The 111,060-nt window shown below is 73.3% G+C and carries 103 protein-coding genes, 1 tRNA gene, 1 pseudogene and 1 riboswitch (2 of these 106 running past the window's edge); of the genes and pseudogenes, 48 read left to right on the top strand and 57 right to left on the bottom strand.

Annotated features, from left to right (window positions below):
- Nucleotides 1-1,812, top strand: the 3' portion of a protein-coding gene (locus ACZ56L_RS07840) for a cation-translocating P-type ATPase (RefSeq protein WP_471062487.1). The gene continues 612 nt to the left of window position 1, outside the view; the window shows 1,812 of its 2,424 coding nt (coding positions 613-2,424); its start codon lies beyond the left edge, outside the window; the stop codon is at nt 1,810-1,812.
- A gap of 227 nt (nt 1,813-2,039) precedes the next feature.
- On the opposite strand, the gene ACZ56L_RS07835 is transcribed toward ACZ56L_RS07840, so the two are convergent.
- Together ACZ56L_RS07835 and ACZ56L_RS07830 are read right to left on the bottom strand one after the other, a co-directional pair.
- Nucleotides 2,040-5,177 carry a sacsin N-terminal ATP-binding-like domain-containing protein gene (locus ACZ56L_RS07835; RefSeq protein WP_471062485.1) on the bottom strand — a complete coding sequence of 1,046 codons (3,138 nt, stop codon included), beginning with the start codon at nt 5,175-5,177 and terminating at the stop codon, nt 2,040-2,042.
- 775 nt (nt 5,178-5,952) lie between these two features.
- A complete protein-coding gene (locus ACZ56L_RS07830; protein WP_345221672.1) occupies nt 5,953-6,864 on the bottom strand; it encodes a DUF3027 domain-containing protein in 912 nt (303 codons plus the stop codon).
- Nucleotides 6,865-7,164: 300 nt separating this feature from the next.
- Between ACZ56L_RS07830 and ACZ56L_RS07825 the strand changes: the two genes are divergently transcribed.
- The 4 genes from ACZ56L_RS07825 (at nt 7,165) to ACZ56L_RS07810 (ending at nt 10,630) form a co-directional block, all read left to right on the top strand.
- Entirely contained in the window at nt 7,165-8,550 is a 1,386-nt protein-coding gene (locus ACZ56L_RS07825) for an MFS transporter (protein ID WP_468686740.1), read from the top strand.
- A 106-nt stretch (nt 8,551-8,656) separates the two neighbouring features.
- Nucleotides 8,657-9,142, top strand: a complete 486-nt coding sequence (locus ACZ56L_RS07820; RefSeq protein ID WP_345221667.1) for a DUF2771 domain-containing protein — start codon at nt 8,657-8,659, stop codon at nt 9,140-9,142.
- Between the two features lie 5 nt (nt 9,143-9,147).
- The gene (locus tag ACZ56L_RS07815; RefSeq protein ID WP_345221665.1) at nt 9,148-9,786 is read left to right on the top strand and encodes a futalosine hydrolase; all 639 of its coding nucleotides are present in this window, start codon (nt 9,148-9,150) and stop codon (nt 9,784-9,786) included.
- Nucleotides 9,779-10,630, top strand: coding sequence for a 1,4-dihydroxy-6-naphthoate synthase (locus tag ACZ56L_RS07810; protein WP_345221663.1), 852 nt, complete (start codon nt 9,779-9,781; stop codon nt 10,628-10,630). Before ACZ56L_RS07815 ends, ACZ56L_RS07810 begins: the two co-directional genes overlap by 8 nt.
- A gap of 4 nt (nt 10,631-10,634) precedes the next feature.
- Here the strand turns inward: ACZ56L_RS07810 and ACZ56L_RS07805 are convergent, their stop codons facing one another.
- Entirely contained in the window at nt 10,635-11,018 is a 384-nt protein-coding gene (locus ACZ56L_RS07805; RefSeq protein WP_189825350.1) for a cold-shock protein, read from the bottom strand.
- A 196-nt stretch (nt 11,019-11,214) separates the two neighbouring features.
- On the opposite strand from ACZ56L_RS07805, the gene ACZ56L_RS07800 reads away from it, so the two are divergent.
- The 4 genes from ACZ56L_RS07800 to ACZ56L_RS07785 all read left to right on the top strand — a co-directional run bounded on the left by ACZ56L_RS07800 (nt 11,215) and on the right by ACZ56L_RS07785 (nt 13,816).
- The gene (locus ACZ56L_RS07800; RefSeq protein ID WP_471062481.1) at nt 11,215-11,478 is read left to right on the top strand and encodes a hypothetical protein; all 264 of its coding nucleotides are present in this window, start codon (nt 11,215-11,217) and stop codon (nt 11,476-11,478) included.
- A 346-nt stretch (nt 11,479-11,824) separates the two neighbouring features.
- Nucleotides 11,825-12,592, top strand: a complete 768-nt coding sequence (locus ACZ56L_RS07795; protein ID WP_471062479.1) for a sensor histidine kinase — start codon at nt 11,825-11,827, stop codon at nt 12,590-12,592.
- Between the two features lie 78 nt (nt 12,593-12,670).
- Entirely contained in the window at nt 12,671-13,330 is a 660-nt protein-coding gene (locus tag ACZ56L_RS07790) for a response regulator (protein WP_471062477.1), read from the top strand.
- A 132-nt stretch (nt 13,331-13,462) separates the two neighbouring features.
- Nucleotides 13,463-13,816, top strand: a complete 354-nt coding sequence (locus ACZ56L_RS07785) for a TcmI family type II polyketide cyclase (RefSeq protein ID WP_471062475.1) — start codon at nt 13,463-13,465, stop codon at nt 13,814-13,816.
- On the opposite strand, the gene ACZ56L_RS07780 is transcribed toward ACZ56L_RS07785, so the two are convergent.
- Nucleotides 13,780-16,104 carry an MMPL family transporter gene (locus ACZ56L_RS07780; RefSeq protein WP_471062473.1) on the bottom strand — a complete coding sequence of 775 codons (2,325 nt, stop codon included), beginning with the start codon at nt 16,102-16,104 and terminating at the stop codon, nt 13,780-13,782. The two genes, ACZ56L_RS07785 and ACZ56L_RS07780, sit on opposite strands and share 37 nt — an antisense overlap.
- A gap of 111 nt (nt 16,105-16,215) precedes the next feature.
- Here ACZ56L_RS07780 and ACZ56L_RS07775 point away from each other — a divergent pair, with 111 nt between their 5' ends.
- The 4 genes from ACZ56L_RS07775 to ACZ56L_RS07760 are packed head-to-tail and all read left to right on the top strand — an operon-like array spanning nt 16,216 to nt 22,167.
- Nucleotides 16,216-16,932: a response regulator transcription factor gene (locus tag ACZ56L_RS07775; protein WP_471062471.1), complete on the top strand. Its 717-nt coding sequence runs from the start codon at nt 16,216-16,218 to the stop codon at nt 16,930-16,932.
- Nucleotides 16,929-18,455, top strand: a complete 1,527-nt coding sequence (locus tag ACZ56L_RS07770; RefSeq protein ID WP_471062469.1) for a HAMP domain-containing sensor histidine kinase — start codon at nt 16,929-16,931, stop codon at nt 18,453-18,455. Before ACZ56L_RS07775 ends, ACZ56L_RS07770 begins: the two co-directional genes overlap by 4 nt.
- A 56-nt stretch (nt 18,456-18,511) precedes the next feature.
- Nucleotides 18,512-21,283: an alpha/beta fold hydrolase gene (locus ACZ56L_RS07765; RefSeq protein ID WP_471062467.1), complete on the top strand. Its 2,772-nt coding sequence runs from the start codon at nt 18,512-18,514 to the stop codon at nt 21,281-21,283.
- Nucleotides 21,280-22,167, top strand: coding sequence for an ABC transporter permease (locus ACZ56L_RS07760; protein ID WP_471062465.1), 888 nt, complete (start codon nt 21,280-21,282; stop codon nt 22,165-22,167). Before ACZ56L_RS07765 ends, ACZ56L_RS07760 begins: the two co-directional genes overlap by 4 nt.
- A 160-nt stretch (nt 22,168-22,327) precedes the next feature.
- Here ACZ56L_RS07760 and ACZ56L_RS07755 read toward each other — a convergent pair whose 3' ends face one another.
- The 7 genes from ACZ56L_RS07755 to ACZ56L_RS07725 form a co-directional block, all read right to left on the bottom strand.
- Nucleotides 22,328-23,575: a beta-ketoacyl synthase N-terminal-like domain-containing protein gene (locus tag ACZ56L_RS07755; protein WP_471062463.1), complete on the bottom strand. Its 1,248-nt coding sequence runs from the start codon at nt 23,573-23,575 to the stop codon at nt 22,328-22,330.
- On the bottom strand, nt 23,572-24,873 hold the full coding sequence (locus tag ACZ56L_RS07750) for a beta-ketoacyl-[acyl-carrier-protein] synthase family protein (RefSeq protein ID WP_471062461.1): 1,302 nt from the start codon (nt 24,871-24,873) through the stop codon (nt 23,572-23,574). Before ACZ56L_RS07750 ends, ACZ56L_RS07755 begins: the two co-directional genes overlap by 4 nt.
- Complete coding sequence (locus ACZ56L_RS07745) at nt 24,870-25,748, bottom strand: cupin domain-containing protein (protein ID WP_471062459.1); 879 nt, start codon at nt 25,746-25,748, stop codon at nt 24,870-24,872. Before ACZ56L_RS07745 ends, ACZ56L_RS07750 begins: the two co-directional genes overlap by 4 nt.
- A gap of 111 nt (nt 25,749-25,859) precedes the next feature.
- Nucleotides 25,860-26,114, bottom strand: coding sequence for an acyl carrier protein (locus ACZ56L_RS07740; protein WP_471062457.1), 255 nt, complete (start codon nt 26,112-26,114; stop codon nt 25,860-25,862).
- Nucleotides 26,111-26,491, bottom strand: coding sequence for an antibiotic biosynthesis monooxygenase family protein (locus ACZ56L_RS07735; RefSeq protein ID WP_471062455.1), 381 nt, complete (start codon nt 26,489-26,491; stop codon nt 26,111-26,113). The genes ACZ56L_RS07740 and ACZ56L_RS07735 overlap by 4 nt, the downstream gene beginning before the upstream one ends.
- Complete coding sequence (locus ACZ56L_RS07730; RefSeq protein WP_471062453.1) at nt 26,488-27,255, bottom strand: SDR family oxidoreductase; 768 nt, start codon at nt 27,253-27,255, stop codon at nt 26,488-26,490. Before ACZ56L_RS07730 ends, ACZ56L_RS07735 begins: the two co-directional genes overlap by 4 nt.
- Nucleotides 27,252-27,614, bottom strand: coding sequence for a SchA/CurD-like domain-containing protein (locus ACZ56L_RS07725; protein ID WP_471062451.1), 363 nt, complete (start codon nt 27,612-27,614; stop codon nt 27,252-27,254). Before ACZ56L_RS07725 ends, ACZ56L_RS07730 begins: the two co-directional genes overlap by 4 nt.
- A 412-nt stretch (nt 27,615-28,026) precedes the next feature.
- On the opposite strand from ACZ56L_RS07725, the gene ACZ56L_RS07720 reads away from it, so the two are divergent.
- Entirely contained in the window at nt 28,027-29,349 is a 1,323-nt protein-coding gene (locus tag ACZ56L_RS07720; protein WP_471062449.1) for an FAD-dependent oxidoreductase, read from the top strand.
- Nucleotides 29,346-30,182: an SAM-dependent methyltransferase gene (locus tag ACZ56L_RS07715; protein WP_471062447.1), complete on the top strand. Its 837-nt coding sequence runs from the start codon at nt 29,346-29,348 to the stop codon at nt 30,180-30,182. The genes ACZ56L_RS07720 and ACZ56L_RS07715 overlap by 4 nt, the downstream gene beginning before the upstream one ends.
- Nucleotides 30,183-30,292: 110 nt before the next feature.
- On the opposite strand, the gene ACZ56L_RS07710 is transcribed toward ACZ56L_RS07715, so the two are convergent.
- On the bottom strand, nt 30,293-30,937 hold the full coding sequence (locus ACZ56L_RS07710; RefSeq protein WP_471062445.1) for an HAD family hydrolase: 645 nt from the start codon (nt 30,935-30,937) through the stop codon (nt 30,293-30,295).
- A gap of 162 nt (nt 30,938-31,099) precedes the next feature.
- Here ACZ56L_RS07710 and ACZ56L_RS07705 point away from each other — a divergent pair, with 162 nt between their 5' ends.
- Complete coding sequence (locus tag ACZ56L_RS07705) at nt 31,100-32,065, top strand: ABC transporter substrate-binding protein (protein ID WP_471062443.1); 966 nt, start codon at nt 31,100-31,102, stop codon at nt 32,063-32,065.
- 26 nt (nt 32,066-32,091) lie between these two features.
- Here the strand turns inward: ACZ56L_RS07705 and ACZ56L_RS07700 are convergent, their stop codons facing one another.
- Nucleotides 32,092-33,195 (bottom strand): hypothetical protein, encoded by a 1,104-nt coding sequence (locus ACZ56L_RS07700; protein WP_345221649.1) that lies wholly within the window; start codon nt 33,193-33,195, stop codon nt 32,092-32,094.
- 130 nt (nt 33,196-33,325) lie between these two features.
- Between ACZ56L_RS07700 and ACZ56L_RS07695 the strand changes: the two genes are divergently transcribed.
- A complete protein-coding gene (locus ACZ56L_RS07695; protein ID WP_471062441.1) occupies nt 33,326-36,001 on the top strand; it encodes a helicase-associated domain-containing protein in 2,676 nt (891 codons plus the stop codon).
- 24 nt (nt 36,002-36,025) lie between these two features.
- Here ACZ56L_RS07695 and ACZ56L_RS07690 read toward each other — a convergent pair whose 3' ends face one another.
- Nucleotides 36,026-36,664, bottom strand: a complete 639-nt coding sequence (locus tag ACZ56L_RS07690) for a VanZ family protein (RefSeq protein ID WP_468686717.1) — start codon at nt 36,662-36,664, stop codon at nt 36,026-36,028.
- Between the two features lie 99 nt (nt 36,665-36,763).
- Here ACZ56L_RS07690 and ACZ56L_RS07685 point away from each other — a divergent pair, with 99 nt between their 5' ends.
- Nucleotides 36,764-38,407, top strand: coding sequence for a DNA repair helicase XPB (locus ACZ56L_RS07685; RefSeq protein WP_468686713.1), 1,644 nt, complete (start codon nt 36,764-36,766; stop codon nt 38,405-38,407).
- 97 nt (nt 38,408-38,504) lie between these two features.
- Here the strand turns inward: ACZ56L_RS07685 and ACZ56L_RS07680 are convergent, their stop codons facing one another.
- Nucleotides 38,505-39,848: a glycosyltransferase 87 family protein gene (locus ACZ56L_RS07680; RefSeq protein WP_471062438.1), complete on the bottom strand. Its 1,344-nt coding sequence runs from the start codon at nt 39,846-39,848 to the stop codon at nt 38,505-38,507.
- 337 nt (nt 39,849-40,185) lie between these two features.
- A complete protein-coding gene (locus ACZ56L_RS07675; protein ID WP_468686708.1) occupies nt 40,186-40,479 on the bottom strand; it encodes a hypothetical protein in 294 nt (97 codons plus the stop codon).
- A 406-nt stretch (nt 40,480-40,885) separates the two neighbouring features.
- Between ACZ56L_RS07675 and ACZ56L_RS07670 the strand changes: the two genes are divergently transcribed.
- Entirely contained in the window at nt 40,886-42,997 is a 2,112-nt protein-coding gene (locus ACZ56L_RS07670) for a HelD family protein (protein WP_471062436.1), read from the top strand.
- 505 nt (nt 42,998-43,502) lie between these two features.
- Here ACZ56L_RS07670 and ACZ56L_RS07665 read toward each other — a convergent pair.
- Nucleotides 43,503-44,201 carry a copper homeostasis protein CutC gene (locus tag ACZ56L_RS07665; protein ID WP_401754536.1) on the bottom strand — a complete coding sequence of 233 codons (699 nt, stop codon included), beginning with the start codon at nt 44,199-44,201 and terminating at the stop codon, nt 43,503-43,505.
- Nucleotides 44,202-44,473: 272 nt separating this feature from the next.
- Between ACZ56L_RS07665 and ACZ56L_RS07660 the strand changes: the two genes are divergently transcribed.
- From ACZ56L_RS07660 to ACZ56L_RS07640, 5 genes are all read left to right on the top strand, one after another.
- Nucleotides 44,474-46,753, top strand: coding sequence for a heavy metal translocating P-type ATPase (locus ACZ56L_RS07660; RefSeq protein ID WP_471062434.1), 2,280 nt, complete (start codon nt 44,474-44,476; stop codon nt 46,751-46,753).
- Between the two features lie 112 nt (nt 46,754-46,865).
- Nucleotides 46,866-47,786 carry a LysR family transcriptional regulator gene (locus ACZ56L_RS07655; protein ID WP_471062432.1) on the top strand — a complete coding sequence of 307 codons (921 nt, stop codon included), beginning with the start codon at nt 46,866-46,868 and terminating at the stop codon, nt 47,784-47,786.
- A 22-nt stretch (nt 47,787-47,808) separates the two neighbouring features.
- Nucleotides 47,809-48,456 carry an HD domain-containing protein gene (locus ACZ56L_RS07650; protein ID WP_468686697.1) on the top strand — a complete coding sequence of 216 codons (648 nt, stop codon included), beginning with the start codon at nt 47,809-47,811 and terminating at the stop codon, nt 48,454-48,456.
- A 73-nt stretch (nt 48,457-48,529) separates the two neighbouring features.
- Nucleotides 48,530-49,426: a DUF2268 domain-containing putative Zn-dependent protease gene (locus ACZ56L_RS07645; RefSeq protein WP_471062430.1), complete on the top strand. Its 897-nt coding sequence runs from the start codon at nt 48,530-48,532 to the stop codon at nt 49,424-49,426.
- Nucleotides 49,427-49,479: 53 nt separating this feature from the next.
- Nucleotides 49,480-50,292, top strand: a complete 813-nt coding sequence (locus ACZ56L_RS07640; protein WP_345221623.1) for a MerR family transcriptional regulator — start codon at nt 49,480-49,482, stop codon at nt 50,290-50,292.
- 28 nt (nt 50,293-50,320) lie between these two features.
- Here the strand turns inward: ACZ56L_RS07640 and ACZ56L_RS07635 are convergent, their stop codons facing one another.
- Together ACZ56L_RS07635 and ACZ56L_RS07630 are read right to left on the bottom strand one after the other, a co-directional pair.
- Entirely contained in the window at nt 50,321-50,824 is a 504-nt protein-coding gene (locus ACZ56L_RS07635) for an NUDIX hydrolase (RefSeq protein WP_471062428.1), read from the bottom strand.
- Between the two features lie 35 nt (nt 50,825-50,859).
- Nucleotides 50,860-51,093: a hypothetical protein gene (locus tag ACZ56L_RS07630; RefSeq protein WP_401754554.1), complete on the bottom strand. Its 234-nt coding sequence runs from the start codon at nt 51,091-51,093 to the stop codon at nt 50,860-50,862.
- 210 nt (nt 51,094-51,303) lie between these two features.
- On the opposite strand from ACZ56L_RS07630, the gene ACZ56L_RS07625 reads away from it, so the two are divergent.
- Nucleotides 51,304-52,545, top strand: a complete 1,242-nt coding sequence (locus tag ACZ56L_RS07625) for a Cmx/CmrA family chloramphenicol efflux MFS transporter (protein ID WP_345226367.1) — start codon at nt 51,304-51,306, stop codon at nt 52,543-52,545.
- A gap of 25 nt (nt 52,546-52,570) precedes the next feature.
- Here the strand turns inward: ACZ56L_RS07625 and ACZ56L_RS07620 are convergent, their stop codons facing one another.
- From ACZ56L_RS07620 to ACZ56L_RS07610, 3 genes are all read right to left on the bottom strand, one after another.
- Complete coding sequence (locus ACZ56L_RS07620) at nt 52,571-53,551, bottom strand: methyltransferase domain-containing protein (RefSeq protein WP_471062818.1); 981 nt, start codon at nt 53,549-53,551, stop codon at nt 52,571-52,573.
- A 36-nt stretch (nt 53,552-53,587) separates the two neighbouring features.
- Nucleotides 53,588-53,749, bottom strand: coding sequence for a hypothetical protein (locus ACZ56L_RS07615; RefSeq protein WP_471062426.1), 162 nt, complete (start codon nt 53,747-53,749; stop codon nt 53,588-53,590).
- A gap of 472 nt (nt 53,750-54,221) precedes the next feature.
- A complete protein-coding gene (locus ACZ56L_RS07610) occupies nt 54,222-54,410 on the bottom strand; it encodes a hypothetical protein (RefSeq protein WP_471062424.1) in 189 nt (62 codons plus the stop codon).
- Between the two features lie 154 nt (nt 54,411-54,564).
- On the opposite strand from ACZ56L_RS07610, the gene ACZ56L_RS07605 reads away from it, so the two are divergent.
- From ACZ56L_RS07605 to ACZ56L_RS07590, 4 genes and pseudogenes are all read left to right on the top strand, one after another.
- A complete protein-coding gene (locus tag ACZ56L_RS07605; RefSeq protein WP_345221612.1) occupies nt 54,565-55,113 on the top strand; it encodes a GntR family transcriptional regulator in 549 nt (182 codons plus the stop codon).
- Nucleotides 55,110-55,898 carry a GntR family transcriptional regulator gene (locus ACZ56L_RS07600; RefSeq protein ID WP_471062422.1) on the top strand — a complete coding sequence of 263 codons (789 nt, stop codon included), beginning with the start codon at nt 55,110-55,112 and terminating at the stop codon, nt 55,896-55,898. The genes ACZ56L_RS07605 and ACZ56L_RS07600 overlap by 4 nt, the downstream gene beginning before the upstream one ends.
- Before the next feature lie 26 nt (nt 55,899-55,924).
- Nucleotides 55,925-56,509: pseudogene (locus ACZ56L_RS07595) on the top strand (DUF6879 family protein); the annotation flags it as partial.
- A gap of 238 nt (nt 56,510-56,747) precedes the next feature.
- Nucleotides 56,748-57,638 (top strand): hypothetical protein, encoded by an 891-nt coding sequence (locus ACZ56L_RS07590; protein ID WP_471062420.1) that lies wholly within the window; start codon nt 56,748-56,750, stop codon nt 57,636-57,638.
- 4 nt (nt 57,639-57,642) lie between these two features.
- On the opposite strand, the gene ACZ56L_RS07585 is transcribed toward ACZ56L_RS07590, so the two are convergent.
- A complete protein-coding gene (locus tag ACZ56L_RS07585) occupies nt 57,643-57,915 on the bottom strand; it encodes a DUF4031 domain-containing protein (protein ID WP_471062418.1) in 273 nt (90 codons plus the stop codon).
- Nucleotides 57,912-58,265: a hypothetical protein gene (locus ACZ56L_RS07580; RefSeq protein WP_345221587.1), complete on the bottom strand. Its 354-nt coding sequence runs from the start codon at nt 58,263-58,265 to the stop codon at nt 57,912-57,914. The genes ACZ56L_RS07585 and ACZ56L_RS07580 overlap by 4 nt, the downstream gene beginning before the upstream one ends.
- 135 nt (nt 58,266-58,400) lie before the next feature.
- Here ACZ56L_RS07580 and ACZ56L_RS07575 point away from each other — a divergent pair, with 135 nt between their 5' ends.
- Genes ACZ56L_RS07575 through ACZ56L_RS07565 form a run of 3 tightly spaced genes read left to right on the top strand, consistent with a single transcriptional unit; the run spans nt 58,401 to nt 61,787 of the window.
- Nucleotides 58,401-59,330 carry a MurR/RpiR family transcriptional regulator gene (locus ACZ56L_RS07575; RefSeq protein ID WP_401755624.1) on the top strand — a complete coding sequence of 310 codons (930 nt, stop codon included), beginning with the start codon at nt 58,401-58,403 and terminating at the stop codon, nt 59,328-59,330.
- Nucleotides 59,327-60,268, top strand: coding sequence for an N-acetylmuramic acid 6-phosphate etherase (gene murQ / locus ACZ56L_RS07570; protein ID WP_471062415.1), 942 nt, complete (start codon nt 59,327-59,329; stop codon nt 60,266-60,268). Before ACZ56L_RS07575 ends, murQ begins: the two co-directional genes overlap by 4 nt.
- Nucleotides 60,269-60,305: 37 nt before the next feature.
- Nucleotides 60,306-61,787: a PTS transporter subunit EIIC gene (locus ACZ56L_RS07565; protein ID WP_471062413.1), complete on the top strand. Its 1,482-nt coding sequence runs from the start codon at nt 60,306-60,308 to the stop codon at nt 61,785-61,787.
- Nucleotides 61,788-61,790: 3 nt separating this feature from the next.
- Here the strand turns inward: ACZ56L_RS07565 and ACZ56L_RS07560 are convergent, their stop codons facing one another.
- The 5 genes from ACZ56L_RS07560 to thrC form a co-directional block, all read right to left on the bottom strand.
- Complete coding sequence (locus ACZ56L_RS07560; protein WP_471062411.1) at nt 61,791-62,393, bottom strand: Uma2 family endonuclease; 603 nt, start codon at nt 62,391-62,393, stop codon at nt 61,791-61,793.
- 200 nt (nt 62,394-62,593) lie between these two features.
- Entirely contained in the window at nt 62,594-64,216 is a 1,623-nt protein-coding gene (gene groL, locus ACZ56L_RS07555; protein WP_345221576.1) for a chaperonin GroEL, read from the bottom strand.
- Between the two features lie 431 nt (nt 64,217-64,647).
- Nucleotides 64,648-64,851: a cold-shock protein gene (locus ACZ56L_RS07550; protein WP_005315736.1), complete on the bottom strand. Its 204-nt coding sequence runs from the start codon at nt 64,849-64,851 to the stop codon at nt 64,648-64,650.
- Between the two features lie 442 nt (nt 64,852-65,293).
- On the bottom strand, nt 65,294-65,569 hold the full coding sequence (locus tag ACZ56L_RS07545; RefSeq protein WP_189822116.1) for a MoaD/ThiS family protein: 276 nt from the start codon (nt 65,567-65,569) through the stop codon (nt 65,294-65,296).
- 29 nt (nt 65,570-65,598) lie between these two features.
- Complete coding sequence (thrC, locus tag ACZ56L_RS07540) at nt 65,599-66,885, bottom strand: threonine synthase (protein WP_471062409.1); 1,287 nt, start codon at nt 66,883-66,885, stop codon at nt 65,599-65,601.
- A 15-nt stretch (nt 66,886-66,900) separates the two neighbouring features.
- A riboswitch (SAM riboswitch) is annotated at nt 66,901-67,028 on the bottom strand.
- A gap of 171 nt (nt 67,029-67,199) precedes the next feature.
- Here thrC and ACZ56L_RS07535 point away from each other — a divergent pair.
- Together ACZ56L_RS07535 and ACZ56L_RS07530 are read left to right on the top strand one after the other, a co-directional pair.
- On the top strand, nt 67,200-68,147 hold the full coding sequence (locus tag ACZ56L_RS07535; protein WP_345221568.1) for a glucosyl-3-phosphoglycerate synthase: 948 nt from the start codon (nt 67,200-67,202) through the stop codon (nt 68,145-68,147).
- Between the two features lie 110 nt (nt 68,148-68,257).
- On the top strand, nt 68,258-69,676 hold the full coding sequence (locus ACZ56L_RS07530) for an alpha,alpha-trehalose-phosphate synthase (UDP-forming) (protein WP_468686668.1): 1,419 nt from the start codon (nt 68,258-68,260) through the stop codon (nt 69,674-69,676).
- A gap of 56 nt (nt 69,677-69,732) precedes the next feature.
- On the opposite strand, the gene ACZ56L_RS07525 is transcribed toward ACZ56L_RS07530, so the two are convergent.
- From ACZ56L_RS07525 to ACZ56L_RS07510, 4 genes are all read right to left on the bottom strand, one after another.
- Nucleotides 69,733-69,809, bottom strand: a tRNA-Met gene (locus tag ACZ56L_RS07525).
- Between the two features lie 46 nt (nt 69,810-69,855).
- Nucleotides 69,856-70,689 carry a trehalose-phosphatase gene (gene otsB, locus ACZ56L_RS07520; RefSeq protein WP_345221564.1) on the bottom strand — a complete coding sequence of 278 codons (834 nt, stop codon included), beginning with the start codon at nt 70,687-70,689 and terminating at the stop codon, nt 69,856-69,858.
- Between the two features lie 80 nt (nt 70,690-70,769).
- Nucleotides 70,770-71,051, bottom strand: a complete 282-nt coding sequence (locus ACZ56L_RS07515) for a DUF3263 domain-containing protein (protein ID WP_345221563.1) — start codon at nt 71,049-71,051, stop codon at nt 70,770-70,772.
- A 25-nt stretch (nt 71,052-71,076) separates the two neighbouring features.
- A complete protein-coding gene (locus ACZ56L_RS07510) occupies nt 71,077-72,348 on the bottom strand; it encodes an ABC transporter substrate-binding protein (protein ID WP_471062406.1) in 1,272 nt (423 codons plus the stop codon).
- A gap of 260 nt (nt 72,349-72,608) precedes the next feature.
- On the opposite strand from ACZ56L_RS07510, the gene ACZ56L_RS07505 reads away from it, so the two are divergent.
- The 5 genes from ACZ56L_RS07505 to ACZ56L_RS07485 all read left to right on the top strand — a co-directional run bounded on the left by ACZ56L_RS07505 (nt 72,609) and on the right by ACZ56L_RS07485 (nt 78,341).
- A complete protein-coding gene (locus tag ACZ56L_RS07505) occupies nt 72,609-73,514 on the top strand; it encodes an SIS domain-containing protein (protein ID WP_471062404.1) in 906 nt (301 codons plus the stop codon).
- A gap of 566 nt (nt 73,515-74,080) precedes the next feature.
- The gene (locus tag ACZ56L_RS07500) at nt 74,081-75,103 is read left to right on the top strand and encodes an ROK family protein (protein WP_468686658.1); all 1,023 of its coding nucleotides are present in this window, start codon (nt 74,081-74,083) and stop codon (nt 75,101-75,103) included.
- Nucleotides 75,103-76,269: an N-acetylglucosamine-6-phosphate deacetylase gene (nagA, locus tag ACZ56L_RS07495; protein WP_345221555.1), complete on the top strand. Its 1,167-nt coding sequence runs from the start codon at nt 75,103-75,105 to the stop codon at nt 76,267-76,269. Before ACZ56L_RS07500 ends, nagA begins: the two co-directional genes overlap by 1 nt.
- Nucleotides 76,270-76,409: 140 nt before the next feature.
- Entirely contained in the window at nt 76,410-77,342 is a 933-nt protein-coding gene (locus ACZ56L_RS07490; RefSeq protein WP_468686654.1) for a 1-phosphofructokinase family hexose kinase, read from the top strand.
- A 150-nt stretch (nt 77,343-77,492) separates the two neighbouring features.
- Nucleotides 77,493-78,341: a class II fructose-bisphosphate aldolase gene (locus ACZ56L_RS07485; protein ID WP_471062401.1), complete on the top strand. Its 849-nt coding sequence runs from the start codon at nt 77,493-77,495 to the stop codon at nt 78,339-78,341.
- A 67-nt stretch (nt 78,342-78,408) separates the two neighbouring features.
- On the opposite strand, the gene ACZ56L_RS07480 is transcribed toward ACZ56L_RS07485, so the two are convergent.
- Together ACZ56L_RS07480 and cdgB are read right to left on the bottom strand one after the other, a co-directional pair.
- Nucleotides 78,409-79,392: a carbohydrate-binding protein gene (locus ACZ56L_RS07480; protein ID WP_345221549.1), complete on the bottom strand. Its 984-nt coding sequence runs from the start codon at nt 79,390-79,392 to the stop codon at nt 78,409-78,411.
- Nucleotides 79,393-79,524: 132 nt separating this feature from the next.
- Entirely contained in the window at nt 79,525-81,225 is a 1,701-nt protein-coding gene (gene cdgB, locus ACZ56L_RS07475; protein WP_345221546.1) for a diguanylate cyclase CdgB, read from the bottom strand.
- Between the two features lie 422 nt (nt 81,226-81,647).
- On the opposite strand from cdgB, the gene ACZ56L_RS07470 reads away from it, so the two are divergent.
- The gene (locus ACZ56L_RS07470; protein ID WP_380836747.1) at nt 81,648-82,148 is read left to right on the top strand and encodes a flavin reductase family protein; all 501 of its coding nucleotides are present in this window, start codon (nt 81,648-81,650) and stop codon (nt 82,146-82,148) included.
- 39 nt (nt 82,149-82,187) lie between these two features.
- On the opposite strand, the gene arfB is transcribed toward ACZ56L_RS07470, so the two are convergent.
- On the bottom strand, nt 82,188-82,616 hold the full coding sequence (arfB, locus tag ACZ56L_RS07465) for an alternative ribosome rescue aminoacyl-tRNA hydrolase ArfB (RefSeq protein ID WP_345221544.1): 429 nt from the start codon (nt 82,614-82,616) through the stop codon (nt 82,188-82,190).
- Nucleotides 82,617-82,856: 240 nt separating this feature from the next.
- On the opposite strand from arfB, the gene ACZ56L_RS07460 reads away from it, so the two are divergent.
- Nucleotides 82,857-83,432, top strand: a complete 576-nt coding sequence (locus ACZ56L_RS07460; protein WP_345221541.1) for a TerD family protein — start codon at nt 82,857-82,859, stop codon at nt 83,430-83,432.
- Between the two features lie 134 nt (nt 83,433-83,566).
- On the opposite strand, the gene ACZ56L_RS07455 is transcribed toward ACZ56L_RS07460, so the two are convergent.
- From ACZ56L_RS07455 to ACZ56L_RS07380, 16 genes are all read right to left on the bottom strand, one after another.
- Nucleotides 83,567-83,809 carry a hypothetical protein gene (locus tag ACZ56L_RS07455; protein WP_345221539.1) on the bottom strand — a complete coding sequence of 81 codons (243 nt, stop codon included), beginning with the start codon at nt 83,807-83,809 and terminating at the stop codon, nt 83,567-83,569.
- Between the two features lie 112 nt (nt 83,810-83,921).
- Complete coding sequence (locus tag ACZ56L_RS07450) at nt 83,922-84,104, bottom strand: hypothetical protein (protein WP_468686645.1); 183 nt, start codon at nt 84,102-84,104, stop codon at nt 83,922-83,924.
- Between the two features lie 145 nt (nt 84,105-84,249).
- Nucleotides 84,250-85,527, bottom strand: a complete 1,278-nt coding sequence (locus tag ACZ56L_RS07445) for an ABC transporter permease (protein WP_401754600.1) — start codon at nt 85,525-85,527, stop codon at nt 84,250-84,252.
- Nucleotides 85,524-86,408 (bottom strand): ABC transporter ATP-binding protein, encoded by an 885-nt coding sequence (locus tag ACZ56L_RS07440; protein ID WP_345221532.1) that lies wholly within the window; start codon nt 86,406-86,408, stop codon nt 85,524-85,526. Before ACZ56L_RS07440 ends, ACZ56L_RS07445 begins: the two co-directional genes overlap by 4 nt.
- A gap of 72 nt (nt 86,409-86,480) precedes the next feature.
- Entirely contained in the window at nt 86,481-87,788 is a 1,308-nt protein-coding gene (locus tag ACZ56L_RS07435) for a YcaO-like family protein (protein WP_471062396.1), read from the bottom strand.
- Nucleotides 87,785-90,340 carry a class III lanthionine synthetase LanKC gene (lanKC, locus tag ACZ56L_RS07430; protein ID WP_471062394.1) on the bottom strand — a complete coding sequence of 852 codons (2,556 nt, stop codon included), beginning with the start codon at nt 90,338-90,340 and terminating at the stop codon, nt 87,785-87,787. Before lanKC ends, ACZ56L_RS07435 begins: the two co-directional genes overlap by 4 nt.
- 70 nt (nt 90,341-90,410) lie before the next feature.
- Entirely contained in the window at nt 90,411-92,060 is a 1,650-nt protein-coding gene (gene mpaP, locus ACZ56L_RS07425; RefSeq protein WP_471062392.1) for a daptide biosynthesis intramembrane metalloprotease, read from the bottom strand.
- A 197-nt stretch (nt 92,061-92,257) separates the two neighbouring features.
- On the bottom strand, nt 92,258-92,419 hold the full coding sequence (locus ACZ56L_RS07420) for a daptide-type RiPP (protein ID WP_189822142.1): 162 nt from the start codon (nt 92,417-92,419) through the stop codon (nt 92,258-92,260).
- 82 nt (nt 92,420-92,501) lie between these two features.
- Nucleotides 92,502-92,660, bottom strand: a complete 159-nt coding sequence (locus ACZ56L_RS07415) for a daptide-type RiPP (protein ID WP_345221521.1) — start codon at nt 92,658-92,660, stop codon at nt 92,502-92,504.
- Nucleotides 92,661-92,770: 110 nt separating this feature from the next.
- The gene (locus ACZ56L_RS07410) at nt 92,771-92,929 is read right to left on the bottom strand and encodes a daptide-type RiPP (protein ID WP_189822144.1); all 159 of its coding nucleotides are present in this window, start codon (nt 92,927-92,929) and stop codon (nt 92,771-92,773) included.
- A gap of 63 nt (nt 92,930-92,992) precedes the next feature.
- Nucleotides 92,993-94,204, bottom strand: coding sequence for a daptide-type RiPP biosynthesis dehydogenase (mpaC, locus tag ACZ56L_RS07405; RefSeq protein WP_471062389.1), 1,212 nt, complete (start codon nt 94,202-94,204; stop codon nt 92,993-92,995).
- Nucleotides 94,205-94,222: 18 nt separating this feature from the next.
- Nucleotides 94,223-95,503, bottom strand: a complete 1,281-nt coding sequence (mpaD, locus tag ACZ56L_RS07400; protein WP_471062387.1) for a daptide-type RiPP biosynthesis aminotransferase — start codon at nt 95,501-95,503, stop codon at nt 94,223-94,225.
- Nucleotides 95,500-96,348, bottom strand: a complete 849-nt coding sequence (gene mpaM / locus ACZ56L_RS07395) for a daptide-type RiPP biosynthesis methyltransferase (protein ID WP_471062385.1) — start codon at nt 96,346-96,348, stop codon at nt 95,500-95,502. The genes mpaD and mpaM overlap by 4 nt, the downstream gene beginning before the upstream one ends.
- A complete protein-coding gene (mpaB, locus tag ACZ56L_RS07390; RefSeq protein ID WP_471062383.1) occupies nt 96,345-97,421 on the bottom strand; it encodes a daptide biosynthesis RiPP recognition protein in 1,077 nt (358 codons plus the stop codon). The genes mpaM and mpaB overlap by 4 nt, the downstream gene beginning before the upstream one ends.
- A 108-nt stretch (nt 97,422-97,529) precedes the next feature.
- Nucleotides 97,530-98,510, bottom strand: coding sequence for an LLM class flavin-dependent oxidoreductase (locus tag ACZ56L_RS07385; protein ID WP_468686611.1), 981 nt, complete (start codon nt 98,508-98,510; stop codon nt 97,530-97,532).
- 92 nt (nt 98,511-98,602) lie between these two features.
- Complete coding sequence (locus ACZ56L_RS07380; RefSeq protein ID WP_471062381.1) at nt 98,603-98,980, bottom strand: hypothetical protein; 378 nt, start codon at nt 98,978-98,980, stop codon at nt 98,603-98,605.
- Nucleotides 98,981-99,315: 335 nt separating this feature from the next.
- Between ACZ56L_RS07380 and ACZ56L_RS07375 the strand changes: the two genes are divergently transcribed.
- Nucleotides 99,316-100,332, top strand: a complete 1,017-nt coding sequence (locus ACZ56L_RS07375) for a helix-turn-helix transcriptional regulator (protein WP_401754629.1) — start codon at nt 99,316-99,318, stop codon at nt 100,330-100,332.
- 26 nt (nt 100,333-100,358) lie between these two features.
- Here ACZ56L_RS07375 and ACZ56L_RS07370 read toward each other — a convergent pair whose 3' ends face one another.
- Complete coding sequence (locus ACZ56L_RS07370; RefSeq protein WP_468686602.1) at nt 100,359-101,267, bottom strand: hypothetical protein; 909 nt, start codon at nt 101,265-101,267, stop codon at nt 100,359-100,361.
- Between the two features lie 400 nt (nt 101,268-101,667).
- Between ACZ56L_RS07370 and ACZ56L_RS07365 the strand changes: the two genes are divergently transcribed.
- From ACZ56L_RS07365 to ACZ56L_RS07345, 5 genes are all read left to right on the top strand, one after another.
- Complete coding sequence (locus ACZ56L_RS07365; protein WP_468686949.1) at nt 101,668-101,931, top strand: hypothetical protein; 264 nt, start codon at nt 101,668-101,670, stop codon at nt 101,929-101,931.
- Nucleotides 101,903-102,436, top strand: a complete 534-nt coding sequence (locus ACZ56L_RS07360) for a DUF6879 family protein (protein ID WP_468686597.1) — start codon at nt 101,903-101,905, stop codon at nt 102,434-102,436. The genes ACZ56L_RS07365 and ACZ56L_RS07360 overlap by 29 nt, the downstream gene beginning before the upstream one ends.
- Nucleotides 102,437-102,471: 35 nt before the next feature.
- The gene (locus ACZ56L_RS07355; RefSeq protein ID WP_468686596.1) at nt 102,472-103,323 is read left to right on the top strand and encodes a DUF5753 domain-containing protein; all 852 of its coding nucleotides are present in this window, start codon (nt 102,472-102,474) and stop codon (nt 103,321-103,323) included.
- A gap of 64 nt (nt 103,324-103,387) precedes the next feature.
- Nucleotides 103,388-103,753 (top strand): hypothetical protein, encoded by a 366-nt coding sequence (locus ACZ56L_RS07350; protein ID WP_471062379.1) that lies wholly within the window; start codon nt 103,388-103,390, stop codon nt 103,751-103,753.
- Nucleotides 103,750-104,907 carry a methyltransferase domain-containing protein gene (locus tag ACZ56L_RS07345; protein WP_471062377.1) on the top strand — a complete coding sequence of 386 codons (1,158 nt, stop codon included), beginning with the start codon at nt 103,750-103,752 and terminating at the stop codon, nt 104,905-104,907. The genes ACZ56L_RS07350 and ACZ56L_RS07345 overlap by 4 nt, the downstream gene beginning before the upstream one ends.
- A 28-nt stretch (nt 104,908-104,935) precedes the next feature.
- Here the strand turns inward: ACZ56L_RS07345 and ACZ56L_RS07340 are convergent, their stop codons facing one another.
- Nucleotides 104,936-105,772, bottom strand: coding sequence for a hypothetical protein (locus tag ACZ56L_RS07340; RefSeq protein WP_468686590.1), 837 nt, complete (start codon nt 105,770-105,772; stop codon nt 104,936-104,938).
- Between the two features lie 308 nt (nt 105,773-106,080).
- Here ACZ56L_RS07340 and ACZ56L_RS07335 point away from each other — a divergent pair, with 308 nt between their 5' ends.
- Complete coding sequence (locus tag ACZ56L_RS07335; RefSeq protein WP_468686586.1) at nt 106,081-107,643, top strand: M4 family metallopeptidase; 1,563 nt, start codon at nt 106,081-106,083, stop codon at nt 107,641-107,643.
- A 107-nt stretch (nt 107,644-107,750) separates the two neighbouring features.
- Here the strand turns inward: ACZ56L_RS07335 and ACZ56L_RS07330 are convergent, their stop codons facing one another.
- From ACZ56L_RS07330 to ACZ56L_RS07320, 3 genes are all read right to left on the bottom strand, one after another.
- The gene (locus ACZ56L_RS07330) at nt 107,751-109,214 is read right to left on the bottom strand and encodes a M1 family metallopeptidase (protein WP_471062375.1); all 1,464 of its coding nucleotides are present in this window, start codon (nt 109,212-109,214) and stop codon (nt 107,751-107,753) included.
- Nucleotides 109,215-109,362: 148 nt separating this feature from the next.
- Entirely contained in the window at nt 109,363-110,379 is a 1,017-nt protein-coding gene (locus tag ACZ56L_RS07325; protein ID WP_471062373.1) for a zinc-binding dehydrogenase, read from the bottom strand.
- Nucleotides 110,380-110,446: 67 nt separating this feature from the next.
- On the bottom strand, nt 110,447-111,060 hold the 3' portion of the coding sequence (locus ACZ56L_RS07320; protein ID WP_471062371.1) for an NAD(P)-binding protein. The gene runs 577 nt beyond the window's last position; 614 of the gene's 1,191 nt are visible here — the last part of the coding sequence; its start codon lies off the right edge, out of view — the gene reads right to left on this strand; its stop codon occupies nt 110,447-110,449.

Below are 111,060 nucleotides of genomic sequence, written 5' to 3'. Positions count from 1 at the left end.
AAGGTCGGCCGGGAGGCGTACGCGGCGCAGCTCGCCGAGGAGGCGTCCCGCTTCACCCTCGTCCACTCCGAGCTGCGCTCGGGCATCTCCACGATCCTCAAGTACGTGACGTGGATGATGATCCCGACGGCGATCGGCCTGATCATCAGCCAGATGGTCGTGAAGGACAACGACTTCAAGAACTCGGTCGCCCGGACCGTCGGCGGCATCGTCCCGATGATCCCCGAGGGCCTGGTCCTGCTCACCTCGGTCGCCTTCGCGATCGGCGTCATCCGGCTCGGCCGCAAGCAGTGCCTCGTCCAGGAGCTGCCGGCCATCGAGGGTCTGGCCCGCGTCGACGTGGTCTGCCTCGACAAGACCGGCACCCTCACCGAGGGCGGCATGGACGTCACCGGGCTGCGCCCCCTGAACGGGGCGGACGAGGGTCACGTACGACAGGTGCTCGGCGCGCTCGGCGAGTCCGACCCGCGCCCGAACGCGAGCCTGACGGCCATCAAGGACGCCTACCCGGACGACGCCGGGTGGCGGGTCCTGGAGTCCCTCCCCTTCTCCTCCGCCCGCAAGTACAGCGGGGCGTCCTTCAGCGACGGCACGGGCGAGAACTCGACGTGGCTGCTCGGCGCGCCGGACGTGCTGCTGCCCGCCGACGACCCGGCCCTGGCCGAGATCGACGACCTGAACGCCCAGGGCCTGCGGGTCCTGCTGCTGGCCCGGGCGACCGGCTCGGACCTGACCGACCCGCGGATCGGCGCGGGCGCGCAGGCGACGGCCCTGGTCGTCCTGGAGCAGCGCCTGCGCCCGGACGCGGGCGAGACCCTCGCCTACTTCGCCGACCAGAACGTCGCCGCGAAGGTCATCTCCGGTGACAACGCGGTGTCGGTGGGCGCGGTGGCCGGGAAGCTGGGCCTGTCGGGCGCGGAGAACACGGTCGACGCGCGGAACCTCCCCACGGACCGGGCGGAGATGGCCAAGGTCCTGGACGAGAACGCCGTCTTCGGCCGGGTCACCCCGCAGCAGAAGCGGGACATGGTCGCCGCCCTCCAGTCCCAGGGGCACACGGTCGCCATGACGGGCGACGGCGTGAACGACGTGCTGGCGCTGAAGGACGCCGACATCGGCGTCTCGATGGGCTCCGGCTCGGAGGCGACGCGGGCGGTCGCGCAGATCGTCCTCCTCAACAACAGCTTCGCCACCCTCCCCTCGGTGGTCGCCGAGGGCCGCCGGGTCATCGGCAACATCACCCGGGTCGCGACGCTCTTCCTGACGAAGACCGTCTACTCGGTGCTGCTGGCGATCCTGGTGGTGTGCAGCCAGGTGGACTACCCCTTCCTGCCGCGCCACCTGACGCTGCTCTCGACGCTGACGATCGGCGTCCCGGCCTTCTTCCTGGCGCTCGCGCCGAACAAGGAGCGGGCCAAGCCGGACTTCGTGAAGCGGGTCATGCGGTACGCGATCCCCAGCGGGGTGATCGCCGCCACCGCCACGTTCACGACGTACCTGATCGCCCGCCACCACTACACCGGCCCGGACGCGCTGGCCGCGGAGACGAGCGCGGCGACGCTGGCGCTGTTCCTGGTGTCGATGTGGGTGCTGGCGATCATCGCCCGGCCGTACACATGGTGGCGGATCGGACTGGTCGCGGCGATGGGGCTGGGCTTCCTGATCGTGCTGGTCGTGCCGTGGCTGCAGACCTTCTTCGCGCTGAAGCTGATCGGGACGACGATGCCGTGGACGGCGGTCGGCATCGCGGCGGCGGCGGCGGTGCTGCTGGAGCTGGCGTGGCGGTGGGTGGGGAAGAAGTGGGACGCGTGACGCCGGGCCCCGCCGGGGGCGCGGGGAACCGCGCGGGCGACCCACCGCACGCCGCGCGGCGAGCGCCCTAGACGAAGGGCGGGGCCGCAGGCAACCGGGGCGCCGGGCGCGGCGCGCGCGCCCGGCGCCATCGGCACGCGCGGCGCCTCCGGCAGCCCGCGCCCCCGAATCCCCCTGCTGCCTCGGGGACCGCGTGCCCCCGGTACCCCCACCCCCTCCCGCAGGGCCTAGTCGAACCAGCGGTTGCGCGCCAGTTCCGCCGTGCGCGTCGGGTCCTCCAGGAGCGCCGCGACCTCGAAGCGCCGCGGCCACTGGCCGGCCGCCCAGGCGAGCCCCGCCGCCACCCCCTCCAGCGTGGCGGCGTGGATCACCCCGTCCGGCGTGCGCCGCCAGTCCAGCGAGACGCCCCCCGCGAGCAGCTCCTCGTGCTCGTGGTACGAGGCGGGGACGGCGGCCCCGAGAAGCTCCCGCACCTCCGCCGGCACCTCGTGCACCGCGCCCGACGACGTGACCTCCGCCGGCACCGTCTCGCTCAGCCGGCGGACCTGGAGGAGTTCCGCCAGCTCCGCCGCCCGCGCTGGGGCGACCGGCAGCAGCGGCAGCCCCCCGGTCAGCGGCAGCAGGTCCGGCGCGTCCACGATCAGCGCGTCACGGGCGTCCACGACCTCGACCCGCCCGTCCGTGACCACGCACAGGTCCTCCGGGATGGTGACCTGTTCGGGGTCGAGCCCGGCCAGGGCCGTGTAGAGCGCGTGCAGTTGCCCGGCCGTCACGTCGCTCTCCGGGTCCGTCATGCGGCCCAGCAGCTCCGCCGCGCCCCCGGGCTCCGTGAGCAGCGACGCCAGGGTGGTCCGTACTCCCAGGGCCCGCAGCACCTGTTCGTCGTCGAAGCCGGTCGCGTCGGCCTCGTCGTACAGGCCCTCCAGGAGCGCGTCCCCGCCCGCCGCGAGCAGGCCCGCCGGGCGGCGGCCGTCCAGGACCGGGTGGTCGCGCAGCCACCACGCCGTGTACGGGCGCACCGACCGGGTCGTGCCGTCGGGGAGCAGCACCCGCACCTGCTGGGTGAGCGCGTCCCGCAGCGGGGGCAGGGCGAGCAGCGCCAGCGCCTGCGGCCACTTGTCGTCGTCGACCAGGTCCAGGTCCCGTACCGCCACCAGCTCCGTCGCGACCGGCGGCAGCGGAGTGTCCGGAAGCTGGTCCAGGACGTCCTCGCACCACACGTCGACCGCGTCGAGGAGCCCCGCGTCGTCGGGTTCCGCGAAGTCGCCGGAGCGGGGCTCGAACTCGTCCGGGTCCAGGACCACGTCGGTCGCCCGTACGAGCGCGAAGGTGGCCAGCACCCCGGCCGCGGCGAGCACCTGCTCGCCCCACCTGTCGGTCAGCTCCTGGTCGCAGAGGGCGAGTTCGCCCTCGCGCATGACGGAGGCGAAGGCGCTGCCGGGGACGACCAGTTCGCCCGCCGGGGACAGCTCGCCGTCCTCGTCGGGGAGGGCGAGCGCGCCGAGCCAGGGCTCGTCGCCGGGGGCCAGGTCCGCGTCCCGTACGAGGGAGAGGACCGTGTCGGCCAGTTCGTCGGCGTCGAGCGCGTCCTCGTCCCAGACGTCGGAGCCGTCGAGCGAGGCGGCGACGGCCGCCCTCACCTGGGGGGTGGTGAGGACCGCGCGCGGGGTCGCGGGCAGCGCGCCCAGCTTCTCCAGGAGGGGGTGCGCGGCGTCCGCGTGCGCCACGCGCAGGCCGAGCCGGGCGAGGTTCTGCGGGGCGGTGGTGTCCGGCAGCGGAAGGAGGACCTGCCGGGGGCCGATCGCGGTCCGGCCGCCCGCGAGCGGGACCGGCAGGCCGGCCAGCCGGTCCGGGTCGACGCCCGCCAGGGACTCGTACAGCCGGTGCCACCAGCCGGGCGCGCGCTCGGCGCCCGCGATGCGCTCGATGGCGTCGCCGAGGGGCAGGCGGCCGACGCCCAGGGTCCTGAGCTCGGCACGGCGCTCCAGCCCGGCGGGCAGCAGGGTGGGCAGGACCTCGGAGAGGACCCGTACCGTCTCCTCCCCCGCCCCCTCCACGACCTCCGCCTCGAACGGGCGCAGCGCGGGCTGCTCCTCGGTGGGGTGGGCGGGCAGCAGGAAGGCCACGCGGGGGAGCCGGGCGACGATCGCGGCGCGCAGCGCGCCGTCGAGGACGCCCTTGCCGAGGGGGCCGGGGGTGAGGTCGAGGGTGCCGGTGGACACCGGCCGCCAGTCGCGGAGGAGTCCGGCGTACGTGTCCGCCGCCCGCTCGACCAGGAAGTCGGTGAGCGGACCGGGCGCGGGGTGGCGGCGGGTGGTGTCGAGCGGGAAGGACGCGATGAGCAGGGCGGGCACGCCCAGCGGCTCGTCGGTGGGCGTCGGCGCGTGGACGACGCGGGCGGTCCGGGGCGCAACGGGCGCTCCGTCGGTGTCGACGGGAACGGCCCAGGCCAGGGACCAGTGGGGGCGCAGGCGTTCCTCGGTGGGGCGGTCGGCGAGGAGGTCGCGGGTGAGGGGGCCGGAGGCGGTGGCGGTGCGCCAGCGGGTGAGGCCGTGGGCGCTGTCCTCGATGTGGGTGTACGGGCCGTGCACCGAGCGGGTCAGGGTGCGGACGGCCTCCGGGGTCTCGACCACGACCTCGCTCAGCCCGGGCAGCGTGAGCAGCAGGGCGTCGTCGATCGCGGCGAGGAGGTGCTCGACCAGGGCGACGGCCGCCGGGTCGCGGAGCGGCAGCACGACGACGGTGTCGTAGCCGTCCGGGGCGGAGCCCTCGGCGGGCAGCGGCAGGCGCAGGAGGGGGACGTGGCCGTCGCGGCGGCGCAGCTCGTCGGCGAGGCCGGGGCTGCGCAGGGCCGCGTCCTCGGCCAGGCCGCGCGCCTCGGGCAGCGACCAGCGGACGCCGCCGTGGCGGCCGAGCACGGCGGGTTCGTCGCTCACCGCGAGCACGGCCGCGAAGCCGACGCCGAAGCGGCCCACGGCGGTGTCGGCGTCCTCGCGCTTGGCGGAGGCGCGCAGGGTGCTGAGGGACTCGGCGCCGGCGGCGTCCAGCGGGGCGCCGGTGTTCGCGGCGGCGAGGACGGCGGGGCCGTCGGGGGTGGCGGGGTGCAGGGTGAGGCGGAGCCGGCCGGGGACGCCGGTCCGGCCCGCGGCGTCGGCGGCGTTCTGGGCCAGCTCCACGACGAGGCGGTCGCGGTAGCCGCCGAGGGCGAGGTCCTCCTCGGCGTTCGCGTCCTCGCGGAAGCGGGCGGGGGTGGTGGTCCAGGCGTCGAGCACCGCGCGGCGGAGGCGGGAGGTGCTGAACGGGTCGCCGGGGGTGGTGTCCTCGCCCGTGTCGGCCCCGGGGGTGTCCGTCTCCTGAACGCTCACGGTGGTGCTCCTCTGTTGTGGTGTGCGGCGTGCAAGGTATCGCGCGGCTGAGCTCTGCCCCTGCCCGACGGGAGCGGGACCAGTCCCCCTCCCCCGAACCCCACCCCCCACATCCCCCAATCCTCCCTCTTCCCGGCCCCCCGGGCCCTTGGACACCGCAGCCCGCCTTCCCCCGCTCCCTTGGGCAGTCGGGTCCGCCCTGTCACCCCGCCCCCTGAGGCTTCGCAGCCACCCTGCCGTCCCGCCCCCTTGGGCGACGGGACCGCCCTGCCGTCCCGCCCCCTGAGGCTTCGCAGCCGCCCTGCCGTCCCGCCCCCTTGGGCGACGGGGCCGCCCTTCCCGCTCCCCCCGCCGCCTTGGGCGACGGGGCCGCCCCAAGGGGGCGGAACGGGCGGGCAAGGGGGCGGCCCCTCCCGCTCCCGGCCCACCCGGGTGCCGCCCCCTACGCAAGCGCCTGTACCGGGCAAGAGACTCCGCCAAGGCCGAGAGCTCAGCCCCGGCACCGGGTCAGGCAGCCCCGTCCGGCTCGGGCAGAGAGGCCCCGGACCCGCCCCTTTCCCTAAAGCGCTCGCCGCGCGGCTGCCTCCGGTTCACTGCGGACGCGTCGTGGCTGAGCGCGCAGTTCCCCGCGCCCCTGAAGGGGCGCACCGCCCGGTGGGACATGTGCAAGAGCGTCGTGGCGGGGCGCGCAGTTCCCCGCGCCCCTGGACGGGGCGTACCGCCCGGCGGGAGGCGTGCGGGAGCGTGGGAAGGGGTTCCGCGCCCCGGAAGGGGGTCAGGAGTGGCCGAGGTCCTCCGAGGACGGGTCCTGGGTGGCGGGGACCGAGCCGCCCTCCGGGTCCGGGCGGAGGGGGAAGGCGTCGATCGCCATCGAGTCCAGCACCGGAGTCGGCTGCTTGGCCGGCTTGGGCACGACCGCCGCCTCCGAGTGGCCTCCGCAGCCGTAGGAGAGGGAGACCACGTGCCCGTCGGCCGGGCCGAACTCATTGGCGCAGATGCCGAAGGCCTGGCCGAGCGAGCCCGAGACCGGGATCAGGAAGGCGCAGGACACGCAGGTCGCGGGGGCCGCCATGGCCATCGGGGTCTTCGCCCCGTACTCCTCGTCCCAGCGGTCGGCGGCGAGGTGGAGACCGTAACGGGACAGCACCCGGGCCCGGCGCATGCCGAGTTCCTCGGCGACGGAGGTGATGGACCCCCGGACCGGGGGGACCGTCGCCGTGGCCAGTTCGGCGTCCTCGGCCTCGACGAGGGCTTCCATCTCCTCGGAGAGGAGCGAGTTCGGCGGCGGCGCGTCCTCGCCCGTCCAGCCCGGCTCCAGGCGCAGGTCCTCGGCCTCGGTGGGCAGCAGGTCGCCGGGGCCCATGTCGCCGGGGCGCAGCCGCTCGCTCCACGGCACCCAGGCGGGGGCCTGGAGGGAGTCGGGGCCCGGGAGCAGGACCGTCTCGTCGACGGTCACGACCTTGGCGCGGGAGGCGCGGGCCACCGTGACGGCCCAGCGCCAGCCCCGGTAGCCGGGCTCCTTGGCCTCGAAGAGGTGGGTGACCACCCGGTCGCCCTCGGAGAAGAGAGAAACGTGCTCGCCCACCACCCCGGGGTGGGCGGCCTCCTCGGCGGCCTCGCGTGCGAGGTCGACCGCTTCGGCGCACAGACGGTCGGGGGTACGGCTTCTCGTCGTCGCAGCACTCACAGGTTTCGCTTCTCTCCTACGCCGTATCACGGGTGCGCCAGCCGGGGAGCGATGCAGACGGATGTCGGATGTACGAGCCGCGGGCGGAGCGGACCAAGGGGCCGCGTCGACGTCCGCGCCCGGTCCTGTCCTGTCTACGTGTCTCGGGCACACCTTCCACGAACCATTCTGCGGGATCGCCGAGAGGCGCGCGGCCGAGGACAACCGCCGGTGGCGCGCTACGCACGCTACCCCCTCCGCCGCCCCCATCCCACCTGCGCGTCCGAATCCCGGTTCGGGTCGTGTGGGGTCGGCGCGTCATTGGGGCACTATGACGTGGTGGCCGGTACTCGTACGTCGTCACGCGTCTCCACCCCAACCGGGCCGCTGCGCAAGGCGGGCCGGGCGGTCGGACATGCCCTCCACCTGCCGTTCACCGGTACCGCGAAGGGCATCCGGCGGGCCACGCACGCGAACGGAGCGGGCGAGTCCGGTCTCGGGAAACTCATCGAACTGCACGCCGTGAACGGTGCGGGCGACGTATTGATCACAATTGCGCTCGCCTCGACCGTTTTCTTTTCGGTGCCGACCGATGAAGCGCGGGGCCGTGTGGCCCTGTACCTCGCGATCACGATGGCGCCGTTCACACTGCTCGCCCCGGTGATCGGCCCGCTCCTGGACCGGCTGCCGCACGGGCGCAGGGCCGCGATGGCCGGTGCGATGCTGGCCCGCGCGGTGCTGGCGCTGGCCATGTCGGGGGCGGTCGCGACCGGCGGGATCGAGCTGTACCCCGCCGCGCTGGGCGTGCTGGTGGCGTCCAAGGCGTACGGGGTGGTGCGCAGCGCCGTCGTCCCGAGACTCCTGCCGCCGCGCTTCTCCCTGGTCAAGGCGAACTCGCGGGTCACCCTGGCCGGGCTGCTCGCCACCGGGGCCGCTGCTCCGATCGGGGCGGGACTCCAGCGGATCGGGCCCGCCTGGCCGCTCTACGGGGCGTTCCTGGTCTTCGTCGCCGGGGCCTTCCTCGCCTTCACCATGCCGGGGAAGGTGGACTCCGCGAAGGGTGAACGACGGGCCCATCTGGCGGCGGAGCACGTCGGCGAGGCCCAGACGAAGACCGGACTGCGGGACGTCGGACCGTCCGTGGTGCACGCCCTGCAGGCGAACGCGGCGCTGCGGGCCCTGTCCGGGTTCCTGATCTTCTTCCTCGCCTTCCTGCTGCGGCAGCACCCGCTCGCCGGGCAGAGCGCGGCCGTCTCGCTCGGGATCGTCGGCGTCGCGGCGGGGCTCGGGAACGCGGTGGGGACGGCCGTGGGGGCCTGGCTGAAGTCCCGCGCCCCGGAGCTGATCATCGCGACCGTGCTCGGGGCCGCCCTGGTGGTGTCCGTGCTGACCTCGGTCTTCTTCAGCGGGTTCCTGGTGGCGGCGCTGGGTGCGGTGGCCGGGCTGTGCCAGGCGCTCGGCAAGCTGTCGCTGGACGCGCTGATCCAGCGGGACGTGCCGGAGGCCGTCCGCAACTCGGCCTTCGCCCGCTCCGAGACCCTGCTCCAGGTGGCCTGGGTGGTGGGCGGCGCGATCGGCATCGCCCTGCCGCTGGTGGCCTGGCTGGGCATGGGCGTGGGCGCGGCCCTGGTGGGGCTGGGCGCGCTGGTGGCGGTGCGGGGCCTGCTCAGGGCCGCCCGCGCGAAGGGCCGCGCGCCCCTCGGCTGACCCCCGGCCCGTACCGCGCCCCCCCTCGGCCGGCCCCCCGGCCCGCCGGGACACCCCGGAAGCCCCCCGGCGCAGCCCGGCGGCCCCGGAACGATAGCCTTCGCGCATGACCGCTGCGTTGTTCACGGGCAAGGCCCGCCGTACCACTGCCGCCCTCGGCGTTGCCGCTGCCGGGCTGCTCGTCCTCTCCGCCTGCGACAAGCCGACGCCCCGCGTGACCATGACGGTCGGCACGAGCTCGGTCAACGCCGAGGCGGACTGCTACGACGCCGACAAGGGCATCGCCGAGAAGGACATGAAGGCCTGCCTGAACAAGAAGCCCAAGGAGTCCGTCAAGGTCGCCATGGAGGAGACGCTCCGCATGGGCGTCGACCCCGAGGTCGCCGAGAACGGCTGGTCGCTGTTCATCAACGGCGAGCAGGCCGAGCCCCAGCCGTACAAGAAGACCTACCGCACCCTGCCCGGTTCGGCCTTCTTCGGTCCCCGCCAGGACGGCTCGCCGGCCCCCAAGGAGGTCGTGCTGAGCGTCGTGGAGACCGGCAGCAACAAGCTCATCGGCTCCTGGAACTTCAAGCTGGAAAAGGCCGCCTGAGCCCGGTGGACGTCCTCGTCGTGACCGCGGTCCCCGCTGAGCGGGACGCGGTCACGCGTGCGTGCGGGGACGGTTTCGACGTCCTGGCGGGCGGTGTCGGGCCCGCCGCGGCGGCCGCCGCCACCGCCCGTGCGCTGGCCGCCGGCGCGTACGGCCTGGTGGTCTCGGCCGGCATCGGCGGCGGGTTCCCCGGCCGGGCCCCCCTCGGCGCCGTCGTCGTCGCGGACGCGATCGTCGCCGCCGACCTGGGCGCCGAGACCCCGGACGGGTACCTGCCCGTCACCGCTCTCGGGTTCGGGACGGTGGAACACCTGCCTCCGGCCGATCTCGTACGCCTGACCGGCGAGGCCGCCGGGGCCGTCACCGGGACCGTCCTGACCGTCTCCACCGTCACCGGCACCGCCGCCCGCGCCGCCGAGCTGGCCGCGCGGCACCCGCGGGCCGCCGTGGAGGCGATGGAGGGCTTCGGGGCGGCCGAGGCCGCCGCGCTCTTCGGGCTGCCGGTGCTGGAGATCCGTGCCGTGTCCAACGCGGTGGGGCCCCGTGACCGGGACGCCTGGCGGATCGGGGAGGCGCTCGCCGCGCTGAGCGACGCCTTCGGGAAGATCGCACCCGTACTGGAGGGTTGGACCCCGCATGACTGACGACCGGCTGAAGATCGCCTTCTCGCCCTGCCCCAACGACACCTTCGTCTTCGACGCCTGGGCGCACGGCCGCGTCCCCGGGGCCCCCGCGCTCGACGTCGCCTTCGCGGACATCGACGTCACGAACGGCATGGCCGAGCGCGGCGAGTTCGACGTGCTGAAGGTGTCGTACGCGGTGCTGCCCTGGGTGCTGGAGGAGTACGCGCTGCTGCCGTGCGGCGGGGCGCTCGGGCGGGGCTGCGGCCCGCTGGTCCTCACGCGCGAAGCCGGGGCCGACCTCACCGGGAAGACCGTCGCCGTGCCGAGCGAGCGCTCGACGGCGTACCTGCTGTTCCGGCTGTGGGCGGCCGACGTGCTGCCGGGCGGGGTCGGGGAGGTCCGGGTCATGCCGTTCGACCGGATCATGCCCGCCGTACGGGACGGCGAGGTGGACGCCGGACTCGTCATCCACGAGGCGCGCTTCACGTACCAGAACTACGGGCTGCACAAGCTGGCCGACATGGGCGAGCACTGGGAGGCCACCACCGGGCTGCCCATCCCGCTCGGCGCGATCATCGCCAAGCGCTCGCTGGGCGGGGCGCGGCTGCGGGAACTGGCGGAGGCGGCGCGCACCTCCGTGCGCATGGCGTGGGACGAGCCGGAGGCGTCGCGCCCGTACGTGGCGGCGCACGCCCAGGAGATGGACCCGGCCGTCGCCGACCAGCACATCGCGCTGTACGTGAACGAGTTCAGCGCCGACCTCGGCGAGGACGGCTACGCGGCCGTGCGCGGGCTCCTGGAACGCGCGGCGGCCGAAGGGCTCGTTCCGCCCCTCGGCCGCGACGCGCTGGATTTTCCCGGGTAGCCGGTTACACGTCGAGCTGGTCCGCCACCGCGCGCAGCAGGCCCGCGATCTTCTTGCCCGCCGCCTTGTCGGGGTAGCGGCCCCGCTCCAGGGACGGGGTGATGTTCTCCAGGAGCGTGGTGAGGTCCTGGACGATGGAGGCCAGCTCGTCGGGCTTGCGGCGCTGGGCGGCGGCCACCGAGGGCGTCGGGTCCAGGACCGTCACCGACAGGGCCTGGTCGCCGCGCTGACCGGCCACGACGCCGAACTCGACCCGCTGGCCGGGCTTGAGGCTCTCGACACCGGCCGGAAGCACCGAGGAGTGGACGAAAACGTCGCCGCCGTCGTCGCGGGAGAGGAAGCCGAAGCCCTTCTCGCTGTTGAACCACTTGACCTTGCCGGTAGGCACCGTCTGTCCTCGTCCTCGTACTCGTCGGGTCCGGACAGGCCGCGAAAACGGGTCCGGATAGCACTACAGCGGGTCTCCAGTGACCCGCCACTCATTAGGCTAATGGTCTGTTCGCCGCTGACAAGAGCCGCCGGGACCCCCGGGCCTCCGCCCGGGGCCGGGCCGGCTCCCGGGGGTGGGGAACTACCCTTGCCGGGTGAGCAACGAAACCCGTACGACAGAGTCCGCCGAGTCCACGGCCGGTGATCGGCTGGTTCGCATCGGTGGGATCGTCTTCTTCGTGGGCGCGATCGCGACACTGGTGACGATGGCGCCGCTGTTCCTGGGCACCGAGCCGTTCCCCTCGATCGCGTACGCGGTGTGCATGCTGATGGGCGTCGGCTTCGCGATCGCGGCGGCCGGCGTGCTGACGTCGATCGCGGCGCAGCGCAGGGCCGCGCGGGGAACACAAACGGAATAACAGCTTTCCCATTAAGGCCCCGCTGCTCGGCTTATGATCCGGCGCTCGGCTTACGGCCCGATGCACGGCGCGCGATGCGCCACCCCCCGCGTGCAAGGTGAAATTTGTTCATCACCTGAGTTACTCAGGGTTCGCTCTGGATTCTCTTCGCACTTTCCATGACCTCCTGGTAAGGTCACTCGAAAGGGTGAAGGCTGGCACCTCGGGGGGGCGGGCAGTGACCGATACGGATTTTTCCTTCTTCACGCTGGCGAGAGAACTATTCCTGCTGGAACTGGTGTCCCTCTCCCTCGCGGTGGCGGCATTTGCCTACGGAAAAGTCCGGTGCCGCTCCCTCAGAAACGCCGTGGCGCAGGAACGTCTCCGCGAACGGCGCCGCATCGCCCGCGAGATCCATGACGGCGCGGGCCACCGCATGCTGGCGATCATGCTCCACGCCCGCCGGCTCGCCGACCAGCCCGATACGGCCCGCTCGGGCGTGCAGGCCATAGAACAGCTCGCCGTCCAGGCACAGCGCGACGTCCGCGAGGCGCTCGGCTGCCTGCCGCGGGCGGCTTCCGCCGTCGGTGAGCCTCGCCTGTCCGACCAGGTGCTGGGCCTCGCCGCCGACCTTCCCGGGGTCGATTTCACGGTGGGACTGGACAACCTGGAGGCGGAGGCGCGGCTGCGGCCCGCCGCCCGGCACGCGACCCTGCGGATCGTGCAGGAGGCCGTCAGCAACGCGGTGAAGCACGGCGGCGGCGCGGTGGACGTCCGGGTGCGCTTCGGCGAACGCGTCGAGATGACCGTCACCAACAGCGCCCTCGCCCGGCCCCGCGCCCCCCTGTCCGGCGTTTCCCCGCTCCGCCCGTGGCTGCCCGCCGACAGTGCGCCCAGCAGCGGGCAGGGCCTGCTCAACATGCGGCGCAGAGCGGCCGAGCTGGGCGGCACCTTCGACTTCCGGGAGCTGCCGGACGGCCGGATGCGGCTCGCGGTCACCCTGCCCGGGCGGCCGGGCCGCCGCACCCGGGACACCGGGGCGCACCCCGTGAACGCCGGTGCGACGCACTCCGTAGAGGCCGGAGCGGCGCACTCCGGGGACGTCGGGCGCAGACTCGTGCCGCTCGGCCGGTAAACCCTCTCGACAGCCCTCTCCCGGGCCCTGACCCAGCGGGGCCCTGCCCCACCAGCAGTGGAGTTGCCGAAAGTGCAGATGAGACCCGTTCGCGTACTGCTCGTCGACGATCAGCCGCTGGTCCGCCAGGGCCTGCACGCGGTGTTCGCACCGCTGGACGACATCGCCGTCGTCGGGGAGGCGTCGCACGGCGTGGAAGCCCTGGAGAGACTGCGCCGGACGAGTGTCGACGTCGTCCTGATGGATGTGGACATGCCGAGGATGGGCGGCCTGGAGGCCACCCGGATCATCTGTGCCGACGGGTCCTCGGTCCCGGCTCCCAAGGTCGTCATCCTGACCATGTTCGACCAGGACGAGAACGTCTTCGAGGCGCTGCGGGCCGGGGCCAGCGGCTTCCTCACCAAGGACGTCGCACCCCGGCAGCTCGCCGACGCGGTGCGCGAGGTCGCCGACGGCGGAGCGCTGCTCTCCTCCTCGGCCACCCGGCACCTGATCGAGGAGTTCGTACGGCGTCCCCCGATGCCGTCCGGTGACGCAGCGGACTTGAGCACGCTCACCGGGCGCGAGCTCGACGTGTTCCGGCTGCTGGTCCAGGGCTACGGAAACACGGAGATGGCCGAGAAGCTCACCCTCGGTGAAAGCACCATCAAGTCCCACGTCCAGCACCTCTACCGGAAACTGAACGTACGGGACCGAGTGCAAGTGGTGATCTACGCGTACGAGAACGGGCTCATCTGAAATAGCGCTTTCTCCCCCGCGCGGAGGAGAATGAATTCCCGCCCGAGGTGGAGGACGGGAATGCGTCGCCTTTTCTATTCTGCTGACACGCCGATACGAAAATTCGTGGGCGCCGAAGCAGAGGAGAAACGAATGACCAGAGCGACCGACCGCATTCTCATCGTCGCCCGTATGTCGCCGGACGCGGCCGAGAGGGTGGCCGCCCTGTTCGCCGCATCGGACGAGTCCTCACTGCCCACAGAACTCGGGGTCCTCCACCGAGAGCTGTTCCACTACCGGGACGATCTCTATTTCCACCTGGTGGAGTTCGCGGGTCCGGCGGAACGGGCCATGGCCGCCGCCCGGGTCCGGAAGGACTTCCAGGAGCTCTGCGCCGGCCTGGAGCCGCACGTACAGCCGTACGACCCCGAGACCTGGCGCAGCCCGGCGGACGCCACCGCCACCTCCTTCTACCGGTGGCCCCGGCCCGAACCCGCACGGGACTGATCTGCGAGGACCTCGGCCGACGTCCCGGCAGCCGCGGGCCCCGGCTCCTCCGCGTGGCTGCCCTCCCCGTCCGGCCCGTCCGCAGTGCCCGCCGGGTCCGCCATCCGGTCCGCCGTCTCGTCCCACGGCCGCTCCTCGTGCAGCGGCGAGGGCCGCACCCGCAGCAGCCGTGCGGCCGGGGCGGGGAGCCACCAGTTCCACTTGCCCATCATCGCGACGGTCGCCGGGACCAGGAGACCGCGCACCAGTGTCGCGTCCAGCAGGATGCCCAGCGCGATGCCGGAGGCGAAGATCGACACGTCCAGCTCGCCGCCGGACGCCATCGAGGCGAAGGAGCAGAAGAGGATCAGCGCCGCGCAGGTGACCAGGCGTCCGGTGCGTCCGACGCCGCCCACGACCGCCGCCACGGTGGAGCCCGTACGGTCGTACTCCTCGCGCATCCTGGCCAGGATGAACACCTCGTAGTCCATCGACAGCCCGTACAGGAAGGCGAAGACGGTCACCGGGACGAAGGTGCCGATGGAGCCGTCCGGCTGGATGCCGAGCAGGGCCTCGGTGCCCCAGCCCCACTGCCACAGCACGACCATCGCGCCGAGCACCGCGCCCAGCGACAGCAGGTTCAGCAGGATCGCCTTCAGGGGCAGCAGCAGCGAGCGGAAGGCGCGGGCCAGCATCAGATACGTGACCAGGGAGAGCGCGGCCAGCATCCAGGGGAACGCGCTGTAGGTGACGTCGACGTAGTCGATCTGCTGGGTGACGTTGCCGCCGACCAGCACCCCTTCGGGCACCTGCGCCACCACCCGGCCGACGGTGCCCTCGCCCGCGGCCGCGCCGCCCTCGGCCCGCGGCAGGACCGTGAGCAGGGCGGAACCGTCCTTGTGCCACTCGGGGGCGGCGGGGGCGGCGACCGCGTACACGCCCTCGGTCCCGCGCAGGGTGCCGGCGACCGCCGCCGGATCGGTGCCCGCCGGCACGTACACGTCGAAGGACGTCAGCGCGCCCGACGGGACGCCGCTGTCGGTGAGCGCGGTGAGTCCGGCCCGGCCGGGCCCCGTGTCGGCGAGCCGGTCGGTGGTCGGCACGGACAGATTGAGGCCGAACGCCGTGACGGACAGGGCCAGCAGGACCGCCCCGCTGAGCGCGGCCGTCAGCCACCGGAAGCGCACCACCCGACGGGCCACCGAGGTCCAGAACCGTCCGGCGGACGCCTCCTTGGCGAGCCCGGCGCGCACCGGCAGGCCGGCCTCCCGGCGGCGGGCCAGCCTGCGGCCCGACGAGGACAGCAGCAGCGGCAGCAGAGTCAGCGAGACGAGGGCGCTCGCGGCGGTGACCATCATGCCGCCGACGCCCAGGCTGCGCAGCAGCGGAATGGGCAGCAGCACCATGGTGATCAGACCGATGGCGACCGCGCCCGCCGAGAAGACGACCGCGTGCCCGGAGGTCGCCATGGCGCGGCGCACCGCCGCATCGCCGTGGTGCCCCTTGGCCTCCTCCTCGCGCCACCGGGTCACCAGGATCAGCGCGTAGTCGATGGCGATGCCGATGCCGAACAGCGGCAGCATGATCACGGTCGTCTCGTGCACCGCGATGAACGGGCTGACCGCGAGCAGCCCGAGGAACGACACCGGCACCGCGACCAGCGCGGTCAGCAGCGGCACCAGGGCGAGCGCCGAGCGGAAGACGTACAGCAGCACCACGAGGGCGGCGCCGATGGTGACCACCAGCTTCACCGGCACGTTGAGGCCGCCGGCGTCCGCGCCGGTGGCCAGCGCGTCCAGGCCGGTCACCTGGACGGTGGAGCCCGGCGGCAGTTCGGGGCGCATCGCGTCGGCGATCACCGGGCCGTGCGCCGGGGCCTCGCCCAGCGCGCTGCCGGGCAGGCCGCCCTGCTCGACGGGGCCGCCGTAGACCAGGCCGAAGGTGGTCCGCCCGTCCTTGCCGACGAACGCCGGGTCCTGGGTGTTGGCGTACGAGGCGACGCGGGCGTTCACCCGGTCCGCGGCGGCGTCGAAGGCCCGGCCGAGGGCGGCGCGGGTCTCGGGGCCGTCCGCGCGCTGCCCCTCGGGCAGGGTCACCACGGGGACGAAGGGGCGCTCGTAACCGCCGTTTCCGTAGGTCTGGGCGATCTTCTGGTTCGCCTCGTAGCCGGGCAGGCCGGGGTAGGCGTTCCGCTCGTCCATGTTCGGGATCAGCAGGGCGATGGCGCCGCCGCCGGCCAGCAGCAGCACGGCGACGAGCATCGTCACGAGTCGTTTGCGTCCGAGGACGAAGCCGCAGAGTTTCTCCATGCACTCAGATCAGCAGAACGTTCTTCGACGGCTCGATGAGCGCTCTGAGAGATCTCTGTGAATGCCCGGGGACCGCCTGGCAACGGCGGTTTCCCGGGCGACACTTGGCGGGTGAACCCAACGAAGCTGCGCGTCCTGGTCGTCGACGACGAGAGTTACCTGGCCGACCTCGTCGCCACCGCTCTGCGCTACGAGGGCTTCGACACCGTCACCGCGGGCACCGGAGGGGCCGCCGCCCGGCAGGTGGAGGCCTTCCGCCCCGACCTCATCGTGATGGACGTGATGCTCCCCGACGGGTCCGGCATCGACGCCACCCGCCGGCTGCGGCACGGCGGCTGCGAGGCGCCGGTGGTCTTCCTGACCGCCCGGGACTCCACCGAGGACAAGATCGCCGGGCTGACCGTCGGCGGTGACGACTACGTGACGAAGCCCTTCAGCCTGGAGGAGCTCATCGCCCGGATCCGCGCGGTGCTGCGGCGCACCGCGCAGCCGCGGGAGCACGGCCGGCTCGCCTTCGCCGACCTGGAGATCGACGACGAGGCCCACCAGGTGCGCAGGCACGGGGTGCCGGTGGACCTGACGCCGACCGAGTTCAAACTGCTGCGGTACCTGGTGGCGCACGCCGGGCGGGTGCTGTCGAAGCGTCAGATCCTGGATCACGTCTGGGAGTACGACTTCGGAGGCAGCGACGCGGTGGTGCAGACGTACATCTCGTACCTGCGCAGGAAGGTCGACGTGTTCGAGCCGGCGCTGATCCAGACGGTCCCCAGGATCGGGTACGTGCTGCGCCTGCCGAGCACGGAGGCTGGGACGGTGGAGCGTCGATGACGCTGCGCGTCCGGCTGGTGCTGGTGCTCGTCGGGCTGCTGGCCCTGGGGCTGCTGGTGTCCTTCGGAGCCACCTTCGGCGCGCTCCAGGACTGGCGGCACGACCAGAGCGACAAGGTGCTCGCGGCGGCGTCGGGGCGGCTGCGGGAGGACCTGGCGCAGGGCGGGGAGGCTCGGCTGTCGATCCCGGGGGACGGTTCGGGGCAGCTCGCGGCGGTGTGGGGCGCGGTGGCAGGACAGGGCGACCTCCCGTCCTTCTTCCAGATCAGGACCGCGGACGGGCGGGTCGCCCAGACGGTGCGGACCGACGGCACGGCGTCCTCACCGGGCGCGGGGGGCGCGGCGTCCGCCGTCTCGTATCCGGAGCTGCCCGCCGCGCTGCCCGCCGGGCTCCGACCCGGGGTGGGCGACGGCGGGGCGCAGGGCGCCTTCCAGCGGGTTCCCGACAGCGCCGACGACGACTCCGACTGGCTGGTGCACGCCACCCGGCTGCCCGACGGTGACCGGCCCGACGGCGGGGGCGGCATCCTGCTGGTCGGTATGCGTACCGACGGCGCGGACGAACTGGTGCGCCGCACCGCCGTGGTGGCCGGCACCTCGGCGGTCGCCGCGCTGCTCGCCGTCGCGCTGCTGTCCTGGCGTGCGGTACGGCGCGGACTGCGGCCCCTGGAGTCCATCGCCGACACCGCCGCCGCCATCGGGGACGGCGACCTGGGCAGGCGCATCCCCGCCGCCACGCCCGGCACCGAGGTGGGCCGGCTGGGGGCCGCGCTGAACGCGATGCTCGGCCGGATCGAGGCCGCCTCGCGGGAGCGCAGGCGTTCCGAGGACCGGCTGCGCCGCTTCGTCGCCGACGCCTCGCACGAGCTGCGCACCCCGGTGGCGACGGTGCGCGGCTACGCGGAGCTGTTCCGGCGGGGGGCCGCCGACCGGCCCGAGGACCTGGCCAACGCGATGGCCAGGATCGAGTCGGAGGCCCGCCGGATGGGCTCCCTGGTGGAGGAGCTGCTGCTGCTCGCCAAGCTGGACCAGGGCATGCCGCTGTCGCGGGATCCGGTGGACGTGACGGCGCTGGCCGCCGAGGCGGTGGACGACGCCCGGGTGCGCGCCCCGGGACACCCGCTGCTGCTGGAGGCCTCCGGCGGTCCCGTGGTCGTACGGGGTGACGCCGACCGGCTGCGTCAGGTGCTGGCCAACCTGCTCTCCAACGTCCGCCACCACACCCCGCCGGGCACCGAGGCCACCGTGCGGGTCGCCGCGGCCGGCGGCCGGGCCGTGGTCGAGGTGGCGGACCGGGGGCCCGGCCTGACCGAGGAGGAGGCCGCGCGGGTCTTCGAACGGTTCTTCCGGGCGGACTCCTCGCGCTCCCGGGCCGGACTGCCCGAAGGCACCCGCGAGGAGGGTTCGGGCCTCGGCCTCGCCATCGTGGCGGCGGCGGTGGAAGCGCTGGACGGCACGGTCCAGGTGGACGCGGCACCGGGCGAGGGGGCGACCTTCCGGGTGCGGCTGCCGCTGCACGGCTAGGTACACCCCCGCTGGGGGGACCCCACTCGATCGAAGTGAACGGTGGTTGATCCGTCATGCCCTTTTCTCCGTCCCCCTTCACCCCCTTACTGGACAAACCGGGCACATTCGGCGGCCGCTGGGCCGTCCTCGTCCTGGTGTTGCTGTTGTGCGCGGCCGCCGGCACCGCCTGGACGGTCGCCGCCTCCGACGAGCCCGTGTCCGTACAGCGCCAGGATCGGATGCTGACCGGTGCGGGCGGGGTGCGCCTGGACACCGCGTACTACCGGACGGCGGGCACGGAGAAACGTCCCGCCGTACTGCTCGCGCACGGCTTCGGCGGCACGAAGGACAGCGAGCGGGCACGGGCCGAGCACCTGGCCCGTGCCGGATACGCCGTACTCGCCTACTCGGCGCGCGGGTTCGGCGCGTCGGGCGGCCGGATCGGGCTGAACGCGCCCGACGCCGAGGTCGCCGACGCGGCCCGCCTGGTGGACTGGCTGGCGGCGCGACCCGAGGTCCGGCTCGACGGCACGGGCGACCCCGTCGTCGGCATGGCAGGCGGCTCGTACGGCGGGGCGGTGTCGCTGCTGGCCGCGGCGGCCGATCCGAGGATCGACGCGCTGGTGCCCTCGATCACGTACTGGGACCTGGAGGAAGCCCTCTTCCCCCAGGGCGTGTTCAAGAAGATGTGGGCCGGGATCTTCTTCGGCCAGGGCCTGACCGATCCGCGCGACCCGGCGTGCGGGCGCTTCACGGCGGAGGTCTGCGCGGCGTTCCAGCGCGCGGCGGCGGCCGGCCGGGCGGACCCCGGGACGCGGAGCCTGCTACGCCGGGTGAGCCCGGCGACGTACGGCACGAGGATCAAGGTGCCGACGTTGGTGGTGCAGGGCCAGACCGACTCACTGTTCCCCCTCGCCCAGGGCGACGCCGTCGCGCGGGCGGTGGCGGGCAACGGCGCGCCGGTGGCGGTGGACTGGATCGCGGGCGGGCACGACGGCGGGGACGCGGAGGCGGACCGGATCACGGACCGCACGGCCGGCTGGTTCGACGCGCACCTCAAGGGCGCGCCGACGGGCGCGGGGCCGGGCTTCCGGGTGAGCCGCAGCAGTACGGCGGCGGGTCCGGGGGCGGACCCGGAGCTGTACGGGGCGACGGCCGTACGGTACCCGGGCCTCGGGGGCACGGAGCGGACACCGGTCACCCTGGCGGCGGGAGGCGAGGAGCAGGGGGAGCGGCTGCTGGTCAACCCGGCGGGCGGTGCCCCTCCGACCGTCACGGGGCTGCCGGGGCTCGGCGCGGCGGCCCAGTTCGCCGCCGGTCAGGGTGGATCGGGGGATCCCCCGACCGGCCCGGGTGCCGCGCCCGTCGGCCGGGACGTCGCTTTCACGGGCGCCCCGCTGCCCACTGCGCTTCAGGTCACCGGCGCGCCGTCGGTGACCTTGACGGTCACGCGCGTGACGCCCGGTGAGCATGGTGCCCCTGAAGGGTCAGGTACGCCCGGGGCATCCGGCGCTCCCGTTCCGGACGGTGCCGTGCTCTTCGTCAAGCTTTACGACGTGGCGCCGGACGGGCGGCAGTCCCTGCCGCGGCAGCTCGTCGCCCCGGTCCGCGTGCCGGGTGCGGCGGCCGTGCGGGTCGCCCTGCCCGCCGTCGACCACCTCTTCGCCGCCGGGCACCGGATGCGGGTCGTCGTCTCCAGTACCGACCTCCAGTACGCCTCCCCCGTCGAGCCGTCCGTGCACCGGGTACGGGCCGCCGGGCTGACCGTGCCCACCGGGGCCGTCCCGGCGACCGGGGCCGACGGGGCACTGCCCGCCTGGGTGTGGATCGTCCCGGTGCTCGCGCTCGCCGCGGCCGGGGCCCTCCTGGCCGGCGGACGGCGTGGCACGCGCACCGCTGCGGTGAGGCCGAAGCCCGAACCCGCCCTGACAAACGTCCCGTTGCGGGTGGATGGGCTCGGCAAGGCCTACCCCGGCGGCGGTAGGCGGCCCGCCGTGCACGACCTGTCCTTCAGCGTGGAGCGCGGTCAGGTTCTCGGCCTCCTCGGGCCCAACGGGGCGGGCAAGACCACCACCCTGCGCATGCTCATGGGCTTGGTGCGCCCCGACTCCGGCGAGCTGCGGATCTTCGGGCACCCGGTGCGGCCCGGCGCCCCCGTACTGTCTCGGCTCGGCTCCTTCGTCGAGGGGCCCGGCTTCCTGCCGCACCTCACCGGCCGGCAGAACCTCGACCTGTACTGGCGGGCCACCGGCCGCCCCACCGCCGACGCGCACACCGCGCGGGCCCTGGAGATCGCCGCGCTCGGCGACGCGCTGGACCGGGCGGTGCGCACGTACTCGCAGGGCATGCGGCAAAGGCTCGCCCTCGCCCAGGCGATGCTCGGACTGCCCGACCTGCTGGTGCTGGACGAACCCACCAACGGCCTCGACCCGGGCCAGATCCGCGAGATGCGCGACGTCCTGATCGGGTACGCGGCGACCGGCCGGACGGTCGTCGTCTCCAGCCACCTGCTGGCCGAGGTCGAGCAGTGCTGCACGCACCTGGTGGTGATGGACCGGGGCGAGCTGGTGGTGGCGGGCCCCGTGCAGGAGATCTCCGGGGGCGGCGGGCATCTGCTCGTCGTCACGGCGGGCCCGGTCGACGGCGCGCTCGTCGAGAAGGTCGCCGCCCTGCCCGGGGTGGGTTCCGCCCGGCGGACCGAAGAGGGGCTGCTGGTCCGGCTCGACGGGTCGAGCGCGCCCCGGCTGCTGGCGGAACTCGTGCGGTGGGGCGTCCCCGTGGAGCGCTTCGGGCCGCACCGCCGCCTAGAGGAAGCCTTCCTGACCCTGACTGGAGGACAGCGATGACCACGAAGACGACGGCGACAGCCGCGGCAGCGACGACAGCCGCCCACGCGGACGGCTACCGCCCGTACGCCACCCTCCCGCTGCGCGTGGAGGCGCTGCGGCAGTTCCGGCGACGGCGGACCCTGGCGACGGGGGCCCTGGTGGCCCTGCTGCCGCTGATCCTGCTGGCCGCGTTCGCGATCGGGGGCACCCCCGCCGACCCGGACGGCGGCAGCCCGGCCCTGGTGACGGTCGCGACGGCCTCCGGACCGAACTTCGCGGCGTTCGTCCTCTTCGCCTCCGTCAGCTTCCTGCTGCCGGTGGTGATCGCCCTGTACTGCGGGGACACCGTCGCCTCGGAGGCCGGCTGGTCCTCACTGCGTTACTTGCTGGCCTCGCCCGTGCCCAGGGCCAGGCTGCTGCGCGGCAAGCTGGTGGTGGCGCTCGGCTTCACGGCCGCGACGGTGCTGCTGCTGACGGTGGTGGCGCTCACCGCGGGCGCCGTCGCGTACGGCTGGAGCGGGGTGCGGCTGCCGGGCGGAGGCACCATGCCCGGCTCGGCGGTGCTGGGGCGGATGGCGCTGGTCACCGGGTACGTGTACGGCAGCCTGCTGGCCGTCGGCGCGCTGGGCTTCTGGCTCTCCACGGTGACGGACGCGCCGCTGGGCGCGGTCGGCGGGGCGGTCGGCCTCACCGTCGGGTCGACGATCCTGGACTCGGTGACGGCCCTGGGAGCGGTGCGCGACTTCCTGCCGACACACTGGCAGTACGCGTGGCTGGACGCGCTGCGCCCGGAGATCGCGTGGCCGGCGATGGTGCAGGGGCTGGTGCTGTCGTGCTCGTACGCGGTGGTGTTCCTGGCGCTGGCCTTCCGCGGTTTCGCCCGCAAGGACATCGTGTCCTGAGGACGGCGAGTCCCGAGGACGGCACGTCCTGCGGGGGACGGCGTGTCCTGGGCAGGGACGGCGGGGACTTCCGGCCGCCGCGCCGCAACCGGGTCCGCGCGCGAAGGCCCGCGGGCCGTACGGAAGCCCTCTCCGTACGGCCCACGGGCCCGGCCGCTCCTCAGCTCTCGCGCCGGCCGTTCGCCGGAAGGCCCAGCACTGCGGCCGAGTTGAAGCCGCCCGCGCCGCGCGCGACCACCAGGACGGTGCGCAGGCCCGTGCCCGCGCGGGCCTCGGTGACCAGGTCGAGGTCGTCGGTGGGACCGGCGGTGAGGTTCACCGAGGGGGGCAGCACGTCGTGGGCCAGGGCCAGCGCGGCCCAGGACAGGTCCAGCGGTGCGCCGCCCGCGTTGAGCCTGCCGGTGGCCGTCTTGGGCACCGCGACCGGGACCCCGCGCCGCCCGAAGACCTCCACCAGCGCCGCGCTCTCGTGCCGGTCGGCGGCCCGGTCGCCCGCGCCGTCGGCGAAGACTGCGTCGATGGAGTCCGGTGCCACGCCGGAGCGCAACACGGCCTCCCGGATCGCCCGGGCCAACTGCCCGTGCCCGGGAGCGGGCCGGGTCGGGTGATGGGCGTCGTGCGTGGCGGCGGTGCCGAGCACCTCGGCGTACGGGGCAGGGGCTCCCCGGCGCACCGCCCACTCGGCGTCCTCCACCACCAGCAGCGCGCCGCCCTCGCCCGGCACGTGCCCGGGTGCGTCGGCGGCGAAGGGCCGGTAGGCGGTCGCCGGGTCCTTGTCGCCGCTGAGCGTGTCGCGCCCCGCCTGGCAGGCCAGCGCGTACGGGGACAGCGGGGCCTCCGTGCCGCCGACCAGGACGGCCTTCGTGCCGCGGGCGACGAGCCGCCGGGCCTGGGCGAGCGCGTCCAGGCCGCCCGCGCCGTCCGCGACGAGCACCCCGCAGGCGCCCTTGAGCTGGTCGCGGATGGAGAGCTGGCCGCTGCTGGCCGCGTAGAACCAGCCGATCGACTGGTACGCGGTGACCGCCTGCGGGCCCTCCTTCCACAGGTTGTGGATCTCGCGCTGCCCGAAGACGTTGCCGCCCGACGAGCTCGCGGTCACCACCGACAGGTCGAAGGGGTCGTGACGGGAGGGGTCCAGCGCGGCGTCCTCCAGAGCGAGGCGGCCCGCCGCCAGCGCCAGCCACGTCCACCGGTCGGTCTGCACTCGCAGCTTGCTGTCGACGTACTCGCTCTCGTCGAACCCGGTGACCTGCCCGGCCAGCGGCGTGGGAAGGCCGGACGTGTCGAAGGAGTCGACCGGGGCGATGCGCCCGACGCGTTCCAGCGTGCGCTCCCAGTGCGCGCGCACGCCCGTGCCGGTGGGAGCGACCACACCGATGCCGGTGATCACACTGCGCCGTGCGCTCATGCCGCCCGCCCTCCGTTCCGGGACGCGTCGTCGAGGGCGGAGAAGACCATCGCCGACTGGAACCCGCCGAAGCCGCTGCCCACTGACAGCGCGTGCCGCACCGTCGCCTCGCGGGCGGTGAGCGGCGTGTAGTCGAGGTCGCACTCGGGGTCGGGGGTGGTGAGGTTGGCCGTCGGCGGCACCACCCCCCGGTCGATGGCCAACGCGCAGGCGGCCATCTCGATGGAACCGATCGCGCCGAGCGAGTGCCCGATGACCGACTTGATGGAACTGATCGGCACCCGGCGGACGGCCTCGCCGAGGGCCCGTTTGTAGGCGGCGGTCTCGTGCCGGTCGTTCTGCCGGGTGCCGGAGCCGTGGGCGCTGATGTACCCGAGGTCCTCGGGATGCAGCCGAGCCTGCGCCATCACGTCCTTGATCGCCTCGCCGAGCTCGTGGCCGTCGGGACGCAGTCCCGTCATGTGGAAGCCGTTGGCGCGGGCCGCGTAGCCCGCGGCCTCGCAGTAGATCCGGGCGCCCCTGGCGCGGGCGTGCTCCAGTTCCTCCAGGATGAGTACCGCGCAGCCCTCCCCCAGGACGAAGCCCTTGCGGTCCGCGTCGAAGGGGCGCGAGGCGAGTTCGGGGGCGTCGTTGAGGGGGCTGGTGGCCCGGATCGCGTCGAAGCAGGCGACGGTGATCGGGGTGATCGGCGCGTCCGAGGCCCCGGCGATCATCACGTCGGCCTCGCCGTCCTCGATGAGCCGCAGCGCGTGCCCGACCGCGTCGATGCCGGAGGTGCACCCGGTGGAGATCACCGCGGCGGGTCCCTGCGCCCCGAACCGCACGGCGAGTTCGGCGGCGGCGCTGGAGGGCACGAGCGCCTGGTACTGGAAGGGCATCAGGTGCTCGGCGTCCACCTCCCACTGCCGCCCGTGGTCACTGGCGACGACGTACTCCTCCTCCAGCGTGATCGACGCCCCGACGGCCGACCCCAGGCTGACGCCGATCCGTTCGGTGTCGGTGGCGGCGGCGGCCAGGTCGAGCCCGGAGTCCGCGACGGCCTCGGCGGCCGAGGCCAGCGCGAACTGCGCGAACCGGTCGGTGCGGCGGATCTCCCGGGGGGTCAGCCCGTGCCGTACGGGGTCGAAGTCGGCCTCGGCGGCGATCCGGGAGCGGAACGGGGCGGGGTCGAAGCAGCTAATGGTACGGATGGCCGGCTTGCCGCTGGTGATCCGGTGCCAGAACTCCTCCCGGCCGGAACCGCCGGGAGCGATCACACCGATACCGGTGACGACGGCGCGGCGGGGGCTCTCGCTCATCGGGAGACCGCCGGGGCCGTGTCGAGCGGGGCGCCGGCCGTCACGGGGGCCTGCTGCGGGTAGGGCTCGGTGTCCACGTGGCCCAGGTGCGGCTCCGGGGCGAGCGGGCCGATCTGGAAGACCACCAGGGCCTGGTCACCGCCGGTGTTGGTGAGCCGGTGGCGGACGTGGCGCGGGATGTGCAGTGCCTCCTCGGCGCGTACGGTCACGGGCTCGCCGTCCAGGTCCACGCGCAGTTCGCCGGATGCGACGAAGAGGTACTCCTCGGAGTACGGGTGGTAGTGCTCGGAGACCCCCTCGCCGGGAGCCAGCCGGACGGCCCCGCAGAACCCGGCGGTGGTGCCGGCGTTGGCGGGCGCCAGCAGGGTGCGCAGGTCGCCGCCGCGCCGGGTGTTGGACGGGACGTCCGACATGCCCACCACGGCGCACCTCGCCCGCTCGACCTTCTCCTTCAGCAGCCCCATCTGCACGGCGCTGTTGGTGTTGATGCGGTCGGTCATGGCCGCCGTGTCCAGCGGGGCGTCCGGCTTCATCCGGAAGTCCTGCACCCAGCGCATCCGGGTGCTGTCGGGGCCCAGCTCCTCGTACGTCCAGGTGATGTTCATGAACTCGAAGGGACCCGTCTCCACCCGGCGCGCCCTGACCACCAGGGCGTCCCGGTCCCAGCTCCGCTCGGAGACCCAGGACCACACCCGGCCCTGCTCGTCGGGGTGCATGGTCAGCCGGAAGGTGGCCGAGTCCGGGGTCTCGCTGAGGATGTCGATGCTCGCGTACTCGGAGAACAGCTCCGGCCAGCTGCCCAGGTCGTTCGTCCGGTCCCAGACGAAGCCGACGGGGGCCTGGATCTGGATGGAGTTGTCGGTGTGACCGATCATGACGTAACCCTTGTCTCGGTTGTCCGCACTGCTTCGGTGCTTCGGTGCTCGGGCGTTCAGGGGCTCGGGTGTTCAGCGGTTCGGGTGGTGCGGTGCCGCGCCGGCGGCGGGTCAGACCGCGGCGGCGAGGCGGTCCGTCACGAGGCGCTCCACGTCGGCCGGGGTGCTCTCGGGGGTGATGTCGTCCTCGATGTCGACGCCGAAGCGGGACTTGATCCGGCTGGCCAGCTCGACGCGGGCCAGCGAGTCCAGGTCCAGGGACTCGAAGGAACGGTCGTACGCGGCCTCGCCGAGCGCGGCGTCCAGGCCGACTCCGGCGAGCATCGGGGCGAGTTCGGCGCGCAGGCCTGCGGTGGGCCGGGTCATGAGGGGGCTCCTTCGGTACGCGGGGGACGGACGGCCGCGGTGGCGTCGCCCGCCCGGGTGGAATGCCGGATGACGAAGCGCAGCGAACGCGCCTCGGTGAAGCAGTCGCGCATGGGTTTCACCAGGTCCCGGTGGTCCTCGGTGGCCTCCCACGCCTCGAAGTCGGCGAGGGTGCGCCACTCGCTGGTGATCAGCCACTGTTCGGGGTCGGTGGCCGACTGGCAGACCTGGTCCCGTACGTGTCCGGGGACGCCCCCGGCGACGAGGAAGCGGATCTCCTCATACGCGTCCAGGAAGTCCTGCCGCCGGACCTCGGGCACCCGGATCAGGAAGACCACCCGGGCCTCGGGGGCCTCACGGCTTTCGGGGGCGTTCACGCGGCGGGCCTTCGGGCAGCGGCCGGCGGCGGGCCGCCGGCCAGTGCGGAGGTGAAGCCGAACTTGCCCACGACCGGCACGACACTGCCGTACATGCCCTCGGAGTCGTCACCGGTCAGGAACCGCACGGCGCGGCCCACGAGTTCGGCGTCGACGGTCAGCGAGGGGTCGACGTGCGGCATCTCCTTGCGCAGCTCCGGGGTCTCCACCAGGGTCAGCGAGATCGCGTTGGCGTGGACACCCCGGTTCTTCACCTCGTGGGCCATGGAGCGCATCCAGGCGATCAGTGCCGCCTTGCTCGCCGCGTACGCGGACATCGCGGCCAGCGGTTCGTCGGCGAGCGGGCTGCCGAAGTAGACCAGTCGGCCGCCCTCGCCCAGGTGCGGCAGGACCGCCTGGGTGGCGACGACCGCGGAGAGGAAGTTCGCCCTCAGCAGGTCCTCGTACGCCTCGGCCTCGGTCAGCATCACCGGGCCGACGGAGAAGCCGCCGACCAGGTGCACCATGCCGTCCAGCCGCCCGAACCGGCGCACCGCTTCGGCTGCCGCGTCCTGCGCGCCGCCGGGCTCGGTCGCGTCGACGCGCAGGGTGGCGATGCGGTCACCGGCGCCGAGGGAGGCGTCCAGTTCCTCCAGCCGGTTGCCGTCGCGGCCCGTGAGCAGCAGCCGGTCGCCGCGTGCGACCAGGGCGGCCGCCGTCGCCCCGCCCAGCCGGCCGGTGGCGCCGGTGACCAGGAGGGTGCGGGAGGCGTCGGGGGCGCTCATGCGTCCTGCCCGTCGAACTGGGCGACGCGGGTCGTGACGTGCTCCATCATCGCCTTCTGGAAGAAGGCGCGGGCCCCGTTGGGGGTGGACAGGTCGCGCGGCTCCACCAGGAACTCGTCGAGCTTGCGCTCCAGTTCCTGGATGGCGGGCTGACGGGCGAGGTGGGCCATCACCCGCGGCAGGCTGCCGTCGATCTCCATGAAGCGGACCACGAGGCCGTCCTTCATGAAGATCGACGTGCCCAGCAGCCGGGCCCCGTCGGGGGAGATCCACTCCGGCGGCGTGTAGTCGGACAGGAGACCCTTGACGGTCTCCTCCGTGCCGGGCTTCACCTGAAAGCTGATCGCGAATCGCTGCATGGGCGGGCCTCTCGTGTGGGCGCGCTCGTGTGGGCGCGCTCGGTGGACGCTCTCGTGCCGGCGCTCGGGGCGGGCACTCCGGGTGGCGCTCTCGTGTCGGGGAACGTCACGGTGTGGCCGGGAGTTCGCCTCCGAGTGCTCCCGGCCCGCCGTCGACCGGCTGCCGCCAGCGTGCCGGGCCGCCGCCCCGCAGGTCTTCCGGCCACCGGGCGAGATGTGTCCTCCCCACAGCGGAGGAGCTCTCCCCCGGAAGCGAGGCCTCCTCCCCCGGTGGTCCGGTGCCTCCTCCCCGTGGAGGGGCCGACGGCTCGTCCCGGCGCGGGAAGACCGGGCCCCTGGGCCCGGCCTAGCGTGCGGACACACCGCCCGGGAAACGGACTTGAGGAGACGCGATGCCCGTCGATGAGACGCCATGACGGCCGGTGCCGAGGACGGCCCGCCGCCCACCGGGAACGGCGGGACGGACGACCGGGCAGGCACGGTGGCCGGGCCGGGCGAGGAGGTCGTCGTCCTGGGCGGCGGGATCGCGGGGCTCACCACCGTGCTCGCCCTGCGCGCCGCCGGCATCCCCGCCAGGGCGTACGAACGCGCCCCCGCCCTGCACGCCGCCGCCTCCGGCAACGGGCTGGTCGTCTGGCACAACGCGGTTCAGGCCCTGCGCGCGATCGGCCTGGACAAGCATCTGGACGCCGTCGGCACGGAGCTGCTCCGCTACCGCTTCCGCTCCCACCGCGGCGCCACCCTCGCCGACTGGTCGATCGAGGACGGCGGCCGCCGCCACGGCGCCCCCGCGTACACGGTGTCCCGCCCCGCCCTGCACGGCATGCTCACCGAACTGACCGGCGACGCCCTCCGACTGGGCGCGCGCTGCACCGACTTCACGGCGGACACGGACGGCGTGACGGTCCGCTTCGAGGACGGCGACGAGGTCCGCACGCCCCTGCTGGTCGGCGCGGACGGGCTGCGCTCGACGGTGCGCAGGCACCTGATGCCTTACGAACCTCCGCCCCGCTACGCCGGCATGACGGCCTGTCAGGGAGTGGTCGAGATGCCTCCGGAGCAGGTGCCGCCCGGTGTCTTCGTCAACACCTTCGGCGAGGGCACCTGGTTCGTGCACTACCGGGTCGACGACACGTCCGTCTACTGGGACGCCGTGCTCAGTGACCGTGCCGCGCGCCGCCTCGCCCGGGGCGCGGGGGCCACGGGTCTGGGCGTACGGGAGGCGCTGCTGCGGGAGTTCCGCGGCTGGCCCGATCCCGTACCGGCGCTGATCGGGGCCACCGCCGAATCCGGCATTCTGCCCGTCGACATCTTCGACCGGGACCCCGTTCCGCGCTGGGGCACCGACCGGGTCACCCTGGTCGGGGACGCGGCCCAGCCGGTGACGTTCAACCTCGGGCAGGGGGCGAACCAGGCGATCGAGGGAGCCGTGGTGCTGGCCCAGTGCCTCTCGGCCGCGGGCTTCGGAAGCGGCCCCGGCTCCCCGGCCGGCCCGGGGACCGCCCCGGGCAGTCCGGCATCGGCCCTGGCCGCGTACGAACGGATGCGGATCGCCCGCACCCGTCGCATCGCCCGGCGCTCCCGCGCCAACGCCGTGCTCAGTCGCTGGGAGAACCCGGCGGTGTGCCTGCTGCGCAACGCCTTCATGCGGGTGGCGTTCGACCGCCCCGTCTACCGCGCGACGTACCGACTCACCATGGACACCGACCTGATCCCGGAGGCCTCCCGCCCATGAGCACCACAGCATCCCGACCGACCAGCGGCGTCAGCAGGACCGCGGTGATCGTCGCGCAGGCCCGGGCCACCGAGGACGCCCGGGACGACCGGCTGTTCGCCGACCCGTACGCGCAGGCCTTCGTCGACGCCGTCGGCTGGATCCAGGTCGCCGAGGCGGGCCGCCTCAACCAGGGCCACTTCGTACTCCGCACCCGCCTCTTCGACGACTGGCTGCGGACGGCCGCCGCCGACGGCTGCCGTCAGGCGGTCGTCCTGGCGGCCGGGCTCGACACCCGGGCCTACCGGCTGCCGTGGCCGGAGGGCTTCCGGTTCTACGAGATCGACCTGCCGGGGCTGAGCGCCTTCAAGGAGGCGGTGCTCGGCGTGCAGGGGGCGGTGCCGTCCTGCGCGCGCACGGCGGTACGGGCGGACCTGCGCGACGACTGGCCGAGCGCGCTGACCGCGGCCGGTTTCGACCCGTCGCAGCCGACGGCGTGGCTGATCGAGGGCCTGCTGATGTATCTGGAGCCTGCCGACAACGACCTCCTCCTGGAGCGGGTCGGCGCGCTGTCCGCGCCGGGGAGCAGACTGGGCCTGGAGCACGTCAACAAGGAGTACACGGAGCTGCCCGAACTGCGTTCGGTGCACGAGCGGTTGCGGCGGGCAGGGGCGTCGTGGCGCTCCACGGTGGAGGACCCGCGCGAGTGGCTGGCCGGGCACGGATGGGCGGCGCAGGTCGTTCCGCAGACCGAACTGGCGGCGCTGCACGGGCGGCCGGTTCCGGAGCTGACGGATCCGGAGCGGGTCGGCGCGGCCCGTATGTGGCTCGTCCACTCCACCCGCCTTCCGTAGCGCCGGCCCCGGCGTCGCTGGGCCTGCCCGGGACCCGGCGCGGCGACGCGCCGACATCCGGGCCGGGCTCCCCGGCCCCCGGCGCCGACCCCACGCCTCCGACGCGGCCCTCACCCCCCGGCCGGCCCCTGTCCCCGCAGCCAGGACGGGAATTCCGTCAGGTCGCGCAGGACCACGTCCGCGCCCGCCTCGCGGAGGGGGGCCGCGCCGTACGGGCCCGTCGTGACCGCCACGGCGAGCGCGCCCGCCGCCTTCGCCCCGCGCACGTCGCCCAGGTGGTCGCCGACGTAGATCCGCGCGCCCTCCGCCCGCAGGGCCAGCGCCTTGCCCTCCGCCCAGACGTTGCCCGCGAGGACGTCCGCGTCCAGGCCCAGGTGGGCGAGGTGCAGCTTGGCGTTGGGCTCCCACTTGCCGGTGACGACCAGGACCCGGCCGCCCGCCTCCCGTACCGCCGCGACCGCCTCGTGCGCGCCCGGGAGCGCCGGTGAGGGCTCGATCGCGTGGGCGGGGTAGAGGGCGCGGTAGCGGTTCGCCGCCTCCTCCACCCGGTCCGCCGGGAACCAGTTCGCGAGCTCCTGCTCCAGCGGCGGGCCGAGCCGCGTGACCACCAGGTCGGCGTCGATCGGCACCCCCGTCTCCGCCGAGAGCCGCCGGTACGCGGCACGGATGCCCGGCCGCGAGTCGACGAGCGTCATGTCGAGGTCGAACCCGACGGCGAAGGGGGCGGCGAGCGGCGGTGGCGGCGTGGCAGTCATACGGCCATTGTGCCGGGAGCCCGTTCGGGGCCCGCCCCTACACTGAGGGCCGCCCGACACCGAGGGCCGCCCGCCCCGCTCACCCGCACGTCAGCACGTCAGCACGGCCACCCCCGTCCTTCGGATGCCCGTCCCCGCCCGAGGTCCAAGGAAAGTCCGCTCATGCACCGTGCGCCGCGCCCCCTCGCCGCGCTCTGTCTCGCCGCCGCGCTCACGGCGTGCACCGCCTCCCCCGGCGCTCCCGGTCCGCCCCCGAAGGACGCGCGTGCCACCCGTACCGTCGACACCGTCATGGGCGCGGTGACCGTACCCGCCGTTCCGCGGCGCGTGGTCGTCCTGGACACCGCGGAGCTGGACTCCGCGCTCGCCCTCGGCGTCACCCCCGTCGGCGCCACCCGCGGCGACGCGCCGTCCGGGTTCCCGCGCTACCTGCCCGCCGCGAAGCTCACCGGCGTCAAGGACCTCGGCCCGTCCATGAACCCGGACCTGAAGGCCGTCGCCGCTCTCCGGCCCGACCTGATACTCGCCGGGAAGGTCCGCCACCAGGACAGGTACGCGGAGCTGCGGGCGATCGCCCCCACCGTCATGACCGACGGCGCCGGCCACTCCTGGAAGGAGGACTTCCGGGTCCACGCCGGGGCCCTGGGCCGCGAGCGGGCGGCGGCCAGGACGGCCGCCGCCCACACCGCGCACGCCGCGCAGGTCACTGAGTCCCTCGGCGGGAGGGCCGCCGCCGCCCGCATCCGGGTCAGCGTGATCCGCTTCGTCGAGGGCGCCGACATCCGCATCCAGGGCCTGCGCACCTCCCTCGGCGTCGTCCTCGCCGACGTCGGGCTCGGCCGCCCGCCGGTCGCGGCCAGGGCCGCGAGCGGTTTCTCGTACGACATCCGGCCCGACCGCATCGCGCTGGCGGGCGAGGACGCCACCGTCCTCCTGCACTCCACGTACGGCGACCCGGCCGCCGCGGGCCGCACCCGCACGCTGGCCTCCCCGGCGTGGCGGGCGCTGCCGCCGGTGCGGGCGGGTCGTGCCTTCCCGGTCGACGACGAGGTGTGGGTGCGCAGCACGGGTTACCTCGCGGCGGACCGCGTCCTGACCGAGCTCCAGGGGCGGCTGGGGCGGAGGTAGCCGCCCGGCCCGAGGCCCCAAGTCCCCTACCCGCTCATCCGCCTCGCCCGCCACAGCAGGAACAGGGCGGAGGCCACCGCCGCCACCCGCACCAGCACCGGCCACAGCCCGGAGAGGGCCTCGGTCAGCGCCCCTTCCGTCTGGAGGGAGAGCTCTGCGCCCCAGTGCCGCTCCGTGCGCCCCCACAGCCACACCAGTCCCCCGGCCACCACCACTCCCGGCACCCCCAGCGCCGCGAACTTCGCCTCCGCGCGGGTCAGCCTCCTCGACACGTACGCGAGGAACCAGCCGCCCAGCAGGAGCAGCGGGTTGCCGGCCACCGCCCCCGCCACCAGCAGCACGGCGGCCAGCAGCAGGAAGGGGCTCCCGCGCGGGACCAGGGGCGCGCGCACCGGCCCGCCCGCCTCCTCGGCGGCCACCACCGGGACGGCGCGCCGCCGCCGCAGCCGGGCCGGGAACCGGCGCCGCCCCGCCGCCCCCTCCTCGACGGCTGCGCGCTCCCCGTCCTTCCCGTCCCCCTTGCCCTTCTTGTCCTTCTCGCTCTCCTCGTTCTTCTCGTCGTCATCGGAAACCGGCGGCCGGAGTATCTCGGGGATCTCCACGCCTCCCGTGAAGCCGGGCACGGCCGTGCCCATGCCGCCGAACGGGCCCGGTTCCGTACGCCACCAGTCCGGATCGAGGTCGCCGGGGCCGAGTTCGTCCGCGTCCGCGAGGTGCGGGGCCGAGGGGCCGGGCCGTGCGGCCGGCGGCTTCTCGAAGCCCACCGGGGCCTCGGGCCCCGGCTCGGCGGCGGTGCGCCGCTGCCGGGGCACCCGGCGGGACGTGCGCGAGGACAGCACCGCCTCCACCCCGCCGCCGTCCGCCGCGTCCACGACCTCGTCCGGAGTGCCGAGCCTGCCGAGGATGCGCTGCACGGCGGCGGAGCTGTCCGGTCCGCCGATCGCCCTGGCGCGCTGCCGGTCGATCTCCCCGCGCAGGGCGCTGACCAGGCGCATCCGGTCGGCGGAGGCGAGTTGACGCTGCTGGGCGAGGTCGCCGACCCGGCTCAGGTAGTCAAAGACCAACTGGTCGCTCTCGATGCCCACGGCGTCCGTCCCCTGCGTGTTCTGCGGTCCCGACGGCTTCGGCACCGTGCGGATCGTGTACGTGGATCTCCTGCCCGCAAGTGCCGGTCGGCCACGCCCAGTTGCCGACCCGCCCCGCACCGACGGTAGCGCCTGACGCGCGGGACGGAGCGCTCCAGGGGCTAACGTGGGGCGGATGGGGACCAGCGAGCGCGACCTGGAGGCGCACGTGCCCGAACAATTCACCACCGGGGACCACACGGCGGACACACCCGCGGGCCACGACACGGCCCGCACGCCCACCGCTGCCCCATGCCCTCCCGCACCCGCCGACGCCCTCCCGCCGGACGGCCGCCCCGCCCCCGTCGCGCAGACCCCGCCGGCCCCCGCCGCCGCGCCCCGCACCCTGGCCGAATCCCTGCGGCAGCGGGACGACGCCTCCCTCGCCGCCCTCCTGCGGTACCGGCCCGACCTGCTCAACCCCGTCCCCGGCGACCTCACCCTCCTCGCCACCCGGGCCGGGACCCGGGCCTCCGTCGTACGGGCCCTGGAGCGGCTCGACCGGTTCACCCTCCAGACCGCCGAGGCGCTGGCCGTCGCCCCCGACCCGACGCCGTACGAGACGCTCCTGCACCTCATGACCGGCGACGAGGGCGACCCGGCGACCGCCGACGCCCTCCCGCACGCCGTGCACACCCTGCGCGAACAGGCCCTGGTCTGGGGCGCCGACGACCGGCTGCGGCTGGTGCGCACCGCCCGTGAACTCCTCGCGCCCTCCGCCACCCACCCCTCCCCGACCGGTCTCGGCCCGACCGTCGCCGAGGCGACCGCCGGGATGTCCCCGACCCGGCTCCAGGAGATCCTCCGGGCGATCGGCATCCCCACCACCCACGACCCGGTCTCGGCGGTACGGGCCCTCACCGCGCTCTTCACCGACCGCGCCCGCATGGACGCCCTGCTCGACACCGCGCCCTCCGACGCGCTGACCGTCCTCGACCGGCTGGTGTGGGGCCCGCCGTACGGCGAGGTGAGCTCCGACCCGGCCCCGCCCGTGCGCTGGCTGCGCGACCACGGCCTGCTCCTGCCGACCAGCGCCCGCACGGTCGTGCTGCCCCGCGAGGCCGCCCTGCACCTGCGGGCCGGCCGCGCCCACCGCACCGCGCAGCCCGCCCCTCCGCGGCTCGTGCCCGCGCCCGAGCACTCCCCGAAGACGGTCGACCTCACGGCGGCCGGCCAGGCCTTCAGCGCGCTGTCCACCGTCGAGGAACTCCTCAAGGACTGGGACACGGGCGGCCCCGCCGTGCTGCGTTCCGGCGGCCTCAGCGTCCGCGACCTCAAGCGCACCGCCGCCGCCCGCGACCTGACCGAGCAGACCACCGCGTTCTGGCTCGAACTCGGATACGCGGCGGGCCTGTTGGCCTCGGACGGCCGGACGGACGAGCGGTACGCGCCCACTCCCGCCTACGACGAGTGGCTCGACCTCGCGCCCCAGGACCGCTGGGCCCGGCTCGCCGCCGCCTGGCTGCGCGCGACCCGCACCCCGGGCCTGGTCGGCGGCCAGGACGCCAAGGGCCGCACGCTGTCCGTGCTGGGCCCGGACCTGGACCGCTCCTTCGCCCCCGAGGTGCGCCACCGGGTCCTGACCCTGCTCGCCTCGCTCCCGGAGGGCACCGCCCCGGACCCGGACGCGGTGCTGGCCCGGCTGCGCTGGGAGCGCCCGCAGCGCGGCGCCACCGGCGAGCTCCGGGCCCGGATCGCCCTGTGGGCCCTGGACGAGGCCGAGTTGCTGGGCGTGACGGGCCGGGGCGCGCTCTCCGCGCACGGACGCGCGCTGGCGGGCCTGGACACCGCGCCGGTGCGCCCCGAGGACCCGGCGGGCCCGGTGGTCGCCGCCCCCGCCAGGACCGAGGCCGCGCACGCCGCGGCCGCCGTCCGCGCCGCCGCGCTCCTCGCGCCGCTCATCCCCGAGCCCCTGGACCACGTCCTGCTCCAGGCCGACCTGACGGCGGTGGCCCCCGGCCCGCTCCAACGGCCCCTCGCCGACGCCCTGTCCGTGTTCGCCGACATCGAGAGCCGGGGCGGCGCGACCGTCTACCGGTTCACCCCGGGCTCGGTGCGCCGCGCGCTGGACTCCGGCCAGACCGCCACCGACCTGCACGCCTTCCTCGCGGCGCACAGCCGCACGCCCGTCCCGCAGCCCCTGAGCTACCTGATCGACGACGTGGCCCGCCGCCACGGCCATCTGCGCGTGGGCGCGGCCTCCTCGTACGTGCGCTGCGACGACGACGCCGTCCTCGGCGAGATCCTCGCCGACAAGCGGTCCGCGGGCCTCGGCCTGCGCCGGCTCGCGCCGACCGTCCTGGCCTCCCGCGCCGAACCGGCCGCCCTGCTCGACGGCCTGCGCTCGATGGGCTTCGCACCGGCGGCGGAATCGGCGGCCGGCGACGTCCTGATCACCCGGGCCGACGCCCACCGCACCCCGCCGCGCACCGCGCCCGTCCCGGTGCCGGAAGGCCCTCCCGTACCGGACGACACTCTCCTGCACGCCGCCCTGCACGCCGTCCGCGCGGGCGACATGGCGGCCAACGCCCCCCGCAAGCAGGCCGTCCCGCAGTCCGCGCGCGCCCAGGGCTCGCTGCCGCGCACGTCCTCCGCCGAGACCCTGGCGACGGTCCAGGCGGCGGCCATGACCGGCTCGGCCCTGTGGATCGGCTACGTCAACGCGGACGGTGCGGCGAGCCAGCGCGTCATCGCGCCGGTGCGCGTCGAGGGCGGGTTCGTCACGGCGTACGACCACACCGCGGACGAGGTCAGGACGTACCCGCTGCACCGCATCACGGGAGTCGCCGAACTGGCCGACGACCCGGCCTAGCAGGAGGGGCGGAGGGCACCGGGGTCAGGGCGTCCGCGCGTCGGCGCGTCCGTCCCGGGAGCGGTACCGGGCGGTGAGCCCGCGCCCCCAGGAGCGCCGGGGCCCCGCGCCCGTCTCCGGCTCGTCCAGCGGCGGCCGGGCCTCCTCGGCCACGGGCGCCTCCTCCCGGTAGCGCCTCCGGTGCACCACGCGCCCCAGCCACTTGCCGAGCACCAGGTACCCGAGCAGCGCGCCGGTCGTGTTCATGATCACGTCGTCCACGTCGAAGGCCCGCCCGGTGACGATCGCCCCCTGCGCCAGCTCCACCAGCACGATCACGGCGACCGTCGCGAGCAGCATCCGCACGAACCGCCACCGCCTCGGCCCCAGGATCGGCAGCAGCACGCCGAACGGCACCCCGAGCAGGATGTTCCCGCCGACCTGCTTGCAGGCGGCGAGGAAGGTGTAGTCCTGCGCGTACTGCCGCAGGGAGGCGCCGGGTTTCAGGTTGCTGTGCACGAGGCCCTCGGACGCGGGCGAGGGCACCAGGGTCAGCTTCGCCAGGACGACGGAGAAGCCGATCAGGACGAGAAAGGCCAGCAGGATCAGGGCGGTCCGTAAGAGCACCCAGCTCCACAGCGGACGCGGTTCCCCTTCGGCGACGGGCGTGCGCTCGGCAGTCATGGCACCCGCTTACCCCCGCGATCGCGCCTCTCACCCACGGGACGGGGGCCCGCGTGAGGCACACTGGAGGTTTGACCGCGCGCGGAAGGACTCACGGCGTTGAATGGTCCCCTCATCGTTCAGAGCGACAAGACGCTTCTCCTGGAAGTGGATCACGAGCAGGCCGACGCCTGCCGTCGCGCCATCGCGCCGTTCGCGGAGCTGGAGCGCGCGCCGGAGCACATCCACACCTACCGGCTGACCCCGCTGGGCCTGTGGAACGCGCGGGCCGCCGGGCACGACGCCGAGCAGGTCGTCGACGCGCTGGTGGAGTTCTCGCGGTACCCGGTGCCGCACGCGCTGCTGGTGGACGTCGCCGAGACGATGGCCAGGTACGGGCGGCTCACCCTCAGCAAACACCCGGTGCACGGGCTGGTGCTGACCTCCACCGACCGGCCGGTCCTGGAGGAGATCCTGCGCTCCAAGAAGGTGCAGCCGCTGGTCGGGACGCGGATCGACGCGGACACCGTGGCCGTGCATCCGTCCGAGCGCGGCCAGATCAAGCAGACGCTGCTGAAGCTGGGCTGGCCGGCCGAGGACCTCGCCGGGTACGTCGACGGCGAGGCGCACCCGATCGAGCTGGCCGAGGACGGCTGGGCGCTGCGGCCGTACCAGAAGCAGGCCGTGGAGGGGTTCTGGCACGGCGGGTCCGGTGTCGTCGTGCTGCCCTGCGGTGCGGGCAAGACGCTGGTCGGGGCCGGGGCGATGGCCGAGGCGAAGGCGACCACGCTGATCCTGGTGACGAACACGGTCTCGGCGCGGCAGTGGAAGCACGAACTGGTGAAGCGGACCTCGCTGACCGAGGACGAGATCGGCGAGTACAGCGGCACGAAGAAGGAGATCCGCCCCGTCACCATCGCGACGTACCAGGTGCTGACGACCCGGCGGAAGGGCGTCTACCCGCACCTGGAGCTGTTCGACTCGCGGGACTGGGGGCTGGTGATCTACGACGAGGTGCATCTGCTGCCCGCGCCGGTCTTCAAGTTCACCGCCGACCTTCAGGCGCGGCGGCGGCTGGGCCTGACGGCGACGCTGGTGCGCGAGGACGGCCGCGAGTCGGACGTGTTCTCCCTCATCGGCCCCAAGCGGTTCGACGCGCCGTGGAAGGAGATCGAGGCGCAGGGGTACATCGCGCCCGCCGACTGCGTGGAGGTACGGGTCAACCTCACGGACTCGGAGCGGCTCGCGTACGCCACCGCCGAGGCGGAGGAGAAGTACCGCTTCTGCGCGACGACCGCGACCAAGCGGAAGGTGACGGAGGCACTGGTCGCCAAGCACCGGGGCGAGCAGACGCTGGTCATCGGGCAGTACATCGACCAGTTGGACGAGCTGGGCGAGCACCTGGGGGCGCCGGTCATCAAGGGCGAGACGCCGAACGCCCAGCGCGAGAAGCTCTTCGACGCGTTCCGCACCGGCGAGCTGAGCGTGCTGGTCGTGTCGAAGGTCGCGAACTTCTCGATCGACCTGCCGGAGGCGACGGTCGCGATCCAGGTGTCCGGCACGTTCGGGTCGCGGCAGGAGGAGGCGCAGCGGCTGGGCCGGGTGCTGCGGCCGAAGGCGGACGGGCACGAGGCGCGGTTCTACTCGGTGGTGGCGCGCGACACCATCGACCAGGACTTCGCGGCGCACCGCCAGCGGTTCCTGGCCGAGCAGGGGTACGCGTACCGGATCGTCGACGCGGACGACCTGCTGGCAGGCCAGTAACCGCCGCCCGGCGGGCGTTCCGGCCGGTACGGAGGCCCGGCGGGCGGCGCAGGGAGGGGCGCGTCGGCCGGTGCTCAGAGGACCGGGTCGCCCGTGGTCACTTCTCGCTCTCGGGCGTGACCGGGGCCGGTGCGTCCGGGCGCCGGGGGGCGGGGGCGCGGCGGGCCGGCGCGGGGTGGTCGGCCGGCGCGGCCTGCTGGGCCCCTTCCGCCCGGGGCACGATGCCGGTACGCCGCCGGGGCCAGCGGCGGCGGGCCAGCCAGCCCAGCAGGATCAGGCCCAGCAGGGGGTACGGGGAGAGCGCGGGCTGCGCCCACAAGCCGTAGGCGATGTCCGTGTCCCCCTGGTGGGGGAAGACCCAGAAGCTGCGCGCGGTGAACACCACCGCCAGGACGCCCGCGAGCCGGTACCGGCCCTCCGCCAGCAGCAGCGCCAGCAGCGGCACGCACCACACCCAGTGGTGGGACCAGCTGATCGGCGAGACCAGCAGCATGGTGAGGGCGACGGCGACGATGCCCCACTCCTCCTGCCCGGCCCGCACCGCGCGGCGCGCGATCCACAGTCCGGCGACCCCGACGACGGCGGCACCGGCCAGCCAGACCAGCCCCGGCTCCATCGAGTTCATGGCGCGGGCCAGCAGGCCCTGGAGGGACTGGTTGTCCACGATCCAGACCTTGCCGACCCGGCCGGTCTCGAACATCCGCCGGGTCCAGAAGTCCAGGCTCGCCGACGGCAGCACGAGGATGCCGAACAGGACCGTGCCGACGAAGGACGCCAGCGCGGTGAGGCCGTTCCGGACCCGGCCGGTGACCAGCAGGTACACGATGAAGATGGCCGGGGTGAGCTTGATCCCGGCGGCGATGCCGAGCGCGACGCCCTTGCCCGGCGCGCCCTTGGGGCGGGACAGGTCCCACAGCACCAGACAGGCCAGCGCCAGGTTGATCTGCCCGTACACGAAGGTCTGGAAGACCGGCTCCAGCCAGATCGCGAACGCGGTGGCGGCGAGAATCCACTCGGGCCGCTTCGGCAGCCCGGCGAACCGCCACGACAGGCGTACGAGCACGGCCAGCAGGGCGAGGTTCCCGACGAAGAAGCAGACCTTCATGGCCGTGACCGGCAGCCAGGTGGTCGGCACGAAGAGGATGGCCGCGAAGGGCGGGTAGGTGGCGGGCAGCTTCCACTCGGTCGTCACGAAGTCGTACAGGCTGGTGCCGTTGACGACGGCCTGCCCCTCGGCCCGGTAGACGAGGGTGTCGCCGAGCGGGATGCGGGTCACCACGAAGAGGGCGGTGAGCGCGGCCACGGAGAGGACGAGCAGCACACGGGCCGCGAGGAGCGCGCGGGAACGCGGGGCTGGGGACTCCTCCCTCCCCGGCTCGCGCGGGGCGCGGGACGCACGGGTGAGGGCGGCGCGGGCGTTCTCGGTCCGGTCTGTCGTCACGACGGCAACCCTATGAGGGTCCGCGGGGGGCGGGCACGAAGGGGCCGCCACCCGTGCCCTGTCGGGGGCGCGGCACCGTCCCCCTACGGCACGGCCGGCTTCCGTGCTCCGTCAGGGACGCGGGGCCGTACTGCATGTGCGGCTCCGGCGCGTGGGCACGATCTCCTCGTGCACGGCCGACTTCCGTGCCCCGTCAGGGGCGTGGGGAGCTGCGCGATCAGCCACCCGCTCACTCGCGGGGACCGTGCCTCGCATCGCGGGGCGAGGTGAAGGGGCGGCGGGGCCCAGGGTCCCGGGCGGGGCCGGGCCGCGTCCGGTGCCGGACGGGAACGGGGGGTCAGTGCGGGCGCTGGGTGGGTATCGCGCGCTCGCCGGAGGCCCAGGCGTCGCGTTCGCGGCGCCAGTCGCCGCCCGCGCGGGACTCCTCCTTCCAGTCGTCGGCGTAGTCGCCGAGGAGGATCACGCCTGCCGCCGCTCCCGCGAAGATGCGGACGGCCCGGAGGGCGCGGGCCATGCGGTGGGACTTGTCGGTGACCGCCGTCGCACCCGTGTGCGCGCGGTCCTTGGTCGTCGTCGTACGGGCGTCCGTCCTGCCCGTACCTGCACCGGGGGTGAAGGTCGCTGTACTCATACATCCATGGTGGCTCCCCGCCCTCCCCCGCGCATCGAACCCCGGGTTGAACCTCCCCCGCCCGTCCCTCCACCCTGGGTCTGACCCCGGTGGCCCCGCCTCTCAGCCCTGGGGCCTACGGGTCCCGCCCCGCAGGGCCACCGGCCCGGGAACGGCCGGGGCGCCCCCGGCCGCGCAGAAAGTCATTCGCCCCGCCCCGCCCCCGCGGCTAGAATCGCGCGTCTGCCCGCCTCCCTTCCGTGGAGTGCGCCGCGCCGCCCGGACGGAAACCGGTCGGCAGCCAGACGTGACTTCCCCGCCGAGCCGCGCCGCACACCCGGCCGCCCCGGTCCCCGCGCCCCGCGCCGGGACCCGGCCGCCGCAAGGAACCCGGCCGCCCGGCCCGCGTACAGCCGGAGGCTCCACCGTGCCCGCGCACGACATCGTTACCGTCACCGACGGTCCCGCAGACGACCCGCTCGCCCGGGAACGCGCCCACCTCGCCGCGTCCCGCGCCGCCCTGCGCGCCATGCGCGAGGACGTCGAGAGACTCGACATCAAGGACGTCACCGCGAACTGGGTCAACGCCGCCGTCCTCACCGCCCAGATCGAGGACCGCGTCAAGGCCCTCGCTGACCTCTCCCACACCCCGCTGTTCTTCGGCCGGCTCGACTACCTGCACACGGTCGGCGCGGAACAGGCCGAGGGGACTCCCGGCGAGAGCTTCTACATCGGCCGCCGCCACGTCCACGACGCCGACGGCGACCCCATGGTCGTCGACTGGCGCGCCCCCGTCTCGCAGCCCTTCTACCGCGCGTCGAAGAAGGACCCGCAGGACGTCGGCCTGCGCCGCCGGTTCGGTTACACCTCCGGCGAGCTGACCGCGTACGAGGACGAGCACCTCTCCGACCCCTCCACCGCCGACGACCCGCTGACCAGCAAGCTCCTCCAGGCGGAGATCGAACGCCCGCGCGTGGGCCCGATGCGGGACATCGTCGCGACGATCCAGCCGGAGCAGGACGAGATCGTCCGGTCCGGGCTGGCCGGTTCGGTGTGCGTGCAGGGAGGACCGGGGACCGGGAAGACGGCGGTGGGCCTGCACCGCGTCGCCTACCTGCTGTACGCGCACCGCGAGCGCCTCGCCCGGACGGGGACGCTCGTCGTCGGGCCGAACCGCTCCTTCCTCCACTACATCGAGCAGGTGCTGCCCGCGCTCGGCGAGTTGGAGGTGCGGCAGGCGACGGTGGACGACCTGGTGACCAGCGGGGAGGGCGCCGGGATCGAGATCAGGGGCGCCGACGAAACGTCGGCCGCCTCGGTCCTCAAGGGCGATGCCCGGATGGCGGAGGTGCTGCGGCGCGCGCTGCGCTCGCACGTGACGCCGCCCGACGAGGGACTGGTCGTGGTGCGCGGCTCGCGCCGGTGGCGGGTTCCAGTGTACGAACTGGAGGAGATCGTACGGGAGTTGCTCGACCGCGACATCCGGTACGGGGCCGCTCGTGAGGCCCTGCCGCAGCGCATCGCGCACCAGGTGCTGGTACGGATGGAGCAGGCCGGGGAGGCCCCCGACGACCGGGTGCAGGACGCGGTGGCCCGCAACGCGGCGGTGAAGGCGGCCGTGAAGGCGATCTGGCCGCCGGTCGACCCGGCGAAGCTGGTGCTGCGGCTGCTCTCGGACGCGGAGTTCCTGGCGGAGCACGCGCGGGGGGTGCTCAGCGAGGAGGAGCAGGCCGCGGTGCGGTGGACGAAGCCCGCGCGGTCCGCGCGGTCCGTGCGGTCGGTGAAGTGGTCGGCGGCGGACGCGGTGCTCATCGACGAGGCGCGGGACCTGGTGGCGCGCACGCACTCGCTGGGGCACGTGGTGCTGGACGAGGCGCAGGACCTGTCGCCGATGCAGTACCGGGCGGTGGGGCGGCGGTGCAGCACGGGTTCGGCGACCGTGCTCGGGGACCTGGCGCAGGGCACCACGCCCTGGGCGACGGAGAGCTGGGCGGAGGCGCTCGGGCACCTGGGGAAGCCGGACGCGGTGGTGGAGGAGCTGACGGCGGGCTTCCGGGTGCCGCGGGACGTCATCGCGTGCGCCTCGCGGCTGCTGCCGTGGATGTCGCCGGGGCTGACCCCGGTCTCGTCCGTACGGGAGTCGCCGGGGGCGATGTCGGTGCGGCGGGTCGCGGCGGACGCGCTCGACGCGGCGGTCGTCGAGGCGTGCGGGGAGGCGCTGCGGAACGAGGGCTCGGTCGGGGTGATCGCGGCGGACGCGCGGATTCCGGTGCTGGCGGGGGTGCTGGCGGCGGCGGGGCACCTGCCGCTGGCTCCCGGCGAGGAGACCACGGCCGCGAGGCGGCTGACGCTGGTGCCGGTGTCGCTGGCGAAGGGGCTGGAGTACGACTACGTGGTGCTGGACGAGCCGGCGGCGGTCGTCTCCGGGGAGCCGGATGAGAGGACGGGGCTGCGGAGGCTGTATGTGGCGTTGACGCGGGCGGTGTCGGGGCTGGCGGTACGGCATGCGGGGCCCTTGCCGAAGGCCCTCCACCCCTGACCCGCCATCCCGGCGCCCTTGGGCGTCGCAGCCGCCCTGCCACCCCCGTCCCCTTGGGCTTTCGCAGCCGCCCTGCGCCCCCGCCCCCTTGGGCGACGGGGCCGCCCCAAGGGGGCGAGGGGGGTACCCCCTGCTCGAGCGAAGCCGAGAGCTTGGGGGAGGGCGGGCAAGGGGGCGGCCCCTCCCGCTCCCGGCCCGCCCGGGTGCCGCCCCTCGCGTCAGCGCCTGTGCCGGACGCGCGTCCCCGCCAAGGTCGAGACCCCAGCCCCGTACCGGACGCGTCAGCCCCGCCCGGCTCGGGCAGAGAGGCCCCGGACCCGCCCCTTTCCCTAAGGCGCTCGCCGCGCGGCTGCCTTCGGTTCACTGCGGGTGCGTCGTGGCTGGTCGCGCAGTTCCCCGCGCCCCTGGCGGGGCGCACCGCCCGGTGGGAAATGTGCAGGAGCGTCGTGACGGGGCGCGCACGCACCGGCCCCGGGGGCCCCCGCCCAGCCGTCAGTGTGACGCGTCAGGCGTCGAGGACCGCTCGCCACTCCCCCACCGCGTCCGCGCACACCGCCCCCGTCCACCCCCGCGGCCTCGCCGCCCCCCCGATGTGGAACGCGTTGATCCCGGCCGAGCGCAGCACCGGCAGGTGGTCCAGGCGCAGGCCGCCGCCGACCAGGATCTCCGGCGCGTAGCCGGGCGAACCGGCCCGGTCCGCCTCCGCCAGCAGGGTCGGCAGGCCCGCGTCGACGCCCTCCGCCGAGCCCGCCGTCAGGTACGTGTCCAGCCCCGGCAGGTCCGCGAGCTGCTTGCGGGCCGCGTCCCGGTCCGCCGCCCGGTCGATCGCCCGGTGGAAGGTCCAGCGGCAGCCCTCCAGTTCCGCGACGAGCCGCTCGACCGTGACGAGGTCGGGGTTCCCGGCCGGGTCGAGGAAGCCCAGTACGAACTCCTCCGCACCCTCGGCCCGCAGCGCCCGCGCGTCCTTGACCAGCGACTCCACGTCCTGCGGCGAACCCGCGGCGAAACCGTCCGCGGCCCGCAGCATCACGCGCAGCGGAATGTCCACGGCCGCCCGGATCGCCGCGAAGGTCTCGGCCGGGGGCGTCAGCCCGTCGGCGGCCATGTCCGTCACCAGTTCGAGCCGGTCGGCCCCTCCGGACTGGGCCGCGACCGCGTCCTCGGCGTCGAGGGCGATCACCTCCAGGACTGCGCGCTCACTCATGGGGTTCGGTTCCTTCGCCATCGCCGACACGGATACAGGTCTAGTCCAATATCCAGACTAGGGCCCGCAACGGAACCGCGCACCACCCTCGTGCGACGCGCGATCGGCATCTGGCGGAAAGAGCACCCGTCGCCTTATACCCCCCGGGGGTAAGTGAGCGGACCTTGCATCGCATGGGGGTGGGGGGTATACATGGAGGCAACGCATACCCCCCAGGGGTAAATGAGCCCGCCCTCGGAGCAACCCCCGCCTCGCGCCACAGGGAGCAGTCCATGACCGTCCAGACCCCCGCCGCCACCTCCACCCCGGCGGCCCCCGCCCACGTCGAGCTCGCCATCGGGGGCATGACCTGCGCCTCCTGCGCCGCCCGCATCGAGAAGAAGCTCAACCGGATGGACGGCGTCGAGGCCACCGTCAACTACGCCACCGAGAAGGCCCGCATCGTCTACGACGGGGACAGCACCGCCGTCGCCGACCTCATCGCCACCGTCGAGAAGACCGGGTACACCGCCGAGGAACCCGCTCCCCCCGTACGGGAGGAGGACCCGCCCGAGTCCGGGGCGCCCGACGATCCAGCCCTCGTGTCGCTGCGGCAGCGGCTCGTCACCGCGACCATCCTGGCCGTACCGGTCATCGCGATGGCCATGGTCCCCGCGCTCCAGTTCGAGTACTGGCAGTGGCTGTCGCTGACGCTGGCCGCGCCCGTCGTCACGTACGCCGCCTGGCCCTTCCACCGGGCGGCGTGGACCAACGCCCGGCACGGCGCGGCGACGATGGACACACTCATCTCGGTCGGCACGTCGGCCGCCTTCCTGTGGTCCCTGTGGGCGCTGTTCTTCGGCACCGCGGGGATGCCCGGCATGACACACCCCTTCGAGTTCACCATCGCCCGCAGCGACGGCGCCGGGAACATCTACCTGGAGGCGGCGGCCGGGGTCACCGCGTTCATCCTGGCCGGGCGCTACTTCGAGGCGCGGTCCAAGCGGAAGGCGGGGGCGGCGCTCAAGGCGCTGATGCAGCTCGGGGCCAAGGACGTCACCGTGATCCGGGGGGACGGCGGCGAGGCCGTCGTGCCGATCGCGGAGCTGAGGGCCGGGGACCGCTTCCTCGTACGGCCCGGCGAGAAGATCGCCACCGACGGCAGGGTGGTCGAGGGCTCGTCCGCCGTCGACGCGTCGATGCTGACCGGCGAGTCCGTGCCGGTGGAGGTGGGCGTCGGGGACGGCGTCACCGGAGCCACCCTCAACGCCGGCGGCCGGCTCGTCGTGGAGGCGACGCGGGTCGGCGCCGACACCCAGCTCGCCCGGATGGCCAAGCTGGTCGAGGACGCCCAGAACGGCAAGGCCGCCGCGCAGCGGCTCGCGGACCGGATCTCCGCCGTGTTCGTGCCGGTCGTGATCGCGCTGGCGCTCGGCACGCTGGGGTTCTGGCTGGGCAGCGGCGCGGGCCTGACGGCCTCCTTCACGGCGGCCGTCGCCGTACTGATCATCGCCTGCCCGTGCGCCCTGGGGCTGGCCACGCCGACCGCGCTCATGGTGGGCACCGGGCGGGGCGCGCAGCTCGGCATCCTGATCAAGGGGCCGGAGGTCCTGGAGAGCACCCGCAAGGTCGACACGATCGTCCTCGACAAGACGGGCACGGTCACGACGGGCCGGATGACGCTGCTGTCGGTGCACACCGCCCAGGGGGTCGAGGAGGCCGAGGTCCTGCGGCTGGCGGGCGCGCTGGAGAAGGCGTCCGAGCACCCGATCGCACAGGCGGTGGCCGCGGGCGCGGCCGCGAAGACGGGGACGCTGCCCACCCCGGAGGACTTCGCGAACGTACCCGGACTCGGCGTCCAGGGCGTCGTGGACGGGCACGCGGTCCTCGTCGGCCGCACGAAGCTGCTGGGCGAGTGGGCGATGTCCCTGCCCGCGGAGCTGGAGCGGGCGAAGGAGGCGGCGGAGGCCGCGGGGCGCACCGCCGTCGCGGTCGCCTGGGACGGAGAGGCCCGTGCCGTCCTCACCGTCGCCGACGCCGTCAAGGACACCAGCGCGGAGGCCGTCCGCCGGCTGCGCGCCCTCGGCCTGACCCCGATCCTGCTCACCGGCGACAACAGGGCGGTGGCGGAGGCCGTCGCGGCGGAGGTCGGCATCGAGCGGGTCATCGCGGAGGTCATGCCGGAGGACAAGGTCGGCGTCGTCATGTCCCTCCAGCAGGAGGGCCGTTCGGTGGCGATGGTCGGCGACGGCGTGAACGACGCGGCCGCGCTCGCCCGGGCGGACCTGGGGCTGGCGATGGGGACCGGCACCGACGCCGCGATCGAGGCGGGCGACCTGACGCTCGTACGGGGAGACCTGCTGGCCGCGGTGGACGCGATCCGGCTGGCCCGGCGGACCCTGGGAACCATCAAGTCCAACCTCTTCTGGGCGTTCGCCTACAACGTGGGCGCGCTGCCGCTGGCGGCGGCGGGACTGCTGAACCCGATGATCGCGGGAGCGGCGATGGCGTTCTCGTCGGTGTTCGTGGTGGGGAACAGCCTGCGGCTGCGGGGGTTCAAGGGCGCTGCGTGAGGGGCGGGTTGCGGGATGCGGGGGGAGCCCGGGGCCGGTGGGTCCCGGGCTCCCGCCTTTTTCCGCGGCCCCGCCGGTACCCGTCCTCGGCCTTCGGTGATACCCATCAGCTATGGACGTGCACACCAGGGACCTCCGCTACTTCCTCGCGGTGGCGACCGAGCGGGACCTCTCCCGGGCCGCGGCGTCGCTCTGCGTGTCCCCGCCGGCCCTGAGCCGGCAGTTGCGACAGCTCGAACAGGCCCTGGGGGCCGCGCTGTTCGTCCGCGACCCGCACGAGGTACGGCTCACGGAGGCCGGCGAGGCGCTTCTGCCGCACGCCCGGATGACCTGCTCCACCTGGGAGTTGGGCACGGTCGCGCTCTCCGCGCTGCGCACGGCGACGGCCGGGGTGCTCACCGTCGGCCTGAGCGCGGGCCCGGGGCACGAGGGTCTGCTGCCCGCGATCCGCTCCCGCTTCACCGAGGCCCACCCGGAGGCGACGCCCGTACTGCGGGAGGCCGGGTGGGGCGACCCCACGGCCGGGCTCGCCGACGGCGGCAGCGACGTCGCGTTCGTGTGGCTGCCGCTGCCCGAGCCGTCGCGGTACGCACACCTGGTGCTGGCGGAGGAGCCCCGGCTGGTCGTGCTGCCGGCGGGGCACCGGCTGGCCGGCCGCCCCTGGGCCGACTTCGCCGACCTGCTCGACGAGCCCTTCCTCGCGCTGCCCGACGCGGCGGGGCCGCTGCGGGACTACTGGCTGGCGACGGACGCGCGGGGCGGGCTGCCGGCACGGGTGGGGGCGGTGGTGAGCGGTCCCGACGAGACGTACGAGGCGGTGGCGGCGGGGCGGGGGGTGGTGCTGGTCGCGTCCGGCAGCGCGGAGGCGCTGCTGCGGGGCGGCGTGGTGGCGGTCCCGGTGCGGGGGGTCACCCCGTCCCGGTACGCGCTGGCGTGGCGCCGGGACGACATCCGCCCGCTGGTACGGGCCTGGGCCCGCGCCGCCCAGCACGTCACCCGGGCGCACGCCCCCGGGGGTTCCCCGCACCCCTGACCGGGCACGGCAGACTGGGCCCATGACCACCCCGTACCCCGAGCTCCTCCAGCGGTGGGCCGCGACCGTCACCGCCCTCGTCCCGGGCGCGGCCCCCGTCGACCCCGAGCCCTACGCCCGCAACCTGCTCGGCCGCTGGGCCGAGCCGCACCGCGCGTACCACACCCCCGCCCACCTCGCCGCCGTCCTCGGCCACCTCGACACCCTCGCCGACCACCCCGCCGACCTCCACCTCGTCCGCCTCGCCGCCTGGTTCCACGACGCCGTCTACCACCCGGAGCGCGACACCAACGAGGACCGCTCCGCCCGCCTCGCGGAGCGTGCCCTGCCCGAGCTCGGCATCGGGGAGAAGGAGACCGCCGAGGTCGCCCGGCTGGTGCGGCTGACGGTCACGCACGACCCGGAGCCCGACGACACCAACGGCGAGGCCCTGTGCGACGCCGACCTCGCCGTCCTCGCCGCCTCCCCCGAGGACTACGCCGCCTACGCCGCCGCCGTGCGGACCGAGTACGGCTTCGTGCCCGACCCCGATTTCCGCACCGGGCGCGCCGCCGTCCTCACCCAGCTCCTGGCCCTGCCCCGGCTGTTCCGCACGCCCTACGGCGCCAGGCACTGGGAGGACGCCGCCCGCCACAACCTCAGCACCGAGCTCGCCCTCCTGAGCCCGTGAGCAACGCAAGCAACGCAAGCAGCGACGGCAGCGGCTGGACCCTGACCCGACAGGAGGCCCTACCTTCACCCGCATGAAGATCGTCGTGCACGACTCCGCCGCCGCCCACCTCCGCCTCCTCCAGCTCCCTCCAGCCGACCGCCGCGCCGCCCTGCGCGAGATCTACGCACCGCTGCACCCCGCCCTCGCCGCGGCCTTCGGCGGTCACGCCGACCTCGTCGCCACCCATGAGCAGGGCGTCGGCTTCCCGCTCGACGGCGACGACCCCCGGCTGCCGGAAGCCGTCGAGCGGATGCGGGAGGCCCGGGTGTGGGAGCGGGTCGAGGGCGCCCTCCACGCGGCCCGGGACCTCCTCCGCACCGCGCCCGGCGTCCGTACCCCCGACACCGTGCACGTCGTCCTCGTCCTCGGCGACCCCGACGACCCGCACCTCGTCACCCGCAGCAAGGGCTACTTCGGCTTCGGCGGCATCCCCGGCGCCATCCACCTCGTCATGTGGCCCACCCCCGAGGCCCTCGCCAGGATCGGCCACGCCGCCGCGCACGAGCTGCACCACAACGTCCGGTACGCCAACGTGGTGTGGGACCCGGCGACCGTGACCGTCGGGGAGCAGGTCGTGGCCGAGGGGCTGGCCGAGGCGTTCGTACGGGAGCTGGCCGGGCCCGAGGCCATGGGGCACTGGGCCACCGCCCTCACCGGGGCCGCGCTGGACGACGCGTACGAGAAGGTGACGGCCGGGATCGACGTCGCCGGGATGCAGAACCTCACCGCGTACGTCCACGGCGACGCCACCGCCGCCCTCCTGAACCCGGACGCCGTCCCGCTCGGCATCCCCGACATGGCCGGTTACGCCACCGGCCTGCGCATCGTGGACGCGCACCTCGCGGCCACCGGCCTCACCGCCGCCCGGAGCGTCGCGCTGCCCGCCCGCGAGGTGCTGAGCAACGCGGGGGTGCCGACCACGGCCTGAGCCACGCCCCCGTCGCGAGCCGCAGACGTAACCCCTGAGCCACACTGAACCCCATGGAACCGCAGCACGCCCCCGGGGAAGACCTCACCGTCGGCCGCGCCGCCGCCCTCGTCGGCGTCAGCGTCAAGACGCTCCACCACTGGGACGGCATCGGGCTGGTGCGCCCCCGTTCGCGGACCCGGGCCGGATACCGGGTGTACGGGGCCGAGGACGTCGCCCGCCTCCACCGCGTACTGGTCTACCGCGAACTGGGCCTCCCGCTCGCCGAGATCGGCCGCATCCTCGACGACCCCGGCGCCGACGCCCGTACCCATCTGCGCCGCCAGCGCGTCCAACTCACCGAGCGGGTGGCCCGGTTGGAGCGGATGATCGTCGCCGTGGACCGCATGCTGGCCGCCTCCGGGCCCGGCGGCATGCGGCTCACCCCCGAGGAACAGGTGGAGATCTTCGGCGCCGACTGGCAGCCCGAGTGGATCGAGGGCGCCGAGGAGCGGTACGGCGACAGCCCCCAGTGGGCGCAGTACCAGGAGCGCGCCTCCCGGCTGAGCCGCGCGGAGTGGGAGGAGGTCGCCGCCGCCACCCACACCCTCCACCAGGACCTGGCCGCCGCCCTGCGCGCGGGCACCGCCCCCGGCTCCCCCGAGGCCAACGCCCTCGCCGAACGGCAACGGGCGCTCCTCTCCACGTACTTCGACTGCACGCACGCCATGCAGGTCTGCATCTCCCGCATGTACGTCACCGAGCCGGGCTACGCGGACTCCTTCGAGGCACTGGCGCCCGGCCTCACGGCGTGGCTGCGCGACATCGTCTGCGCGAACGCGGCGGCGCGGGGGACCGACCCGGAGACGGCCGCCTGGCCCACGTGAGCGGGGCCCGCCGGCCGGCGCCCCGCGCTCAGTGGTGCCAGGGCAGCCGCACGGGCCGCTCCGGCACCCGCCCGGCCGTCAGCTCCCGCACCAGGGACGCGGTCCCGTGCGGGTACACCGTTCCGCCGCCCGCGACGAACTCCTCCAACTCCCCCACCGGCCACCAGCGGTGACCCGCGTGGGAGTCCCGCTCCAGACCCACGAGACCGCTCACGTCGACCTCGTACGACGCCACCCGGCAGTGGAAGAAGACATCCCGGAAGACCCCCTCCGCCCAGCCCACATCGGCGTACCCGGAGGTCTCCGCGACCGCCTCCCCGAGCGCCGACTCGGGCACCTCCAGCCCGGTCTCCTCCCGCAGCTCCCGCGCCGCCGCGCGCACGAGGCTCTCGCCCTCCTCGACGCCGCCGCCGGGGGTGCACCACCCGACCGCCCCACCCCCGCGGAAGCCGAGCAGCAGCACCCGCCCGCCCTCGTCGACCACCAGCACCCGGGCGGACGTCCGCCGCGTCTCCCCACCCCGATCAGCCACCCGGCCACCCTACGGTCCCGCCTGCCGCCTGCCGCCTACCGGGAGCGGTGCTCGGCGGCCGGGCGGGCCGCCGCGACGGCCTCCGCGAGGCGGCGTGCGGTCTCCACGTCGCACCGGCCCAGGTCGATCAGCGGGGTGGGCACGTCCCGGGCGCAGGAGGCGGAGTCCAGGGCCAGCGACGGCAGAGTGAGACCGGCGGCGACCAGGGCCTCACGCAGCGTGCGGATCGTTTCTTCAGCGGCTCGGATGCCGAGCTCCTTCGTCGTCATGATCTATATCTCTACCGGCCGTATGGTGCTTATGCGTCAGGCGAGTTGAAAGCCCCCCGAAGGGGACCGTTGAGGTGACGCACCGGTCCGGGAATGGCCGAGTTCGACGACTTGTTGAACGGTGTCATGCCCCCCTCTGATCAGTCGCGTCAACCGGACGCCCCTGCCGACATACCCGCTCCGCCTCCCGCCCCCGCGCCCCGCGCCCGGATGCCGCTCGCGGTCTACATGCTGGGCCTCGCCGTCTTCGCGCTGGGCACGAGCGAGTTCATGCTCTCGGGGCTGCTGCCCCCGATGGCCGAGGACCTGGACGTGTCCATTCCGCAGGCGGGCCTGCTGATCTCCGCGTTCGCGATCGGCATGGTGATCGGCGCCCCGCTGCTGGCCGTGGCGACCCTGCGCCTCCCCCGCCGCACCACCCTCATCGCGCTGATCACCGTCTTCGGCCTCGGGCAGGTGGCGGGCGCGCTCGCCCCCACGTACGAGCTGCTCTTCGCGTCCCGTGTCGTGAGCGCCTTCGCCTGCGCCGGGTTCTGGGCGGTCGGCGCGGCGGTGGCGATCGCCATGGTGGACGTCGGCTCGCGGGCCCGCGCGATGGCGGTCATGATCGGCGGCCTGAGCATCGCGAACGTGCTGGGCGTCCCGGCGGGCGCCTTCCTCGGCGAGCACCTGGGCTGGCGCTCGGCGTTCTGGGCGGTGGGCGCGGCCTCGGCGGTCGCGCTGGCCGGCGTGGTGACCCTCATCCCCCGCATCCCGCTCCCCGCCGAGAAGCCGCAGCTCAAGCGGGAGCTGAGCATCTACCGCGACCGCCAGGTGCTGGTCTCGGTGCTCATCACGGCGCTGGCCGCCGGCGGTGTCTTCTGCGCCTTCAGCTACCTCTCGCCGCTGCTCACGGATGTCGCGGGCCTGGACTCGAAGTGGGTCCCGTGGGTGCTGGGCCTCTTCGGCGTCGGCGCGCTCGTCGGTACGACGGTGGGCGGCATGGTCGCCGACGCGCGCCCCTTCGGCGTCCTGATCGGGGGCATCAGCACCTCCACCGTGCTGCTCGCGGCCCTGGCCCTGTTCGGCTCGACGGCGGCGGTCGCTGTCACCCTCTCCTTCGCCCTCGGCTTCTCGGCCTTCTTCACGGCCCCGGCGCTGAACGCGCGGATGTTCAACGTGGCGGGCGCGGCCCCCACCCTCGCGGGCGCGACCACCACCGCCGCCTTCAACATCGGCAACACGGGCGGCCCGGCCCTGGGCGGCACGGTCATCGACGCGGGCTGGGGCTTCGCGGCCACCGCCTGGGCGGGCGGCGCGATGACGGTCGTCGCGGTGGGCCTCGTCCTCCTGTCCCTGCGGTGGCAGCGGACGGACCGGGCCGCGTCGAGGCTGGTGGCGTCGGGCGCCCCGGCGAGCTCGCCCGCCCCGGTCTCCTCCCCGAGGGCGGCCTCCGCCCCTCGCCCGAAGTAGCGGGCGGGCGGCGCGGGCCACTCGCTCAGTCGAGCCGTGGCACCGGGCGGCCCGGGGCGTCCAGCCACACCCGGTGCGATCCGTCGGCGGTGACGGTGAGCCCGAACCGTTCCGGCCCGGGACTGCCCGCGCCACGCCACCAGGCGTGAGCGGCCTCCACCAGATCCCACAGGGGCCGCGACCCGTGCTGCCACACGGTGAAGCGCTCGTCGTTCCGCCCGTCCCAGTCCACGGCCGCCCACGACGCGGCGTCCGTGGTCGCCACCCACAGACGGCGGGCGACTCCCGCGAGACCGGGGTCCTCGTGCCAGGCCCGCCACACCCGCCGTAGCTGAAGGCCGATCGCGAACCGGGCAGCCCAGTCGTCCCCTGCCACCGTCCAGGGGGCGAGCCCGGAGCGGGACTCGGCGGGCACGTGGTCGTCCCGCACCACGTCCCGGAAAATCCGCAGGTCCCTGCGTTGTCCGCGCATCAGCATGAACGCCGAGTACGGGAAGAAGGGGCCCGAGGCCGCTCCGTACCCGTCGACTGTCAACCGCAGCAGCCCGTAACAGAGCCACGGCGATTCCCATGGAAGCAGGATCACCCCGCCCGGCTTCGTCTGGGCGATCCATGCCGGGGGCACTGAGCGCACTGAACAAGTGGCGATCACCCGGTCGTACGGGCCGTCGGCCTCGTACCCCGACTCCCCGTCAACGCAGACGGCATGAGGTCTCAGTCCGACAGCCGCGAGGTCGCGTACCGCCCGGTCGGCGAGGGCCTGGTCCACTTCGAGTGTGGTCACGCGCTCGGGGCCGAGGCGGTGTGCCAGGAGCCCGGCGTTCCACCCGGTGCCCGTGCCGATCTCCAGGACCCGCTGTCCCGGAGACACGTCCAGGAGGTGGAGCATGCGGAAGACGATCGAGGGCGCGGAGGCCGAGCACGACGGCCAGCGGTCCTCGGGGTCCGCCACCTGGCCGTCGTTCACCTGCGTGATCACCGGAGTGTCCGCGTACGCGTGCCGCAGCCAGGTCTCCGGGTCGGTCTCCCGGGAGCACTGCCCTCACGCGTCCCCCACCCAGATCCGGTCCGGGAGGAAGCGGTGCCGGGGAACGGCCCAGTACGCGTTCTCCCAGGCCGGGGCGGGTGAAGCCCCGAGGCCTTCGCTCATCGAGCGCAGCAGTCCACGCATGGCGGCCCGCTCGCTCCCCTCCCTCACCGTCATCGTCGCACGCCTGCTTCCCCTTGTGCTTCGGCTCGGGTGCCGGCTTCGCCGTGTCCGAGGACGGCTTGCCGGTCCCGGGGTCCTTGGGCCCCGCGTGCTTCCCGTCGCCACCGCTGCCGCCCTTGCCGGTTCCCCAACCCATGGTGATCTCCTTCGACTTCGCATTCGACGTGCCTCGAACGATCTGTTGCGGCGAGGGCGGTTGCCGGACGCATGCCGTCCGGTCCTCCCTCGCAGAGCCCTCACTCGGCGGAGACGCCGCCCCGCCTCCGGCACCGCGCACACCTGCACAGCGGCCACACCCCGCTCGTCATGGGCGCGAGCCGGCCGCCGCTCCGGACCACCTGGGTCGTGGACCAGCTCCGCCCACCGTCCCGCGACACCCGCATCGTCATCAGCGGGTGTGTCGCGGCCGACGCTGTTCGGGGACCGGTCCCGGAGGTGGGCTTGGTGCCGGGAGCCGGGTCCGGATTCAACTCCGCCGCCCGTGCGGATGGTTGCGCAGCTCGACATCGGCATCCGTGACCGCCGAGTAGTCGAACTCCTCCCGGGCCTGCTCCCTCTGCCGCACGAGCGCGGCACACACCCCGCATCCTTCGACGGACACCGGGGCCTCCAACGGAAGCCCGAGGTGTACTGGTGAACTCGTCGTCTGCTGCATGGCAACCACCCGTCATCGGATCTCACGACTGCCGCACCTTACTGCTATTCGCGAATAGTGGGAAGATTTGGCGAGAGGTGCCACTTAGAGTGAGATGCGCCCGGTGCGAGGCTGGGAGCCGCAAGAGGACGCGCAGGCCGCACGGGAGGACGCCATGAGCAGCAGCGACGAATGGGCCAGCAGCACATCGACCCCCTACCTCGCGCCGCGCGCGACGGGGCAGTCCGACGCGTGGACCGCCGAGACCGCCGCCGCCGGGCGCAGGGGGACACAGACCGTCGTCCGGGCCGGCGAGGTGCCGGCCTCGGAGGATGTGGCGGCCCTGTTCGGCGTGACGGCGGGGACTCCCCTCGTCGCGCGCCGCCGAATCATGCAACTCGACGGCATTCCGTCGGAGTTGACGGACACCTACTACCCCTCAGCCATCGCCCTGGGCACTCCACTCGCCGGTACGGCCAAGATCCGGGGTGGCGCGGTGACGCTGCTGGCCGAACTGGGGCACGTCGGCGTACGCGTACGCGAGGAAGTCACGGCACGCATGCCGGACGCGGCCGAACGGGAAGCGCTGCACATGGGCGAAGGCGAACCCGTACTGCGGCTCACCCGTGTCACCCTGGACGCCGACGACCGTCCCATCCAGGCCGACGTGATGCTGATGCCCGCCCACAGCCAGCGTCTGCGTTACGAGATCAGGATCGGATGACCGTGCCCCGCAACGACCCCACCGCCGCCTCCTCTTCTGACCGACGCCCCCTCCACGAACGGATCGCCGCCGATCTGCGCGACGAGATCATGAGCGGCGACCTGCCGCCCGGCGGCAAGCTGCCCTCCACCGTCAAGCTGAAGGAACGGTTCGACGCTTCCAGCGCGACCGTGCAGAAGGCGCTGCAACTCCTCAAGGAGGAGGGGCTGGCCGTGGGCCGGGCGGGTTCGGCGGTCACCGTACGCGAGCACCGGCAGCGGACCATGCGTCCCGCCTCCTACATGGCCCCGGCCCCCTCCAGCGAGCCGTACCGCTGGCTCACCGAGACCTCGAAGCTCGGGGCCCACCCGCACAGCACCCTGCTCGACGTGACCGAAACCGTTCCGCCGGCCGACGTCGCGGCCCGCCTCGGGCTCGGGGAGGGCCGCACCGCGATCCTGCGCCGCCAGATCCTCACCCTGGACGGCGAACCGGTGGAACTGGTGGCCTCGTACTACCCCGCCGACATCGCGCGGGGCACCCCTCTCACCGAGCGACGCAAGATCCGGGGCGGCACCCCGGCCCTGCTCGCCGAACTGGGCTTCCCGCCCCGCCGCAGCGTCGACCGCGTATCGGCCCGCGTCCCCACTCAGGAACAGACCGCCGCACTGCGACTGCCCGGCAACCTCCCGGTCCTGCGCACCCTCCGGGTAGTCCTCAGCAACGCGGAACGCCCCATCGAGGCCACGGTGATGGTCAAGGCCGGGCACCTCTACGAGTTGCAGTACGAATTCACGCCGGAGTAGTCGCACGAGGGGCTGAAGAGATGGGTCAAGTGCCGGAACTCTTGGACCGGGCAGCTTTCCGCCGACTGTTCGAAACATTCGTGCACACTGCCTGGCGGTTGGAGACACGCCGTGGCTACGCATCCGACCGACAGGACCCCGACTTCCAGACGTTCCTGGACACCGGCACCTCAGCCTGCGACCCCGACGACCCGTGGTTCGTGAACATCAAGGCCCAGACCGAAGCGGGCAAGACGGTCGGCCGGGTACGCATCGCGGACAACCCGCCCACCACCGGGCAGTTGTTCCTGCTCGACTACGCCCGCCACAACGCCGCCGTGGGCGAGGACATCCGGTACCTGTGGCGCGAGGACGCCGAACGCGTCGCGCTGCCCGCCGAGGACTTCTGGATCTTCGACTCACGACTGGTCGCCCTGTTGCGCTTCGACGACGAAGACAACCTGCTGCACATCGAGCTGATCACCGAACCCGCCCAGGTCGTCCGGTACTGCGTCGCACGCGACGCCGCGATGCACCACGCGCTCCCCCGCGCCTCCTTCGCCGCACAGCTCGCTCGCCCCCGGCACCCCACGCCGAGATTCGAGAATCCAGGGCCGAGACGCATTCTCTGAGGAATGGATGGCGAGGTCTTACCCACCCCCCACCCCGATCGCGGGCGCACGCGCACGCCCGCGCGCAGGAGGGCTCAACTCCCCCGCATCACCCGGAAGATGACTTTCCGCGACCGTGTGGCGACCAACCGTCGTGACCGTGTACCGTGCGTGACAACAAGTCGGCCCCCGCGGGTGGTAGCACACCACACGGAGGCCTGACCACCGCGATACAAGCCTGCTAGAAAGGCGATCTGCAATGGCTGTCGGCCAGCTTAGTCGTGCCCCGCACGCGCCCGCACACCCCATGGCCGTGACGGGCTTCGGAAAGCAGTCCGCGCCGGACCAGGAGCCGCGCCACCGGACGTCGTTCAGCCACCTCGCCGCCCGCGAGGAAGCCGTCGCCCGGTACATCGACCGGCTTCCCGACGGCTCCGACATCAGCATCAAGACCCTGGCCCGCGAGCTCCCCGCGTACGGGCAGTGCGCCGTCGCGTCCGCCCTGCGCAAGCTCACCACCGCCGGTCACCTGCGGCGATTCCGCGAAGCCCTGCACGGGCAGGACAACACCGTGCGGTGGGTGCAGCGCACGTACTTCTCGCGGACCGCCCGGCCCGACGCCTGGTGGCAGTCGTTGGTGCGGGGCGAGAGCACCGAGAGCGAGCCCGAACGGTCCGGCGATCCGGAGCGGCGAGCGTACGTCGCCCTCGCCCGGCTCTCGCACCGCGTACCGCAGTTGACGCTCTCCGACCAGGCCTGCGAGGAGCTCGCCCCGTACGCCGCCGAGTGGTTCAGGCGCGGTGCTTCGGAGGACCGGCTGATGAACGCGCTCGGGCTGATCGTGCCGAAGGTGGTGCACAGCCCGTTCCGGTTCGTGCAGGCCAAGCTGCTGAGGGAGCTGCCGCCGCCGCTGCCCGCACCCCGGCAGGGCGTGCTGGTGATGGAGTGCGCCGAGTGCGGGGTCCCCGGTGCGCCCGCCGCGCTCCCCGGCGGGCTGTGCCGCCCCTGCCGCAGCGAGCCCCATGCGCGGGACCGGCGCGGGCTGCCCGCCGATGTCGTACGGGGGAAGGCCGCGCGCATCCGGCACGACCTGCCGAAGCGAGCGGACAGGAGGCCGGACAGGACGCCGCGGCACGGCACCGCGAGGTGACCCGCTACGCGGCCCCGTGGCCGTGCTTGCGCCGCCGCAGGCCGGCCGCCGTGAGGCGGCGGACGATTTCCTTGCTGCCGACCTCCACGGCGCCGGCCGCGACGGCGTCCGCGTACCGCGCCTCCGGAACGTCGTAGTGGTCGCGCTCGAAGGCGCGCGGCGGGCAGCCGATGGACGCCGCGAAGGCGTGCAGCTCCTCGTACGACACGTCGCTGACCAAGTGCGACCAGAGGCGGCCGTGGCCGGGCCAGGTCGGCAGGTCTATGTAGACCGTCATGCCGGGGGCAGCTTCCCGACGGGGGCGACGGCGACGACCGCCTTGGTGCAGACCCAGTGCGGGTCGGGACCCAGCTCCGGTTCCACCTCCAGGGCGTGCGGGTCGCCCTCGTGGCAGACCGGGCACAGCGGCCAGCGGCCGTACTTCTCCAGCAGCGCGTCCTGCACGTCCTGGGCGATCAGGCCCGTGACGTACTCGGCCCCGTCGGGCCACTGCTCCACCCACCAGCGCCGGTGCACCACGGCGTCCTCGACGATCGACACGATGCCGGGGTCGGCGACGTCGCGGGCGGTCAGGTCGGCCATGACCTGGGCGCGGGCGGTGTGCAGGGACTGTTCCAGGGGGGTCATGGGTCCATTGTCGCGCGGCGGGGCCGAAGTTCCCGGGCGAGTGTGACCTCCGCACCGTTGACTCACCCCTTCGGTTGAAAATATCTTTCAGGCGTGAGCGACACAGTGAAGGAAAGTTCCAGTACGCCGGACGCGGTGCCCGCGGCGGCTTCGGCCGCGGAAGCGCCCCCCGCGCCCGCGGCCCTCGCCGCGAAGGTGCGGACCCTCGCCCCCTCCATGACCCGCTCCATGCAGCGCGTCGCCGAGGCAGTCGCCGGGGACCCCGCCGGGTGCGCCGCCCTCACCGTGACCGGGCTGGCCGAGCTCACCGGGACCAGCGAGGCCACCGTCGTACGCACCTCGCGGCTGCTCGGCTACCCCGGCTACCGGGACCTGCGCCTGGCCCTCGCCGGACTCGCCGCGCACCAGCAGTCGGGGCGCGCGCCCGCCGTCACCGCCGACATCGCCGTCGACGACCCGATCGCGGACGTCGTGGCGAAGCTCGCGCAGGACGAGCAGCAGACCCTCGCCGACACGGCGGCGGGCCTGGACACCGTCCAGCTCGGCGCCGCCGTCGGCGCGCTGGCCGCCGCCCGGCGCGTCGAGATCTACGGCGTCGGCGCGTCCGCCCTCGTCGGCATGGACCTCGCCCAGAAGCTCCAGCGGATCGGGCTGTTCGCCCACGCCCACAGCGACGCGCATCTGGCCGTCACCAACGCCGTCCTGCTCCGCGCCGGTGACGTCGCCATCGCCATCACCCACTCCGGGTCCACCGGCGACACCATCGAGCCGCTCCGCGTCGCCTTCGAGCACGGGGCGACGACGATCGCGGTCACCGGCCGCCCCGGCGGGCCCGTCGCCCAGTACGCCGACCACGTCCTCACCACCTCCACCGCCCGCGAGAGCGAACTGCGCCCCGCCGCCATGTCGAGCCGGACCAGTCAGCTCCTGGTCGTGGACTGCCTGTTCGTCGGCGTCGCCCAGCGCACGTACGACACGGCGGGCCCCGCGCTCTCCGCCTCGTACGAAGCACTCGCCCACCGCCACCACCCCCGCACCGCGCGACAAGGAACCCCCACCCCATGAACGCCACCCCGTACAGCGACCTGCGTGCCCAGCTCGACATCCTCACCACCGAGGCCTTCCGCCCCGAGCTCGCCGAGATCGACCAGCTCTCCACGCCCGAGCTGGCCGCGCTCATGAACAGCGAGGACGCGACCGTTCCGGCGGCCGTCGCCGCCGAGCTCCCCCGGATCGCCGCCGCCATCGACGCCATCGCCGAACGGATGGCCAGGGGCGGCCGGCTGGTCTACGCCGGCGCGGGCACGGCCGGACGCCTCGGGGTGCTCGACGCCTCCGAGTGCCCGCCCACCTTCAACACCGGCCCCGGCGAGGTCGTCGGCCTGATCGCGGGCGGCCCCTCCGCCCTGGTGAAGGCCGTGGAGGGGGCGGAGGACAGCAGGGAGCTGGCCGCCGCGGACCTCGACGCGCTGGAGCTGACGGGGGACGACACCGTCGTCGGGATCTCAGCCTCCGGCCGCACCCCGTACGCCGTCGGCGCCGTCGAGCACGCCCGCAGCCGCTGCGGAGCGCTCACCGTCGGCCTGTCCTGCAACGCGGACAGCCCGCTGGCGGCGGCCGCCGAGCACGGCATCGAGGTCGTCGTCGGGCCCGAACTCCTGACCGGCTCCACCCGGTTGAAGGCGGGCACGGCCCAGAAGCTCGTACTGAACATGATCTCGACGCTGGTCATGATCCGGCTCGGCAAGACGTACGGGAACCTGATGGTCGACGTCCGCGCCTCCAACGAGAAGCTGCGGGCCCGCTCGCGTCGCATCGTCGCGCTGGCCACCGGCGCGGACGACGCCGAGATCGAGGCCGCCCTCACCGCCGCCGACGGAGAGGTGAAGAACGCGATCCTCATCGTCCTCGGAGAGGTGGACGGCCCCACCGCCCGGACCCTGCTCAAGGAAGAGCACGGACACCTCCGCGCGGCCCTCAAGTCGGCCCGCGACACCGCCTGAACCCCCCTGCCCCCCGCACAGCAAGGCACCCCGCACCATGAGCACCGGCACCCCTGAGAACAAGAACCGCGCCACCGCCGCCGCGATCCTTCCGCTCGTCGGCGGCGCGGACAACGTCACCTCGGTCGCCCACTGCATGACCCGGCTCCGGCTGGGCCTGCGCGACCGCTCGCTCGTCCAGGACGACGCCCTGAAGGCGGTGCCCGCGGTCATGGGCGTGGTCGAGGACGACACGTACCAGATCGTGCTCGGGCCGGGCACGGTCGCCCGGGTCGCCCCCGAGTTCGAGGCCCTCGTCGAGGAGGGCAGGTCCGCCTCCGCCGGCGCCCCGACCGCCGAGCAACTGGCCGCCGAGGGCGCCGCGCTGCGCGCCGCGCAGAAGGCGAGGAACGCGACCCCGTTCAAGCTCTTCCTGCGCCGCATCGCCAACATCTTCGTCCCGCTGATCCCCGCCCTCATCGGCTGCGGCATCATCGCCGGCCTCAACGGACTGCTCGTCAACCTGGGGTGGCTCCCGGCCGTCACCCCCGCCCTCGCCTCCATCGCGTCCGGCTTCATGGCGCTGATCGCGGTGTTCGTCGGCTTCAACACGGCGAAGGAGTTCGGCGGCACGCCCATCCTGGGCGGTGCGGTCGCGGCGATCATCGTCTTCCCCGGCGTCGCGAAGATCGACGCGTTCGGCCAGACCCTCTCGCCCGGTCAGGGGGGCGTGCTCGGCGCGCTGGGCGCGGCGGTCCTCGCGGTCCACGTCGAGAAGTGGTGCCGCAGGTGGGTCCCGGAGTCCCTGGACGTCCTGGTCACCCCCACCCTCACCGTCCTCCTCTCCGGCCTGGTCACGATCTTCGGGCTGATGTTCGTCGCGGGCGAGGTCTCCACGGCCATCGGTACGGGAGCCAACTGGCTGCTCGACCACACCGGCGCCTTCGCGGGCCTGGTCCTCGGCGGGTTCTTCCTCCCCCTGGTCATGCTCGGCCTGCACCAGGCGCTGATCCCCATCCACACCACCCTCATCGAGCAGCAGGGCTTCACGGTCCTCCTGCCCATCCTGGCGATGGCGGGCGCGGGCCAGGTCGGCTGCGCGGCGGCGGTCTTCCTGCGCCTGAAGAACAACCACTCCCTGCGCGACACCATCAAGTCCGCGCTGCCCGCCGGAGTCCTGGGCGTGGGCGAGCCGCTCATCTACGGCGTCTCCCTCCCCCTGGGCCGCCCCTTCGTCACCGCCTGCGCGGGCGGCGCGGCGGGCGGGGCCTTCGTGGGGCTCTTCTCGATGCTGGGCGACAAGGTGGGCTCGACGGCCATCGGCCCGTCCGGCTGGGCGCTCTTCCCCCTCCTCCAGGGCAGCCGGGGCCTCGGCACGACGGCCGCGATCTACGCGGGCGGCCTGCTGGTCGGTTACGCCGTCGGGTTCCTGGCGACCTACTCCTTCGGCTTCACCAGGACGATGCTGGCGGAACTGAACGCCCCGGCGACCGGGCAGGCCGCCGACCCCGAGCAGCCCGGGGACCCGGTCGCCGTCTGACGCTCAGCGCGGAAAGCGCGAGGTGTCCAGTTCCCCGCCGAAGGGCTCGGGCAACACCACCGGCTCTCCGAAGGGCACCCGGTCCATGTGCTTGTACGCGCCGTTGTGCGGCTCGGTGAACAGGGTGCTGGTCGGCCCGTGCTCGTCGAACCGGTCGATCAGGAGGTAGGCGGGGACGGGCGCGTGCGCGTACGCCCAGAGCTTCTTGGTCCGGTCGTCACGGGCATTGCCCCGGGAGGTGATCTCCACGACGAGAAGCGCTTCGGCCGCGTCGAGAGGGTCGGTCACGTCCGGGTCGTCGTCCGCCACGAAGCGCTTCGGCATCACCACCAAGTCGGGGATGTAGAGCTTGTCGAGACGGGCGATGTGGATGCCGAGCGTCTGGTACACACCCGATTCGGAGGGCTTGACCCCGTACAGGTACTCCTGCAGCTCGTCGGCGATGGCGTTGTGGTGGCGGTGAGGCGGCGGTACCAAGACGATCCGTCCTTCGTCGATCTCGGCGCGCCAGCCCTCGGGCACATCCAGTCCGCGCCAGGTTCCCAGCAGGTAGTCCCACGGCCGGACGGTCTGCGGCTGATCGTGCTCAGCCATCGCAGCGGTCATCGCGGTTCCCTTCTCTCCTGGCCCGAGGACGATCCGACCCCAGGACGACGAACGGGCGGGTACGTGCCACTCCGGCCAGCATCCCACGAAGGGGTGACCCCTGGCCCGTGCTGCCGCGGCCGCCCGGGAACGCCACCGGGGCGGCACCCCCGAAAGGGATGCCGCCCCGGTGGACGTGCGTACGGGACCTGCCAGGGGGACTAGAAGTCCATGTCCCCGCCCGGCATGCCGCCCGGGGCAGCCGCGCCGGCCTTCTCGGGCTTGTCGGCGATGACGGCCTCGGTGGTGAGGAACAGCGCGGCGATGGAGGCGGCGTTCTGCAGGGCAGAGCGGGTCACCTTCGCCGGGTCGAGGATGCCCTCGGCGATCATGTCGACGTACTCGCCGGTCGCGGCGTTCAGGCCGTGGCCGATCGGGAGGTTGCGGACCTTCTCCACGACGACGCCGCCCTCGAGGCCGCCGTTGACGGCGATCTGCTTGAGCGGGGCCTCCAGCGCGAGCTTCACGGCGTTGGCGCCGGTCGCCTCGTCGCCCGTGAGCTCCAGCTTCTCGAAGACCGCGGAGGCCTGGAGGAGGGCGACGCCACCACCGGCGACGATGCCCTCTTCGACGGCCGCCTTCGCGTTGCGGACGGCGTCCTCGATGCGGTGCTTGCGCTCCTTGAGCTCGACCTCGGTGGCGGCGCCGGCCTTGATGACGGCCACGCCGCCGGCCAGCTTCGCCAGGCGCTCCTGGAGCTTCTCGCGGTCGTAGTCCGAGTCGCTGTTCTCGATCTCGGCGCGGATCTGGTTCACGCGACCGGCGACCTGCTCGCTGTCACCGGCACCGTCGACGATGGTCGTCTCGTCCTTGGTGATGACGACCTTGCGGGCGCGGCCGAGGAGGTCCAGGCCCGCGTTCTCCAGCTTGAGGCCGACCTCTTCGGAGATGACCGTGCCGCCCGTGAGGATGGCGATGTCGTTCAGCATGGCCTTGCGGCGGTCGCCGAAGCCCGGGGCCTTGACGGCGACGGACTTGAAGGTGCCGCGGATCTTGTTGACGACCAGGGTGGAGAGCGCCTCGCCCTCGACGTCCTCGGCGATGATCAGCAGGGGCTTGCCCGACTGCATGACCTTCTCCAGCAGCGGAAGGAGGTCCTTCACGTTGCCGATCTTCGAGTTGACGATGAGGATGTACGGGTCGTCGAGCGCCGACTCCATGCGCTCCATGTCCGTCGCGAAGTACGCGGAGATGTAGCCCTTGTCGAAGCGCATGCCCTCGGTGAGCTCGAGCTCCAGGCCGAAGGTCTGCGACTCCTCGACCGTGATGACGCCTTCCTTGCCGACCTTGTCCATCGCCTCGGCGATGAGCTCGCCGATCTGGGTGTCGGCGGCGGAGATGGAGGCCGTCGAAGCGATCTGCTCCTTGGTCTCGACATCCTTCGCCTGCTCCAGGAGCGCGGCGGAGACGGCCTCGACGGCCTTCTCGATGCCACGCTTCAGGGCCATCGGGTTGGCGCCCGCGGCGACGTTGCGGAGACCCTCACGGACCAGCGCCTGCGCGAGGACGGTCGCGGTCGTCGTGCCGTCACCGGCGACGTCGTCCGTCTTCTTCGCGACCTCCTTGACGAGCTCGGCGCCGATCTTCTCGTACGGGTCCTCGAGCTCGATCTCCTTGGCGATGGAGACGCCGTCGTTGGTGATCGTGGGGGCGCCCCACTTCTTCTCAAGGACGACGTTCCGGCCCTTGGGGCCAAGGGTGACCTTGACGGCGTCGGCGAGCTGGTTCATGCCACGCTCGAGGCCGCGCCGGGCCTCCTCGTCGAACGCGATGATCTTGGCCATGTGAAGTGGTCCTCCCAGGACTGGGGTGGATTTCTCCGGACCGTACGATTCGGCGCCCGCGACGGACGGCCTCGCGATGCCCGGGATTCCTTACCCCGACACCACTCGGCCTCACCGAACCTGGTCCAAGTTCTGTCACTCTCACGGGGAGAGTGCTAACGCCAATGATTAGCACTCGACCCATGCGAGTGCAAGCGGGTACCACAGATCGCGGGAAGCGCAGCAGGTCGTGGGCCGGACGTGCGACGGGACCCGCAGCCGGGGCGCGACGGGATGCACGGCCGGGGCGCGACGGAGCCCGCGAGGGGCGCGCGGCCGGAGTGCGCCCGGACGCACCTGGGGCCCGTACCCCGGTGACGGAGTGCGGGCCCTAGGTGTGTGAGTGCTGGTGAAGTCGCTGAGTAGTGCGTCGGTGGCCGATCGCGCCGAGATCAGACGGCGAGCTTGACCATGTCCGCCTGCGGACCCTTCTGGCCCTGCGAGATCTCGAACTCGACTCGCTGACCCTCTTCAAGGGTGCGGTAGCCGTCCATCTGGATCGCGCTGTAGTGGACGAAAACATCCGCACCACCGTCGACCGCGATGAAGCCGTACCCCTTCTCCGCGTTGAACCACTTGACGGTGCCCTGAGCCATGCCTAACTCCCCTATTACTGGCCCTTGCGCGGGGCCGCACTTCGCGACCCCGGGTCAGACCCCACCCGCCGACAGGATCGCGGTGGGCGTGCGCCGTAGCGCGTCGACCGCGGCTGAATGTATCCGCCCAACTGCCCTCTGCAACAGGTCAATTGGACGAGAATTCTGGGCACGCCCGAACGCCCGGAACGGTCAACTCTCGCGTTTCCGGGGCAAGTCGGGCCGGACATAGCGTGTGCATCGGCGGCAAAACGCTCGGGCACACGGGCCGCATCTTGTCGCCTTCTCATATGCGCGGGGCATGGGCGGCGACCGGGGCTTCCCCCACTCTACCCCTTTCAACCATGCAGAATTGCCCCCTCCGCTTGTGTGCGGAGGGGGCAACAGGGGCCGGTGCGGAGCGCGTTGGGGCGTGCGGACGCCCCCGCGGCAGGGGCGGCGGTCAGCCGCCGGCGACGGCCGGGATGATCGAGACGCCGGCGCCGTCCGGGGTGGCCGTCTCGAGGCCGCTCTCGAAGCGGACGTCGTCGTCGTTCACGTACACGTTCACGAAGCGGCGCAGCTTGCCCTGGTCGTCCAGGACGCGCGCGGCGATGCCCGTGTGGTTCTTCTCCAGGTCGGCGATGACCTCGGCGAGGGTCGCCCCCTCGGCGGCCACCTCGGCCTCGCCGCCCGTGTACGTGCGCAGGATGGTGGGGATGCGGACCTTGACGCTCATGGTGTTCAGCCTTTCCAGTACGGGGGAATTCAGCGTGCCAGGCCGGCGTCGCGGAACGCGTCCAGGCTCGGGCGGATGGTCGCGGAGGGGCCGGTGGTGGGGGCCACCGCGTCCAGCGTCTTGAGGCCGTCGCCGGTGTTGAGGACGACGGTGGTGAGGGCGGGGTCCAGCAGGCCGGATTCGATGAGCTTCTTCGTCACGCCGACGGTCACGCCGCCCGCGGTCTCCGCGAAGATGCCCTCGGTGCGGGCCAGCAGCTTGATGGCGTCCACGACCTGCTCGTCGTTGACGTCCTCGACCGCGCCGCCGGTGCGCCGGGCGATGTCCAGGACGTACGGGCCGTCCGCCGGGTTGCCGATGGCGAGCGACTTGGCGATCGTGTCCGGCTTCTGGGGGCGGACCACGTCGTGCCCCGCCTTGAAGGCCGTCGACACCGGCGAGCAGCCCTCCGCCTGGGCGCCGAAGATCTTGTACGGCCTGTCCTCGACCAGACCCAGCCTGATCAGCTCCTGCAAGCCCTTGTCGATCTTGGTGAGCTGGGAGCCCGAGGCGATCGGGATGACGATCTGGTCCGGCAGCCGCCAGCCGAGCTGCTCGCAGATCTCGTACGCGAGCGTCTTGGAGCCCTCGCCGTAGTACGGGCGCAGGTTGACGTTGACGAAGCCCCAGCCCTCGCCGAGCGGGTCGCCGATCAGCTCGGAGCAGAAGCGGTTCACGTCGTCGTAGTTGCCCTCGATGCCGACCAGCTCGCCCCCGTACACGGCGGCCATGACGACCTTGCCCTGCTCCAGGTCGTGCGGGATGAACACGCAGGAGCGGAAGCCGGCCCGGGCGGCGGCCGCGCCGACGGCGCCCGCCAGGTTGCCGGTGGAGGAGCAGGAGAGGGTCGTGAAGCCGAAGGCGCGGGCGGCCTCGACGGCGATCGCGACGACGCGGTCCTTGAAGGAGTGGGTCGGGTTCCCGGAGTCGTCCTTGACGAACAGGCCGCCGGTGACGCCCAGTTCACGGGCCAGGTTGTCCGCCTTGACCAGCTTCGTGAAGCCGGGGTTCAGGCTGGGCTTCTCAGCGACGTCGGCCGGGACGGGCAGGAGGGGGGCGTAGCGCCAGATGTTGTTCGGACCGGCCTCGATGCGCTTGCGCAGCTCCTCCGCGTCACCGGCGGGCAGGTCGTAGGCGACTTCCAGCGGGCCGAAACACAGTCGGCAGGCGAAGATCGGGCCGAGCTCGAAGCGCTCCGAGCACTCGCGGCAGGAGAGGGCGGCGGCGGGGCCGAGGTCGACGGTCTGCGGAGCGGCTTCGGTGGTCTGCACAGCCATGATGGCGAGGTCCTTTCCTCATCTTCCCCGCGACGACTTTCGTCGCGAGACGGAATTGGCACCTTCCCGACCTGACCTCGCGGTCGGCCGGGGGGTTGCCGGGACTTCAACGGGCCGTTTCCCTCTGTCCCTCTGGATGAGCGCTATGACGCCGGCGCCGCGCGGGCGGCCGGGTGTTTGTGTGCGGAGGACCCCGACATGCACAGGTCGTCCGCGTTGTTCAAGACTGTAACCGAACCCCCGGACGGGTGTGCCAGACGTCCGGAGCGCGAGATGGATCACAGGAACGACCACAGGGACGGGAGTGGAGCGGCGTGCTGGAAGAGGTGGAGCGCTGGCTTGGGGCGCGGTCCTGGTCGGCCGCCGACCGCCCGCCGGAACTGCTGCTCGCCGCCAAGGCCGCCCAGGGACTGAGCGTCAGCGTGGTCCTGCCCGCCCTGAACGAGGAGGCGACGGTCGGCGAGATCGTGGCCACGATCCGCCGGGACCTGATGGGCCCCGCGTTCCCCCTGGTGGACGAGCTGGTGGTGATCGACTCCGGTTCCACCGACCGCACCGCGAAGGCGGCGGCCGGGGCGGGCGCCCGGGTGGTGCACCGGGACGCGATCCTGCCGCGCCTGACGCCGCTGCCCGGCAAGGGCGAGGTCCTGTGGCGCTCACTCCTGGTCACCACCGGGGACGTCGTCTGCTTCGTGGACGCGGACCTGAGGGACTTCGACGCCTCGTTCGTCTCCGGGGTCGTCGGCCCGCTGCTCACCGACCCGGCCGTCGACTTCGTGAAGGCCACCTACGACCGCCCGCTCGACGGCGCGGCGGGCCAGGGCGGCCGGGTCACCGAGCTGATGGCCCGCCCGCTGCTCAACCTGCACTGGCCCCGGCTGGCCGGCTTCGTCCAGCCCCTGGGCGGCGAGTACGCGGCCCGCCGCTCGCTGCTCGAGCGGCTGCCCTTCCCGGTCGGTTACGGGGTCGAGCTCGGCCTGCTCATCGACGCCCTGCACACGGTGGGCCTGGACGCGCTGGCCCAGGTGGACGTGGGGGTGCGCGTCCACCGCCACCAGGACGGCCAGGCGCTGGGCCGGATGGCCGCCGCGATCTACCGCACCGCCCAACTGCGCCTCTCCCGGGGGCATTTGATCCGACCCTCCCTCACCCAGTTCGAGCGGGTCGGCGCGCGTTTCGTGCCGCGCACCCACCCCGTGGACACCGAGGAGCGCCCGCCGATGCGGGAGATCGCGGAGTACGCGGCACGTCACGCCGCGTGATGTTCCCGGTCCGGAGCGGGACCCGCACGGACCGTGACCGGCCGGACGCGTCGCGTCGGCACGGCCGCACGCACGTTTGAGGGGAATCCTTACCGGCTAGGTTTCGCCACATGACTTCCCCGTACGACGCTGAGCAGCCCCCGCCGGTCCAGGCCGAGATCCTCGTCGCCTCCAACAGGGGCCCGGTGACCTACTCCCTCGGTGAGGACGGCGAGCTGACCGCCAAACGCGGCGGCGGCGGGCTGGTCTCCGGCCTGTCCGCGATCGGTCCGGACGCCGACGCGCTGTGGGTGTGCTCGGCGCTCGGCGAGGGCGACCGGGAGGCGGTGCGGCGCGGGGTCGGCGAGCCGGGCGTACGGATGCTGGACATCGACGCGGACACGCACGCCGACGCGTACAACGGCATCTCGAACTCGGTGCTGTGGTTCGTCCACCACCTGCTCTACCAGACCCCGCTGGAGCCGGTCTTCGACGCGGAGTTCCGCCGCCAGTGGGCGGCGTACGAGACGTACAACCGGGCCTTCGCGCAGGCGCTCGCGGAGTCCGCGGCCCCGGCGGCGACGGTCCTCGTCCAGGACTACCACCTGTGCCTGGTGCCCGGCATGCTCCGGGAGCTGCGCCCCGACCTGCGCATCGGCCACTTCTCGCACACCCCGTGGGCCCCGGTGGACTACTTCCGCCTCCTCCCCGACGACATCGCCGAGCAGCTCCTGCGCGGCGTCCTCGGCGCGGACCGGGCGGCCTTCCTGACCCGGCGCTGGGCGGACGCGTTCACGCAGTGCGCGCTGAGCGTGCTGGGCGAGGAGGCGCTCGACGGCAAGCGGATCGGGGTGCACGGGCTCGGCGCGGACGCGGACTTCCTGCGGGAGCGGGCGCACCGGGACGACGTGGCGGAGCGGCTGACGGCGCTGCGCGAGCAGGTCGGCGGCCCCGACCGGCGCACGATCGTGCGCGTCGACCGCACCGAGCTGTCCAAGAACATCGTGCGCGGCCTGCTGGCGTACGAGCACCTGCTCCGGACCCGCCCGGAGTGGCGCGAACGGGTGGTGCACATCGCGTTCGCCTACCCCTCCCGGCAGGACCTGGCGGTGTACCGCGAGTACACGCAGGAGGTGCAGCGGGTCGCGGACGACATCAACGCGACGTACGGCACCCCGTCCTGGACCCCGGTCGTCCTGCACGTGAAGGACGACTTCGCGCGCTCCCTGGCCGCGTACCGCCTCGCGGACGTGGCGCTGGTCAACCCCATCCGGGACGGCATGAACCTGGTCGCCAAGGAGATCCCGGTGGTCTCCGACGAGGGCTGCGCGCTGGTGCTCTCGCGGGAGGCGGGGGCGTACGAGGAGCTGGGCGAGGACGCGGTCGTGGTGAACCCGTACGACGTGGTGGGCACGGCACAGGCGCTGCACGAGGCGCTGTCGATGGAGCCCGGGGAGCGCGCCGAGCGGACCAAGCGGCTCGCGGCGGCGGCGACGGCGCTGCCGCCCGCGCGGTGGTTCCTGGACCAGCTCGAGGCGCTGCGCGCCTAGGAACGGCCGAAGGCCCGGAACCCCTGTGCGGGGTTCCGGGCCTTCGGCGTACCTCTTGGTAGCGGGGACAGGATTTGAACCTGCGACCTCTGGGTTATGAGCCCAGCGAGCTACCGAGCTGCTCCACCCCGCGTCGGTGAACATGACAGTACGGGGTTTCGGCGGCGGTGGGAAATCGGTTATCCGGCGATGCGCTCCGCGAGGCCGGCCAGGAAGGCGGTCACCTCGGCCGGTCCCGGCAGCAACACGTCGGCCTGCTCGGCGAGTTCGGGGATGGCGGTGCCGCTGCACACCAGGAGGCCGGGGACGCCGTCGGAGCGGAGCTTCTCGACGGCCGCGTAGGCGGGGAGGTCGCCGAGGTCGTCGCCCGCGTAGACCACGCACCGGGCGCCGACCTCGCGCACGTACGCCTCCAGCGCGACGCCCTTGTCGACGCCGGGGGGCCGCAGCTCCAGCACCAGGCGGCCGGGTTCCAGGATCAGCCCGTGCCGGGCGGCGAGCTCGGCGAGGGGTGCGCGCAGCGCCTCGAAGGCGGCCTCGGGGTCGCTGGCCCGCCGGGTGTGGACGGCGACCGCCTGGCCCTTCTCCTCCACCCAGGTGCCGCGCCAGGCCCCGTGCGCGTCGAGCACGCCGGGGAGCTCGCCGCGGGCGGCGGCGATGCCGGGGTGGGGGGCGGGGGCGTTCACGGTGCCGGAGCGGGCGTCCCAGCGCTCGGCGCCGTAGTGGCCGAGGACGACGAGGTGCTCCAGACCGGCCGCTCCCGCGAAGCCGCCGTAGCGCACCGCGACGCCCGCCGGACGCCCGGTGACGATCGCGACGGACGCCACGTGCGGGGCGAGGGCCGCGAGGGCGGGGACGGCGCCGGGGTGGGCACGGGCCTGCTCGGGGTCGGCGACGATGTCGGCGAGGGTGCCGTCGAAGTCGAGCGCGACGAGGGCGCGGGCGGGCTCGGCCAGCAGGGCGGCGAGGGCGTCGCGACCGGCCGGGGTGGACGGTTCGGGAAGAGTGTCCATACCGCTGAGCCTACCGAGCGGTCCCCCGGGCCGGACGGGGGGTTCCGGCCGCACGGCTCCGGCCCGGCACCGCCAGGTGGTCAGCGGCGGGCGCGGCGGTCGTCGCGGACCCGGCGCAGGCGCTTGACCGTCGCCGGGTCGTGCTCCCACGCCCTCGCGTCGTCCAGGAGCGCGTTGAGGAGCTGGTAGTAGCGGGTGGGCGAGATGCCGAGCTGCTCGCGGATCGCCCGCTCCTTGGCCCCCGGCCCGGGCCAGCCCCGCCGCTCCACTTCGAGGACGGCCAGCTCACGGGCGGACAGCCCCCCGGCGGCGGGGGGGCCGTCCGGGCCGGGCCCGTTCTCGTACGGCTGCTGCTCAGACATGCGTCCAGCCTAGGCCGACGCTCCGCTACTGCGTCGCGCTGTCCAGCGCGGCGGCCTCGCGGGAGAGGACGCCCAGGACGCCCGCGGGGGTGTTCGAGGGCTCGACAGCCGTGCCGATCTGCTGCTTGATGCTCTCGCTGACCTTGGCCCAGGAGGTCTTGGAGACCGGGTAGGACACCGAGGACGGCAGCGCCTGGAGGAACTTGCGCACCTTCTGGTGCTTGCTGTCGGAGGCCATCTTCTGCGAGGCGGTGAGGGTGACGGGCAGCAGGTCGAACCGGTCGGCGAAGGCGATGACGTTCGCGTCGCTGTAGACGAAGTCGAGGAACTTGCCCATCTCCTTGCGGTGGCCGTTCTGCTTGAAGCCCATCATCCAGTCGGCGACGCCCATCGAGGGGCGCTTCTTGCCGTCGGGGGTGGGCAGCGGCGCCATCTCGTACTTCACGCCGTTCTTCTCGGCCTGCTGCATCAGCGACGGGTGGCCGTTGAGCATGCCGACCTGGCCCTTGGCGAAGGCATCGAAGGCGGCCTTGCGGTTGAGCTTGCCGGGGGCGACCGGGCCGGTCAGGCCGGGCGTGACGAGGCTGTTCTTGAGGAACTCGAACGCGTCGATGTTGTCGGAGGAGTTGAGGGTGTACGTACCGATCTCGTCGACGTAGCCGGAGCCGCCCGCCAGCATCCAGTTCAGGGTCTCCGCCTGGGCCTCCTCGGGGCCCAGCGGCAGCGCGAACGGGGTGGCCACCCCGTCCTCCTTGAGCTTCTTCGCGTCGGCGGCGAGCTCCTTCCAGGTGGTCGGGGCCTCGGTGATGCCCGCCTTCTCGAAGAGGGTGCTGTTGTAGAAGAGCTGGCGGGTGCTGCCGACGAAGGGCATCCCGTACTGGACCCGGTGGACCTTGCCGTCCTCGGCGAGGGAGTCCAGGAAGTTGGCCTGGGTGGGGATGGAGAGCATCTCGGCGGCCGAGTAGAGCTTGTTGTCCGAGGCGTAGTCCGCGTAGGCGCCGATCTGGGCCAGGTCGGGGGCCTTGCCCGCCTTGACCATCTCGCCGACCTTGCGGTCGACGTCGTTCCAGGACTGGATCTCGACGTCGACCTTGATGCCGGGGTTCTTCTCCTCGAACTTCTCGGCCAGGTCCTGCCAGTACTTCTTGGTGCCGTCGCCGCCGTCGAGGTTGTAGTCGGCTGCCACCAGCCGCAGAGTGACGTCGCCCGCGCCGCCGACGCTTCCGCAGCCGGAGACCGATATCGCCGTCGTGAGTGCGGCGACTGCCGCGGTCAGACCCAAGTAGCGCCGCTGCACAGCCCGTTCCACCCTTTATTGCCCGTTTTGTTGCTTGTTGACGCTGATGTACGCGTGCCCTTGTGAGGCGTTGCGCGCGCCACCTGCGCCCTTGTCCACATGAGTTGCGATTTTGGCCCATGTGCGACCGCGAGGTCTACACCACTTGGGTATCTCTTCCGCAACACCTTCCGCAAATCGCGTACGGCCTGCTAAGCAGAGCGGCAGCAAGGTCATCCCGTGTCCGCCCGTGTCCGTCCGTGTTCTAGGAGCCGTCGCGCATGTCCCGCACCGCAACTGAGATTGCCACCCAGCCGACCTGTTGGCGGCGCGCCGCCGAGTACGCGGCCGACTTCGAGGGCCTTCCCCTGCCTGGTGAGCGCGTCGCGGTCACCGGCTGCGGCACGTCGTGGTTCATGGCGATGGCGTACGCGGCGCTGCGCGAGGCGTCGGGCCAGGGCGAGACGGACGCCTTCGCGTCGTCGGAGTTCCCGGTGGGCCGTTCGTACGACCGTGTGGTGGCCATCACACGCTCGGGCACCACGAGCGAGGTCCTGGCGCTGCTCGCCGAGGTCCGCGGCACCGCGCCCACGCTCGCCCTCACCGGCGACCCGAAGACGCCCGTCATGTCCGCGGCGGACACCGTCGCCGTGCTCGACTGGGCGGACGAGGAGTCCGTCGTCCAGACCCGTTTCGCGACCACCGCCCTCGCCTTCCTGCGGGCGGGCCTGGAGCGCACGGGCAAGCTGGCGGACGGGGTCAAGACGGTGGCGGAGGCGGCCGTCGACGCCGAGCTGGCGGTCACCGAGCCGCTGCCCGAGGCGGTCACGTCGGCCGAGCAGTGGACGTTCCTGGGGCGGGGCTGGACGTACGGCCTGGCGCAGGAGGCGGGGCTGAAGATGCGCGAGGCGGCGGGGGCGTGGACCGAGTCGTACCCGGCGATGGAGTACCGGCACGGGCCGATCTCCATCACCGGTCCGAACCGGGTGGCGTGGATGTTCGGCGCGCTGCCGGAGGGGCTGGCGGGGGACGTGACGCGGGTGGGCGGCAGCGTGGTCGCCCACACGTCGGCGGACCCGATGGCGGATCTGATCCGGGCGCAGCGGCTGGCGGTCGTCCTGGCGGAGTCCAAGGGGTACGACCCGGACCACCCCCGCAACCTGTCGCGCAGCGTGATCCTTCCCTGACCTGGGTTCGCCGCGAGCCCGCGGTTAAGGGCTTTCCGCGCCGGGGGCTTCCGTGCCGGGGGCCTTCCGTGATGCCGGGGGCCTTCCGTGATTGGGGGGACCTCCGCTCCCTTGGGCGACGGGGCCGCCCCAAGGGGGCGGGACGGGCGGGCAAGGGGGCGGCCCCTCCCGCTCCCGGCTCACCCGGGTGCCGCCCCTGGTTAAGCGCCCGTGCCGGGCAAGCTCCTCTGCAAGGGCCGCGACCCCAGCCCCGTACCGGACGCACAGCCCCGCCCGGCTCGGGCAGGAGAGGCCCCGGACCCGCCCCTTTCCCTAAAGCGCTCGCCGCGCGGCTGCCTCCGGTTCACTGCGGGAGCGTCGTGGCCGGTCGCGCAGTTCCCCGCGCCCCTGAAGGGGCGCCGCCCCGGGTGGGAGCCGTGCGGGTGCGTCGTGGCGGGGCGCGCAGTTCCCCGCGCCCCTGAAGGGGCGCCCCCCGGTGGGAGCCGTGTGGGTGGGTCGTGGCCGTTCGCGTCCCCGACAGAGGCAATGGACTAGACCTCTCAGGGCAGACGCGCGACACTGACCCCGTGAATCACGTCATCGCCCTCGATGTAGGCGGCACCGGCATGAAAGCCGCCCTGGTCGCCCCCAACGGCACCCTTCTCCACGAGGCCCGCCGCCCCACCGGCCGGGACCGCGGCCCGGACGCCGTCGTCGAGTCGATCCTCGCCTTCGCCGCAGACCTCCGCGCCCACGGCGAGACCCACTTCGGCGAGAGCGCCCGCGCCGCCGGCGTGATCGTCCCCGGCCTCGTCGACGCCGAGAACGGCGTCGCGCTGTACGCCGCCAACCTCGGCTGGCGCGACGTCCCCCTGCGCGCCCTCCTGAGCGAGCGCCTCGGCGGCATCCCCATCGCCCTCGGCCACGACGTCCGCACCGGCGGCCTCGCCGAGGGCCGCGTCGGCGCGGGCCGGGGCACCGACCGCTTCCTCTTCGTACCGCTCGGCACCGGCATCGCCGGCGCCATCGGCATCGGCGACGGCATCGAGGCCGGCGCGCACGGCAACGCCGGCGAGATCGGCCACATCGTGGTGCGCCCCGGCGGCGTCGACTGCGGCTGCGGCCAGCGCGGCTGCCTGGAGCGGTACGCCTCCGCCTCCGCCGTCTCCCTCGCCTGGGCGCAGGCGTCGGGCGACCCCGAGGCCGACGCCGCCGACTGCGCGAAGGCCGTCGAGGCCGCGGACCCGAGGGCGCTCGCCGTCTGGCAGGACGCCGTCGACGCCCTCGCCGACGGCCTGGTCACCGCGCTGACCCTGCTCGACCCGCGCACGATCATCGTGGGCGGCGGGCTGGCCGAGGCCGGGGAGACCCTGTTCGCGCCCCTGCGCGCCGCCGTCGAGAAGCGCGTCACCTTCCAGAGACTCCCGGCGATCGTCCCCGCCGCCCTCGGCGACACGGCCGGGTGCCTGGGCGCGGGCCTCCTCGCCTGGGACCTCCTGGAGACGTACAACGACACCACCCGTCCCCAGGACGGCCCGCACCCCCACCACCGCCCCCACACCCACGCCATGCACACCGACGTCATGGCCCCCACGGAGGTATCCGACTGATGGCCAGCAGCAAGGGCAGCCAGGTCCACGTCCTGACCGGCGCCAAGGTGGTGCTCCCCACCGGCACCGTCGACGGCGGCCGGGTCATCGTCGACGGCACACGGATCGCGGGAGCGCTCCCCGACTCCGCCGCCCCCGCCGCCCCCGCGCGGGACCTCTCCGGCCACTGGATCGTGCCCGGCTTCGTGGACATGCACGTCCACGGCGGCGGCGGCGCGTCCTTCACCTCCGGCACCCCGGAGGAGGTCCTCACCGCGGTCGGCACGCACCGCAGGCACGGCACGACCACGATGGTCGCCTCCACCGTCACCGAGGACATGGACGTGCTGGCGGACCGCGCCGCGCTGCTCGCCGAGATCGTCCAGCAGGGCGACCTGGCCGGCATCCACTTCGAGGGCCCCTTCATCTCCCCCTGCCGCAAGGGCGCGCACAGCGAGTCGCTGCTGCGCGCCCCCGACCCGGCGGACGTGCGCAAGCTGATGGACGCCGCGCACGGCACGGCCAAGATGTTCACGCTGGCCGCCGAGCTGCCGGGCGGGCTGGACTCCGTACGCCTGCTGGCCGAGAACAACGTGATCGCCGCGATCGGCCACACGGACGCCACGTACGAGCAGACCCGCGCGGCCATCGACGCGGGCGCCACCGTCGCCACCCACCTCTACAACGCGATGCCCGCCATCGGCCACCGCACCCCGGGCCCCATCGTCGCCCTGCTGGAGGACGAGCGGGTCACCGTCGAGCTGATCAACGACGGCACCCACCTGCACCCGGGCGCCTTCCAGCTCGCGTACCACCACGCGGGCGCGGACCGCGTCGCGCTGATCACGGACGCGATGGACGCGGCGGGCTTCGGGGACGGCCGGTACGACCTCGGACCGCTCGCCGTCGAGGTCAAGGACGGTGTCGCGCGCCTGGTCGAGGGCGGTTCCATCGCGGGCTCGACCCTCACCCTGGACACGGCCTTCCGCCGCTCGGTGACGGTCGACGGCCTGTCGGTCGACGACGCGGTGCGCTCGCTGTCCGCCAACCCGGCGCGCCTGCTCGGCGTGGACGACCGCGTCGGCTCGCTCGACCCGGGCAAGGACGCGGACCTGGTGGTCCTGGACGCGGACTTCGCGGTCGTCGGCGTGATGCGCAAGGGCGACTGGGTGGTTGAGCCCGGATAGTTCCCCCGTGGGGTGATTCTCCGCCGAACCGGTGGGAAGCGGCTGGCCCCGCCCCTTGGGCCGGCCGCTCTTCCTTTGACATGATCCTCCTGGCAGACCAGCCAGAAAGCGCTTTCTAAGCTCTTGGGGGGACGCGGATCATGGCCAGGATCCTCACCGTCACACTGAACACCGCGCTCGACCTCACCCACCACGTCCCCCGCCTCGTCCCGCACGCCTCGCACCGCGTCACCCGCGTCACCGAACGCCCCGGCGGCAAGGGCCTGAACGTGGCCCGCGTACTCGCCGCCCTCGGCCACGACACCGTCGTCACCGGCTTCGCGGGCGGCCCCACGGGAGAGGTGCTGCGCGCCCTGCTCGCCGCCGAGCGGCCGGTCGACGCGCTGGTCCCCATCACCGGCAACACGCGCCGCACGCTCGCGATCGTCGACGCGTCGACCGGCGACACCACCCAGCTCAACGAGCCCGGCCCGGCCGTCTCCCCCGCCGAGTGGGAGTCCTTCCTGCTCAGTTACGAGTCCCTGCTGACCGGCGCCGAGGCCGTCGCCCTCTGCGGGAGCCTGCCGCCGGGCATCCCGGTGGGCGCGTACGCCGAGCTGGTCCGGCGGGCCAGAACCGCCGGGGTGCCGGTCCTCCTGGACACCAGCGGTGAACCCCTCCTGCGCGGCATCGCCGCCCGCCCCGACGTGGTCAAGCCCAACGCCGACGAGCTCTTCCAGCTCACCGGCTCCCGCGACCCGGCCACGGCGTCGGCGGACGCCCGCCGCAAGGGGGCGCGGGCGGTGGTGGCCTCTCTGGGCCCGGACGGGATCCTCGCCACCACGGACGCGGGCGCCTGGCGGGCGGCCCCGCCCTCCCCCGTCCGGGGCAACCCCACCGGAGCGGGGGACTCCGCCGTGGCGGGGCTGCTCTCCGGGCTGGTCGCGGGGCTTTCCTGGCCGGACCGTCTGGTCCGGGCGGTGGCTCTCTCGGCGGCGACGGTCGCGGCGCCGGCGGCGGGGGAATTCTCCGTTCCGGTCTACGAGTCCCTCCTCCCAGAGGTCCACGTCACCCCCCACCCCACCCACCCATGACCTCTCCGCCCTCCGAGCACCGGCCCCCACCTAAAGCGCTCGCCGCGCGGCCAGGCGCACGGTTCCCGTGCAGGAGCGTCGTGGCTGAGCGCGCAGTTCCCCGCGCCCCTGGACGGGGCACGGCAAGCCAGATCAGAAGAGGAAGCCCGTATGCCGCTCGTCAGCACCGGTGAGCTCATCACCGCCGCCACCGCCGAAGGCCACGCCCTGGCCGCCTTCAACGTCATCACCCTGGAGCACGCCGAAGCGACCGCGGTCGGCGCGGAGGAGGCCGGCGCCCCCGCCGTGCTCCAGGTCTCCGAGAACGCCGTCACGTTCCACGGCGGCAACGTCCTCGCCGTCGCCGCCGCGGCCGCCGCCGTCGCCCGCGCCTCCTCCGCCCCGCTCTCCCTCCACCTCGACCACGTCGTCTCCGTCGGGCTCCTGCACGCCGCCCACGAGGCCGGTTTCAGCTCCGTGATGTTCGACGCGTCGAAGATGACGTACGAGGAGAACGTCGGGGCGACCGCCGAGGCCGTCCGCTGGGGGCACCAGCGCGGCATCTGGGTCGAGGCCGAACTCGGCAGGGTCGGCGGCAAGGACGGCGAGGCCCCGCTCGACGCGCACGCCCCCGGGGTGAGGACCGATCCCCGGGAGGCCGCCGCTTACGTCGCGGACACCGGCGTCGACGCCCTCGCCGTCGCGGTCGGCTCCTCGCACGCCATGACCGAGCGCACCGCCCGCCTCGACCACGCCCTGATCGCCGAACTCCGCGCCGCCGTCCCGGTCCCGCTCGTCCTGCACGGCTCCTCCGGCGTCCCGGACGAGGAGATCCGCCGCGCGGTCGCCGCCGGCATGGTCAAGATCAACGTCGGTACGGCCCTCAACACCGCCTTCTCCGGCGCCGTGCGCGAGTACCTCGACGCGCACCCCGCCGCCGTCGACCCGCGCAAGTACCTCGCCCCGGGGCGCGACGCGATGGCGGCGACGGTGGCGCACTTCCTGCGGACGGTCGGGTGACGGGCACGGGCACGCGAAGGGCCCCCGCCGGAACCAGTGTTCCGGCGGGGGCCCCGGCCCGGAGGCGTCAGCTCCCCTTGTGCCCCTGCTCCAGCGAGACGCTCGCCAGGTTCGCCTGACAGCCCGCCGGACAGGCGATCACGAAGGTGTTGTCGCCCTCCTTGAGGTTCACGAAGGAGTAGGTGCTCTGCCAGCCCTTCGCCCAGTCCCCGGCCGGCGTGCCCCCGAAGTTCTTCATGTTGACGCCGGTGCCGTGCGGCTTGCCGTTGACCGTGAGGTCCGCCTTGGCGTCCTGGCCCGGAATGCCGTAGTTGACGGACAGGGTGTACTTGCCGGCCGACGGCACCTTCACCGTCCACGTCGCCGACGAGTTCGGGGCGCCCAGCGGCACGTACGTCCCGGACTCCGACTTCGCCCCCGGCACCTCCTTCACCGCGCTCAGCCCCGTCGAGAGCTGCATCATCGCCGCGTCCGACTTCGGCAGTTCCGCCGGCGGCTTCTCGCCCTCGGTCGGCTCGGCCGTCGGTGACGGCTTCTGCTCCTGGCCCGTCGTCGTGCCGCCCTTGTCGGCGGCCTGGTCCTTCTTGTCGTCGTCGCCGTTGACCAGCGCGACGCCGATGCCGATCACCACGGCCGCGACCACCGCGATCGCGCCGATCAGCAGCCCCTTGGTGTTGGGCCCGCGGCCGCGGCCGCCGCCGCGCGTCCCGCCCTGGTACGGAGCCGGACCGGCGGGGGCCCCGCCCGGCTGCGTCTCGGGGGCCGCGTAGTGGGCGTTGGGCTGCCCGTACGGCTGCTGCCCCTGCTGCGGGAAGGCCTGGGTGGCCTGCTGGCCGCCCTGCGTCGCCTGCTGCCCGTACTGGCGCTCGCCGACCGCGCGGACCTGGTTGTACGACGTTCTGGGCACCCCGCGCTGCGAGGTGGAACCCGGGTAGCCGTAGCCGCCGCCCGAGCTCGGCGGCTGAGCGCCCGCCGCACGTCCGTCCTCGTAGAGGTAGCCGAACGGATCGTCGTCCTCGGTCGTGCCCGTGCCGTTGTTCCCGGCAGTCATCCCAGCGTCACTCCTCACCGTGTTCCCGCCAGCGTCGCCGACCGGGCGAGCCTACCTGGTGCGGGCGAACGCCCCCCGGGGCGTGGACCACGGCATGCGCGCCGGGCGGAGCGGGCAGGAACGCGCGCGCGGCTACCCCGCCCTGCGGTGGACCTTCGACCTCGACCGCTTCTCGATGTACATGCGCTGGTCGGCGGACTGGAGGACCTCCTCCACCGTCATCCCGCACTCCGCCCACCCGATGCCGAAGCTGGCGCCGACGCGGACCGCGCGCCCGTCCACCCGGATCGGCGGGATGATCGCGTTGCGCAGCCGCACCGCGAGATCGGCGGCGTCCGCGCTCCCGAGCCCGTCCGCGAGGACCACGAACTCGTCACCGCCCAGCCGCGCGACGGTGTCGCCGTCCCGGACACAGGTGGTCAGCCGTCGTGCCACTTCGATCAGGACCGCATCACCGGCCTGGTGCCCGAAGCGGTCGTTGATGGACTTGAAACCGTCCAGGTCGCAGAAGAGGACCGCGAGCCCCTTCGCACTGTCGTCGGGGTGGCCGGGAACGCCCTCCCCCGCGCCCTCCTGCGGCGCGACCGTGTGCACGTGGTGATCGTAGAAGCCGGGGTCGCCCTCGCCCATCGGATCGCCGTAGAAGCCGTCGTCGTACGCCACGACGCCGTCGTCGTACGTCAGGCCCCGGTCGTACGCGCCCTCGTACGCGGCGTCCAGTGCCTCCACCGCCGTCGCGCGTACGGCGTGCGGTCGGCGGCACAGCCGGGCGGAGAGGCGGGCCCGCAGCTCGGCGCTGTTGGGCAGGCCGGTCAGGGAGTCGTGCGAGGCGCGGTGCGCGAGGTGCAGCTCGTGGCGCTTGCGCTCCTCGATGTCCTCGACGTGGGTGAGCAGGAACCGGGGGCCGTCGGCGGTGTCGGCGACGACGGAGTTGCGCAGGCTGACCCAGACGAAGCTGCCGTCGCGGCGCTGGAGGCGCAGTTCGGCGCGGCCGCCCTCCGCCGACGTGCGCAGCAGGGTCCCCACGTCCTCGTGGTGGACGAGGTCGGCGAAGGAGTAGCGGCGCATGGCGGAGGCGGGGCGGCCCAGCAGCCGGCACAGCGCGTCGTTGGTGCGCAGCAGCCGGCCGTGCTGGTCGCCGCCCATCTCGGCGATGGCCATGCCGCTGGGCGCGTACTCGAAGGCCTGACGGAAGGATTCCTCACTGGCGCGCAGGGCCTGCTGCTCGCGCTCCAGGCGGACCAGGGCGCGCTGCATGTTCGAGCGGAGCCGGGCGTTGGTGATGGCGATGGCGGCCTGGGAGGCGTACATCGTGAGCGCTTCCTGCGCCCACGCGCCGGGCCGCCGCCCGCCGCGCGGCCGGTCCACGGAGATCACGCCGATCAGCTCGCCCTCGCCGCCGGCCGCGTACATGGGCGCGTACAGCCGGTCGCCGGGGTGCCACTCGTCGGCGAACCGCGGATCGGGGCCCTCCGTGTGCCACTGCGGGACGTCGTCCTCCACCAGCACCCAGCCCTCGTGGTGCGGAATGAAGTGGAGCGCGCCCCACCGCTCGCCCATGGTCAGCCGCCGCTCCCAGGAGCCGCGCGATCCGACGCGCCCGGTGATCAGGGCCTCCGCGGCGGTGTTCCCCGCGAACGCGGCGACGACCAGGTCGCCGTCGGGGCGTACGAGGTTCACGCACGCCAGTTCGTACCCGAGACCGGCGACGATGCCGTCGGCGACGGCCTGCACGGTGTCGGACAGACTGCGTGCGGTGTTGAGGTCAGCGACCACCCGGTGCAGTTGCCGCAGGGTCGCAAGACGGACGTACGGCTCCGACTCGGCCTCCATGACCCGCTCCCCGAGACCTCGACAGCAACGACAGCAACTCCAGGCTTCTCATCGTCCGATTGCCACCGCCACTGAATCACAGCGCGCTGCCCTCCCGGTACACAGGGTCAACAATTACTTCGCTCTGTGACTCAAGTCACAAGAGCGTACCGGAAGTTGATGTTTCGCAGGTGGGAGCGCTCCCGCGCTGCTGAGAGCACCCGTGTGGCCGAAAACGGGCGGCGAACGGAGGACGGTCCGGGGCCGGACGAGCCCCGCCCGGCCGGGGGACCTAGGTCCTGTCTGGTCCCTGTGCCCGATGTGCCCGGACATGGTCCCCGCCTAGCGTCGGTCAGGTGCTGCAGACGACTGAGACCACCCCGCCCGGCCCCCGGACCGCCCTTCCTTCGCCCCGCCCGACGGCGATCCCCCATCCTGAGGGGGTGAGCGATGACGAGTTCCGTGCCGCGATGTCCCGCCTCACGGCGGGCGTGACGCTGGTGACGGCCCACGACGAGGACGGCGGTCCGCGCGGCGAGGACGTCGGGATGACGGCGACGGCCTTCATGTCGGTGTCGCTGGAGCCGCCGCTGGTGATGGTCAGCCTGCGCGACGGCTCCCGGATGGACGACCTGCTGGCGGAGCAGCCCCTGTGGGCGGTGTCCCTGCTCTCCGAGAGCCAGCGGCACATCGCGGGCCGGTTCGCCATGAAGGGCCGCCTGAGCGACCGCCTGCTCTTCGAGGACATCCCGTGGAAGCGCGGCGAGGTGTCGGGGGCGCCGCTGGTGGGGGGCTCGCTGGCGGTGGTGGAGTGCCGCACCGAGCAGCGGGTGGCGGCGGGCGACCACACGCTGGTCATCGGCCGCGTGCTGGCCGTGGACCTGCCGAGCGCGGAGGGCGGCCCGCTGACGTACTTCCGGGGCAGGTACCGGCAGCTCGCGTGAGGCGGGGCTCCCCGCCTCGCCCGAGCGGGCCCGAGGGGGTTACTCCCAGCCCCGCCCGGAGCGGCCGCCCTTGGTCTGGCTCCGCTGCTTCTTCTCCCGCAGGCGGCGTTCGTTGATGCCGCGGGGGATCTTCGTCGCGCGGCGCGGCTTGGGCGGCGGGGCGGACGCCTCCGCGAGCAGCGAGGCGAGGCGGACGGCGGCGGTCTCCCGGTTGCGCCACTGCGAGCGGTGCTCGGCGGCGTGCACCGAGACGACCCCGTCGACCAGCCGCCCGGCCAGCCGCTCCAGGGCGCGCGCCTTCCACACCTCGGGCAGCGCCTCGGTCCGCGCGAGGTCGAAGCGCAGCTCGACGCGCGTGTCGGACGTGTTGACGTGCTGTCCGCCGGGCCCCGAGGACCGGGAGAAACGCCACATGAGCTCGGCCTCCGGGAGGGAGACGGAGCCACGGATGATGTAGGGCCCGGACATGCGTCCATAGTCCCTGCTCCGGACCCGTTCCGTCACACCGTTTTCCGGGCCGGCCGGACGGACGCGCGGGCAGCCGCGCGGGCAGCCGCGCGGCCGGCCGTACGGTCAGCCGCGTAAAGAAAGTAAAGACAACGCCGCCCGGCTGGAACTTATGGGGACCTTGGCCGCGTTAGATGGGTGACGGTAGCTTCGGGACTCGTACCGGAGCCCGCACATGACGCACGAGGAAAGGGACATCCCATGGCAGTCAGCCTCAGCAAGGGTGGCAACGTTTCGCTCTCCAAGGAGGCCCCGGGCCTGACCGCCGTCACGGTCGGCCTCGGTTGGGACGTCCGTACGACGACGGGCACGGAGTTCGACCTCGACGCCTCGGCCATCGCGGTGAACGGCGCGGGCAAGGTCTACTCGGACGGTCACTTCGTCTTCTTCAACAACAAGGCGACGCCGGACCAGACCATCGTGCACACGGGTGACAACCGCTCCGGCGAGGGCGAGGGCGACGACGAGCAGATCAACGTCAACCTGGCCGGCCTGCCCGCCGACGTCGACAAGATCGTCTTCCCGGTCTCGATCTACGACGCGGAGTCCCGCTCGCAGAACTTCGGCCAGGTCCGCAACGCGTACATCCGCATCGTGAACCAGGCCGGCGGCGCCGAGATCGCCCGCTACGACCTGAGCGAGGACGCCGCCACCGAGACCGCCATGGTCTTCGGCGAGCTGTACCGCAACGGCGCCGAGTGGAAGTTCCGCGCGGTCGGCCAGGGCTACGCCTCGGGCCTGTCGGGCATCGCCCAGGACTTCGGCGTCAGCGTCTGATCCAGCGGTACGCGTACGGGCCCGGGGTGACCGGCGCCCGCACCCGCTGCTCCCGAGGGCCTCGGCCACCGAACCGCTTCGGCGGGACGGCGGCCGGGGCCCTCGGCCGTTGCCCGCCGGGGCCGGAGCCCGGCTCAGCCCTCCGCCAGCGACCAGTCCCGCAGGCCCGGCTGGGACAGGATGCCGGTGGCCGTGCGGGTGAACTCGGCCGCCGTGGTCGGGGCCGGGGCGGTGAGCCGCAGACGCGCGCCGTTGGCGAGGAACTCCACCGGCTCGGCGCGCCAGTCGGCCGGGACGAGCGCCATGAAGCGGATCGCCGCGGTCTCCGGCGGCGCCCCGGCGGGGCCGGTGATCAATACCTGGTGCGACGTGTTCATGAACTGCTCCGGCAGGGCGAGAGGGCGGGACGAGGTGGTGCGGGGCGCACGCGCTAGTCCGGCGCCGGCCGCCGCGGGGGCGGTTCCGGCACCGGACCCGGTCGCGGCGTGCTCAGCGGGAGTCGCCGGCCCTGGGGAAGCGGGCCACCAGGGCCACGATCGCGAGCGCGACCACCGCGCCGACTCCGTAGCGGACGGCTTCGGTCGCGCCGCTGGCGAGCACCGCGACCTCCGCGCAGGCGAGCGCGGCGAGCAGGGCGGCGTAGGGGGCGCGGGTACGGGAGGTGGGGGTCATGGTGGGGGTTCCTTTCGGTGGGGGGTTCGCTTCTTGCGGCACCGGCCAGGTCGGCGGCCGGTGAGTCGGTGGATCCGTGAGCCGGTGGGTCGGTGGGTCGGTGGGGCGGTGGGCCGGTGGATCCGCGCGGCTGCGGGGGGGGAGGTCAGTCGCCCAGCTTCAGGGCCTGGCCGAACGAGAGCTTGCGGTCCGTCTGGAGGAGCGCCCGGCGGTAGACCCGGCTGCTGAGGGTGACGACGGCCGCCGCCGCGGCGAGCGACAGGGCCAGCGCGACCGCGGGCTCCCACCAGGTGACCTCGCCCGCCAGGACGCGGGCCGGCATGGTGACCGTCGAGGTCAGCGGGATGAAGGAGAGGATCTCGCGCATGCCTCCCGAGGCGGCGATGCCGACGATGAAGACGACCGCGGTGATCGCGTTGACCGGCGTCGTGGTCGCCTGGACGTCCTCGCTGCGGGTGGCGAGCGCACCGGCGGCCGCGTACAGGCAGGCCAGGACGGCGATGCCGACGACGTAGAAGACCAGGAACCAGCCCATGCCGCCGACGACGTCGGTGAGGATCGCCGTCTCCCCCGTGGCCAGCAGCCCGACCGCGCCCACCGCGCAGAACAGCGTCATCTGGGCGAGCGCCAGCAGGGTGGAGCCGACGATCTTGCCGACCAGGAGCGCGCGCAGCGGGACCGAGGAGGCGATGAGTTCGACGATGCGGTTCTGCTTCTCCTCCACGACGCTGGTGGCCAGCGCGGAGCCGAGGAGGACGGAGGCGAGGTAGAAGAGGAAGCCGAAGAAGTACGCCGTCATCTTGACCGCGCCCTCGGGGGCCTTGTCGGTGGAGAGGACGGTGTGGTGCAGCTGGGCGCCCTTGCTCAGGGCCGCCACGCTGGTGCCCGCGTCCTGCGCGTTGGCGGCGAGGGCGGACTGCTGGACGGCGGCGCCGATCCAGGTGGCGGCCACGTCGTTCTGGCCGGTGTCGCCGAGCAGGGTCCAGCGGCCGTTCTCGTACAGCAGGCCGGCCTCGGCCTCCCCGGACCGCACGGTCTCGCGCACCGCGTCGGCGGAGGACTCCTGCCGTACGGAGAGGGTGACGTCCTGGTCGGACTGCCGGGCCAGCTTCTCGCCCAGCGCGGCGACCTGGCCGCTCCTCTGGTCCACGACCGCGACGGTGATCTTCCCCATCGAGTCGGCGAGGAAGAGCTGGAGGCCGATCGCGCCCACGATCAGGGCGAGGGTGACGAAGGTCGAGACGAGGAAGCCCCGGTTGGTCAGCTTCACCTGGATCTCGCGGGCGGCGACGATCCGCCACGGTGCCGCGCTCCGGGTGGCCGTACGCGCGGGGGGCCGGCGGTCGCCGGAGGGGGACGCGGGTGCGGTGGGCGCCGTCGTGGTCCGGGTCTCGGTGTCGGGGGCGTGGGTCGTGGCGCTCATGCGGCGGTCATCTCCCGGTAGATGTCGGCGATGCTGGGGACGAGGGGGGTCAGAGCGTGCACGGGGCCCCTGCGCAGGGCTTCGGCGAGGAGCAGGCCCGGGTCGGTGTCGGGGCGGAGTTCGACGCGTGCGCCGTCGGGGAGTTCTTCGAGGTCCGTGACGTCGGGCAGGGCGCGGGCCCAGCCCGCCGGGGAGCCCGTGACCAGGTGGAAGCGGGGCCGCTCGCGGTGGCGCAGTTCGTCGGCGGTGCCCTGGCCGACGACCCGGCCGCGGGTCATGATCACCAGGTCGTCGCAGAGGCGCTCGACCAGGTCGAGCTGGTGCGAGGAGAAGAGCACCGGAACGCCGGCGTCGGCATACTCCCGCAGCAGTTCGGCCATCGTGTCGACCGCGTGCGGGTCGAGGCCGGAGAAGGGCTCGTCGAGGACGAGGAGCTTGGGGCTGCCGAGCAGGGCGGCGGCGATCTGCACGCGCTGCTGGTTGCCGAGGGAGAGGGACTCCAGCTTGGCCTGGCTCTTCTCGGCGAGCCCGAGGCGTTCGAGGAGTTCGAGCATCTGGGCGCGGGCCGGGGCGGCGTCCTGGCCGCGCAGTCTGGCGAGGTAGACGAGCTGGCTGAGGACGGACTGCTTGGGGTAGAGGCCGCGCTCCTCCGGCATGTAGCCGAAGTCCCGGCGGTCGGCGGCCGTCACGGGCCGGGCGTCCCAGTGGATCTCTCCGTCGGTCCTGGCGAGCACCCCCATGATCATGCGCATGGTGGTGGTCTTGCCCGCGCCGTTGCCGCCGACGAACCCGGTCAGCCGGCCGCCGCGGACCCGGAAGGACACGTGGTCGACGGCGCGGTTGCTGTCGAAGTCCCGTACAAGTTCCTTCAGTTCCAACATCTGTGCATCTCTCTCAGCTCGGTCTCTCGACGTTCGTGGGGCTCGCGCGAGCCGGGGCCTTCCGGTGGCCCGTCAGGGCAGGGGGTGGGGGGCCGTGTCCCGTGGGTCGTCCACGCGGGCCGCGCAGCCGGTGCGGGCGACCGCCGACGCCAGCCGGGGCCGGTGCCAGCTCCAGTCCTGGGTCTCGTCCATCCGGAGGTTCTGGTAGCCGGGGGCCAGCACCTTGACGACGTGCCAGCCCATCGCGGCGACGGCCGGGGAGAGCCGGCGGGTGAGGTCGACGGCGAGGGGGGCGGCGCCGTCGGCGGCCAGGGCCCGGGTGAGCTCCTCGACCGGCAGCTCCGCGGCGGGAGCCGACGGCAGGGGCCGCGGCGCCCGGAAGCCGTCCACCCAGTCGCGTACGGACTCGTACGCGGCCGGGGTCAGCATGTACGCCAGCCGGTCGTGCTCCGTCACCACCGTGGCGACGGGACCGGCGTCGCCCTCCTGCCGGTGCAGTGCCCGCAGCGCGGTGCGCACCTGCCACGCCTCCTGGAAGGCCTTCACCGCCGCCTCGGCCGGATCGGTCGTGGCCTTCATGCCCACGGAGGCGAGCGCCCCCGGGGCCTCCGGGTCGATCAAGCAGGCCGCCATGCACCAGAGGTGGGGCACCGCGGTGGGGATGCGGGCCAGGAAGGGGACGGTCCCCTCGGCCCCGGCCCGCTGCCAGACGGCTTCGAGGGCGGTGTCGGCGGGCGACGGCACGTACGTCGGAAGACGCAGTTGGCGGCCCCAGGCGACGGTGAAGGCGTCGCGCTCGACGACCTCGACCATCGCCGCGCCGAGCGCGGACTCGTAGGTGCGGCCGGCCGCCGCCCCGGACGGGCTCGGGTCGAAGAGCGCGGCCGAGGTGGAGCGGGCGGGCCAGTCGACGCAGTCGGCGGGGACCAGCACCGGTGCTCCGGTGGCCGCATCCTTCGCCTCGTACCAGGGCATGGCGGCCGCGGCGGCGTCCGGGTGGGCCAGGGCGTGGTCCGGGTGGTACGCGTGCAGGGTGACGCGGTCCAGCTCGGCGGCGGCGCCGAAACGGGCCCGGTGGGCGGCCGAGGGGTGCAGGGCGCGGCGCTCGACGGCCTCGCCCGTGCCGCGCAGCAGGGCGTCGTTGCGGGTGGCGCCGCTGGCTCCGGCGAAGCGGGCGGAGGGCGGGAGGTCCGCGCCGTCGCCGTTGTCCGGGTCCGAGCCGTCCTCGTACCCCTGGAAGCCTTCGAGGCCCTTCAGGCTGCCGACGGGCTGGAGTTCGACCGCGCTGCTCCACAGCGGCTCGTCCGCGCGGGGCGGGGTCACCGAGTGGCGCAGGGCGACGCCCGCGGCGGGGGCGAGGGTGGCCGGGATGTCGATCACGGGGTCACCTCGGCGGGGGTCGCGGCCTGGGCGGCGGCACCGGCCGCCCGCACCCCCGGCGCCAGGAACGGCAGTGCCGGAGCTCCGTCCCGCAGTGCCGCCAGCGTCACCAGGACGCCCGCCGAGCCGGTGCCGAGGTCCGTGGAGAGCCGGTAGCCGTGGTTGCCGAGGAAGTCGACGCGGCCCGGTTCGGCGGCCAGCGCCTCCCAGCCGAGGGCGTCGAGGTGGGCGCGCAGCACCCGGCGCTGGGCCTCGTCCTGCGCGTCGGCGGCGTCCGCGAGGACCAGGATCTCGCCCGCCCGGCCGTAGAGGAGACCGCAGGAGAGGGCGAAGCCGCCGTGCGGCAGCGCGACCAGGCGCTCCAGCGCGGCGTGCAGCCGGGTGTCGTCGGGGGTGTGCGGGAGCAGGGCGCGCAGGGTGAGCACGATGCCCGCCGAGCCTTCGAGGCCGGGGGTCAGGAAGCGGTCCTCGAAGGTGGGGCCCTCGATGATGTCGAGGTCGGCGTGGAGTTCGGCCACGGCCTGCGCCAACAGGGCCTCGTCGCCGGTGTGTTCGTACAGCCGCAGCAGGAACAGCGCCCGCCCGCAGCGGCCGTGCAGCAGCCCGAAGCGCTGCGGGACCGAGGTGTCGGGCAGCCGTGCGGCGAGCTCCAGGGCCTGGGCGAGGCGGCGGTCGTCACCGCGTTCGGCGGCGAGGTGCAGGGCGGTGAGGCCGAGCCCGGAGATGCCGGTGGCCAGGGTGGAGCCGACGTTGGGGTCGCAGGCGGCGAAGGCCCGGTCCAGGACCTCGTCGGCGGCCGCGTGGTGACCCAGCTCCTGGAGGGTGAAGGCGATTCCGGCGAGACCGGTGAAGAAACCCGGCCCTTCGCCGGAGACCTGGGCCGCCTGGTCGAGCAGCCACTGCACGTGCTCGGCGGGGGCGTCGTGGCCTGCCCGGTGCAGCGCCCACAGCACGCCCGCCGCGCCGTGGGCGAAGGTGACTCCCCCGTCGGCGGCGATGAACTGCATGACGTCGCCCGGGTAGAGGCGGTCGGTGCGCTCCGGGGTGGCGGCCTCGACGATGGAAGCGGCGAGCGAGGCGGCCAGAGTGTCGCCCTGTTCGCCGCCGACCGGCCAGCGGACCTCGTAGTCGGTGTGCGCGCCCAGGACGTCGGGGCCCAGGCCCCGCTCGACCTGGTCGACGAACTCCTGCGGCAGCGGGAAGTCCCGTACGGCCGCGTCCAGCAGGGTGCGGATCTTGGCGGTGCCCCACGGCACCACGTGCGGCATCGGTACGAACAGGGTCAGCCGCAGCACGTCGAGGGCGAAGAGGTCGACGTCCGGGCCCCTGAGGTGGCCGGGGGCCCGGAAGCCCAGCGAGCCCATGGCCTGCGGGCGCATCTCCTCGACGGGGCTGGCGGTCTCCAGGTCGATGAAGGCGACCTTGTCGTCCGCGCCGACCAGGATGTTGCCCGGGTGCAGGTCGCCGAAGACGACGCCCCGCTCGTGCATGGCGGCGATGCCCTCGGCGACCTGGTCGAGGATGTCGAGCGCCCACTCGGTGTACTCGACGCGGGTGCGGGCGGTGTTGCCGGCGGAGCCGTGCGGGTGCCGGTGGTGGACCAGTTCGGTCAGTGGCGTGCCGTCGACGTACTCACGGGCCAGGAAGTAGTGCTCGTGCCCCTTGCGCTCGTCCACCAGGGCGGGCACCGAGGGCAGTCCGGCGAGCAGGGACAGCGCCCAGTGCTCGCGCTCCAGGCGGGTGACCGCGTCGTCGCCCGCGGCGTCGAGGCCGGCGAGCGGGCGGGCCTCCTTGAGGAGGACCTCGTTGCCGTCGCGCTTGTCGACGGCGCGGTAGACGCCGCCGCCGTTGGAGAAGTGCAGGGCCTTGTAGACGCGGAAGGGGAAGTCTTCGAGGGTGCGTCCGCGCCGCTCGGCCAGGGCCTCGGCCAGGAACGGCGGCAGGGTCACCCAGTCGGGGGTGTGGAAGCCGGGCCGCCGCTGGTCGGGGACGAGTTCGCCGTCCGGGGTGGTGATCGCGGGGGTGAGGGTGCCGTCCTTGAGACGGGCCGTCTTCAGGACGAAGCCGCCGTAGCGGACGTACAGCGGGCCCTGCTTCCAGCGCAGGTCGCTGAGGATGGACGGGGCGGGGGTCCCGCCGACCAGGGCGTCCAGGTCGTCCAGCGTCCGCTTCAGCTCGTCCTCGTCGACCGGGTAGAGGGTGATGAACTTCCCGCTGGCGCTGCGGTCGCCGTACTTGCTGCCCCGGCGGCCGAGGGTCTCCAGGTCGGAGATGTACTTGTACATGAGCCCGTGCTCGACGCAGTACGGGGCGACCGCGTCCAGGAGTTCCGCGGCGTTGCCGGGCGAGGCGGCGACGTGGATCTTCCAGCCCTGGTCCGGGATGCGGTTCTCCGGCGGGGTGCAGACGGTCCACTCGCGGCCCCGGACGGTGGTCCAGCCCTCGGGGAGGGTGCGTCCCTCGTGGAAGTCCTCCCCGACGGATTCGGTGGCCGGGGCGTCGTAGAAGAGTGAATCCGCTCGGATGAAGTCGATGAACCGGGTGTCGAGCACGGTGTTCTCCAGTGGTCGAAGGGCAGGCCAGTCGTCGTGAGGGCGGGCCGGGTGGGAAGTGCGGGGCGGGTCAGTGGGGCAGGAAGGGCAGTACGTAGGTGCGGTACAGCGACTTCCACAGCGGGACCTCGCCCACCGAGACCTCGGCGGTGCCGTTGGCCGGCGAGGGAGCCCGGTCCAGGTCGAGTGCGAAGGCGGTGGCGGGCATGCCGACCGCGTCGCCCATGTCGATGGGGAAGAAGGCGGAGACCGAGACGTCGGCCGGCTGCGCGGGGGCCGTACCGATCCGGGTGGTGGCGACGGAGTCGTTCATGATCAGACCGTTGGTCCGCAGGCTCACCCGCGCGCCCTCGTGCACCAGTTGGTCGGCGCTGCCCTGTGGCAGCACCACCCGGGTGCCGGCGGCGTCGGTGACGTAGGCCGCGGCCAGGGTCTGCTGGACCGGCAGGAACAGTGCGCCGGTCCCGGCGGCCGCCAGCGCGGCGCCGACCGTCCACGCCCGCACCCGGCTGACGCCCGCCGCCTTGACCTCGGCGGCCAGCCTGACCCCGCCCCGGCCCAGCAGGTACAGGGCGTAGGAGATGACCGAGGAGGCGAGCAGCAGTCCGAGCCAGCCGACCCGCTGCATGGTGTCGATCCAGGTCCCCAGCGCCGTGGTGATGAAGTACAGCGGGAAGGCGAGGCAGCCGAGGCCGTAGAGGACCGTCCACCGGGTGGGCAGTTCCCGCTTGTACGTGCCGCCGAACAGGAGCCGGGCCAGGGTGCGCCGGGCGTCGGCCATGGACCGGTCCCGCAGGTACGGGGTGTCGACGTGGCTCATCAGGGCGATGTAGCCGTCGAGCTTGATGAACGGGGTGAGGTTGAGCAGGCCCGTCGCGTAGCTGCTGATCGCGAAGAAGAGCAGGCAGGTCTTGGCGACCGAGTCGTCCATCGGCCAGGCCACCAGGGCCGAGAGCGCGGCGAGCGAGGTCTGTACGGCGGGCCCGGCGAGGGCGGTGTGGACCCGCTGCTTGCGGTCCGGCAGCCGCCAGGCGTCCGACACGTCGCAGAAGAACGCGGGCATCAGGTAGAAGAGCATCACGCCGATGCGGGAGGGCTTGCCCCCGTACCGGATGAGGACGGCGGCGTGGCCCAGCTCGTGGATCGACACACCGAACAGCAGGGCGAGCAGTACGCCGACGAAGGTGACGGCGGACATCGGGCTGTTCAGGGTCGTGGCCACCGCCTGGTGCTGGGCGACGAGGGCGACCACGCCGAGGGCGACGCAGAGGATCCCGGCCGCCACGGCGCCCTTGGAGAACAGGCGGGCGAACACGGGACGCAGGGCCTGCATGGCCCGGCCGGGCCGCAGCACGGTGAGCTGGAAGGTCATCGGGGGGACGATCAGGAAGCGCGGCGCGACCTTGGGCGGCGCGGTCTTGCCGTCGTCCAGCAGCTTGAGGGAGTCCAGTTGCGAGACGGCGCTGCCGACCCGCTCCGTGTTCCAGCCGGCGCCCAGCCGGTCGGCCAGGGCCTCGTGGTCGCGTTCGCCGTCGAGCAGCTCGACGAGTTCGGCGACGCGCTCGTTGATCCGTACGTAGCGGGAGCCGTGCTGGAGGACCCAGTTGCCCTGCCCGTCGACCGGCGCGTGGACCTCGGCGCTGGGCGCGAGGCGGGGTTGCCGGGTGTGGTCTTCGGGGAGGGTGCCGGTCGGGGGCGGTGGAATCAGGACTGCGCTCACGGAGGTTTCCTTAACGGGAACGAAACAGCGGCGGGGAGTTGGGGTGCGACACCCCTGCGGGGGGCCGGCCAACCGTGGCCGGCCGGCCCACCGCAGATCCTCGGGGTCACCCGAGCGGGCAGCCGAGGTGATGCTGGGAGTCGGTCAACTCCGTCTCCCTCAGCGTCGGTTCACTCGTCGACGCGAAGCCGGTCGGCTCAGGTGAGCGTGATGGAGGTGGCGACCGAGGCGCTGATCGCGACGCCCGTGGAGACGCCCGTCCAGAAACCCGGGGCCTCAAGGGCCTCCAGCTCCTGCATCTCCAGCTCGACGAGCTCGTTGTTGGCGATGTTCTCGACGGTGCCCAGGTTCTCGCTCATGTGAATTCCCTTTTCTGTGTGGTGTCGCGTGGTGTGTGCGGGGTGGTGCGATGAAGGGTGAAGCGGCTGCTGCCGGCCCGGATCAGGTCAGGGTGACGGAGACGCCGACCGAGACACCGGTGGAGAAGGCGACGGAGAAGGTGCCCCAGCCCGGAGCCTCAAGGGCCTCCAGCTCCTGCATCTCCAGCTCGACGAGGTCGTTGGTCTCGATGTTCTCGACGGTGCCCAGGTTCTCGTTCATGTGAATTCCCTTGCGTGTGTGGTGTGTTCAGTGAGGGGTGGTGCGGTGCTGCGGATCCGGCGGGCCCGCCGTCGGGCGGGCCCCGGCCGGTTCGATCAGGTCAGGCCCGATCAGGTGAGGGACGCGGCGACCGAGACGATCGAGATGCCGACGCTGACGCCGATGCTGGTGCTCCAGCCCGGGGCCTGGATGGGCTCCAGCTCCTGCATCTCCAGCTCGTTGGCGACGAGTTCCAGCTCCTGCTCGACGGCCTGGATGTTGTCGCTCATGGTGTTCTCCTCTTGTGCTGTTTCTTCAGGGATGGGATGGGTGGTGCGGTTTTCACCTCCCGGTCAGGCGCTCGGGCCCGCCGGGAGGAGTGCGTGGGAGTCGGCCGCGTGGGCGGCGGCCGGCTCGGTGGCCTCGTCGAGGAGCGCGGCGATGTCGTCGGCGCTCAACCCGGCGAGGGTGGGAAGTCCGGCGCCCCAGAAGCGCACGCTGCGCAGGGCGACGGTGTGCAGCAGTTCCCTGGGGAGGCGCACGGTGTGCTCGATCCGCCAGCGCAGCATCAGCTGCCCCAGCCCGTCGTACGGATGCGGCGCCAACCAGGGCGCGTGCAGCCTGAGTCGTCCCCACAGCCGCTGGATGCGGGCGGCGCTGCCGAAGCGGGTGTCCCCCGCCAGGGCCCTGCGCCACACGAGCGGCCAGAGGGCGGCGACGGCGCGCATCTTGGCCAGGCCGAGCGCGGTGGAGAGTTCGTTCGCCAGTGCCCAGCACTTCACCGCGTAGGGGCTGCGTCCGACGTTGATGGCGCCGAGCTGGCTCTCCGCGCTGAGCCGGGCGACGCGCAGCCGCTCGGCCTCGGGCGCCGGTTCCCCGGCGGCCAGGCTGCGGGCGATCTCGTCACCGGCCAGCAGCAGCGCACCGGCCAATTCCTCGACGGCGGCGTCCTGTCGGGGCAGGTCGACACTGTCGCTGGTGTACGGGATGACGGTCCGGAAGATCGCCTCCAGTACGCCGTCCAGTACGAGCCGGCCCGGCAGGGTCTCGGTCGCCCCGGCCACCCGGAGGGCGGCGCGCGGTCTGAGGACCTCGCCCATCGCGATGCGTTTGACGCCGTCGTACGGGTAGCAGGCGACGGGACCCGCCTCGGTGCCGGTGCCCAGGGTGGTGGGCACCGCCAGGAGGTTCGCGTACTCCCCCAGTGCCGCGGGGAGCACGACCAGCCCGCTGCGCTGGCCCGCGGTGAGGTAGCGGACGGTTTCGGGGCTGCGGCTGATCGCGGTCGCCAGCTTGGCGAAGTCGAGGGTGGAGCCCCCGCCGATCCCGACGACCAGTTCTCCGTCTCCCAGCCCCGCTGCGAAGGCCTCGATGGCCGGCAGTGTGCCGTCCGCCGGGGTCGACGCCGGGGTCGGTGCGAACCCGGCCCGGGTGAGGCGGTCCCTGACCTGCTCGGTGACGGTGTGCTCCGCCACGGCCGGGTCGGCCAGGACGGTCACTCCGGTGGGGCGCAGATCCCGGAGCAGGCCAGGGATCTGGTCGTACGCATCGAGTGCGGCGGGCATCTGTCGGCTCCTTCCGGTTCAGGCGGTGGCGGTGGCAGGGACGGTGGCGGTGGCGGGCGTCAGGGTGTCGATCCCCGCTTCGATGCAGGTCAGGAGCTCGGCGACGTCGTCGCGGGAGTAGGTGAGGGCGGGTACGAGCTGGATGCCGGAGGGCCCGGGGTGGACCAGGGCGCCGGCGCCGCGGATGCGGGCGACCAGGGTGGCGACGTCCTGGCCGGACAGTTCGCCGCCGTCGGCGTGCCGTACGTGCAGGGTGCGGAAGCAGCCGGTGCCGGTGGTGCCGTGGGCGAGCGGATGCCGCTCGACGAGTTCGGCGAGCCCCTGCTGGAGCCAGGCGGCGACGTCGCGTCCCGCCGCGACCGCGTCGAGGCGTTCCATCTCGGCGATGGTGGCGCTGACGGCCGCGCCGACGAGGGCGGTGCCGCCCTGGGTCTCGGCGTGGGCGAAGGTGGTGTCGGTCTCCTCCAGCACGTCGGTCACCCGCTTCGACATCACCAGCGCGGCTGCCGGGCAGGCCCCGTTGGTCAGGCCCTTGGAGGTCACCAGGACGTCCGGGCGGCCGGGCCAGCTCTCGGAGGCGAAGTACTGGCCGGTGCGGCCGAAGCCGGTGGCGACCTCGTCGGCGACCAGGAGGTAGCCGAAGTCGTCGCGCAGTCGGCCCAGTTCGGCGACGTACTCCTCGGTGAGGGGGACGGTGCCGGTGCCGACGACGGGTTCCACGATCACGGCGGCGACGCGGTGGCCGAGGGAGGTCATCAGCCGGCCGAGTTCGGCCGTGTCGTTGGGTGAGACGTGCCGGATGTGGCGCTGGTCGACTCCGTAGACCCGCTGTCCGAGGTCCTCACCGGTGAGGGCGAAGCCGCCGAAGGTCAGGCCGTGGAAGCTGCCGCGCAGCGAGACGATCAGGTTGCGGTTGGGGACGCCCTGGGCGGCGTGGAAGATGCGGGCCAGCTTCATCACGGCGTCGTTGGCGACACCGCCGCCGGTGGAGAACAGCACCCGGGAGTAGTGGTCGGGGCCCGAGACCCGCAGCAGGTCGTCGGCCGCCCGGCGGGCGTAGACGTTCTCGAAGCGGAAGGCTCCCAGGTAGGAGGCGTTCTGAGCGGCTTCGGCGAGCGCCTCGGCGATGCGCTCGTTTCCATAGCCGAGGTTGACGTTCCACAGGCCGCTGTCGGCGTCCAAGCGGGTGCTGCCGTCGGCGAAGGTGACGCGGTGTCCGCTCGCGGAGACCGCGCAGATGCTGTCGTCGCCGTGGCCGGAGGGCGGGACGAGGTAGGGCCAGAGCGCTGTCGTCGTCATCGGGTGGCTTCCGTGGTCAGGAGCGTCACGCGGTGACGCTCGCCGGGCGGGGTGAGGGGCTGGCGGGCGGTGACGGTCAGGCCCGCGGCCGTCAGCTCGGCCTCCAGTTCGGGCAGGTCGACGATGGCCACGCGGTCGGTGCAGACCGTGGTGGGGCCGTCGTCGGGCGCGCCGTCGGCGGGCAGGGGGATGAGGGTGACGGCGCGGCTGTCGGCGCCGGCCGGCCAGTGTTCGTACAGCTCGTAGACCGTGCCGCTGGCTCCGGCGACCCGTACGGCGGTCTCGGCGGGACCCTCGGCGTCCCCTCGTTCCATGACGGTCAGCAGGAACTGGCCGCCTTCGGTCAGGTGGTCCAGGACGCTGCGGAACAGGCCCTTGCGGCCGTCCCCGTCCAGGAGGGAGAGCGAGGTGGTGCCGAGCAGGACGTGCGGGAAGCGCACTCCGCCGAGGTCGAAGGCGGACATGTCCGCCTGTACGACGGTGCAGCGGTCCCGCATGGTGGCGGGGGCCTTGCCGAGCTCGGCGTGCAGCAGGGCCAGCATGTCGGCGGACAGGTCGAGGGCGGTGACCTCGCGTCCCGCGGCCAGCAGCGGGAGGGTGAAGCGGCCCGCTCCGGCGGCCAGGTCCAGCACGGCTCCGGGAGCGGTGCGCACGGCGCTCAGCAGGGCCCGGGTCTCGGGGTCGTCGTAGGTGGCGAGGTCCTGGTAGAGGGGGGCGCCCAGGGAGTCGTACAGACCGCAGAGCCGTACGCGGTCGCCGAGCCCGGCGACGCGTCGGGCGGCGTGGGTGTGCGGGGGCGCTTCGAGGGTCAGGGGTGCTTCGGGGGTGAGGGTCGCGGTGCTCATGCGGCCACCGCCTGAAGGGGGTTGAGCCGTACGCCGTGCTGGGCGAGCAGCTCGTCCAGCATGTCGAGTTCGGCGGCGGGGACGAGTGCGGTGACGCGCTCGGGGGCGGCCAGGAGGCATTCCAGGGCGCGGGCGGTCTCCGGGCGGACGGCGAAGAGCCGGCCGCTGATCACCATGTACGTCCCGGAGTCGCCGTGCACGACCAGGGGCAGGGTGGCGTCACCCAGGTCGGCGGCGGCGCCGGCCAGCTCCGGGGTGAGGCGTGCGCCGAATCCCGAGACCTTGAGCCCGGTCCTGCCGTGCGCCATCAGGATGCGCATCGCGGTGATGGCCTTGAGGTAGCGGGGCAGGAAGGGGCGGCTGCGCAGGGCCTGGTCACGGATGTCCTGCGGGACCACCGCGCCCAGTGCCGCCTCGTCGGGGCCGAGTTCGGCGAAGCGCCGGGTGAGCGTGTCGAGGCTGTCGTCGACCGTGCCGAGGACCGCGCCGGTCGGGGTGGTGGAGACGTACCCGTCCGGGTCGGCGTAGAGCCGTACGAAGGGGCCGTCCGCCGGGTGGTGGCTGCCGCCGAGGGCTCCGGCGTCGGCCAGCACCACCGAGGAGGTGAGGAGGAAGTCGGGGAAGACGCCGTCGGTCAGCGCACGGTCGGCGTCGGCGAGGTAGGCCTCGAAGTCGGGGCGGTCCGTCAGCCGTACGACGGTCGGGCCGAAGACGGTCATGTAGGGGCTGGAGGCGTAGGAGTGCGTCTGGAGGAAGAAGTCCTGGCCGTTGGAGAGCTCGTCGCCGGGCTCGGTGAGGCTGCCCTCGTACCCCACGGCGGGGGCGGGGACGCCGGTGCCGTCGTCGGGGGCCAGCAGCAGGGTCGAGGGGCCGACGAGTCCGGCGGCCACGACGGCGGGGACGTGGGCGGCGTCGCTCAGCACGAGCGTCTGGACGCCGGGTCCCGGGGCGCCCTTGAGGGGGGCGCCGGTGGCCCAGGAGATGAGGTGGTCCTTGAGACGTTTGCGATCCGCGGTGCGGGGCCCGGCGGGGGCCGTGCCGGGCCCGGTCGAGCCCACTCCTGTCGTGTCCATGCCAGAGAACATCCTTCGTCGGTGTACGTTCCCGCCTGCCTCCAGGGGCATCGGGTCAATGTCAGGTGCTGAATGTCAGGGGGCCGGAGCCCCGGGGGCCGGTGCCGGTCAGTGCGGCGCCACGACCGCCTTGAGGATCGTCGACAGGTCGGAGAGCGTCTCCTGCGTGCCGAAGAGCTTGTGCACGGCGGTGCTGTTGAGCACGATCTCGTCGACTCCGGCCTCCTCGAAGGCCTTGAGCGCCTTGACCACCTGCGGCAGGTCGCCGCCGGCGAACGCGCCGGTCTCCACGACACCGCGCGCCACGTCCTCCAGCTTTCCCGAGCGGACGTCCACGCCGGCCCGGCCGAGCATGTCCAGGTAGTGCGGGGCCTGCATGTGCGGGGCGTTGCCGATCACCGCGAGCCGTTCGGGCACGTCGCCCTCGCGGCCGTCCTTCTGGAGCCCGGTGGGCACCATGGCGACGATCCTCGGCAGCGTCGTGCGTCCCGCTCGGGCCGCACCCTCCTCCACCGCGGGCAGGATGACCTCCCGCAGGTAGGCGGGCGGCGTCAGCCAGGTGATCACGACGTCGGCCACCTCACCCGCCAGCCTGGCCATGCCGGGCCGCAGTACCCCGAGGCCGACGTCGACCCTGGGCGCCACGGCCGGGGCGAGCTGCCCCCGGAAGGTGTAGTGCGGACCGTCCATCTCGACCGTCTCGCCGTCGAGCAGCCCCCGCACCGCCTGGACGTACTGCCGCGCCACCTGGAGCGGCTTGGCGTACGGGGCCCCCAGGATGTTCGCCTGGAAGGCGGCGGCGCCGGGGCCGAAGCCCGCGATCACCGACTCACCGGTGGCCAGCGCCACCGACCGGGCCTGGAGGGCGGCTTCGTACGGGTGGCGCAGCGGCATCAGCGTGACCCCGAAGCCCGTCGGAACCCTGAACCCGGCCCCGGCCAGCCCCGTGAAGGTCTGGTGCGGCTCCATCACCATGGCCTGTCCCTGCCAGAGCCGGGTGGCTCCGGTCCACTGGACCAGTCCTGCGAAGGGCAGCGCCTGCTCCAGTCGACGGGGGACGCAGGGCAGGAGAACGGAGTAGTCGGTCATGGTCGGTCGGGGTCTCCTCGGTCGTGATCGCGGGCGGGCCGTGGTCGGCGGGTCATGGCGGGCGGGTGCGGTTCGACGGCGGCCGGTGGGGGCTACTTGCCACCGGGGCCGGGCGACGGCACCTCCCAGTCGTTGTTGTCGACCTTCAGCACCACCGATCCACGGGCACCCGGCACCTCCCAGTCGTTGTTGTCGACCTTCAGCACCACCGACCCACGGATGCCCGGTACCTCCCAGTCGTTGTTGTCGACCTTCAGCGCCACCGACCCACGGGCACCCGGCACCTCCCAGTCGTTGTTCTCGACCTTCAGCGCCACCGACCCACGGGCACCCGGCACCTCCCAGTCGTTGTTGTCGGCCGCCTGGGCCGCGCCCTGTGCACCGAAGGCGAGAACCCCCGTGGTCAGCAGACCGATCACGACCTGCGCGCTGCGGCGGGAAAGCCGGCTGTAGGACGAGTTGCTGTTCACGATGATCTCCCCGTTGCTCGGTGCGGTTTCGCTGTGTTCCTGCGGTGCTTCCTTGCGAGAACGACTTTGCCGTCTGCGGGGGCCGGTCACGAGGGCATATGCGCGCAGCTTGCTGCACCTTCGTTTTCCTCATCGTGCAGCGATCGCCATCGGGCCCTCACAAACCCTCCGCCGGAGCCCGCGCGACAACTCAGCCCCCGCAAATGGAGCCTGACGCCCCGTCAGCAACCTCCGTTGACAACCCTCGATCATCACTTGAAGATCCAGTAAAAGATGTGGTGCCCGCTCGACCACGGGGGAAGACGAAAATGCCGCACTTGCTGGAGTTTCTGGGGGTGAGCGAGAGAGAGGACCACCTCTACCGCGCACTCCTCCGCCGCGAATCCACCCGCCCGCCCGCCGAGCACCCGGAGCGCCCCGCCGCCGAGCACCCCGACCCGGAATCCCAGGACCCGGAACTCCAGGACCCGGATCTCCGGGACCCGGACCTGGACCGACTGGTGACCCTGGGCCTGGCCTCCCGCGCTGCCAACGGAGTCGTACGGCCCGTCCCGCCGCCCCGAGCCGTGGACGCCCTCATAGACGGCCGCCTGCGCGCCCTGCGCGAGGAACTGGAGGGCGAGGTGACCCAGCGTGCGGTCCTCGAATCCCTCTTCCGCGAGCGCCGCGCGGCCACCCCGTCCCCGCACGCCGGAACCGGCTCCGAGAACAACCAGATGATCACGCACCTGTACGGCATCGACGCTGTACGGGAAGCCATCGACGAGCTGACCTTCTTCGCCCGCTCCGAAGACCTGACCACGCACCCGCGCGGCGTGATGTCCCCGGAGTCCATCACCGTCTCACGCCCGATCAACATGCGGCTGCTGCGGCGCGGGGTGCGGATGCGCATGATCCTGGGGGCGGCGGTCCTGCAGGACGAGGCCAGCCTGGCGTACACGCGGGAACTGGTGACGCACGGAGCGGAGATCCGTGTCTCCCACCACCCCATCGAACGCGTGATCATCGTCGACCGGCAGGCCGCACTCACCCCCATCGACCCCACCCTCACCGCCAAGGGCGCACTCCTCGTAAGGGAGCCTGGCCTGGTCTCCACGCTGATCACCCTTTACGAGCGCATGTGGCAGGCCGCCGACGAACTCCCCGGCGAGGACACCGACCTCCCCTCCGACATCGAACGCAAGGTCCTGGCCCTCCTGCGCACGGCGGACAAGGACGAAACCGCCGCCCGCCACCTCGGCGTCTCGATCCGCACCTACCGCAAGCACCTCGCCACCCTGATGCGCCGCCTGGGAGCGGCGAACAGGGTGGAGGCGGCCCTGATCGCCCACGAACGCGGCTGGCTCACCTGACCCGGAGGCCCGGGCCGCCACCCGCGTCAGCGACGCGGCGGCCGGGGCCCTCGCCCGTACCCCCGCATCCCCTGCGTCTGCTGGATCTCCCGCCGAATCCGCTCGGCCTTTCCGCGTACGACGTCGGCGGGCAACCCCTTCTCGGGGCGGGCGTACGGCGTACTCCGGCAGGGTCCGCACAACCCGCCGGGCAGGGCCTCGGCCGGCCCCGGCACGCCGCACCCGGTGCACTCCATGGCGATCAGCCCCTGCACCGGGCCCGGCAGTTCGGGCGGCATCTCGTCGATCAGCCTGCGCTGCACGAACCCGAACGGATGGCGCACCGGCTGCGGCAGGCAGAAGGTCAGCGTCCGCACGAACTGCGCCTCGCTCATCCCCCGCTTGAACCACTCGGCGGCGAGCGGCGCGAGTGCCTCGCAGGACGCGGCGGACAGGGGCAGTTGCGGCTCATTCCGCGCGACCCGCGCCAGCGCGTCGTACCCGCGCCGCTCGGCCTCCCCCGGTTCGTCCACGGGCACGTCATGCTCTTTCCCGCTCTCGGGCACGTCGCCCAGGACCAGCGCCCGCCACCAGTGCTCGTGCCGCGCGGTCCGCGAGAACCAGGTCCGGGTGACCTGCCGGTACCCCTCCCGCTCCACCCACACCTCCTCGCGGAACCGCCGCAGATGCCCGGCGGCGGTCAGGTACCTGAGCGCACTGCCGATGGCCATCTGCCCGTATGCCTCCATCTCCCTGGCCAGCGTCTTGATGCTGATGTCGGCGCCTTCGGGAAGCCCGTCGATGTACCGGGCGATGGACGCCTCACGCCTGGGCAGGTGTGCGAAGGTTCCGCCGTCGAGTGGAAGTTGATCGGGCGCGGCCTTCTTCCCGTACCCGGGCTTGGCCATCGGGTGGGCGGGGGCGTGCAGGGTACGACTAAGCTCTTGAACAGCCATGGGGGATCGCTCCTTACGATCTCGTTGGTCAGACCCCTGTGTGGTGTGCCTAGCACCGCATGGGGGTCGCTCTGTCGTGACGCACGGTACACGCTCGCAACGCGTGGTCGCGACCCGATCACGAAAAGTCATCTCGCGGACGTCCGCGCCCAGTTGACGCCCGACGCACGCGTCACGCGCCCGCGAAAGGGTGGGTGGGCGGGATGAGTCCCACCCACCGTTCCCAGCAAAAAAATCTCGAACCTCGCCGCCCGGGCCTCAAGCGCCCGAAGCAACTCAACTCACTTGCTTTGCAGCGGACTTGGAAAACACCTAGCGCACCTGTTCGCTCTTTACGAGCCCTCGCCTTCCGCTGATGATCGGGCAGCAAACCCCAACCGGCTCAACACGGGAGATCACCATGAACCTAGAGTTCGTCGGAATGGATCCGGAGACCGAGAAGAACGGCTCCCCGACCGTGTGGGTCCACGAGGAAACCGCTGACCTCGTCATCCAGGGCATCACCGCCGAGAACGAACTGACCGTGAAGATCCACGAGACGCAATGGGTAGCCGGCCACACAGCGGGCATCCCCGACCACGAGTCGGTCATCCGGATCCCGGCCCGGATGGTGCCCGTCCTCAGGAAGGCATGTGATGAAGCAGAACGACGTACCGAGCTTTGACGAACTGCTGGAAGCAGCCCGGCACTCGGCTGTTCACCTGGAGACGCGGGACTCCTACGGCGTCGACGACGAGTCCTCGGGTTTCGCTCTCTGGCAGCGGACGGGGGAGCGGGACAACGACCCCGCCTCCGACTACTGGCGTCCGTGGGTCGAGCAGATCGCCGCGTCCGTCGCACGTGGCGTGGTCATCCGCAGGGCGCGCATCGTATCCGAGCCGGTCAGTGCGTACACACGCTACTTGCACGAAGGCACCGTGGTGAACCTGGCGGCCGGAGAAGAAGTCCGTTGGCTGCCACGTCGACTGGCCTCCGACATCGCCCTGCCGGGTAACGACTTCTGGGTCTTCGACGGCGCCACCGTGATCTTCAACCACTTCACAGGCAACGGAGCCTGGGCCGACCCGGGCATGGAACTGCGCACGGAACCGTCCGTGGCCGAGTTGTGCACCGCGGCATTCGAAGCGGTGTGGGACCGGGCGGTCCCGCACGAGAAGTTCACCCTCTGACCCACGACCGCCACGAGCACCGGACCCCATCAGCCATGCCGCCCGCTTCCCCCTCTTCGAGCGCCCATGCCGCCAGGAAGGCCCTTGCCGACCGGCTTCAGGACCTGCGCAAGGACGCGGGACTCACCGGCCGCGAGCTGTCGGCCCGGTGCGGCTGGCATCCCGCCAAGACGACCCGCCTCCAGGCTGCCCAGGCGGCCCCTTCTCCTGCCGACATCCGGGCCTGGTGCACCGCGTGCGGGGTGGCTGAACAAGCCGATGACTTGATCAACGCCTCGCGCGCGGCGGACAACATGTACGTGGAATGGAGGCAGCTCAAGCGTGCCGGGCTCAGCACCCTCCAGGAGTCGTACGCCTCCCTGTACGAGCAGACCAGAGCCTTCCGCTTCTACACGTCCGACGTCGTCCCCGGGGTCCTGCAAACCGCCGATTACACGCGCGCCATCATGTCCCGCTCCGCCGAGGACGGCCGAACCGCCGACGACATGGAACGCGCCGTCGCCGCCAAGATGGAGCGCGCCCGCGTCATCCACGAAGGCGATCACAGGTTCGTTTTCCTGATTGAAGAATCCGTTCTCCGCTACCGGCTCCATGACGCGGACACGATGGCCGGGCAACTGCGACACTTGCTCGCCGTCCTGCCCCTCCCTCGCGTCAGCCTGGGCATCATCCCCTTCACCGTGGAACGCGACATGTGGCCGGTCGAGTCCTTCCGAGTGTTTGACGACCGGCGCGTCCAGGTTGAACTGGTCTCGGCTTCGGTCAACGTCACCGCAGACGCCGAGATCGCCGAATACCTCCGGACCTTCCACGCGCTGCAAGCCCTCGCCGTCTACGGCGGTCATGCCCGAGGCCTGATCAGGGGAGCACTCGACACTCTCGCGTGAATCTCCGCGCAACTTCGCGCAACTTCGTTGAGGCCCAACCAGATACGTTCCTAACGTCTTTGGCATGGCAACCACACACGCAGCACACCGCACCACCACCAGGTCGGCCCTCGCAGAGGCCCAGCACGCCGTCGACCTCCTCACCCACGCCCTCGGCGCCGCCCGGATCACGCTCCCCTCACTGCGCATCGACCTGACCGGCGCGACCTCCGGGCACCCCCTGGTCGAGCTGGGCCGACTCCACGCCGACCAAGCCGTGCGGCTCGCGCAGGCGCTGCGGCCCGGGGCCGAAGCCGCCAAGGAGGCCCGCATGGGCACGCACGGTGACGGCAAGGGCGGGTCCGAGGGGGACAAGCAGCAGTCGCCCCGTGAGTCGGACGGGCAGTGGAACCGGCCCATCTCGAACCCGCCGAAGAAGGACGGCAAGTGAGCTCGCCCGAGGATCTGTTGCGGCTCCTCGTCAACGAGGGCGGTGTTCAGCAGAGTTGGCGCGGGGCGGTCGGTTCCGTTCCCCGGGCCGCCTTCCTGCCGGAGGCGGTGGAGACGCCGTCCGGAACCGTTTCGCGCCGGGACGACCCGGACGCCTGGCTGGCAGCCGTCTACGACGACGTGCCGCTGATCACGCAGGTGAACGACGGCCGGGAGACAACCGGGGGCGCCTACCGGCTCCCCACCTCGTCCAGCTCCGCCCCCTCGCTGATGTTGCAGATGCTCGGGCTGCTCGACGTGCGCGACGGGCACCACGTGCTGGAACTCGGGACCGGCACCGGTTACCACGCCGCCTGGCTCGCGCACCGGCTCGGCGACGACCGGGTGACCTCCGTGGAGATGGACCCCGCCCTCGCCGAGACGGCCGCGAAGAACCTCGCCGCCGCCGGGTTCCGGGTCCGGGTGGTGTGCGGTGACGGCGACGCCGGCTGTGCGGACCGCGCTCCGTACGACCGCGTCGTCGCGACGTACGCGGTGCCGCGTGTCCCGTACGCCTGGGTCGAGCAGAGCGTCGCCCCCGAGGGGCGGATCGTGGCGCCCTGGGGCGGGAGCTTCTTCCCGTACTCGTTCGCGACGCTGGACGTCCGCAGGAAGAGGGCCGACCCACCGGTCGCCCAGGGGCGGTTCAGCGGATTCCCGGCGTTCATGCGCAGCCGCAACCACCGCCCGGCGCGCGGGTTCCTGGCCGACTTCCTGCATCACCGGGGAGAGGAGGAGACCGGCGGGACGGGGTTGTGCCCGCGCCGCCTCGCGGAGGACGCGGACGCCCTGTTCTGGGTGGGGCTGGACCTCACGGACGCCTGGTACCTGCTGGTGGAGGCGGAGGACGACAGCGGGGAGGCGACGTTGTGGGTGCTGGCCGACGACCGCTCGTCGTGGGCGTCCGTCGACTTCGTACCGGATCGGGACGCGTACGAGGTGGCGCAGTACGGGCCGCGACGCCTGTGGGACGAGGTGGAGGCGGCGCACCGCGCCTGGGGTCGTCTCGGCCGCCCCGGACGAGACCGGGCGGGACTCACCGTGACGCGGGAGGCGGAGTACGTGTGGCTGGACACCCCGGCGAAGGTCGTCCGCACCCAGTGCACCTCTTCTTGACGCACCGGCGGCACCCGTCACCGCTCCTTCAGGAGGCCCCCTTGCGGAGGACGTCGGTGACCTTGAGCTCCTCCTGTTCCGAGGCTCCGAAGGGGTCCACGCGGACGCCGTCCGGGGCGGCGGTGACCTCCAGGACCAGGTTGCCGCCCATGAAGCGCAGGTCGATGCGCACCCGGGGGGAGCCCCCGTGGTCCGGCATCCGGTGGATGCCGGAGGGCAGGTAGTCCAGGGACGTCAGGGTGCGGTGGAGGGCGGGGTGGGAGGCGGGCTCGGGGGGCGGGGAGGTCCGGAAGGCCTTCGTGATGCGCTGCCTGTGGAAGTCGCCCTCGCACTTCTCCACGGCGCGCAGGGGGATCTCGTCACGGGACGGGGGGAGCCCGGTCGTCGGGCCCGGCGGCTCGGTGCCGTCCGGGCCGTCCGTCGGGAGCGGGACCGGCGGGGGCGTCTCGTCGGGGCCGTAGCGGGGAGTGGCGGCCTCCCAGCCCGGCAGGTCCTCGGGGCGGGGCACGGCGCCCTTGCCGGTGGGGGTGTCCTCGTCGGGCGGAAGCGGCTCGTCCGTCGGGGCGTCGGGGTCGCAGGCGCTCAGGGCGCGGCCGATCAGGTCCAGGAAGCGGGCCTCCGCCTCCGGGGTGTGCGCCGGAGCATCCGTTGGGATGCCCGCCGGGGTCTTCTCCTTCGCCCGGTCCGCCGCCGGGGCACCGGCCGCGGCGCCCGCCTGCTGGGCGCTCCCGCCCCCGGCCCGGTCGTCCGAGGCCGCCCGCTGGGTTCCGCAGCCGGTCAGGAGGAGGACGGCGGCGGTCGTGGCGGCCAGGGCGGTCGTCAGCAGGGGCCCGGGGAAGGGCCGTGCGGGGGTCTCGGTTCGCATGGGGACATGGTGTGTCCGCCGGTTCCGGCCCCGCATGGGTGTTCGTACTCAGGTGACGGCCCCGGGCGGACGCGTGCGGATGAGTACCGCACCCCCTCCGCCGCCTGCACAACTTCAGCCCATCGCGCACCAGTTGTCCGCGTGCTGATCGACTTCCGTCACAAGTGGGTCCCCGGCAAACGATCAAGGGGCAAGGGATGGTCAAAAGGTTGTGAGGCAATTGTTGGCACACGGTCAACAGCGGTCGATCGGTGTCAGTCTCACATCGCTCAGCTCTTACCCCCCACGGAACGAGTGATGGAGAGCGCATGACCCCCCACGTTTCACGGAAGAACTCTGTCCGCGCCACCGCCCTCGCCGCCGCGGCCGCCATGGTGGTCGTCGGCGTGCAGGCCGGGACGGCGACCGCCGTGCCCGACCCGGCGCGGCAGGCCCCCGCGGCCTCCGCCGCCGAGGTGCGGGCCACCGCCATCAAGTCCGCCCAGGCCAACGCCGCTTCGGCGGCCAGAGGCCTCGGTCTCGGCGCCGGTGAGAAGCTCGTCGCCCGCGATGTCGTCAAGGACGCGGACGGGACCGTGCACACCCGGTACGAGCGGATGTACGACGGCCTGCCCGTCCTCGGCGGCGACCTCGTCACGCACGTCGCCGAGGGCGGAAAGCTCAAGGGCGTCGACCGCGCGACCGACGCGAGGATAGCCGTGGCGTCGACGACGCCGAAGCTGAAGGCGGCCGCGGCCGCCCGCAAGGTGATCTTCGCGATCAAGGGCAAGCCCGTGCTGGCCTTCGAGACCGTGAAGTCGGGCACGAAGAAGGACGGGACCCCGAGCCGGCTGCACACCGTCACCGACGCCGACACCGGCAAGAAGCTGTACGAGTTCGACGAGATCGAGACCGGCAGCGGCGGCAGCATGTACAGCGGCGAGGTGCCGCTCACCACGACGAAGGGCGGCTCGGGCTTCGAGCTGACGGACGGCGAACGCGGCGGGCACAAGACGTACGACCTCAAGGGCGGGCAGTCCGGGACCGGCACGCTGTTCACGGACGCCGACGACACGTGGGGCAACGGCAAGGCCGACGATCCGCAGACGGCCGCCGTCGACGCCGCGTACGGGGCCGCCACGACCTGGGACTTCTACAAGTCCGAGCTGGGGCGCAACGGCATCGCGGGCGACGGCAGGGCCGCCTACTCCCGGGTGCACTACGGCACGGCGTACGTCAACGCCTTCTGGGACGACAGCTGCTTCTGCATGACGTACGGCGACGGCGTCGGCAACACCCACCCGCTGACCGCCATCGACGTCGCCGGGCACGAGATGACGCACGGGCTGACGGCGGCCACCGCCAACCTGGAGTACGCGGGCGAGTCCGGCGGCCTCAACGAGGCGACCTCCGACATCCTCGGCACCGCCGTCGAGTTCTTCGCCAAGAACAAGGAGGACGTCGGCGACTACCTCATCGGCGAGAAGATCGACATCAACGGGGACGGCTCGCCGCTGCGGTACATGGACAAGCCCAGCAAGGACGGCACGTCGCTCGACTACTGGGACGAGAAGGCGGGGGACGTGGACGTGCACCACTCCTCCGGCATCGCCAACCACTTCTTCTACCTGCTCGCCGAGGGCAGCGGGGCCAAGGAGATCAACGGCGTGCGGTACGACTCGCCGACGAAGGACGGGTCGAAGGTCACCGGCATCGGCCGGGAGAAGGCGTACAAGATCTGGTACCGGGCGCTGTCGACGTACATGACGTCGACCACGGACTACCGGGGCGCCCGTGCGGCGACCCTGAAGGCGGCGGGCGACCTGTACGGCGCGGACGGCGTCGAGGCGAAGACCGTGGCGGCCGCCTGGACCGGGGTCAATGTGAAGTAGCCCCTGGGCGAAGGCCGTTGGGCGTCCACAGGCGGGCGCCGGCCGGTGCGTGCCAGCCGGTGCGTGCCGGCCCCCGGCGTCAGCCGTCGGGCGTCATGCGTCGGGCGTCATGCGTCGGGCGTCGCGGGGCGTACGCCCCCGTGCAGCCAGACGTCCCAGACCGCCGACAGATCCGCGTCCGTCTTCCCTTCGACGTACGCGGTGAAGTCGGCGGTCGACGCGTTCCCGCCCCGGTACTTCGCGGGCCACTCCTCCAGGATCTCCCAGAAGGCGTCGTTGCCGACCGCCTGGCGGATCTTGTGCAGGACCATCGCGCCGCCCCTGTACACCGGGACGTCCGAGACGTACCGGGGGCCGGGCGGGCTCGCGGGCGGGAACTTCCAGTTCGCGTCGTCCCCGAACGCCGCCTCGAAGGACTCCTGGGCCGTGCGGCCGCCCTCGTCCTCGGTCCACAGCCACTCCGCGTACGTCGCGAAGCCCTCGTTGAGCCACATGTCCCGCCAGTCCTTGGGCGAGACCGAGTTGCCGAACCACTGGTGGGCGATCTCGTGCAACTGGGCCTCTTCCAGGGCTCCGTCGTTGCCGGTGACGCCCGCGTAGACCGGCTTGGTCTGGGATTCGAGGGCGTACCCGACGTCCCCCTCGCCCCGGGTGACGACCGAACCGATCGAGTCGAAGGGGTACGGGCCGAAGTAGGTGACCGCCCAGTCCATCATCCTGGGGATCTCCTTGCGCAGCCCGAGGCTCTCGGCGTCCACGGACCGCTCGGCCGCCGCGTACACCGGGACGGTCCGCGTCACCGTCTCCTCGTCGTCCGCGAGTTCGGCGGTCGCCTTCGACTCCCACACCGCGAAGTCGCCGACCGCGACCATCGCGAGGTAGCCGGCCATCGGCTCGCGCATCTGCCAGGCGAAGGTGGTGCGGCCGTTCGCGGTGCGGGGCGGGTTCTTCAGCTCCCCGTTGGAGATGGCCGTCCGGCCCGCCGGGACGGTGACGGTGATGTCGTACGTCGCCTTGTCGGAGGGGTGGTTGTTGCCGGGGAACCAGGCCATGGAGCCCGTGGGCTGGCCGACCGCGACCGAGAGCTTTCCGTCCTCGGGGCGCAGCCAGCCCTCGCGGGCCCCGTCGACGTCCTTGATCTCGCGCGGCGTGCCCGAGTAGCGGACGACCGCCGTGAAGGTCTCGCCCTTGCGCAGGTCCCGTTTGGGGCGCAGGGTCAGCTCCGTACCGGCCCGGCGGGCGGCGGCCGGCTCGCCCTCGACGGTCGCGGAGGCGACGGTGAGGCCGGCCAGGTCGAGGTTGAACGCGCTCAGCTCCTGGGTGGCCTTCGCGGTGATGGTGGCGGTGCCCTTGAGGCGGTTGCCGGCGGGGGTGTAGTCGAGGTCGATGGCGTAGTGGGTGACGTCGTAGCCGCCGTTGCCCAGCTTGGGGAAGAGGGGATCGCGCAGGCCGTGCGCACCGGGGCCGCCGGTGGGGACGCCCTCGCCGGTGCAGCCGCTCACCGCTGCCGCGAGGAGGAGGGCGACGGTCGCGGCACGGGCGCGGAGGGGGCGGCGTCGGCGGGAGGGCATCCCCCGATCTTAGGCGGGGCGGGGGCGGGGCGGGCGGGTTCGGGAGCGGGGAGCGGGGGATTGAGGGGGGCAGTACGGAAGCTCCCGTACTGCCCCCCCCAGGCGGTTCCCCGTACGGCCCCTCCCGGAGGCGCCTTCCCCCACCGCCTCACGGGACCAGCACGACCTTGCCCGTCGTCCGCCGGTTCTCCAGGTCCTCGTGCGCGCGGGCCGCCTCCGCCAGCGGGTAGGGCTGGACCGCGGGGCGCAGGACGCCCTCGGCGGCGAGGGCCAGGGCGCGGGTCTCCAGGGTGCGGATGGGGTTCGGGCCGCCGCCCGCCCTGGCCAGCATGGGCGGGCCGAGCACGACCTCGCTGGTGATGGCGCGGTCGGCGAGTTCGGCTTCGGTGAAGGTGAGGGGTTCGCCGTCGTGGACGCCCTTGCCCGACCAGCCGAAGACGAGGTGGCGGCCGCCGGGGGCGAGCAGGTCGACGGCGGCCAGGCCGGTGTCGCCGCCGACCGAGTCGAAGACGACCGTGGCGCCGCCGATGCCGCGCGCGGAGAGGAAGGAGGTGACCTGTTCCTGCCAGTCGGGGCGGAGGTAGTCGACGGCGAGGTCGGCGCCGTTCCGCTCGACGAGGGCGGTCTTGGCGGGCCCCCCGGCCAGGCCGACGACGGTGCCGCCCGCGTGCTTCACGTACTGCACGAGGAGGGTCCCGATGCCGCCCGCGGCCGCCGGTACGACGGCGACGGTGTCCGGCGCGACCTCGGTGAAGCCGAGGATGCCGAGGGCGGTACGGCCGGTGCCGATCATGGCGACGGCCTGGGGGTCGGTGAGGTCGTCGGGCACGGGGTGCAGCCTGGCGGCGTCGGTCACCGCCAGCTCCGCGTAGCCGCCGGGGTTCGCGCCGAGGTGGGCGACGACCCGGCGGCCGAGCCAGGACGGGTCGGCGCCCGCGCCGAGCGCGGTGACGGTGCCCGCGACCTCGCGGCCCGGGACGGTGGGCAGGGCGGGCAGCTCGGGGAAGGGGCCCCGGTCGCCGCGGCGCAGGGCGGTGTCGACGAGGTGCACGCCGGCCGCGGCGACGGCGATCCGGACCTGGCCGGGGCCCGGGAGCGGGTCCTCGGTCCTCTCGTACGTGAGGTTCCCGGCGGGACCGAAGGCGTGCAGGCGGATCGCGTGCATGGTCGACTTCCTTCACTGGTGGGGCCGTCGGCGTGCGCGGCCGGCTCAGGCGGATCATCCTGTGACCTCAAGCGCGGTTGAGGTCAAGGGGGCGGGCGGCGCGGAGCGCGAGGGAGGCGGCTTCCAGGGCGCTGTTGAAGGAGACCTCGGCGAGGAGGCCGGGGGCGGCGACCTGGTCGCCGGCGAGGTAGACGCCGTCGCCCCGGTCGACGGCGGGCCGGTCGCGCCAGGTGGTGCCGGGCAGGTCGACCGCGCCGGTGCGCCCGGTCGCGAGGGCTTCGGAGCGGTGGGTGACGCGCTCGCGCCAGCCGGGGAACCCGAGGTCGAGCAGCCGCTCGGCGCGGGCCACGCCGACGGACCTGGGCCGGCCGTCCGCGACCGGGAGCTGGGCCTGCACGAGCTGTTCGCCGGCCGGCGCCAGGGTCGGGTCCTGGGCGGTGAACCGTTCGATCCACCCGGGCGCGTCCAGGTCGGAGACGATGAACGCGTCCCCGCGCCGGGTGCGCAGCCCGAGGTCGAGGAGGGCGGTGCGGCCGCTCTCCCAGACCAGGGAGTCGTCCCGGAGCAGGGCGCGGGCGGCGGGCAGGGAGGTGGCGACGACGACGGGCCCGCGCGCGGCGGCGTCGGCGAGGCCGCCGGGGATCATGCGGGACGCGGTCTCGATCCGTACGCCGAGCCGTT

This window comes from Streptomyces sp. NPDC039736, assembly GCF_055596485.1.
The sequence above is the reverse complement of the archived record's forward strand: the minus strand, read 5'-3'. Positions and strand labels throughout refer to the sequence as shown.

Excerpts from the sequence above, each read along its gene's own strand:
- ACZ56L_RS07740 (WP_471062457.1), bottom strand. The coding sequence starts at position 26,114 with ATGACCCGGCCCACCGCAGGCCTGCGCGCCGAACTCGCCCCGATGCTC.
- ACZ56L_RS07415 (WP_345221521.1), bottom strand. The coding sequence starts at position 92,660 with ATGAACGAGAACCTGGGCACCGTCGAGAACATCGAGACCAACGACCTC.
- ACZ56L_RS07360 (WP_468686597.1), top strand. The coding sequence starts at position 101,903 with ATGAAGCAGAACGACGTACCGAGCTTTGACGAACTGCTGGAAGCAGCC.
- ACZ56L_RS07480 (WP_345221549.1), bottom strand. The coding sequence starts at position 79,392 with ATGACTGCCGGGAACAACGGCACGGGCACGACCGAGGACGACGATCCG.
- murQ (WP_471062415.1), top strand. The coding sequence starts at position 59,327 with ATGAACGCCACCCCGTACAGCGACCTGCGTGCCCAGCTCGACATCCTC.
- ACZ56L_RS07530 (WP_468686668.1), top strand. The coding sequence starts at position 68,258 with ATGACTTCCCCGTACGACGCTGAGCAGCCCCCGCCGGTCCAGGCCGAG.
- arfB (WP_345221544.1), bottom strand. The coding sequence starts at position 82,616 with ATGTCCGGGCCCTACATCATCCGTGGCTCCGTCTCCCTCCCGGAGGCC.
- ACZ56L_RS07760 (WP_471062465.1), top strand. The coding sequence starts at position 21,280 with ATGACCACGAAGACGACGGCGACAGCCGCGGCAGCGACGACAGCCGCC.
- ACZ56L_RS07750 (WP_471062461.1), bottom strand. The coding sequence starts at position 24,873 with ATGAGCGAGAGCCCCCGCCGCGCCGTCGTCACCGGTATCGGTGTGATC.
- ACZ56L_RS07675 (WP_468686708.1), bottom strand. The coding sequence starts at position 40,479 with ATGAGTACAGCGACCTTCACCCCCGGTGCAGGTACGGGCAGGACGGAC.
- ACZ56L_RS07350 (WP_471062379.1), top strand. The coding sequence starts at position 103,388 with ATGGCAACCACACACGCAGCACACCGCACCACCACCAGGTCGGCCCTC.
- ACZ56L_RS07710 (WP_471062445.1), bottom strand. The coding sequence starts at position 30,937 with ATGACTGCCACGCCGCCACCGCCGCTCGCCGCCCCCTTCGCCGTCGGG.
- ACZ56L_RS07715 (WP_471062447.1), top strand. The coding sequence starts at position 29,346 with ATGAGCACCACAGCATCCCGACCGACCAGCGGCGTCAGCAGGACCGCG.
- ACZ56L_RS07420 (WP_189822142.1), bottom strand. The coding sequence starts at position 92,419 with ATGAGCGAGAACCTGGGCACCGTCGAGAACATCGCCAACAACGAGCTC.
- ACZ56L_RS07695 (WP_471062441.1), top strand. The coding sequence starts at position 33,326 with ATGGGGACCAGCGAGCGCGACCTGGAGGCGCACGTGCCCGAACAATTC.
- ACZ56L_RS07820 (WP_345221667.1), top strand. The coding sequence starts at position 8,657 with ATGACCGCTGCGTTGTTCACGGGCAAGGCCCGCCGTACCACTGCCGCC.
- cdgB (WP_345221546.1), bottom strand. The coding sequence starts at position 81,225 with ATGGAGGCCGAGTCGGAGCCGTACGTCCGTCTTGCGACCCTGCGGCAA.
- ACZ56L_RS07745 (WP_471062459.1), bottom strand. The coding sequence starts at position 25,748 with ATGATCGGTCACACCGACAACTCCATCCAGATCCAGGCCCCCGTCGGC.
- mpaC (WP_471062389.1), bottom strand. The coding sequence starts at position 94,204 with ATGCCCGCCGCACTCGATGCGTACGACCAGATCCCTGGCCTGCTCCGG.
- groL (WP_345221576.1), bottom strand. The coding sequence starts at position 64,216 with ATGGCCAAGATCATCGCGTTCGACGAGGAGGCCCGGCGCGGCCTCGAG.
- ACZ56L_RS07365 (WP_468686949.1), top strand. The coding sequence starts at position 101,668 with ATGAACCTAGAGTTCGTCGGAATGGATCCGGAGACCGAGAAGAACGGC.
- ACZ56L_RS07385 (WP_468686611.1), bottom strand. The coding sequence starts at position 98,510 with ATGACCGACTACTCCGTTCTCCTGCCCTGCGTCCCCCGTCGACTGGAG.
- ACZ56L_RS07730 (WP_471062453.1), bottom strand. The coding sequence starts at position 27,255 with ATGAGCGCCCCCGACGCCTCCCGCACCCTCCTGGTCACCGGCGCCACC.
- ACZ56L_RS07810 (WP_345221663.1), top strand. The coding sequence starts at position 9,779 with ATGACTGACGACCGGCTGAAGATCGCCTTCTCGCCCTGCCCCAACGAC.
- ACZ56L_RS07340 (WP_468686590.1), bottom strand. The coding sequence starts at position 105,772 with ATGCGAACCGAGACCCCCGCACGGCCCTTCCCCGGGCCCCTGCTGACG.
- nagA (WP_345221555.1), top strand. The coding sequence starts at position 75,103 with ATGGCCAGCAGCAAGGGCAGCCAGGTCCACGTCCTGACCGGCGCCAAG.
- mpaM (WP_471062385.1), bottom strand. The coding sequence starts at position 96,348 with ATGAGCACCGCGACCCTCACCCCCGAAGCACCCCTGACCCTCGAAGCG.
- ACZ56L_RS07755 (WP_471062463.1), bottom strand. The coding sequence starts at position 23,575 with ATGAGCGCACGGCGCAGTGTGATCACCGGCATCGGTGTGGTCGCTCCC.
- ACZ56L_RS07690 (WP_468686717.1), bottom strand. The coding sequence starts at position 36,664 with ATGACTGCCGAGCGCACGCCCGTCGCCGAAGGGGAACCGCGTCCGCTG.
- ACZ56L_RS07645 (WP_471062430.1), top strand. The coding sequence starts at position 48,530 with ATGAAGATCGTCGTGCACGACTCCGCCGCCGCCCACCTCCGCCTCCTC.
- ACZ56L_RS07600 (WP_471062422.1), top strand. The coding sequence starts at position 55,110 with ATGACCGTGCCCCGCAACGACCCCACCGCCGCCTCCTCTTCTGACCGA.
- ACZ56L_RS07450 (WP_468686645.1), bottom strand. The coding sequence starts at position 84,104 with ATGACCCCCACCTCCCGTACCCGCGCCCCCTACGCCGCCCTGCTCGCC.
- ACZ56L_RS07610 (WP_471062424.1), bottom strand. The coding sequence starts at position 54,410 with ATGCAGCAGACGACGAGTTCACCAGTACACCTCGGGCTTCCGTTGGAG.
- ACZ56L_RS07705 (WP_471062443.1), top strand. The coding sequence starts at position 31,100 with ATGCACCGTGCGCCGCGCCCCCTCGCCGCGCTCTGTCTCGCCGCCGCG.
- ACZ56L_RS07605 (WP_345221612.1), top strand. The coding sequence starts at position 54,565 with ATGAGCAGCAGCGACGAATGGGCCAGCAGCACATCGACCCCCTACCTC.
- ACZ56L_RS07490 (WP_468686654.1), top strand. The coding sequence starts at position 76,410 with ATGGCCAGGATCCTCACCGTCACACTGAACACCGCGCTCGACCTCACC.
- ACZ56L_RS07355 (WP_468686596.1), top strand. The coding sequence starts at position 102,472 with ATGCCGCCCGCTTCCCCCTCTTCGAGCGCCCATGCCGCCAGGAAGGCC.
- ACZ56L_RS07545 (WP_189822116.1), bottom strand. The coding sequence starts at position 65,569 with ATGAGCGTCAAGGTCCGCATCCCCACCATCCTGCGCACGTACACGGGC.
- ACZ56L_RS07765 (WP_471062467.1), top strand. The coding sequence starts at position 18,512 with ATGCCCTTTTCTCCGTCCCCCTTCACCCCCTTACTGGACAAACCGGGC.
- ACZ56L_RS07650 (WP_468686697.1), top strand. The coding sequence starts at position 47,809 with ATGACCACCCCGTACCCCGAGCTCCTCCAGCGGTGGGCCGCGACCGTC.
- mpaB (WP_471062383.1), bottom strand. The coding sequence starts at position 97,421 with ATGGACACGACAGGAGTGGGCTCGACCGGGCCCGGCACGGCCCCCGCC.
- ACZ56L_RS07720 (WP_471062449.1), top strand. The coding sequence starts at position 28,027 with ATGACGGCCGGTGCCGAGGACGGCCCGCCGCCCACCGGGAACGGCGGG.
- mpaD (WP_471062387.1), bottom strand. The coding sequence starts at position 95,503 with ATGACGACGACAGCGCTCTGGCCCTACCTCGTCCCGCCCTCCGGCCAC.
- ACZ56L_RS07485 (WP_471062401.1), top strand. The coding sequence starts at position 77,493 with ATGCCGCTCGTCAGCACCGGTGAGCTCATCACCGCCGCCACCGCCGAA.
- ACZ56L_RS07325 (WP_471062373.1), bottom strand. The coding sequence starts at position 110,379 with ATGCACGCGATCCGCCTGCACGCCTTCGGTCCCGCCGGGAACCTCACG.
- ACZ56L_RS07585 (WP_471062418.1), bottom strand. The coding sequence starts at position 57,915 with ATGACGGTCTACATAGACCTGCCGACCTGGCCCGGCCACGGCCGCCTC.
- ACZ56L_RS07615 (WP_471062426.1), bottom strand. The coding sequence starts at position 53,749 with ATGACGGTGAGGGAGGGGAGCGAGCGGGCCGCCATGCGTGGACTGCTG.
- ACZ56L_RS07725 (WP_471062451.1), bottom strand. The coding sequence starts at position 27,614 with ATGCAGCGATTCGCGATCAGCTTTCAGGTGAAGCCCGGCACGGAGGAG.
- ACZ56L_RS07625 (WP_345226367.1), top strand. The coding sequence starts at position 51,304 with ATGCCGCTCGCGGTCTACATGCTGGGCCTCGCCGTCTTCGCGCTGGGC.
- ACZ56L_RS07440 (WP_345221532.1), bottom strand. The coding sequence starts at position 86,408 with ATGTTGGAACTGAAGGAACTTGTACGGGACTTCGACAGCAACCGCGCC.
- ACZ56L_RS07785 (WP_471062475.1), top strand. The coding sequence starts at position 13,463 with ATGACCAGAGCGACCGACCGCATTCTCATCGTCGCCCGTATGTCGCCG.
- ACZ56L_RS07590 (WP_471062420.1), top strand. The coding sequence starts at position 56,748 with ATGGCTGTCGGCCAGCTTAGTCGTGCCCCGCACGCGCCCGCACACCCC.
- ACZ56L_RS07505 (WP_471062404.1), top strand. The coding sequence starts at position 72,609 with ATGTCCCGCACCGCAACTGAGATTGCCACCCAGCCGACCTGTTGGCGG.
- ACZ56L_RS07790 (WP_471062477.1), top strand. The coding sequence starts at position 12,671 with ATGAGACCCGTTCGCGTACTGCTCGTCGACGATCAGCCGCTGGTCCGC.
- ACZ56L_RS07515 (WP_345221563.1), bottom strand. The coding sequence starts at position 71,051 with ATGTCTGAGCAGCAGCCGTACGAGAACGGGCCCGGCCCGGACGGCCCC.
- ACZ56L_RS07655 (WP_471062432.1), top strand. The coding sequence starts at position 46,866 with ATGGACGTGCACACCAGGGACCTCCGCTACTTCCTCGCGGTGGCGACC.
- ACZ56L_RS07560 (WP_471062411.1), bottom strand. The coding sequence starts at position 62,393 with ATGACCGCTGCGATGGCTGAGCACGATCAGCCGCAGACCGTCCGGCCG.
- ACZ56L_RS07330 (WP_471062375.1), bottom strand. The coding sequence starts at position 109,214 with ATGCCCTCCCGCCGACGCCGCCCCCTCCGCGCCCGTGCCGCGACCGTC.
- ACZ56L_RS07580 (WP_345221587.1), bottom strand. The coding sequence starts at position 58,265 with ATGACCCCCCTGGAACAGTCCCTGCACACCGCCCGCGCCCAGGTCATG.
- ACZ56L_RS07460 (WP_345221541.1), top strand. The coding sequence starts at position 82,857 with ATGGCAGTCAGCCTCAGCAAGGGTGGCAACGTTTCGCTCTCCAAGGAG.
- ACZ56L_RS07445 (WP_401754600.1), bottom strand. The coding sequence starts at position 85,527 with ATGAGCGCCACGACCCACGCCCCCGACACCGAGACCCGGACCACGACG.
- ACZ56L_RS07780 (WP_471062473.1), bottom strand. The coding sequence starts at position 16,104 with ATGGAGAAACTCTGCGGCTTCGTCCTCGGACGCAAACGACTCGTGACG.
- ACZ56L_RS07660 (WP_471062434.1), top strand. The coding sequence starts at position 44,474 with ATGACCGTCCAGACCCCCGCCGCCACCTCCACCCCGGCGGCCCCCGCC.
- ACZ56L_RS07335 (WP_468686586.1), top strand. The coding sequence starts at position 106,081 with ATGACCCCCCACGTTTCACGGAAGAACTCTGTCCGCGCCACCGCCCTC.
- ACZ56L_RS07565 (WP_471062413.1), top strand. The coding sequence starts at position 60,306 with ATGAGCACCGGCACCCCTGAGAACAAGAACCGCGCCACCGCCGCCGCG.
- ACZ56L_RS07455 (WP_345221539.1), bottom strand. The coding sequence starts at position 83,809 with ATGAACACGTCGCACCAGGTATTGATCACCGGCCCCGCCGGGGCGCCG.
- ACZ56L_RS07630 (WP_401754554.1), bottom strand. The coding sequence starts at position 51,093 with ATGACGACGAAGGAGCTCGGCATCCGAGCCGCTGAAGAAACGATCCGC.
- ACZ56L_RS07770 (WP_471062469.1), top strand. The coding sequence starts at position 16,929 with ATGACGCTGCGCGTCCGGCTGGTGCTGGTGCTCGTCGGGCTGCTGGCC.
- ACZ56L_RS07640 (WP_345221623.1), top strand. The coding sequence starts at position 49,480 with ATGGAACCGCAGCACGCCCCCGGGGAAGACCTCACCGTCGGCCGCGCC.
- thrC (WP_471062409.1), bottom strand. The coding sequence starts at position 66,885 with ATGGCTGTGCAGACCACCGAAGCCGCTCCGCAGACCGTCGACCTCGGC.
- otsB (WP_345221564.1), bottom strand. The coding sequence starts at position 70,689 with ATGGACACTCTTCCCGAACCGTCCACCCCGGCCGGTCGCGACGCCCTC.
- ACZ56L_RS07370 (WP_468686602.1), bottom strand. The coding sequence starts at position 101,267 with ATGGCTGTTCAAGAGCTTAGTCGTACCCTGCACGCCCCCGCCCACCCG.
- ACZ56L_RS07550 (WP_005315736.1), bottom strand. The coding sequence starts at position 64,851 with ATGGCTCAGGGCACCGTCAAGTGGTTCAACGCGGAGAAGGGGTACGGC.
- ACZ56L_RS07410 (WP_189822144.1), bottom strand. The coding sequence starts at position 92,929 with ATGAGCGACAACATCCAGGCCGTCGAGCAGGAGCTGGAACTCGTCGCC.
- ACZ56L_RS07665 (WP_401754536.1), bottom strand. The coding sequence starts at position 44,201 with ATGAGTGAGCGCGCAGTCCTGGAGGTGATCGCCCTCGACGCCGAGGAC.